The 108,403-nt window shown below is 73.0% G+C and carries 87 protein-coding genes and 3 pseudogenes (1 of these 90 only partly in view); 43 read left to right on the forward strand and 47 right to left on the reverse strand.

The features are described 5' to 3' along the window. Both IF00_RS0103340 and IF00_RS0103345 read left to right on the forward strand, forming a co-directional pair. Window positions 1-2,456, forward strand: the 3' portion of a protein-coding gene (locus tag IF00_RS0103340) for an exo-rhamnogalacturonan lyase family protein (protein ID WP_030314007.1). The gene continues 277 nt to the left of window position 1, outside the view; 2,456 of the gene's 2,733 nt are visible here — the last part of the coding sequence; its start codon lies beyond the left edge, outside the window; it ends in the stop codon at window positions 2,454-2,456. Window positions 2,457-2,473: 17 nt separating this feature from the next. Beyond that, window positions 2,474-3,556, forward strand: a complete 1,083-nt coding sequence (locus IF00_RS0103345) for a rhamnogalacturonan acetylesterase (RefSeq protein WP_030314009.1) — start codon at window positions 2,474-2,476, stop codon at window positions 3,554-3,556. 214 nt (window positions 3,557-3,770) lie between these two features. Here IF00_RS0103345 and IF00_RS46750 read toward each other — a convergent pair whose 3' ends face one another. Both IF00_RS46750 and IF00_RS46755 read right to left on the reverse strand, forming a co-directional pair. Continuing rightward, complete coding sequence (locus tag IF00_RS46750; RefSeq protein WP_245234422.1) at window positions 3,771-4,016, reverse strand: beta-galactosidase small subunit; 246 nt, start codon at window positions 4,014-4,016, stop codon at window positions 3,771-3,773. Continuing rightward, window positions 4,008-4,439: pseudogene (locus tag IF00_RS46755) on the reverse strand (sugar-binding domain-containing protein); the annotation flags it as partial. The pseudogene IF00_RS46755 and the gene IF00_RS46750, both read right to left, overlap by 9 nt. A 304-nt stretch (window positions 4,440-4,743) precedes the next feature. On the opposite strand from IF00_RS46755, the gene IF00_RS0103355 reads away from it, so the two are divergent. The 3 genes from IF00_RS0103355 to IF00_RS0103365 are packed head-to-tail and all read left to right on the forward strand — an operon-like array spanning window position 4,744 to window position 7,050. After that, window positions 4,744-5,859: a LacI family DNA-binding transcriptional regulator gene (locus IF00_RS0103355; protein ID WP_030314011.1), complete on the forward strand. Its 1,116-nt coding sequence runs from the start codon at window positions 4,744-4,746 to the stop codon at window positions 5,857-5,859. Next, window positions 5,840-6,379, forward strand: coding sequence for a SigE family RNA polymerase sigma factor (locus tag IF00_RS0103360; RefSeq protein WP_030314012.1), 540 nt, complete (start codon window positions 5,840-5,842; stop codon window positions 6,377-6,379). Before IF00_RS0103355 ends, IF00_RS0103360 begins: the two co-directional genes overlap by 20 nt. Continuing rightward, window positions 6,379-7,050 (forward strand): hypothetical protein, encoded by a 672-nt coding sequence (locus IF00_RS0103365; RefSeq protein ID WP_030314013.1) that lies wholly within the window; start codon window positions 6,379-6,381, stop codon window positions 7,048-7,050. The genes IF00_RS0103360 and IF00_RS0103365 overlap by 1 nt, the downstream gene beginning before the upstream one ends. Window positions 7,051-7,118: 68 nt before the next feature. Here IF00_RS0103365 and IF00_RS0103370 read toward each other — a convergent pair whose 3' ends face one another. Then, window positions 7,119-7,598, reverse strand: coding sequence for a DUF2269 family protein (locus IF00_RS0103370; protein WP_030314015.1), 480 nt, complete (start codon window positions 7,596-7,598; stop codon window positions 7,119-7,121). Between the two features lie 96 nt (window positions 7,599-7,694). On the opposite strand from IF00_RS0103370, the gene IF00_RS0103375 reads away from it, so the two are divergent. From IF00_RS0103375 to IF00_RS0103385, 3 genes are all read left to right on the forward strand, one after another. Beyond that, window positions 7,695-8,036 (forward strand): PadR family transcriptional regulator, encoded by a 342-nt coding sequence (locus tag IF00_RS0103375; RefSeq protein ID WP_030314017.1) that lies wholly within the window; start codon window positions 7,695-7,697, stop codon window positions 8,034-8,036. Then, window positions 8,033-8,803, forward strand: coding sequence for a permease prefix domain 1-containing protein (locus tag IF00_RS0103380; protein ID WP_030314019.1), 771 nt, complete (start codon window positions 8,033-8,035; stop codon window positions 8,801-8,803). Before IF00_RS0103375 ends, IF00_RS0103380 begins: the two co-directional genes overlap by 4 nt. A gap of 92 nt (window positions 8,804-8,895) precedes the next feature. Next, a complete protein-coding gene (locus tag IF00_RS0103385; protein WP_030314021.1) occupies window positions 8,896-9,318 on the forward strand; it encodes a YjbQ family protein in 423 nt (140 codons plus the stop codon). Between the two features lie 70 nt (window positions 9,319-9,388). On the opposite strand, the gene IF00_RS0103390 is transcribed toward IF00_RS0103385, so the two are convergent. From IF00_RS0103390 to IF00_RS0103445, 12 genes are all read right to left on the reverse strand, one after another. Further along, window positions 9,389-10,531, reverse strand: coding sequence for a pectinesterase family protein (locus tag IF00_RS0103390; RefSeq protein ID WP_030314026.1), 1,143 nt, complete (start codon window positions 10,529-10,531; stop codon window positions 9,389-9,391). A gap of 29 nt (window positions 10,532-10,560) precedes the next feature. Then, the gene (locus tag IF00_RS0103395; protein ID WP_030314028.1) at window positions 10,561-11,856 is read right to left on the reverse strand and encodes a pectate lyase family protein; all 1,296 of its coding nucleotides are present in this window, start codon (window positions 11,854-11,856) and stop codon (window positions 10,561-10,563) included. Further along, window positions 11,853-12,680 carry a rhamnogalacturonan acetylesterase gene (locus tag IF00_RS0103400; RefSeq protein WP_051819763.1) on the reverse strand — a complete coding sequence of 276 codons (828 nt, stop codon included), beginning with the start codon at window positions 12,678-12,680 and terminating at the stop codon, window positions 11,853-11,855. Before IF00_RS0103400 ends, IF00_RS0103395 begins: the two co-directional genes overlap by 4 nt. Further along, the gene (locus tag IF00_RS0103405) at window positions 12,677-14,017 is read right to left on the reverse strand and encodes an ABC transporter substrate-binding protein (RefSeq protein WP_030314031.1); all 1,341 of its coding nucleotides are present in this window, start codon (window positions 14,015-14,017) and stop codon (window positions 12,677-12,679) included. Before IF00_RS0103405 ends, IF00_RS0103400 begins: the two co-directional genes overlap by 4 nt. A gap of 98 nt (window positions 14,018-14,115) precedes the next feature. Next, entirely contained in the window at window positions 14,116-15,780 is a 1,665-nt protein-coding gene (locus IF00_RS0103410; protein ID WP_030314033.1) for a glycoside hydrolase family 43 protein, read from the reverse strand. After that, window positions 15,777-16,643 carry a DUF6807 domain-containing protein gene (locus IF00_RS0103415; protein ID WP_030314035.1) on the reverse strand — a complete coding sequence of 289 codons (867 nt, stop codon included), beginning with the start codon at window positions 16,641-16,643 and terminating at the stop codon, window positions 15,777-15,779. The genes IF00_RS0103410 and IF00_RS0103415 overlap by 4 nt, the downstream gene beginning before the upstream one ends. Continuing rightward, window positions 16,640-17,833, reverse strand: a complete 1,194-nt coding sequence (locus IF00_RS0103420; protein WP_078944517.1) for a Gfo/Idh/MocA family protein — start codon at window positions 17,831-17,833, stop codon at window positions 16,640-16,642. The genes IF00_RS0103415 and IF00_RS0103420 overlap by 4 nt, the downstream gene beginning before the upstream one ends. Beyond that, entirely contained in the window at window positions 17,830-18,744 is a 915-nt protein-coding gene (locus IF00_RS0103425; protein WP_030314038.1) for a carbohydrate ABC transporter permease, read from the reverse strand. Before IF00_RS0103425 ends, IF00_RS0103420 begins: the two co-directional genes overlap by 4 nt. After that, window positions 18,741-19,679 (reverse strand): carbohydrate ABC transporter permease, encoded by a 939-nt coding sequence (locus IF00_RS0103430; protein ID WP_030314040.1) that lies wholly within the window; start codon window positions 19,677-19,679, stop codon window positions 18,741-18,743. Before IF00_RS0103430 ends, IF00_RS0103425 begins: the two co-directional genes overlap by 4 nt. Before the next feature lie 140 nt (window positions 19,680-19,819). Continuing rightward, complete coding sequence (araD, locus tag IF00_RS0103435; RefSeq protein ID WP_051819765.1) at window positions 19,820-21,586, reverse strand: L-arabinonate dehydratase; 1,767 nt, start codon at window positions 21,584-21,586, stop codon at window positions 19,820-19,822. Then, the gene (locus IF00_RS0103440; protein WP_209439727.1) at window positions 21,583-22,485 is read right to left on the reverse strand and encodes a dihydrodipicolinate synthase family protein; all 903 of its coding nucleotides are present in this window, start codon (window positions 22,483-22,485) and stop codon (window positions 21,583-21,585) included. The genes araD and IF00_RS0103440 overlap by 4 nt, the downstream gene beginning before the upstream one ends. Window positions 22,486-22,487: 2 nt before the next feature. After that, window positions 22,488-23,153, reverse strand: coding sequence for a GntR family transcriptional regulator (locus tag IF00_RS0103445; protein ID WP_030314045.1), 666 nt, complete (start codon window positions 23,151-23,153; stop codon window positions 22,488-22,490). Window positions 23,154-23,383: 230 nt separating this feature from the next. Between IF00_RS0103445 and yicI the strand changes: the two genes are divergently transcribed. The 3 genes from yicI (at window position 23,384) to IF00_RS45520 (ending at window position 27,645) form a co-directional block, all read left to right on the forward strand. Continuing rightward, window positions 23,384-25,615, forward strand: a complete 2,232-nt coding sequence (gene yicI / locus IF00_RS0103450) for an alpha-xylosidase (protein ID WP_030314046.1) — start codon at window positions 23,384-23,386, stop codon at window positions 25,613-25,615. 24 nt (window positions 25,616-25,639) lie between these two features. Beyond that, entirely contained in the window at window positions 25,640-26,098 is a 459-nt protein-coding gene (locus IF00_RS0103455) for a pyridoxamine 5'-phosphate oxidase family protein (RefSeq protein WP_030314047.1), read from the forward strand. A 284-nt stretch (window positions 26,099-26,382) separates the two neighbouring features. After that, window positions 26,383-27,645 (forward strand): hypothetical protein, encoded by a 1,263-nt coding sequence (locus tag IF00_RS45520; protein ID WP_030314048.1) that lies wholly within the window; start codon window positions 26,383-26,385, stop codon window positions 27,643-27,645. A gap of 9 nt (window positions 27,646-27,654) precedes the next feature. On the opposite strand, the gene IF00_RS0103465 is transcribed toward IF00_RS45520, so the two are convergent. Next, complete coding sequence (locus tag IF00_RS0103465; protein ID WP_030314049.1) at window positions 27,655-30,579, reverse strand: glycoside hydrolase family 3 protein; 2,925 nt, start codon at window positions 30,577-30,579, stop codon at window positions 27,655-27,657. A gap of 349 nt (window positions 30,580-30,928) precedes the next feature. Between IF00_RS0103465 and IF00_RS0103470 the strand changes: the two genes are divergently transcribed. Genes IF00_RS0103470 through IF00_RS0103490 form a run of 5 tightly spaced genes read left to right on the forward strand, consistent with a single transcriptional unit; the run spans window position 30,929 to window position 38,952 of the window. Further along, complete coding sequence (locus IF00_RS0103470) at window positions 30,929-32,653, forward strand: extracellular solute-binding protein (protein WP_030314051.1); 1,725 nt, start codon at window positions 30,929-30,931, stop codon at window positions 32,651-32,653. A gap of 2 nt (window positions 32,654-32,655) precedes the next feature. Next, window positions 32,656-33,687, forward strand: a complete 1,032-nt coding sequence (locus IF00_RS0103475; protein WP_030314054.1) for an ABC transporter permease — start codon at window positions 32,656-32,658, stop codon at window positions 33,685-33,687. An 8-nt stretch (window positions 33,688-33,695) separates the two neighbouring features. Beyond that, window positions 33,696-34,640, forward strand: a complete 945-nt coding sequence (locus tag IF00_RS0103480; protein WP_030314056.1) for a carbohydrate ABC transporter permease — start codon at window positions 33,696-33,698, stop codon at window positions 34,638-34,640. Between the two features lie 47 nt (window positions 34,641-34,687). Further along, entirely contained in the window at window positions 34,688-36,760 is a 2,073-nt protein-coding gene (locus IF00_RS0103485) for a beta-galactosidase (RefSeq protein WP_078944518.1), read from the forward strand. Next, window positions 36,757-38,952 carry a glycosyl hydrolase family 95 catalytic domain-containing protein gene (locus tag IF00_RS0103490; RefSeq protein ID WP_030314060.1) on the forward strand — a complete coding sequence of 732 codons (2,196 nt, stop codon included), beginning with the start codon at window positions 36,757-36,759 and terminating at the stop codon, window positions 38,950-38,952. The genes IF00_RS0103485 and IF00_RS0103490 overlap by 4 nt, the downstream gene beginning before the upstream one ends. On the opposite strand, the gene IF00_RS0103495 is transcribed toward IF00_RS0103490, so the two are convergent. From IF00_RS0103495 to IF00_RS43380, 3 genes and pseudogenes are all read right to left on the reverse strand, one after another. Continuing rightward, on the reverse strand, window positions 38,942-39,973 hold the full coding sequence (locus tag IF00_RS0103495; RefSeq protein ID WP_030314062.1) for a LacI family DNA-binding transcriptional regulator: 1,032 nt from the start codon (window positions 39,971-39,973) through the stop codon (window positions 38,942-38,944). The two genes, IF00_RS0103490 and IF00_RS0103495, sit on opposite strands and share 11 nt — an antisense overlap. A 128-nt stretch (window positions 39,974-40,101) precedes the next feature. Further along, window positions 40,102-40,899 carry an alcohol dehydrogenase catalytic domain-containing protein gene (locus IF00_RS46760; protein WP_030314064.1) on the reverse strand — a complete coding sequence of 266 codons (798 nt, stop codon included), beginning with the start codon at window positions 40,897-40,899 and terminating at the stop codon, window positions 40,102-40,104. 31 nt (window positions 40,900-40,930) lie between these two features. Further along, window positions 40,931-41,839, reverse strand: a pseudogene (locus IF00_RS43380) (mandelate racemase/muconate lactonizing enzyme family protein); the annotation flags it as partial. A 278-nt stretch (window positions 41,840-42,117) separates the two neighbouring features. Between IF00_RS43380 and IF00_RS0103515 the strand changes: the two are divergent. The 3 genes from IF00_RS0103515 to IF00_RS47585 all read left to right on the forward strand — a co-directional run bounded on the left by IF00_RS0103515 (window position 42,118) and on the right by IF00_RS47585 (window position 44,399). Then, window positions 42,118-42,888 carry an IclR family transcriptional regulator gene (locus IF00_RS0103515; protein ID WP_030314069.1) on the forward strand — a complete coding sequence of 257 codons (771 nt, stop codon included), beginning with the start codon at window positions 42,118-42,120 and terminating at the stop codon, window positions 42,886-42,888. A gap of 236 nt (window positions 42,889-43,124) precedes the next feature. Beyond that, window positions 43,125-44,030: an SMP-30/gluconolactonase/LRE family protein gene (locus IF00_RS0103520; RefSeq protein ID WP_030314070.1), complete on the forward strand. Its 906-nt coding sequence runs from the start codon at window positions 43,125-43,127 to the stop codon at window positions 44,028-44,030. Between the two features lie 240 nt (window positions 44,031-44,270). After that, window positions 44,271-44,399 (forward strand): hypothetical protein, encoded by a 129-nt coding sequence (locus IF00_RS47585; protein ID WP_280922604.1) that lies wholly within the window; start codon window positions 44,271-44,273, stop codon window positions 44,397-44,399. Window positions 44,400-44,456: 57 nt separating this feature from the next. On the opposite strand, the gene IF00_RS0103530 is transcribed toward IF00_RS47585, so the two are convergent. Both IF00_RS0103530 and IF00_RS0103535 read right to left on the reverse strand, forming a co-directional pair. Further along, window positions 44,457-46,043, reverse strand: a complete 1,587-nt coding sequence (locus IF00_RS0103530; RefSeq protein WP_030314073.1) for a glycoside hydrolase family 53 protein — start codon at window positions 46,041-46,043, stop codon at window positions 44,457-44,459. Window positions 46,044-46,189: 146 nt separating this feature from the next. After that, the gene (locus IF00_RS0103535; protein ID WP_030314075.1) at window positions 46,190-48,211 is read right to left on the reverse strand and encodes a beta-galactosidase; all 2,022 of its coding nucleotides are present in this window, start codon (window positions 48,209-48,211) and stop codon (window positions 46,190-46,192) included. A gap of 206 nt (window positions 48,212-48,417) precedes the next feature. On the opposite strand from IF00_RS0103535, the gene IF00_RS0103540 reads away from it, so the two are divergent. Genes IF00_RS0103540 through IF00_RS0103555 form a run of 4 tightly spaced genes read left to right on the forward strand, consistent with a single transcriptional unit; the run spans window position 48,418 to window position 52,740 of the window. Then, window positions 48,418-49,731 (forward strand): ABC transporter substrate-binding protein, encoded by a 1,314-nt coding sequence (locus tag IF00_RS0103540; RefSeq protein WP_030314077.1) that lies wholly within the window; start codon window positions 48,418-48,420, stop codon window positions 49,729-49,731. Then, window positions 49,728-50,762 carry a carbohydrate ABC transporter permease gene (locus IF00_RS0103545; RefSeq protein WP_030314078.1) on the forward strand — a complete coding sequence of 345 codons (1,035 nt, stop codon included), beginning with the start codon at window positions 49,728-49,730 and terminating at the stop codon, window positions 50,760-50,762. Before IF00_RS0103540 ends, IF00_RS0103545 begins: the two co-directional genes overlap by 4 nt. After that, complete coding sequence (locus IF00_RS0103550; RefSeq protein WP_030314080.1) at window positions 50,759-51,685, forward strand: carbohydrate ABC transporter permease; 927 nt, start codon at window positions 50,759-50,761, stop codon at window positions 51,683-51,685. The genes IF00_RS0103545 and IF00_RS0103550 overlap by 4 nt, the downstream gene beginning before the upstream one ends. A gap of 29 nt (window positions 51,686-51,714) precedes the next feature. Beyond that, window positions 51,715-52,740, forward strand: coding sequence for a LacI family DNA-binding transcriptional regulator (locus IF00_RS0103555; RefSeq protein WP_030314082.1), 1,026 nt, complete (start codon window positions 51,715-51,717; stop codon window positions 52,738-52,740). Window positions 52,741-52,794: 54 nt separating this feature from the next. Here the strand turns inward: IF00_RS0103555 and IF00_RS0103560 are convergent, their stop codons facing one another. The 6 genes and pseudogenes from IF00_RS0103560 to rhaI form a co-directional block, all read right to left on the reverse strand. Then, window positions 52,795-53,445 carry a LutC/YkgG family protein gene (locus IF00_RS0103560; RefSeq protein WP_030314084.1) on the reverse strand — a complete coding sequence of 217 codons (651 nt, stop codon included), beginning with the start codon at window positions 53,443-53,445 and terminating at the stop codon, window positions 52,795-52,797. Beyond that, window positions 53,442-54,845, reverse strand: coding sequence for a lactate utilization protein B (locus IF00_RS0103565; RefSeq protein ID WP_030314086.1), 1,404 nt, complete (start codon window positions 54,843-54,845; stop codon window positions 53,442-53,444). Before IF00_RS0103565 ends, IF00_RS0103560 begins: the two co-directional genes overlap by 4 nt. A gap of 29 nt (window positions 54,846-54,874) precedes the next feature. After that, a complete protein-coding gene (locus IF00_RS0103570) occupies window positions 54,875-55,591 on the reverse strand; it encodes a (Fe-S)-binding protein (RefSeq protein ID WP_030314088.1) in 717 nt (238 codons plus the stop codon). 44 nt (window positions 55,592-55,635) lie between these two features. Next, window positions 55,636-57,141 carry a rhamnulokinase gene (locus IF00_RS0103575; protein ID WP_030314090.1) on the reverse strand — a complete coding sequence of 502 codons (1,506 nt, stop codon included), beginning with the start codon at window positions 57,139-57,141 and terminating at the stop codon, window positions 55,636-55,638. Further along, on the reverse strand, window positions 57,138-59,183 hold the full coding sequence (locus IF00_RS0103580) for a bifunctional rhamnulose-1-phosphate aldolase/short-chain dehydrogenase (protein ID WP_030314092.1): 2,046 nt from the start codon (window positions 59,181-59,183) through the stop codon (window positions 57,138-57,140). The genes IF00_RS0103575 and IF00_RS0103580 overlap by 4 nt, the downstream gene beginning before the upstream one ends. A 14-nt stretch (window positions 59,184-59,197) precedes the next feature. Beyond that, window positions 59,198-60,280 (reverse strand): annotated as a pseudogene (gene rhaI, locus IF00_RS0103585) (L-rhamnose isomerase); the annotation flags it as partial. A gap of 157 nt (window positions 60,281-60,437) precedes the next feature. On the opposite strand from rhaI, the gene IF00_RS0103590 reads away from it, so the two are divergent. Continuing rightward, on the forward strand, window positions 60,438-60,758 hold the full coding sequence (locus IF00_RS0103590) for an L-rhamnose mutarotase (RefSeq protein WP_030314095.1): 321 nt from the start codon (window positions 60,438-60,440) through the stop codon (window positions 60,756-60,758). A gap of 155 nt (window positions 60,759-60,913) precedes the next feature. Beyond that, entirely contained in the window at window positions 60,914-61,951 is a 1,038-nt protein-coding gene (locus IF00_RS0103595; RefSeq protein WP_030314096.1) for a LacI family DNA-binding transcriptional regulator, read from the forward strand. Between the two features lie 19 nt (window positions 61,952-61,970). Here the strand turns inward: IF00_RS0103595 and xylA are convergent, their stop codons facing one another. Continuing rightward, entirely contained in the window at window positions 61,971-63,140 is a 1,170-nt protein-coding gene (gene xylA / locus IF00_RS0103600) for a xylose isomerase (RefSeq protein WP_030314097.1), read from the reverse strand. A 137-nt stretch (window positions 63,141-63,277) separates the two neighbouring features. Between xylA and IF00_RS0103605 the strand changes: the two genes are divergently transcribed. Then, entirely contained in the window at window positions 63,278-64,924 is a 1,647-nt protein-coding gene (locus IF00_RS0103605) for an FGGY family carbohydrate kinase (protein ID WP_078944520.1), read from the forward strand. Here IF00_RS0103605 and IF00_RS0103610 read toward each other — a convergent pair. The 3 genes from IF00_RS0103610 to IF00_RS0103625 form a co-directional block, all read right to left on the reverse strand. After that, complete coding sequence (locus IF00_RS0103610; protein ID WP_030314102.1) at window positions 64,838-65,434, reverse strand: DUF1349 domain-containing protein; 597 nt, start codon at window positions 65,432-65,434, stop codon at window positions 64,838-64,840. The genes IF00_RS0103605 and IF00_RS0103610 overlap by 87 nt on opposite strands. A 452-nt stretch (window positions 65,435-65,886) precedes the next feature. Continuing rightward, window positions 65,887-66,825, reverse strand: coding sequence for a ketopantoate reductase family protein (locus IF00_RS0103620; RefSeq protein WP_030314104.1), 939 nt, complete (start codon window positions 66,823-66,825; stop codon window positions 65,887-65,889). Continuing rightward, window positions 66,822-67,403, reverse strand: coding sequence for a winged helix-turn-helix transcriptional regulator (locus IF00_RS0103625; RefSeq protein WP_030314105.1), 582 nt, complete (start codon window positions 67,401-67,403; stop codon window positions 66,822-66,824). The genes IF00_RS0103620 and IF00_RS0103625 overlap by 4 nt, the downstream gene beginning before the upstream one ends. Window positions 67,404-67,522: 119 nt before the next feature. Here IF00_RS0103625 and IF00_RS0103630 point away from each other — a divergent pair, with 119 nt between their 5' ends. Continuing rightward, window positions 67,523-68,734, forward strand: a complete 1,212-nt coding sequence (locus IF00_RS0103630; protein WP_030314106.1) for an ROK family transcriptional regulator — start codon at window positions 67,523-67,525, stop codon at window positions 68,732-68,734. Between the two features lie 7 nt (window positions 68,735-68,741). On the opposite strand, the gene IF00_RS0103635 is transcribed toward IF00_RS0103630, so the two are convergent. Continuing rightward, window positions 68,742-69,569, reverse strand: coding sequence for an MBL fold metallo-hydrolase (locus IF00_RS0103635; protein ID WP_051819767.1), 828 nt, complete (start codon window positions 69,567-69,569; stop codon window positions 68,742-68,744). Window positions 69,570-69,681: 112 nt separating this feature from the next. Here IF00_RS0103635 and IF00_RS0103640 point away from each other — a divergent pair, with 112 nt between their 5' ends. The 4 genes from IF00_RS0103640 (at window position 69,682) to IF00_RS0103655 (ending at window position 74,197) form a co-directional block, all read left to right on the forward strand. Then, entirely contained in the window at window positions 69,682-71,187 is a 1,506-nt protein-coding gene (locus IF00_RS0103640) for an ABC transporter permease (RefSeq protein WP_030314109.1), read from the forward strand. Window positions 71,188-71,226: 39 nt separating this feature from the next. After that, window positions 71,227-71,970: an ABC transporter ATP-binding protein gene (locus IF00_RS0103645; RefSeq protein ID WP_051819768.1), complete on the forward strand. Its 744-nt coding sequence runs from the start codon at window positions 71,227-71,229 to the stop codon at window positions 71,968-71,970. Between the two features lie 314 nt (window positions 71,971-72,284). Continuing rightward, window positions 72,285-73,718, forward strand: a complete 1,434-nt coding sequence (locus IF00_RS0103650) for a WGR domain-containing protein (RefSeq protein ID WP_030314112.1) — start codon at window positions 72,285-72,287, stop codon at window positions 73,716-73,718. Continuing rightward, window positions 73,715-74,197, forward strand: coding sequence for a hypothetical protein (locus tag IF00_RS0103655; RefSeq protein ID WP_030314113.1), 483 nt, complete (start codon window positions 73,715-73,717; stop codon window positions 74,195-74,197). Before IF00_RS0103650 ends, IF00_RS0103655 begins: the two co-directional genes overlap by 4 nt. A 30-nt stretch (window positions 74,198-74,227) precedes the next feature. On the opposite strand, the gene IF00_RS0103660 is transcribed toward IF00_RS0103655, so the two are convergent. Together IF00_RS0103660 and IF00_RS0103665 are read right to left on the reverse strand one after the other, a co-directional pair. Beyond that, window positions 74,228-74,650, reverse strand: a complete 423-nt coding sequence (locus IF00_RS0103660) for a DUF350 domain-containing protein (RefSeq protein WP_030314115.1) — start codon at window positions 74,648-74,650, stop codon at window positions 74,228-74,230. Window positions 74,651-74,928: 278 nt separating this feature from the next. Next, window positions 74,929-76,359 (reverse strand): dipeptidase, encoded by a 1,431-nt coding sequence (locus tag IF00_RS0103665; RefSeq protein WP_051819770.1) that lies wholly within the window; start codon window positions 76,357-76,359, stop codon window positions 74,929-74,931. A gap of 214 nt (window positions 76,360-76,573) precedes the next feature. Here IF00_RS0103665 and IF00_RS0103670 point away from each other — a divergent pair, with 214 nt between their 5' ends. Together IF00_RS0103670 and opcA are read left to right on the forward strand one after the other, a co-directional pair. Next, window positions 76,574-77,122, forward strand: coding sequence for a DoxX family protein (locus IF00_RS0103670; RefSeq protein WP_030314120.1), 549 nt, complete (start codon window positions 76,574-76,576; stop codon window positions 77,120-77,122). An 82-nt stretch (window positions 77,123-77,204) separates the two neighbouring features. Beyond that, complete coding sequence (gene opcA / locus IF00_RS0103675) at window positions 77,205-78,155, forward strand: glucose-6-phosphate dehydrogenase assembly protein OpcA (protein WP_030314122.1); 951 nt, start codon at window positions 77,205-77,207, stop codon at window positions 78,153-78,155. 236 nt (window positions 78,156-78,391) lie between these two features. On the opposite strand, the gene IF00_RS42530 is transcribed toward opcA, so the two are convergent. Both IF00_RS42530 and IF00_RS0103685 read right to left on the reverse strand, forming a co-directional pair. Next, window positions 78,392-79,156 carry a class I SAM-dependent methyltransferase gene (locus tag IF00_RS42530; RefSeq protein ID WP_051819772.1) on the reverse strand — a complete coding sequence of 255 codons (765 nt, stop codon included), beginning with the start codon at window positions 79,154-79,156 and terminating at the stop codon, window positions 78,392-78,394. A 41-nt stretch (window positions 79,157-79,197) separates the two neighbouring features. After that, complete coding sequence (locus IF00_RS0103685; protein ID WP_051819776.1) at window positions 79,198-80,379, reverse strand: cytochrome P450 family protein; 1,182 nt, start codon at window positions 80,377-80,379, stop codon at window positions 79,198-79,200. Between the two features lie 283 nt (window positions 80,380-80,662). Here IF00_RS0103685 and IF00_RS0103690 point away from each other — a divergent pair, with 283 nt between their 5' ends. Continuing rightward, window positions 80,663-81,853: a cytochrome P450 gene (locus IF00_RS0103690; protein WP_158710425.1), complete on the forward strand. Its 1,191-nt coding sequence runs from the start codon at window positions 80,663-80,665 to the stop codon at window positions 81,851-81,853. Window positions 81,854-82,049: 196 nt separating this feature from the next. On the opposite strand, the gene IF00_RS0103695 is transcribed toward IF00_RS0103690, so the two are convergent. Both IF00_RS0103695 and IF00_RS0103700 read right to left on the reverse strand, forming a co-directional pair. Continuing rightward, the gene (locus IF00_RS0103695; RefSeq protein ID WP_030314131.1) at window positions 82,050-82,550 is read right to left on the reverse strand and encodes a hypothetical protein; all 501 of its coding nucleotides are present in this window, start codon (window positions 82,548-82,550) and stop codon (window positions 82,050-82,052) included. Window positions 82,551-82,598: 48 nt separating this feature from the next. Next, on the reverse strand, window positions 82,599-83,570 hold the full coding sequence (locus tag IF00_RS0103700; protein WP_030314133.1) for an acetylxylan esterase: 972 nt from the start codon (window positions 83,568-83,570) through the stop codon (window positions 82,599-82,601). A gap of 248 nt (window positions 83,571-83,818) precedes the next feature. On the opposite strand from IF00_RS0103700, the gene IF00_RS0103705 reads away from it, so the two are divergent. Beyond that, window positions 83,819-84,100, forward strand: a complete 282-nt coding sequence (locus IF00_RS0103705) for a hypothetical protein (RefSeq protein ID WP_030314134.1) — start codon at window positions 83,819-83,821, stop codon at window positions 84,098-84,100. A 447-nt stretch (window positions 84,101-84,547) separates the two neighbouring features. Here IF00_RS0103705 and IF00_RS0103715 read toward each other — a convergent pair whose 3' ends face one another. Beyond that, complete coding sequence (locus tag IF00_RS0103715; protein ID WP_030314137.1) at window positions 84,548-87,109, reverse strand: GmrSD restriction endonuclease domain-containing protein; 2,562 nt, start codon at window positions 87,107-87,109, stop codon at window positions 84,548-84,550. 351 nt (window positions 87,110-87,460) lie between these two features. Here IF00_RS0103715 and IF00_RS0103720 point away from each other — a divergent pair, with 351 nt between their 5' ends. The 4 genes from IF00_RS0103720 to IF00_RS0103735 all read left to right on the forward strand — a co-directional run bounded on the left by IF00_RS0103720 (window position 87,461) and on the right by IF00_RS0103735 (window position 94,977). Next, entirely contained in the window at window positions 87,461-89,293 is a 1,833-nt protein-coding gene (locus IF00_RS0103720; RefSeq protein WP_030314139.1) for a hypothetical protein, read from the forward strand. 207 nt (window positions 89,294-89,500) lie between these two features. After that, complete coding sequence (locus tag IF00_RS0103725; protein WP_245234413.1) at window positions 89,501-92,515, forward strand: AfsR/SARP family transcriptional regulator; 3,015 nt, start codon at window positions 89,501-89,503, stop codon at window positions 92,513-92,515. 135 nt (window positions 92,516-92,650) lie between these two features. After that, on the forward strand, window positions 92,651-92,842 hold the full coding sequence (locus IF00_RS0103730; protein ID WP_030314142.1) for a hypothetical protein: 192 nt from the start codon (window positions 92,651-92,653) through the stop codon (window positions 92,840-92,842). A gap of 71 nt (window positions 92,843-92,913) precedes the next feature. Continuing rightward, window positions 92,914-94,977 carry a BTAD domain-containing putative transcriptional regulator gene (locus tag IF00_RS0103735; protein ID WP_078944522.1) on the forward strand — a complete coding sequence of 688 codons (2,064 nt, stop codon included), beginning with the start codon at window positions 92,914-92,916 and terminating at the stop codon, window positions 94,975-94,977. Between the two features lie 72 nt (window positions 94,978-95,049). Here the strand turns inward: IF00_RS0103735 and IF00_RS0103740 are convergent, their stop codons facing one another. Continuing rightward, window positions 95,050-95,799, reverse strand: a complete 750-nt coding sequence (locus IF00_RS0103740; RefSeq protein ID WP_030314145.1) for an ABC transporter permease — start codon at window positions 95,797-95,799, stop codon at window positions 95,050-95,052. 2 nt (window positions 95,800-95,801) lie between these two features. Continuing rightward, a complete protein-coding gene (locus tag IF00_RS0103745; protein ID WP_051819782.1) occupies window positions 95,802-96,767 on the reverse strand; it encodes an ABC transporter ATP-binding protein in 966 nt (321 codons plus the stop codon). Window positions 96,768-96,851: 84 nt separating this feature from the next. On the opposite strand from IF00_RS0103745, the gene IF00_RS0103750 reads away from it, so the two are divergent. Beyond that, on the forward strand, window positions 96,852-98,075 hold the full coding sequence (locus tag IF00_RS0103750; RefSeq protein ID WP_245234414.1) for a sensor histidine kinase: 1,224 nt from the start codon (window positions 96,852-96,854) through the stop codon (window positions 98,073-98,075). A gap of 2 nt (window positions 98,076-98,077) precedes the next feature. Beyond that, window positions 98,078-98,728, forward strand: coding sequence for a response regulator (locus IF00_RS0103755; protein ID WP_030314150.1), 651 nt, complete (start codon window positions 98,078-98,080; stop codon window positions 98,726-98,728). A 52-nt stretch (window positions 98,729-98,780) separates the two neighbouring features. Here the strand turns inward: IF00_RS0103755 and IF00_RS0103760 are convergent, their stop codons facing one another. Together IF00_RS0103760 and IF00_RS0103765 are read right to left on the reverse strand one after the other, a co-directional pair. Then, window positions 98,781-99,824: an LLM class F420-dependent oxidoreductase gene (locus IF00_RS0103760; protein WP_030314152.1), complete on the reverse strand. Its 1,044-nt coding sequence runs from the start codon at window positions 99,822-99,824 to the stop codon at window positions 98,781-98,783. Window positions 99,825-99,888: 64 nt separating this feature from the next. After that, the gene (locus tag IF00_RS0103765; RefSeq protein ID WP_078944523.1) at window positions 99,889-101,577 is read right to left on the reverse strand and encodes a class I adenylate-forming enzyme family protein; all 1,689 of its coding nucleotides are present in this window, start codon (window positions 101,575-101,577) and stop codon (window positions 99,889-99,891) included. 246 nt (window positions 101,578-101,823) lie between these two features. Here IF00_RS0103765 and IF00_RS0103770 point away from each other — a divergent pair, with 246 nt between their 5' ends. Both IF00_RS0103770 and IF00_RS0103775 read left to right on the forward strand, forming a co-directional pair. Then, complete coding sequence (locus IF00_RS0103770) at window positions 101,824-102,954, forward strand: CaiB/BaiF CoA transferase family protein (RefSeq protein ID WP_030314157.1); 1,131 nt, start codon at window positions 101,824-101,826, stop codon at window positions 102,952-102,954. Continuing rightward, window positions 102,951-104,105 carry an acyl-CoA dehydrogenase family protein gene (locus tag IF00_RS0103775; RefSeq protein ID WP_030314159.1) on the forward strand — a complete coding sequence of 385 codons (1,155 nt, stop codon included), beginning with the start codon at window positions 102,951-102,953 and terminating at the stop codon, window positions 104,103-104,105. Before IF00_RS0103770 ends, IF00_RS0103775 begins: the two co-directional genes overlap by 4 nt. A 158-nt stretch (window positions 104,106-104,263) precedes the next feature. On the opposite strand, the gene IF00_RS0103780 is transcribed toward IF00_RS0103775, so the two are convergent. The 4 genes from IF00_RS0103780 to IF00_RS0103795 form a co-directional block, all read right to left on the reverse strand. After that, on the reverse strand, window positions 104,264-105,295 hold the full coding sequence (locus IF00_RS0103780) for an ornithine cyclodeaminase (RefSeq protein ID WP_030314161.1): 1,032 nt from the start codon (window positions 105,293-105,295) through the stop codon (window positions 104,264-104,266). Continuing rightward, window positions 105,292-106,371 carry a cysteine synthase family protein gene (locus tag IF00_RS0103785; protein WP_063740623.1) on the reverse strand — a complete coding sequence of 360 codons (1,080 nt, stop codon included), beginning with the start codon at window positions 106,369-106,371 and terminating at the stop codon, window positions 105,292-105,294. The genes IF00_RS0103780 and IF00_RS0103785 overlap by 4 nt, the downstream gene beginning before the upstream one ends. 5 nt (window positions 106,372-106,376) lie before the next feature. After that, window positions 106,377-107,279 (reverse strand): oxygenase MpaB family protein, encoded by a 903-nt coding sequence (locus tag IF00_RS0103790; RefSeq protein ID WP_051819784.1) that lies wholly within the window; start codon window positions 107,277-107,279, stop codon window positions 106,377-106,379. A gap of 52 nt (window positions 107,280-107,331) precedes the next feature. Further along, window positions 107,332-108,403: terpene synthase family protein (locus IF00_RS0103795; protein WP_209439729.1), on the reverse strand; the 1,072-nt coding region annotated here is incomplete at its 5' end.

Raw genomic sequence — 108,403 nt, forward strand, 5'->3', positions numbered from 1 at the left:
CCTGGACCACCGCCCGCTGGCCCGACGGCTCCCTCAAGTGGACCGCGCACGCCGTCGGCCCCGAGGCCGCCGGGGCCGAGCGGTTCACCGTCGCGCCCGGCACCCCCGCGACCGCCGCGAAGACCGTGTCCGTCACCGAGACCGGGCGCCGGATCACCATCGACACCGGCACCGTCCGGGCCGTGGTCTCCAAGGAAGGCGGGAAGCTCGTCGAGTCCGTCACCCGTGACGGTGTGAAGATCGCCACCGACGGCCGCCTCGTCCTGCTGCGGCAGGGCGACCTCGACGACGGCGACCGCGGCGACGCCTCGTGGGACCGGTTCGACGGCGAGATCTCCGGCGCCGTCGTCGAACAGCGCGGCCCCGTCCGGGCCGTGGTCCGCATCGACGGCAAGCACCGCAAGGGAAATCGCAGTTGGCTGCCCTTCTCCGTGCGTCTCTACTTCTACGCGGGCTCCGAGTCGTTCCGTATGGTCCACACCGTCACCTATGACGGCGACCAGCGGAAGGACTTCATCCGCGGCCTCGGCGTCCGCTTCACCGTCCCCCTGCGGGACGCCGCCTACGACCGGCACATCCGGATCGCCGGTGAGGGCGCCGGGTTCCTCACCGAGGCCGTCCAGGGCGTCACCGGACTGCGCCGTGACCCCGGGGCCGCCGTCCGCGCCGCCCAGGTCAAGGGCGAGAAGCTGCCCGACCCCGCCACCTGGGACCAGCGTGTCACCACCCGTATGCAGTACGTCCCGACCTGGGGCGACTACACCCTCGCCCAGCTCTCCGCGGACGGCTTCACCCTCCGCAAGCGCACCAAGCCCGGCCACGGCTGGATCCCGGCCGGTGGCGGCCGCCGCGCGAGCGGCTTCGGCTACGTCGGCGGAGTGACCGGCGGACTCTCCTTCGGCCTGCGGGACTTCTGGCAGAAGCACCCCGCCCAGCTCGACATCCGCGGCGCCGCCGGTGACGCCGCCCAGGTCACCCTCTGGCTCTGGTCGCCCGAGGCCCAGCCCATGGACCTGCGCTTCTACCACGACGGCATGGGCCAGGACACCTTCCCCGAGCAGCTCGAAGGTCTCAACATCACCTACGAGGACCACGAGCCCGGCTTCGGCACCCCCTACGGCATCGCCCGCACCAGCGAGCTGATGTTCTGGGCCAACGCCACCACCCCCGCCGCCGCGACGCTCGTCGACCAGGCCGCCGCCGTCCGTACCCCGCCTCAGCTCGCTGTCAGCCCCGAAGACCTGGTCCGCGCCCGGGTGTTCGGCGGACTGTTCTCGCCCGTCGACCGCTCCACCCCCGCCAGGGCGACGATCGAGGACCACCTCGACTACCTCTTCACCTACTACAAGGACCAGGTGGAGCAGCGTCGTTGGTACGGCTTCTGGGACTACGGCGACATCATGCACACCTACGACGAGGACCGGCACCAGTGGCGGTACGACGTCGGAGGCTATGCCTGGGACAACTCCGAGCTCTCGCCCGACCTGTGGCTCTGGTACGCCTATCTCCGCTCCGGCCGCGCCGACATCTTCCGCTTCGCGGAGGCCATGACCCGGCACACCGGCGAGGTCGACGTCTACCACCTCGGTACGTGGGCCGGCCTCGGCACCCGGCACGGCGTCCAGCACTTCGCCGACAGCGCGAAGCAGCAGCGCATCTCCACCGCCGTCTACCGCCGCCCGTACTACTTCCTCACCGCCGACGAACGCGTCGGCGACCTCATGCACGCCCTGGTCGACTCCGACGAGACCTTCCTCGCCCTCGACCCCATCCGCAAGATCCGTACCGAGCCCTACACCCCCGACCGGCACGCCCTCTCCATCGGCTTCGGCACCGACTGGAGCGGTCTCGCCGCCGCCTGGCTCACCGAATGGGAGCGCGGCGGACCCAAGGCCGCCAAGGCCGAGGCCCGGCTCCGCTCCACGATGGAGACCATCGCCGCCCAGCCCAACGGCTTCGTCCAGGGCACCGGCCTGTACGACCTCGACACAGGGCGCTTCGCCATCGCCGACGAGCCCGCCGTGGGCGTCTCCCACCTGTCCGCGATGTTCGGCCTGGTCGAGATGTGCGCCGAGCTCATCGACCTCGTCGACCAGCCGAGGTTCAAGGAGGCCTGGCTCGACTACTGCCGCTACTTCAACGCCTCCAAGACCGAGCAGGCCGCCCGCTACGGCCAGAACTTCGGCACCCTCCTCCTCTTCCAGGGGCACTCGCGCCAGGACGCCTATGCCGCGGCCCAGTTGAACGACACTCGGCTCGCCCAGCGAGCCTGGGCCACCTTCGACAGGAGCGATGGCTACACTGCCGCCATGGTCTGGGACAAAACACCCGTGCAGGGATCAAACGCCCTTGAACCCGGCTACGAGCACCTGTGGATCAGCACCAACACCACGGCCCTGTACGGCCTGGCCGCCATCCAGAACCTCGCCCTCGTCGGCGACCACCTCCCCACGTGACCGCCGGAGGCCACCCGATGAGGAAGACAGCGCTGCTCGTCGCCGCGGCGACCCTGCTGGGCGCCCTCGCCGCCGCACCCACGGCCCACGCCGACCCCTCCCGAGGACCCCACGGCTCCTATGGCCCCTACGGCCAGGGGCTCGACCACTGCACCGCCGCCACCCCGGACACCACCTCCCTCGCCTGCCACTTCGACGTCCCGCCCGGCACGTACGACGTCACCGTGACCCTCGGGGGCGACACCCCCGGATCCACCGCGGTGAGCGGCGAGACCCGGCGCTCCCTGCTCGCCGAGACCGTCACCGGGGCAGGGCAGCGCGTCCGCCGCACCTTCACCGTGGACGTACGGGATCCGGAGGGCGAGCCCACCGGAGCGGCCGGAAGCCCCGGCCTCGACCTGGTGCTCGGCGGCCCCGCGCCGCGGGTCGCCGGGCTCCAGGTCACCCCCGCCGGTGCGACCCGCCGGCTCTTCCTCGTCGGGGACTCCACCGTCTGCGACCAGCCGGGCGACCCGTACGCCGGCTGGGGCCAGTTTCTCCCCGCCCGTCTGAAGCGGGGGATCGCGGTCGCCAACCACGCGGACTCCGGCGAGAGCACCGTCACCTTCCTGCAGAACCCGGCCCTCTTCGAACGGGTCGAGGCCGCGATCCGGCCCCGCGACCCCGTCCTGATCCAGCTCGCCCACAACGACAAGCAGACCGACGCCGCCACCTATCGCGCGAACCTCACCACCCTGGTCGAGCGGGTACGGGCCCGGGGCGGCGAACCCGTCCTCGTCACCCCGATCGTCCGCCGCTGGTTCAACGCCGACGGCACCCTGGGCAACGGCACCGCCCTGCTCGTCAACGGCCTCGGCGTGGACCACCCCGCCGAGATCCGCGCCCTCGCCGCGACCCTCGGCACCCCCCTCGTCGACCTCACCGCCCTCACCCGGGCGAGGGTCGAGGAGCTGGGCCCCGAGGCCTCCAAGGCGCTCTACCTGACCACGGAGAAGCGGGACAACACCCACACCTCGGTGCGCGGGGCCTCGGAGTACGCGGCCCTCGTCGCGGCGGAACTGCGGGCCCGCGGAATCGTCCCGGAGCGTCTGCTCCGTTAGGAGGTGTCCTGCCGATCAGCACGACACCCTCGGGGCCGGGCCGGAGAGGCACCACTTCGACTACCGCAATCCGGTCGACCAGAGCCTCGACATCCTGTGCGCGATCCTGGCCGTCGCGGTCGTCCGCAGGGTGACCGCCGGGCAGCCGGCCGGCCCCCTGCCGCACTTCAACATGACCTGAGCCCCGGCCCCCCGGCGGGGACCGGGGACACGGTCAGTCGAGCGGGGTGAAAGCCAGGAGGAAGGCGACCGGGGCCGCGTAGAGCCGGTACTCCGGCAGCACCCCCGGTCCGCAGGACTGGGACCCGATGCCGTGCTGGGCGCGGTCCAGGTGCAGCCACAGCGTGTCGCCCGGCACCGGCTCACCGCGGTGGGCCGCCGCGTCCAGCGCCCCGGAAGAGCACCCGGCGCCCGTTTGCCCGGCACGCGCCCACTCCGTGTCCTCCGCAGGACGGAGCACCGCGCCGCCGGACGCCGTCCGGTCGGCGGGCAGGTCGAAGCGGCGCAGACGGTCACCGGTGGGATTCTCGGTGGGGACGCGGGGCGCGTCTACGGGGAAGGGGTAGCGGACGTTGGTGTGGACGGGGCCGCCGTACTCGCCGCCGGAGGAGTCGCCGGAGGAGCCTCCGTGCCGGCCCTCCACCGCCCCGCCGTTCGCCTTTCCCTGGAGCACCCAGTGTCCCGGCACGGCCACCGTCCCCCGGTCGCCCGCGTCGAAGTCCGGCGCGGCGAACGACTCGTCCTCCGCGTCGGCGGTGGGCGAGAGCCGGGACGCCCAGTCCCCGTTCAGGGAGAGGACGGGGGCGTCGGAGCGGGCGTACCGGGCACGCGGCGGGAGCGTGCCGCGACCCGGCGAGACGTCGTGCCAGGGCAGGGCGGACATGGTCCTCCTGTCGGGGAGGGCGGGGGAGAGCGCGCGGGAGACTGCGGGGTGAGTGCGGGAGAAGGCACGGGAGAAGAAGAGGGGGAGACGGAGAACGAGGAGATCAGCGGCGCAGAAAGCGCCTTCCGTCCGGAGTCCATCCCATCGCGCGCGACGCCCCCGCACAACCCCGCCCGGCCGCCCGGCGCTTGGACTCTTCACGGCCCGCCTGGACAGCTCGACGAGCGGCCGCTTAGGGTCGGGGTCCGAATCATCGACGGGCGCCGTTCGCCCGGAACACCGGGAACAGCCGAGGAGCGCGCACGTGGTCACCCTCGCCGATGTCGCCCGCCACGCCGGGGTGTCGGCCAGCACCGTCAGCTACGTGCTCAGCGGCAAACGCTCCATATCCGCCCCCACCCGCGAGCGGATCCAGCACAGCATCGACACCCTCGGCTACCGGCCGCACGCCGGCGCCCGCGCGCTCGCCAGCAGCCGTACGGACGTCCTCGCCCTGATGATGCCGCTGCGCACCGGTCTCTACGTGCCGGTCATGATGGAGATCGCGATGTCCGTCACCACCACGGCCCGCTCCCACGGCTACGACGTCCTGCTGCTCACCGGCGAGGAAGGCCCCGAGGCCGTCCGCCGCGTCGAGGGCAGTGCCATCGCCGACGCCATGATCGTCATGGACGTCGGACTCGACGACCCCCGGCTGCCCTGCCTGCAGGAGGCCGAGCGGCCCGCCGTCCTCATCGGCCTCCCCACCGAAACGGCGGAAGCCGCCGACACCGCCGGACTCGACTGCGTCGACCTCGACTTCGAGTCCGCCGGAGCGCGCTGCGTCGAGCACCTCGCCGGACTCGGCCACACGGGCGTCGCCGTCCTCGGCGAACCGCCCGCCGTCTACGAGCGGGGGACGGGCTTCGCCGCCCGCACGCTCACCGGTCTGCGCGCCGCCGCCGCGACCCATGGCGTCGGCCTGCTCCACCGGCCCGTCGACGGCACCTACGCGGCCGTCGCCGCAGCCGTCACCCGGGTCTTCGAGGAACGCCCCGGCACCACGGCCCTCGTCGTCCAGAACGAGGCCGCCGTCGAGCCGCTGCTCGCGCTCCTGCGCCACCAGGGCCGCGCCGTGCCCGAGGACGTCTCCGTGGTCGCCATCTGCCCCGACCAGGTCGCCGTCCACGCCTCCGTACCGCTCACCGCCGTCGCCGTGCCCGCCCGGGAGATGGGCCGCCGCGCCGTCGAACGGCTCGTCGGGCGCCTCGCCGGGGAGGCGCCGCGGGGTACGGAGCTCATCCCGCCGCTGCTGACCGCGCGCGCGAGCACGGGCACCGCTCCGTCCGGCCCCGCCTCCACCGCCGGGTCCGCCCTGCCCGGCCCCCGTGTGTCCGTCTCCGCTCCCACCGAGGACCGTCGTGGTCGCGGCGGACACTGAGCCCGCGGACAGCGCGGCGGAGTTCCGGGCGTTCTTCGAGCGCCACTACGCCGAACTCGCCCGACTCGCGCATCTGTTGACGGGCGAGAACGACGCCGCCGACGACCTCGCCGCCGACGCCATGCTCGCGCTCTGGCACCGCTGGGACCGGGTGCGCGCCGCCGACCATCCCGCCGCCTATGCCCGCGGTGTGGTCGCCAACCTCGTCCGCACCCGGATCCGCGGCACCGTCCGCGAGCGGCGTCGTATCGCCGCCTTCTGGGACCGGCGCCCCGACCACACCGAGGACCCGGACGTGCCCGCCGTCGTCGACGTGCGGACGGCGCTGCGCGCCCTGCCGTTCCGCAAGCGCGCCTGCGTCGTGCTCCGGCACGCCTTCGACCTCTCCGAACGCGACACCGCCCTCGCGCTCGGCGTCACCGTCGGCACGGTCAAGAGCCAGACCGCCAAGGGCATGGCCGAGCTCCAGCGGCTGCTCGGCCCCCAGGCCGCCACCGAACTCGCCGCGGGGAGGCGCTGATGGACGAGACACAGCTCCGCCGCGAGCTGCGGGAGGCGGCGCGCGCGCACCGGCCGGACCACGCCCGCATGCTCGCCCGGGTGGAACGCGGCATGGCCGCACCCGCGCCGGCGGCCCGGTCGCCCCGGCCCGCGACCCGCTGGACCGGGCGCCGCTGGACGGCCGTCGTGGCCGTCGCCGCCGCCGTCGCGGCGGTCGTCGGCCTCGGAGGTCTCGCGGCGACCACGCTGAACGAAGGGCCCGCCGCGCCCGCCACCACGCTCCCCGCGCCCGGCCCCAGCGCACGGGCGACCGCCACGATCGACCCCGGCAGCAACCGCTGGTGGGCGCAGAGCGATCTCGCCCTGACGACGGACACGCCAGTCACCGCCCTCACCGTGGAACTGCGGATCGTCCGCACGCCCGGAGTCGTGACCACGGGCCACTGGCGCACGCGCCCCGCCGAGGACTTCACCGAGACGGTGACCGAGGAGGGCCGGGAGCTGGTCTACCGCTGGACGCTCAAGGCGGACCGGACGGTCCCGCCGGGTCCCCATGTCTTCGCCGGCCAGTACAACCACGCCGAAGGGGTACGGGACGCCTCGGCCGACACGTACACCGTCGTCCTGACGGGCCCGGACGGCGGCCGCTCCACCCTGCGCGGAGACTTCGGGACGACCGGGCCGGAGTGACGGCCGGCCCGAAGCGACGACGCGGCGGAGTGGCGGACGGTCCGGACGGCGGCCCCGGGCGGCCGGGATCAGGCACCCGTCGTGGAGCCGGGGCGGACGATCATCAGGACGACGACGACCGCCCAGAGGACGTTGAACATCCCGGTGACCATGGACAGCCGGGACGCCGTCGGCCGCGCCGCCTCCTTCGTGGCCGCGCCCTCGGCGAGGGCGAGCAGGCGCCGCTGGCCCGGCAGGACGGCCAGTCCGAGCAGGGCCGCGGCGGCGACGGTCATTACGAGCGAGACGATCAGCCATGCGTCGGTCAGCACACCGAGCTGGGCTCCGGTGGCGATGCCGAACACCGGCACGACGACCCCGGCGACGGCGTAACCGGTGCAGACCCGGTGGAGGAGCACGGCCGTTGCCGTTCCCTCGCGCCGTCCTTCCCGCTCGCCGCCGTCACAGGCCCGTAGCGCGCAACGCGGGAACATCGAGGCGGCCACGGTGATCGATCCGACCGTGACGATCGCCACCAGGACGTGGACGGACAGCAGGAATTCGGTCACGGCGCATGCCTCCGGAGAGCTCCATGTATTGGCAGCCAATATATTGGCCACCCATACATACACTGCCTACCCCTCTCTTGTGTAGGCTGCCTACTCATGAAGGCGGATGCGGTGCGAGGGCACCTGGACGGACTGCTGCTCGCGGTGCTCGAACCGGGCCCGCTGCACGGGTACGCGATCATCGCCGCGGTGCAGCAGCGCAGTGGAGGCGTGCTCGAACTGCGCACGGGCACCATCTATCCGGCCCTGAACCGGCTGGAGCGCACCGGTCTGCTGAGCAGCAGCTGGCAGTCCGCAGGGGAACGGCGCCGCCGGTGCTACGAGCTGACCGACGAGGGCCGGCGCACGCTCGCCGGCGAGCGCACCGCATGGAACGAGTTCACCGCGGCGATCGGTTCGGTGCTCAATCCCACCCCGCCGCACGGGCTCGCCACATGACCGCCGCAGCTGTGGGCGCCGACAGCGACTCCGGCCCCGCCGAAACCGACCCCACCGACCCCACCGACCCCGCGGGACCCGGCGACACGGATCCCGCCGGCGACCCCCTCGCCGCGTACGTCGCCGACCTCACCGCCGCCCTGCACGGGCCGGCCCGGGCCAAGGACCGGATGATCGAGGAGATCCGCGGCGGTCTCGAGGACACGGCGGACGCGCACATCGAGCGGGGCGTCCCGCGCTACGAGGCGATCGGTGCGGCGGTCCGGGAGTTCGGGACCGTCGCCGAGCTCGTCCCGAGCTGCCAGGAAGAGCTGACGGTCGCTCAGGCGCGGTACACCGCCCGGGTCGTGGCGCTCACCGCACCCTTCCTGATCGCCTGCCGGTACCTCACCGGCGTGACCGCCCAGGAGCCCGCGGGATCGGTTCTCTCCACCGCACGCCTCCTGGCCGCGCATCTGTCCGGAGTCGCGATCGCCGCCACGCTGCTCGCCGCCGCGGCCCTGGCCGCCACCGGAACCCTGTCCCGCCGACCGTCCCCACCGGCCCGGCTGCCGGTCGTGGTCGCCTGGACCGGCACGACCGCCGGAGCCTCCATGGCGGTGACGACGCTCGCGCTCGCCACCGCCGCCGCGCTCGCGACGAACTGGCCGCTGCTCGCCTGCGCCGGCGCGCTCGCGGCCGCCTCCCACGCCGTCGTGGCGACCTCGGCCCGCGCCTGCCGCCGCTGCGCGCGGCTGCCGGTCCTCGGGGCACCGGAACCCGGCTGAGACGGCCGCCGCGCGAGGCACCCGGGGGTACCTCCCCGGGTCGTACTGCGTGGGGCGTTTGAGAAGGCCGCCCGCTCCGTCACGATGAGGGGATGAGCCACGGATTCGCCACACGCATCCTTGACGTCACCACCGGAGGGTCGGAGACGGTGTACGACCTGACCGGGGAGTGCGTCGCCTTCCTGGCCGAGGTGGCCCAGGGGCGGGGAGGCCTCCTCAACGTCTTCACGCCCCACGCGACGACGGGCGTGGCGCTGATCGAGACGGGCGCGGGCAGCGACCACGACCTGTTGACGGCCCTGCACCACCTGCTCCCCGCCGACGAACGCTGGCAGCACCGCCACGGAAGCCGGGGTCACGGCCGTGACCACGTCCTGCCGGCCATCGTCGCCCCGCACGCGACGCTGCCCGTGATCGACGGCGAACTGGTGCTCGGCACCTGGCAGTCGGTGTGCCTGGTGGACACGAACAAGGACAACCCCGACCGCCAGGTCCGCCTCTCGTTCCTCGGGTAGCGCACCCGGAGGCGTCGTTCCCCTCGGCCTCGCCTCCGCCCTCAGGGATCCCTTCCTCCTTCCCGCGGGTTCAGCGCCACCGGGGTGGGCACGGGACCCAGTCGCCCAGGTAGGTGGCTCGGGTCGCCGATTCGGCCTCGGCCGGGGTGAGTTGGGGACGGTTCTCCGGAACGGCGATCCGGGCGCCCGGGCCGGAGTTGCGGTACTCGGCGAAGCGCTGCTCCTGCCACGGGTAGCCGTCCCGCATGGTCGCGTACGGGGCGACCGCGTCGGTCCCCGGGTCGAGCACGCTCTCCCGGACCACGAGCGACGGCCAGGCGGTGAGGTCCGAGCCGGGAACCCAGGGCCGCGCCAGTTTGTAGTGGCCGTCCGGGGCCTCGCTGGTGATCCGGCAGTGGGCGGCGAGGAATCCGTGCGGGTTCTCCCGTGCCGTGGACGGGGCGAAGACGAAGCCGTGCGGAGCCGCCGACAGATCGGGGCGGAACAGCGTACGGAACCGGCAGTGCTCGAAGACGGCGGTGGCCCGGCCGAAGACGAAGTCGACGTCACCCTCCACGTAGCAGTGCGCGAAGTACTGGCGGGCGAAGGCCGTCAGGGCCGTGGAGTCGGCGTACAGGGTGTCCTGGTGGCCGAGGAAGCGGCAGTGGAAGAAGGCCGACCGGTCGCCCTGCACCTTGAGGGCGACGGCCTGCGTGCCGGGGTTCCCCGGCAGGTCGCTGCGGAGGAAGTCGTTGGCGAAGGTGATGCCGTGGGCGGTGAATCCGGCCGCCTGGACGGTGGTGGTCGCCGACCCGGTGGTGCCGTGGGTGCCGCCCTCGGGGCGGGGCGTTCCGGCGGCGTTGGCGTACACGACGACGACGTCCCCGGGGTCGCCGCTCGCGCCGATCCAGGTCATGTCCGTACGTGCGGAACTCACGGCGACCGTCTCCCGGTACGTGCCGGGGGCGAGCACCAGGGTCCAGCCGGTGCCGCTCGCGGCGGTCACCGCGGCCTGGACGGTGGTGTGGTCGCCGAGGCCGCCCGGGTGGACGTACAGCGTCCGACCGGTGAGCCGGCGGGCGGGCGAGCCGAACCGGCCGAAGGGGCGGGCGCGCGGCGGAGCGGCGGCCGAGGCGGGAGCGGCGGGCAGGGCGAGCGCGGCGAGTGCCGCTCCCGCCGCGCCCAGGAGCAGCGAACGGCGCCCCGGGGCCGCTTCGGTGGGGTGTGAGGGCATGCGGGCTCCTCCTGGAGGCGGGTGAGGGCTCAGCAGGAGCGGCCGGCGCCCGCGCGGTGGCCGACGAGGGCGGGCACGGCCCGCGGGTGGTCGACCCGGGTGCGCAGGACGGGGGTCCAGCCCGCGTCGGCCCGCAACAGCTCGTCGGGGAACTGGGCGTTGTGGACGGCGAGGAGGTCGACCGGCCTGCCGTTCACGTAATTGCCCACGGTGGTGACGGGTGCGTCCTTCCACTTCTTGAGGATCTTGCCCGCCGGTACGTCCCCGGCGAGCGTGAACGCGTTCTTCTCCGCGAAGAGCTGGGACTCCTGCCCGATGCCGAGGCTGTAGGCGTATGCCGAACTCGGCACCACGAAGTGGTTGTTGTACGCGTCGACCTGACCGAACCGGACCCGCGGCGCCCGCTCGATCACGTTCTTGAAGAGGTTGTGGTGCAGGGTGACCCGCAGCTTGCCCCGGTCGGTCGCGCCCGCGCTGTCGCTGTTGCCGATCATCAGGGTCTTGTCGTGGTCCGTGAAGGCGTTCCACGAGATCGTGACGAGGTCCGCGCCCCGCACGACGTCCAGCTCGCCGTCGTGCTGCTGGTAGACCTCGCCGTAGTACGAGGGAAGCGAACTGTCCGGGTGGGCACCGTCGGTGAAGGTGTTGTGCTCGATCCAGACATGGGTGGAGCCGTACACGACGAGGCTGTCGTACTCGGAGTTCCACGCCCCGGTCGCGCCGTCGGTCGGATCCCACTGCGGGAAGCAGTCGAGCGGGCTCTCCATCGTCAGATTGCGGACCACGACGTTGTCGACGCCCTGCACCTGGAGGCTGCCGCCGGTGATTCCGGCGTGCTCGCCGACACCGACGATCGTGGTGTTCGCGGGCACCCTGACCTTGATGGCCTCGCCCTGGGCGGTCGCGGACGCCGCCCGCAGGTCCTCCTGGGGACCGCTGACCACGTTCTCGTACCCCCAGACGGCGGGGTCGTAGTCGGCGAGGTAGCGGGCGAAGTCGTAGCCGGCGGCCTCGAAGGCGGCGCAGCCGGCGGCGGTGGCGTTCAGCGTGCCCACCACCTTGACGATCCGGGGCTCGGTGCCGGGCACGGCCAGCGCGTCCCGGAACTCCTCCCAGGTGGTGACGGTGAAGACCCGGGAGGCGACGGCGGCCGCGCCGCCGGTGGTGCCGGTCCCCTCGGACGCCCAGCCGTCACCGGCCGGCAGCGTGGCGCGGGCGGGGTCGGTGCCGGGGCGCGGGGCGGCGTGGGCACCGGCCGTGGGGGCGGTCACCGTCAGGGTGAGGGCGGTCGCGGCCACCACTCCCAGTCGCGTGCGTCGGTTCACGATCGGGTCTCCTCGAACTCGTAAGCGGTAGGGGCGGGTTCGGGCCAGGTGATCAGCCCGGCGGGTATGACGTCGTCCACGCGGCGCGTCTCGCGCGCGGCGAGGACATGGGTGCGGAGCAGCTCGGCGGTGACCAGCCGGGCCACCTCGATCGCCCCCGGAGGGTTGAAGTGGGTGTTGTCCTGCTCGGTCGCGGTCCAGTTGAAGTACGCCTTGGTGGCCTCGGGCCCGAGCCGCTGCCACAGGTCGAGCGACAGCGCCTCGACGTCGAGGAGGGGGACGTCCGACTCGCGGGCGGTCTCCCGCATCGCCGCCGGGTACGCGCCGAGCGTCCGCAGCGCGGTGCCGTCCACGTCGAACCTGCGCCGCTCGACGGAGGTGGCGAACACCGGGAGGGCGCCCCGGGACCGCGCGCCCTCGACGAAGACCCGCAGGTTGTCCTGGTAGGTGGTCCACGGCTCGGTGTAACGGGTGGGGTCGGCGACCTTCTGGTCGTTGTGGCCGAACTGGATCAGGAGCAGATCGCCGGGGCACAGCGCGGCCAGGATCCCCTCGAACCGTCCCTCGTCGAGGAAGCTCTTGGTGCTGCGCCCGTTGACGGCGTGGTTGTCGACCCGCACGCCCCGGTGCAGGAAGAAGGGGAGGGCCATGCCCCAGCCGGTCTCGGGCGCGGCGTCGGCGTACTTCTGGGCGGCGGTGGAGTCGCCGGCGATGAAGAGGGTGCGCATACGGGGGTGTCCTTGGGAACGGGCCGGGGGAGCCCCGGCCAGGGCGAGCGCGAGGCCCGCCCCGGCCGTGACCACCGCGCGGCGGCCGACGCTCACGGGTTCTGCTGCTTCCACTCGGCCTGTGCCGTGTTCAGCTGCTCGGCCAGGTGGTCGAGGAACTCCTTGGCGGTGGACGTACCGAGCAGGACCTTCTGGAAGCCCGGCTCGTTCTCGGCCTTGGAGATCGTGTTCCAGTCGGGCAGGTAGTACGGCAGCTCCACGATCGTGGCCTTGCCGCTGAAGAGGACCTCGGCGCCGAGCTTCGTCGGCTCCGCCTCCTGGAGCCACGGGTCCTGGGCGGCCTCCGTGTTGGCCGGGATGGCGCCGGCCGACTTGTTCCACTTGCTGTTGGAGGCGTGCGAGGCCGCGAACTCGATGAACTTCCAGGCGGCGGCCTTGTTCTTGCTGGAGGAGAAGAGACCGAGGCCGTCGACCGGGTTGGAGACCTGCACCCGGGTGCCGTCGTCGAGGGTCGGGTTGGGGATGCCGCGGAACTTCTCCGTACCGAGGGCCTTCACATGGTCCTGGTAGGAGCCCAGGTTGTGGTTCAGCATGCCGATCTGGCCGCTGTCCCACTGCGCGACCATCTTGGTGAAGTCGTTGTTGACGTCGGCGGCCGGGGTGGTCTTCTTGAACAGTCCGGCGTACTTCTCGAGCGCGGCCACGTTCTTGGGGTCGTTGACGGTGGTCTTGTCGCCGTTCCAGAAGCTCGTGATGCCGCTCTGGCCGTACATGGCGTCCAGGGCCTGGGCGATCGAGCCCGCGCCGCCGCGGATCGTGTAGCCGAAGCGGTTCTTGTCGGTGGCCGTCAGCTTCTCGGCCGCCGCGTAGAACCTGGACCAGGTGGTGGGCTCCTGCAGGCCGGCCGCCTTGAACAGATCGGTGCGGTAGTAGAGCACGCCGTTGCTCGCCGAGGTGGGGACGGTGAACAGCTTGTCCTGACCGCCCGCCGACTTCACGCTCGCGACCATGCCGGCGTTCAGCCTGCCCTTGAGCGCGCTGCCCTCGATCCGCGCGTCCAGCGGCTCCAGGGCGTTCTGCGCGGCGATCCCTGCGAGCATCGCCGCGCCGACGCCTCCGACGTCCGGCAGGCCGTCGCCCTGGATCGCGGTGTCGTACTTCGACTGGACCTCCTTGGAGGCGATCCCGACGTACTCGACGTCGATGTCGGGGTTCGCCTTCTCGAAGTCCGCGATGATCTCCTTCCAGACGTCGGTGCGGACACCGCCGTTGTTGTCCCAGAAGGTGATCTTTCCCTTGCCCGATCCCTCGGTGCCCTTGTCGCCGCCCCCGCCGCTGCCGTCGTCACCGCAGGCGGTGGCGGTCAGGGCGAGGACGCCGGTCAGGGCGAGGGCGAGGGCGGCTCTGCGCCGTCCGCCGGGGAAGATGGTCATCGTCGGCTCTCTTCTCTCGGGGTGTTGCGGGGACTACGGGGATGGGGTGTGGGGGAGTTCGGGGCGGGCCGCCGGTGGGGCGGCCCGGGTGGTGCCGTTCAGACGGCGGTGACGCGGAAGTCGGAGAACACGGCCGTCCCGGCGTGCCCCGCGCCTTCCGGCGCCCCGGCGAACAGGCCGAGCAGCGCGCCGACCCAGCGCCAGGGCGTGGCGGCGAACTCCGGGCCGAGCCGGACCGGACCGGCGCCGGAGCCGCCGGCGGCCACGGACCGGGACCGGGAACCGGCGTCGGCATGGGACCGGGAACCGGCGTCGGCAGCGGTACCGGAACCGGCGTCGGATGCGGACCCGGGACCGGCGTCGGCAGCGGAGTCGTACGAGAAACGGCAGCGTGCGTCCGCCGTGACCTCGATGCGGAGCAGGACCCGGTCCCCGGTCAGCGGCCGGGAGCGGGTCGCGTCCCGTTCGCGGTCCGCGTTCGCCGGGGCGAAACGGTGGACGAGCCGGGCCGTGCCGTCCGGCGCCCTCTCCAGACCGATCCACGCGTACGCGTCCCCCAGGACGACGAGCCCGGCGCGGGCCCCTGGCGCCGACGCGTCGAGCCGCAGCCCGACCTCGACGACCACGGCCCCGGCGGGCAGTCGCTGGGTGAGGACGTGCGGCACACCGCGGAGATCGTCAAGCAGGCCCGACCGCACACAGCCGAGCCGCAGCCCGTCGCCCGTGTGCTGACTGGCCCAGCCCTCGCCCGGGTTGGCGGTCCACTGCCACTGCCTGCCGAACCGGCCGCCGGGAAACGTGTCGTCCACGGCCGGCCGCGCGGGCGGCTGCTCCGGGAGGTCCGGCTTGCGGTGCACCCGGACGGGGGCGCCCTCGTCGCCGAGCACGGGCCAGCCGTCCGTGTCCCAGCGCATCGGCTGGAGATGGACGAGCCGGCCGTGCGCGCCCGACTGCTGGAAGTGCAGGAACCAGTCCTCGCCCGGCCCGGTGCGCACCCAGCCGCCCTGGTGCGGGCCGTTGACGTCGGTGTCGCCCTGCGCGAGGACGATCCGTTCCTCGTACGGGCCGAAGAACGACCGCGACCGGAACGCGCCCTGCCAGCCGGTGGCCACGCCCCCGGCCGGGGCGAAGATCCAGAACCAGCCGTCGTGCCGGTACAGCTTGGGGCCCTCCAGAGTGAACCAGCCGGGGAGCCGGTCGGCGTCCACGAGGACCCTGCCCTCGTCGAGGAGCCTCGTCCCGTCCGGGCTCATCCGGTGCCCGGTGAGCCGGTTGTTGAAGCCGGCGCGGGACTTGGCCCAGGCGTGCACGAGATACGCCTCGCCCGACTCCTCGTCCCACAGCGGGCAGGCGTCGATCAGGCCCCGGCCCGCCTTCACCAGGTGCGGGGCCGTCCACGGGCCGCGTACGGAAGGGGCGTTGACCTGGAAGATCCCGTGGTCGGGGTCGCCCCAGAAGATCCGGAAGCGGCCGTCGTGGTACCGGAACGAGGGTGCCCAGACCCCGCGGTCGTGCCGGGGCGCGGTGAACGCGGCGGCCGGTTCGAGCCGCTCAAGGGCGTGTCCGACGAGCGTCCAGTTGACCAGGTCCCGGGAGTGCAGGAGCGGCAGCCCGGGGGCGCGGCCGAAGCTGGACGCCGTCAGGTGGTAGTCCTCGCCGACCCGGACCACGTCGGGGTCGGACCAGTCGGCGGCGAGCACGGGATTGCGGTACGTACCGTCACCGAGGTCCCCCGTCGGAAGGGCGGCACGGGTCCGCGTCACGACGTCACCGCCTTGCGCACCAGGGCCGCGGCCCCGTCCCGGTCGAGTCGCCCGTCGGCGACGACGGTCACCACCCGCCGTACGAAGGTCTCTCCGGCGGCCACCGGAAGCCGCTCGTCGTGGGCGAGCGAGGAACCGACGCCCGGGTACTCGGCCGCCCGGACGAACCACGGGTCCTCACGGGTCCGGGCCGTCGCCCCGGCGAACACCAGGGTCCAGCCCTCTCCCGCGAGCGCCACCCAGTCCGCGCGGGCACCGTGCACCGCCTCCTCGCCGTCCGCGCCCGAACCGTCGTCCGGCATCCCGGCACCGAACACCACCGGAGCCGTCGCCTCCTTCGGCGCCCGCCAGAAGAAGCCGCCGTACGCGGCGCCCGGCCGGCCGTTCGTCGCGGGGCTGCCGATCGACAGGTCCCGCCCGGACACATTGGTGAGGGAGAAGGTGAGGTCGAGCGCCCAGGCCGCCCCGGTGAGCGCGGTGGCCGCCACCGTCCGGTGCTCGCGGAGCAGCGGCTCGCCCCCGGCCGTCCAGGTCAGCTCCTCCACGAAGCCGTCCGGGTCGCACAGCTTGAACCCGTCGTGCCGCTGCACACCGTGGTTGTCGAGCGCGACCGGCCCGCGGTCGCGGACGAAGGTGCGGCCGCCCCAGAAGTTGTGGCCGGCGACGTCGGGCACGGCGACGCCCACGCCGAGGTGGTGCGGATGGTCCTCGGGAACGGTCTCGGTCACCGGCCGGCCGGCGAGGGTCGTGACCGGGTGGAGGTACGGCCGCGGGGAGTGGTCGGGGGCCAGTCCGGGCCGGGTCGTGTAGTGGGCGACGGCGCGGCCCGCGCAGCGCAGGACCTTCGGGGGCGCGGGGGTCATCGGGCCTCCGCCCGGGTCGACGGGGCCCAGGAGGCGCCGAGTTCGGAGAACAGTCTGAGTCCGTCGGCGCTGGCGTCCACCAGGGCGTCGACGCCGTCGACGACCCGGCGCGGCGCGCTCTCACCGGGCTCGGTGCGCCAGTGCCCGGCGGGTATCGCCAGCGGGTCGGGAGCCGTCCGCACCGCCTCGACGACCCGCATGAACGCGCCGGTCGTCGCCGGCGGCACCCACAGAGGATCGCCGTCGGTGACGTGCGCGACGAGGTTCTCCAGGAGGTCGGTACGGGCGTACTCGGTCTCCACCGGTCCGTGCCCGGCGCGCTGGACGAGCACCCGGTCCTGCCGGTACCAGAAGGTGATCCGGCCCCGGGTGCCGTGGACGATGACGTACGGCTCCGAGGTCCGCTCGGCACAGAGGGTCGCCGCGACGGTGACCTGAGTGCCGGCCGAGGTGACGATCCGTACCGCCGAGGTGTCGTCGGACTCGATGGCGTGGGCGTGCAGCAGCTCGGTCTCGATGTGCTCGACGTCCTCGGCGCGGGTGGAGCCGGACAGCGCCAGCGCCGTGGCGACGGCGTGCGCGAGGGGGTTGGTGAGTGCCCCGTCGACGACGTCGGCCCCGCCGAGCCGCCGGTGGCCCGCCCAGGGGGCGCGCCGGAAGTAGGCCTCGTCACGGACCCAGGCGCCCGCCGCGCCGACGCCGAGGAGCTCGCCGATCGCGCCCTCCGCGACCATCCGGCGGATCGCGGGCACCGCGTGCGAGCCCAGCGACTGGAACCCGATCTGACAGGCCACGCCGGCCGCCTCGACGCCGTCGGCCATCCGGCGGAACTCCGCGTACGACGGGGCCGGCGGCTTCTCCAGGAGGATGTGCGCCCCGTGCCGGGCGGCGGCGAGCGTCATGTCGGTGTGGGTCTGGATGGGGGTGCTGAGCACGGCGATCCGGGCACCGGTGGAGGCGAGCAGCGCCTCGAAGTCGGCGGACTGCTCCGGGGCCCCGATGCCGTCGAGCTCGGCTGCGTCGAGGGGGCGCAGCTCGCAGACCCCGGCGAGGCGGACGAGTCCGCGCTCCTCGAGACGGCGGATGTTGAGGAGGTGGCTGCGGCCGTGGCCGCGGGCACCGGCCAGGACGACCGGCAGGGGTGTCTGTGCGGTGTTCATGTCTTCCCTGTGCGTGGGGTGGTCGTTCATCCCTTCACCGCCCCGGCGCTGAACCCGGTGACCAGCCATTTCTGGATGAAGCCGAAGACGATGACGACGGGCACGGCGGCGATGACGCCGCCCGCGGCGAGCGCCCCGAGGTCGACGCTGTCGGCGCCCATGAGGGTGTTGAGGCCGACCGGGATCGTCTGCTTGTCCTGGCTGCTCAGGAACATCAGGGCGAAGAGGAAGTGGTTCCAGGCGTGCACGAAGGCGAACGAGCCGACGGCGACCAGGCCGGGCCTGAGCAGCGGGAGGACGACGATCCGGAAGGCGGAGAAGCGGTTGCAGCCGTCCACCCAGGCGGCCTCCTCCAGGGAGTACGGCACGTTCCGGATGAAGCCGCTGATGAGGATCATCGACAGCGGGAGCTGGAAGACGGTCTCGGCGATGATCACGCTCCCCAGGGAGTTGATCATCTTCAGTTCGGCGAAGATCTGGAACAGCGGGACGAGGAGCAGGGCGCCCGGCACGAACTGCGAGCAGAGCAGGGCCAGCATGAAGCCCTTCTTGATCCGGAAGTCGAAGCGGGCCAGCGCGTAACCGCCGGCGAGCGCGACCACGGTGGTGCTGATGAGCACCGCGACCCCGATGAGCAGGCTGTTCTGGAAGAAGACGCCGAAGCTCCGCTCGTTCCAGACCTTCTCGAAGTGCGCGGTCGTCATCGGCCAGGGCAGCAGCGAGGTGGAGCCGGCCGGGCGTACGGCGAAGAGCAGGATCCAGTAGAAGGGGACGAGGGTGAAGAGGAGGTAGATCCCCAGGGGCAGATAGATCTGCCAGCGGGGCACCTCGTCCCACGCCCTGCGCCTGGCGCGGGCGGTGACGGGCGGCGTCCTGTCGGGGGGCGGCACCTGGGCGGTCCCCGGGGAGGGGGCGGCGGTCAGGGTGGACTCGGTTGTCATGTGGCGTCGCCTCCGAACTTGCTCAGGCGCAGATAGACCATCGAGCAGAAGAGAAGGATCACGAACGCCACCGTGGTGAGGGCGGAGGCGTATCCGAAGTTGTGGGCGTCGACGCTGGTGTGGGCGATGTACAGCGGCAGCGTGGTCGTCTCGCCCGCGGGGCCGCCGCCGGTCAGCGTGTACAGCAGGTCGACGTTGTTGAACTCCCAGACCGCGCGCAGCAGTGTGGAGAGGACGATCGCGTCCCGGATGTGCGGCAGGGTGATGTGGACGAACTGCCGGACCCGGCCGGCCCCGTCGACCTCGGCGGCCTCGTACAGGTCCTTCGGCACGGACTGCAGGTCGGCCAGGATGAGGATGGCGAAGAAGGGCACGCCGCGCCAGAGATCGGCGACGATCGCCGCCGGGAACACGGTCGAGGTGTCGGAGAGCCAGGACGTGCCGTACGTACCGAGGCCCATGTCCGCGAGGTAACGGCTGATCCCGGTCTGGGAGTTGTAGAGCAGCACCCAGATCGCGGAGGTGAGGACGCCCGAGACGGCCCACGGGGAGAAGACCAGGGCCCGGCCCAGGGCGCGGCCCACGAAGGTCTGGTTCACGATGAGCGCGAGCGCCAGACCGAAGAGGAGCTGGAGCGTCACCTCGACGACGACCCACTTGAGGCTGAAGGTCAGTGTTCCCCAGAACCGGGGGTCGTCCGTGAAGATCCGGGTGAAGTTGTCGAGACCCGCGAAGCCGTTCCGCCAGGGCTTCGTGGGGTTGTAGTGCTGGAGGCTGTAGTAGAAGACGCTGATCACCGGGTAGGCGATGAAGCCCAGCATCAGCAGACCGGCGGGGGCGATCAGCAGGTACGGCAGTCGGCGGGGGGTCGCTCCCGTGCGACGGCGGCGCCGTGCCGTGACGGCTTGGGGCGGTGGGGTCACAGCTGAGGCCATGACGGCGGCTCCGTTCTCGGTGAAGCGCTTCGCGAACGTCGTTCGAGATTTCGGGCAGGGTGGGGCGGGTGGAGCTGATGACGCTGACGGGTGGTGGAGCGGTGCGGAGGGACGGACCGGCGGTGCCGAGGTGCGGGTTCTCAACCCGCGTACGGATCGGGGGTGATGCCCGGACGCGCCAGGAACGCGAAGTCGCAGCCCGTGTCGGCCTGGGAGATCTGCTCCATGTAGAGCGCGCCGTAGCCGCGCTCGTACCGGGCGGGCGGCGGTGTCCAGGCGGCCCGGCGGACGTCCAGCTCCTCGTCCGTGACATGCAGACGGAGGGAGCGTGCGGCGACGTCGAGAGTGATCGTATCGCCCGTACGGACAAGGGCAAGGGGTCCGCCGACATGGGACTCGGGTGCCACGTGCAGCACACAGGCCCCGTAGCTCGTCCCGCTCATCCGGGCGTCGGAGATCCGCACCATGTCCCGCACGCCCTGTTCCAGCAGGTACCGGGGGATGGGCAGCATGCCGTACTCCGGCATCCCCGGACCGCCCTTCGGGCCCGCGCCGCGCAGCACCAGCACGTGGTCGGGTGTGATGCCGAGCGCCGGATCGTCGATGGTCCGCTGCATCGACCGGTAGTCGTCGAAGACGACCGCGGGACCGGTGTGCTCGAGCAAGCGCGGTTCCGCCGCGATGTGCTTGATGACGGCGCCGTCGGGGCACAGGTTGCCCCGCAGCACGGCGACCCCGCCCTCGGCGGCCAGCGGCCTCGAACGGTCACGGATCACCTCCTCGTCGTGCACGAGCGCGCCGTCGAGCTGCTCCCGCAGCGTGGTGTGCGAGACCGTCGGGCGATCCAGGTGCAGGACATCGGTGAGCCGGGAGAGGAAGCCCGGCATCCCGCCCGCGAAGTGGAAGTCCTCCATCAGGAACCGCCCGCCCGGCCGTAGATTCGCGAGGACCGGCACCGTCCGCGCGATCCTGTCGAAGTCGTCGAGCGTCAGCTTCACCCCCGAGCGCCCCGCCATCGCGATGAGATGGATCACCGCGTTGGTCGAGCCGCCGAGCGCCAGGACGGCGGCGACCGCGTCCTCGTACGCCTCCTGCGTCAGGATCCGCGACAACCGCAGGTCCTGCCGTACGAGTTCCACGATCCGCAGTCCCGAGGCCGCCGCCATCCGGTCGTGCCCCGAGTCGACCGCCGGCACCGAGGAGGCACCCGGCACGGTCACGCCGAGGGTCTCCGCGGCCGCGGTCAGCGTGGACGCCGTCCCCATCGTCATGCAGTGGCCGGGGGAGCGGGCGAGACCGCTCTCCAGCTCCGCCATCTCGCAGTCGCCGATCCGTCCCGCCCGCCTCTCGTCCCAGTACTTCCACATGTCCGTACCGGAGCCGAGCGTCTCGCCCCGCCAGTGCCCCGGCAGCATGGGTCCCGCCGGAACGAACACCGTGGGCAGGTCGACCGAGGCCGCACCCATGAGGAGCGCGGGGGTGGTCTTGTCGCAGCCGCCCATGAGCACCGCCCCGTCCACCGGGTACGAGCGCAGCAGCTCCTCCGTCTCCAGCGCGAGGAGGTTGCGGTAGAGCATCGGGGTCGGCTTCTGGAACGTCTCCGAGAGGGTGGAGACCGGGAACTCCAGCGGGAAGCCGCCGGCCTGCCACACCCCGCGCTTCACGGCCTGCGCGCGGTCGCGGAGGTGGACGTGGCAGGGGTTGATGTCGGACCAGGTGTTGAGGATCGCGATGACCGGCTTTCCGAGGTGCTCCTCGGGCAGATAGCCGAGCTGCCGGGTGCGGGCCCGGTGGCTGAAGGAGCGGAGGCCGTCGGTGCCGTACCACTGGTGACTGCGCAGGTCCTCGGGCCGCAGGCCTCCCTCGCCGGGGCGCCCGCCCGCGCCGGCGGGCCCTTCGGCGCTCATATCGGCCACCCGGCCGCGATCGTGGCGACCTCGGCCCGCTCGCTCTCGGGGAGTTCACGGCTCGGCGGGCGGACCGCCCGGCGGCAGAGGCCGAGGGAGGCGAGGGCCTCCTTGACCACCGTCACGTTGTCCGCGCTGCCGTTGGCCGCGCGCAGCTCCTCGAAGCGGCGGATCCGCTCCCAGACCTTCATCGCGGTCGGGTAGTCGCCGGACCGCAGCGCGTCCAGCATCTCGACGGAGAGCGCGGGGGAGACGTTGACCAGGCCGGAGGTGAATCCGGTGGCGCCGGCGGCGAAGTAGGCGGGGGCGTACGGCTCGGCCAGGCCCGCCACCCAGACGAAGCGGTCGAGGCCCGCGTCCCGGGCGAAGCCGGCGAACCGGGCCGCGTCGGGAACCGCGTACTTCACCCCCACGACGTTGGGGCATTCGGCGCCGAGCTCGGCGAGCCGGGCCCCGCCGATCTGCGGGTTGCGGATGTAGGGGACGACCCCGAGCTCGGGGACGGCCTCGGCGATGGCCCGGTGGTAGTCGACCCAGCCGCTCTCCGAGACGTACGGGTGGACCGGCTGGTGGACCATCACCATGTGGGCGCCCGTGGCCCGGGCGTGCCGGGCGGCCTCGACCGCCGTCGGCACGTCGTGGCCGACGCCGACGAGGATCGCGGCACGGTCGCCGGCCTCGTCGACGGTGATCTCGGTGAGGGAGCGGCGCTCCTCGGGGGTGAGGGCGTAGAACTCGCCGGTGTTGCCGTTGGGGGTGAGGGTGCGGACCCCGCCGTCGAGGAGCCGGCGCAGCAGCGCGCGGTGGGTGACGGTGTCCACGGAGCCGTCCTCGGCGAACGGTGTGACCGGGATGGCCACGACGTCGGCGAGGGCGGCCCTCATCGTCTCGAATTCCATGCTCACTCGCTGTTCAGGGGGGACTGGTTCTCGGGGTACTGGGGGAAGGCGCGCTCGACGAACGACGCGATGTGGTCGTGGACCGCGCGGCCCACCCCGCCGACGTCGCCGGCGGCCGCGAGCCGCAGGATCTCCTCGTGCTCGGCGGCCTCCCGTTCCCAGGAGGGGATGGCCGCCCAGGCGACGGTGGAGACCAGGGCCGCCTGGTCGCGGACCTCGTCGAGCATCCGGCCGAGCAGCGGGTTGCCGCAGGGCAGATAGAGCGCCCGGTGGAACGCCCGGTTGGCCAGGGACCGTTCGGCCGGGTCCTCGGCTCCGGCCGCCCGGCGCAGGGCCTCCCGCGCCTCGTCGAGCGGGGCGCCGGACGCCACGGCGCGGCGGACCGCCTCGGGTTCCAGGAGGAGGCGTACGTCGTAGACGGCGCGGGCCATGTCGGCGTCGACCATCCGGACCGTGACGCCCTTGTACTGGCTCATCACCACGAGCCCGCTGCCCGCGAGGGTCTTGAGCGCCTCACGGACCGGGGTCTTCGACACTCCGAAACGCGCGGCGAGTTCGGCCTCGACGAGGGCCTGGCCGGGTCTGAGCCCGCCGGTGAGGATGTCGTGCTTGATCGCTTCGAGCACGTACTGGGTGCGGGAGGGGATGGGGCTGGGGGCGAAGGCCATGGAGCACTCTCAGATCTCATGTATCGCGTCTCATATATGACGTACGAAGTGCAACGGGCATGAAGTTAAGGGGGCGTTCGTGTTTCGTCAATGCTTCACGCAAACGCTTTCTACGGCCGGCGTCCCGCCGCCCCCGGTCGGCTGGTGAAGGGGCTGGCCCGCCGATTTGTTTTCTGGGATAACTATTGAGGGCTCGGTGCAGCCCTCCCCACCCCACCCCGAGGACCGGCATGAAGTTCACCGACGGCTTCTGGCTGATGCGCGAGGGCGTCCACGCCTCGTACGCCACGGAAGTCCGCGATCTGCGCCTGGAAGCCGACCGCTTCACGGCCCACGCCTCCGTCAAGCGGGTCGAGACCCGCGGCGACACCCTGAACTCGGCTCTCCTGACGGTGGAGTGCCACGCACCCGCCGAGGGCGTGATCGGCGTACGCGTCACCCACCACGCGGGAAAGGTCCACCGAGGGCCCGACTTCGAGCTCGACGGCTCGGGTTCGGGGGCGGGCGCGGTCCGTCAGGACGGACCGGTCGTCGAGCTCGCCTCCGGCCCCCTCCGGCTGCGCCTGGACCGATCGGCTCCCTGGGCCCTGGAGTTCCACGACGACGACGGCCGTACGCTCACCGGGACCGGCCGCAAGGGCACCGCGTTCGTCACCACGCCCGACGGCGCCCACCACATGGCCGTCCAGCTCGCGCTCGGCGTCGGCGAGCAGATCTACGGCCTCGGCGAGCGCTTCACCCCGTTCGTGAAGAACGGGCAGAGCGTCGACATCTGGCAGGCCGACGGCGGCACCAGCAGCGAACAGGCCTACAAGAACATCCCGTTCTACCTCTCCTCACGCGGCTACGGCGTCTTCGTCAACCACCCAGGACGCGTCTCCTTCGAGGTCGGCTCGGAGGCGGTCGGCCGGGTCCAGTTCAGCGTCGAGGACCAGACCCTCGAGTACCTCGTCGTCGCGGGCCCCACCCCCAAGGACGTCCTGGCCCGCTACACGGCACTCACCGGGCGCCCCGCCCTGCCTCCGCCCTGGTCCTTCGGCCTCTGGCTGACCACCTCCTTCACCACCCGCTACGACGAGGCCACCGTCACCTCCTTCGTCGACGGCATGGCCGCCCGGGACATCCCGCTCTCCGTCTTCCACTTCGACTGCTTCTGGATGCGCGAGTACCAGTGGTCCGACTTCCGCTGGGACCCCGAGACCTTCCCCGACCCGGAGGGCATGCTCGCCCGGCTGAAGGCCCGGGGGCTGCGCGTCGGGATGTGGATCAACCCGTACATCGCCCAGAAATCCCCCCTGTTCGAAGAGGGCAGGGAGCGCGGACTTCTCCTCCGGCGGGCGAACGGCGACGTCTGGCAGTGGGACCTGTGGCAGCCCGGCATGGCCCTCGTGGACTTCACGAACCCCGAGGCCAGGACCTGGTTCCAGGACAAGCTGCGGCCGCTGCTCGCCCAGGGCGTGGACTGCTTCAAGACCGACTTCGGCGAGCGCGTCCCCACGGACGTCGTCTGGCACGACGGCTCGGACCCCGAGCGCATGCACAACTACTACGCCCAGCTGTACAACCGGACCGTCTTCGACCTCCTGGAGAAGGAACGCGGCACCGGCGAGGCCGTCCTCTTCGCCCGCTCGGCGACCGCCGGCGGGCAGCAGTTCCCCGTCCACTGGGGCGGCGACTGCTGGGCCTCCTTCGAGGCCATGGCCGAGTCCCTGCGCGGCGGCCTCTCGCTCTCCCTGAGCGGATTCGGCTTCTGGAGCCACGACATCGGCGGTTTCGAGGGCACGCCCGAGCCGGAGGTCTTCACCCGCTGGCTCGCCTTCGGGCTGCTGTCCTCGCACAGCAGGCTGCACGGCAGCGACTCGTACCGGGTGCCGTGGGAGTTCGGCGAGCAGGCGGTGGACGTCGCCCGGCGTTTCACCCGGCTCAAGCACCGGCTGATGCCGTACCTGTACGGGGCCGCCGCCGAGGCCCACGCGACCGGGGTGCCGGTGATGCGGCCGATGCTCCTCGAGTTCCCCGAGGACCCGGCGTGCCGGACCCTCGACCGTCAGTACATGCTCGGTCCCGACCTCCTGGTCGCGCCGGTGCTGACCTTCGGGGGCGAGGTCGAGGTCTACCTCCCGGCGGGCGACTGGACCCACCTCCTGAGTGGCGAGACCGTCACCGGCCCCTGCTGGCGCCGCGAGACCCACGCCCTGGACAGCCTTCCGCTGTACGTGCGCCCCGGCGCGGTCCTGCCCCTCGGCGCCGACGACTCCCGCCCGGACGGCGACTGGCCCGACGGCCTGACGCTGCTGGTGGCCCCGGGGGGCGCGGGCACGGTGCGGGTCACGGTCCCTGACCACGGGGGTGCGACGGCCGCGGTGTACGAGGTGACCCGCACGCCGGAGGGCCCGCGGGCGATCGTGAGCGGCACGGAACTCCCGTACACGGTGCGGGTCCTGGGGCCGGGCGGAGTGTGATCGCCACGGCGTAGGGTCGGGGCCATGACGACGCATCCCACGATACGAGACCCCGAACAGCGCAAGAAGGACGTCCTCGCCCGGCTGGCGGAGGAGGTGGACATCTGGGTGGCCTCGGCGAGCGCCGACGCCCGGCCGTACCTCGTGCCGCTGGCCTTCCACTGGGACGGCGCGGACATCTGGCTGTGCACCCGGCTGACGAACCCCACCGGCCGCAACCTCGCCGCCGGCGGAAGCACCCGGCTGGCGCTCGGGCACACCCGGGACGTCGTCCTGATCGACGGTGACGTGACGACGCTCGTCGTCGGTGACGTGCCGACGGCGGCGATCGAGGCCTTCGCCGCGAAGTGCGGGTGGGACCCGCGGAACTCGGGACCCGCCTACGGCTGGTTCCGGGTCCGCCCCACCGCCGTGGAGGCCTGGCTCGAGGAGCCCGAACTGGCCGGGCGCCACCTGATGCGGGACGGCGTCTGGGCGGTCTGAGACGGACGGCGTCGACCGGGAACGCCGCCGCGGGACCGCGATGCGCGACACCGCGCCGGGACCGGCCCCCGGCCCGGTGTCGGCGCGTCCCGGACCCGGTGTCGGCGCGGGCTCGGCCGCCGCGAAGGAGCGTCGAGTTGCCGAGTTGCGGTATCCGGTGCGGGAGAGAAAAGTGGGTCGTATGACTCCTGTGCACCGTTGAGACGTGGAACTCCGGGCACCTGGGCCGCCCTTAGGGAGCGGCCGTCGGAAGGGTCTGCGCACCGATAGCACCTGGACGCCCCATGACAAGAAATGTCCGGCGACATGTCATCCGGGCCGCGAGCGCGTCCCTCCTGGCTGCCGCTCTGGGGCTCACGGGAGGCGTCGCGGCGGCCGCCGGCGCCTCCGCGCAGCCCCAGGCGGTCCTGGCCGCCGAGCCGACACCGCCTCCCGGTGAGGGCGAGCCGGAGCCTCCGCCTCCCGGTGAGAGTGAGCCGGAGGCTCCGCCTCCCGGTGAGAGTGAGCCGGAGGCACCTCCTCCCGGTGAGAGTGAGCCGGAGGCTCCGCCACCCGGTGAGAGTGAGCCGGAGGCACCTCCTCCCGGTGAGAGTGAGCCGGAGGCTCCGCCTCCCGGTGAGGGCGAGCCGGAGGCACCTCCTCCCGGCGAGGACGGAGGGGCACCTCCCGCCGAGGGCGGAGCGCCCGCGCCGCAGACCCCCGACGAGATCAGGACACGGATCGAGGCCGGACTCGCGAGCTCCGACCTCTCGGCCGAGGAGAAGGCGACGGTCCAGAAGTCGCTGGAGACGGTCCTCGGCATCCTCGGCGACCCGAACGCCTCCCCGTTCGAGAAGGACCTGGCCAGTGCCGTCGGGGCGGGCCTCGACCAGGTCCTGAAACTGAGCATGGACCCCGCCACGTCGGCCGAGGACAAGGCCAGGTACGACAGGCTCGTGGTCGGCGTCAGCGAGGCGATGGCGAAGTTCACCGACCCGGACGTGCCCGCCGACCAGCGGGACGGCACCCACGCGGTCCTCGCGGACCTGAACGTCACCCTCGCGAACCTCGCGGCATCGAACCTGTCACCCGCGGACAAGGCGTACTACTCCCTGTGGGCGGACCAGATCCTCGGCGGTCTGCTGGCCGTCCAGCAGCCGACGACGACGCCGAAGCAACACGCGGACAGGCAGAGGGTCCAGGAGAAGCTGAAGCGGAACGCCGGGGCGCTGAAGACGTATCAGAACCCGGACGCCTCCCAGGCGGACCGGGACGCGGCGAAGAAGACACTCGACGAGCAGGCCGGTGCGACGAACCATCCCGCCCACCAGGAACTCGTGGCCGAGCTCAAGCGTCTGAAGGCTCCCCAGGCCTGCCTCGACGTGGTGCAGAACCGGACGCAGCAGGCCGGCTGGCCGGACGGATCCTTGTGGGGTCTGAGCGACACGACCTGCGCGGACACGGTCGGGGCGGGCGCCCAGGACAGCGGCAGCGACTGGAGCGCGCTCTTCCAGTGCGTCATCGACAACCCCTTCAGCACCTGCGCCTCCCGCGTCCCCGAGGACTGAGCCTTCCTCTCAGGCGTGGAAACCGATGTGCGCCAGGCGCAGGTCCCCGCGCAGCTCCACACGGAGGTCCGCCACCTCCCGCGCGACGAGAGGGGCGCGCACCGTCCGGTAGACGTAGGGACCGCCCGTGGCCGGGACCTCGATGCGGGCGATGCCGGAGACGCCTGCGACGCGGTCCGGGCCCGTGCCGTGGGCGGTGCCGAGGACCACCTTGCCGCCGGTCTCGCCCGCGACGGTGACGGTCACCTCGGTGACCCCGTCGCCGAAGTCGCAGGAGTGGTAGACGAGCATGCCCACCGTGTCCGCCTCGGCCTCCGTGCACGGGTCCGCCGAGGTCACCGCCTCCCCCGCGGCCTTCGTACGGTCCACGATGACCGTCCCGGACTGCTCGTCGTAGTCGACCGCGGCGAGACCGTCCCCCAGGACCGGGCGCGGCCCCGGCGCCTCGCCGGCCACCTCGACGCGGACCGTGCGGCGGATGTCACCGACGGACGCGCCCGCGTGGATCTCGTACGGGCCGGGCTCCACCGTCCACCGGCCGTGGGCCACGTCCCAGTGGCCGAGCGCCGTGAGCGGCACCGCGAAGGAGAGCGAGGCGGCCGCGCCCGGCGCGAGGTGGACCCGTTCGTGGGCGAGCAGTTCGCGGTGCGGGCGCGGCACGGAGGGGGCGACGGCCCGCCCGTACACCTGGACGACCTCGTCGGCGGCGACGGCACCACTGTTGGCGACCGTGCACGAGATCCGTACCGTCTCCCCGTCCACGGCTGCCGTCAGTTCCTGGTACGCGAACGTCGTGTACGACAGACCGTGTCCGAAGGGGAACAGCGGTGTGCCGTCGAAGTACAGATACGTCTGACGGCCGCCGATGACGTCGTAGTCGAAGAGATCCGGCAGGTCCGCGTCCGTCGCGTACCAGGTCTGGGGGAGCCTGCCCGCGGGGGAGACGTCCCCGGCGAGCGTCCGGGCGAGCGCCGTGCCCGCCGCCTGCCCGCCGTGCGCGGTCCACAGCAGGGCCGGGAGAGCGGCGGCGGCCTCCGCGACTGCGTACGGGTAGGAGGAGACCAGGACGAGTGCCGTCCGCGGGTTCGCCGCGAGCGCGGCCCGCCAGAGCCGCTCCTGGTGGGCCGGGAGAGCGAGCGTCGTCCGGTCCTCCGTCTCGCGGCCGTTGATGTGCGGGTCGTTGCCCGCGACGACGATCACCGTGTCCGCCCCGGCGGCGGCCCGCGCGACCGCCTCCTCGCCCCGCTCGATCACCTCCACCGTGAAGGGTTCGGCGGGTTCCCGGTCGGCGGCAACCTTCACGCCGTCGGCGGCGACAGAGACGTAGCCGCCCGTACCGAGGTGCAGAAGGAGGTGCTCGTGCGCATGCTGCTCATGGGTTTCGAGCCGGAAGGTCTCGTGCACGACCCAGCCGCCGGGCTCGTCCGCCGAGGCGCGGACGAACCCGTCCTCGGCGACCGACAGGTGGCGGCCGTCGGGGGCCCGCAGGGTCAGCACCCCGTCGCCCCAGTCGACCAGGGCGAGTTCCGAGCCCGCCGCGTCGGCGGTGAGCGGCGGCAGGTCGGTACGGCCGGCGAGCAGCGCCGGATCGAGTGCGGCCGCCGTACCCCGCCCCGCGCCGGCCGCCGCGCCCTGACTCTCGGGGACCCGCAGCGCGGCGCCGGACGCGGTCCGCAGCCGTATCCGGTCCACGCCCTCGGCGAACGTCACCCGGTCCGCGCCGAACCGCTCCCGCAGTCCGTCCAGCGGGGAGGATCGGTGGATCAGCGAGCCGCTGTACCAGTCCAGTTTGCAGGCATCGCCGAGCAGTCCGACCACGGCGATCCGGCGCCCGTCGTCCGCGAGGGGCAGCAGCGGGCCACCCGCCTCCAGTGGCTCGTTGCGCAGCAGGACGACCGCCGCCTCCGCCGCCTCGCGGGCCAGCTCCCGGTGCTCGGGGGTGTCGAACCGGGCCTCGTCCGCGTACGGATCGAGCTCAGGGTCGAACTCGCCGAGCAGGAACCGCACCGTCAGCTGACGCCGTACCGCCCGGTCCACGTCCTCCTGGTCCACCAGACCGGCCTCCAGGGCCCGTCGCAGCCTCCCGAGGATCACCGAACTGTCCGTGCCGTGGTCGGTGAAGGAGTCGACCCCGGCGCGCAGCGACGCGGCCACCGCTTCCTCGTGCGTCGCGAAGTACCCCTGGGAATCGGCCAGGTTGGAGGGCGCACCCGCATCCGAGCAGACCAGGAGTTCCTGGTCCGTCCAGGTGCGCAGCTCCTCCTCGATGTACGGGGAGAGGTGGTTGGGCCGGCCGTTGACGAGGTTGTACGCGGGCATCACCCCGGCCACCGCGCCCGCCTCGACGGGGCCCCGGAAGGCCCGCAGGTCGTACTCGTGCAGCACTCGTGGGCGTACCGAAGCGGAGGACGTGTCCCTGGCCGTCTCGTTGTTGTGCGCCAGCCAGTGCTTGAGGACGGGTGCCGTGCGCCAGTACACGGGATGGTCGCCACGCAGGCCCCGGGTGTACGCGGTGGCGATCGCGGCGGTCAGCGCCGGGTCCTCCGCGTACCCCTCCTCGCCGCGACCCCACAGGGGGTTGCGCAGCGGATTCACCGTCGGCGCCCACAGGTTGAGCCCGACCCGGTCGTCCTTGGCGCGCATCGCGCGCGCCTCGCGGGAGACCGCCTCGCCGACCCGGCGCACCAACTCCGGGTGCCAGGTGGCTCCGAGGCCCACGGACTGCGGGAACACGGTCGCCGGTCCCATCCAGGCGACGCCGTGCAGGGCCTCCTGGCCGGTGCGGAAGGCGGCGAGGCCGACGCTGTCGGCCCCCGGCGTGAACTGGTGCAGGAGTGCGAGTCGTTCGCCGGCGGTGAGCCGGTCGAGCAGGTCGTCGACCCGGCGGGCGACGGGGAGCGCCGGGTCGTGGAAGGGCGGCCGGTGTGCAGTCACGTGCGAGTCCCTTGCAGAGGGGTGTGGAGGCCGGGAAGGCTGAGCTTTCGAAGCGCTTCGATGCTCCGTGCGGGAGGAGTGGGTGTCAAGGCGTGGTCCACCACCATCTCCCCTACGTTCCAACCCACTTGGGTGTTCTCGTGCCGACGGGCAATCCCGAGAGATTCTCGGCGGCGACTCTTGCCGCGCCTGTGACGTTCACTTAACCTCGCAGCAATATCGAAGCGCTTCGACTCTCGATCGTCGAGAGCGCCCGGGCTATCGCCCCGCCCGCACCACCTCCACCACAGCCGGCCGGCACCCCCGCGGTCGCCGTATGTCCTGGCGCGTGCCATGAAGGGTTGACGCAATGACGCCGAACGCCGTCTCCACGGACTCCCGGAGATCCACCCCGAGCCGGAGCGGCTCCGGGCAGAGCCGCAGGGGCTTCCTCGCCTCCACCGCCGTCGCCGCCGCCGTGGCCGCCGGCGGCGCGCCGCTGCTCACGGCCTGCGGGGGCGGCGGCTCGGGCAGCGGGAAGAAGGACGGCACCACCACCGGCAAGGACGCGGCCAAGCTCCTCCCCGCCTTCGTCGCGAGCACCGTCGTCGCCCCCGACATCGCGCCGAAGAACGGCTCGGCGGCCGGCTTCACCCGCGCCATCCCCGGCGCGGAACTCAAGGCCTCCGTCACCGGGAGGAGGGGCAAGGGCGGCGCCCTCACGATCATGGCGCCGTTCTGGGGACCGCCGCCCGCCCCCGACAACCCGTACTACAAGGCCATGAACGAGGCCATCGGAGTCCGGGCCACCTGGCAGAACCAGGACGGCAACGTCTACGACCAGAAGCTCGGCGCCGTCCTCGCCTCCAGCGAGATCCCCGACGTGGTCGTCGTCCCCGGCTGGAACCTCGGCGGCAGGATACCCAGCGCCGTCGACGCCAAGTTCGAGGACCTCGGCCCGTATCTCTCGGGCGACAAGGTCAAGGCGTACCCCAACCTCGCGGCGATCCCCACCGACGCCTGGCAGCGTTCCATCTTCGGCGGCACACTCCGCGGTCTGCCCATGCCCGCCTCGTACGTCACCAACATCGCGCCCTTCTACCGCAAGGACCTCTTCGACGCGAAGGGCTGGCAACTCCCCAAGAACGCCGACGAGTTCCTCGCCCTCGCCAAGGAGATCACCAGCGCCAAGGCGAAGGTGTGGGCCTGCGGCGACATGACCTGGACCGCGTACAACATGTTCGGCGTGCTGTCCGGCAGCGACAAGGCGCTCGGCTGGAACCTCGTCGACGGCAAACTGGTCAACCGCATCGAGACCCCCGAGTACCTCGAAGCACTGGAATGGACCCGCAAGCTCTTCGACGCCGGAGTCGTCCACCCCGACGAGAAGACCCAGAACCAGGGCGACACCGGCAACCGCTTCACCGCCGGGCAGTGCCTGATCTACAACAACGACCTCTCGCACTGGTACGCCAAGACCTCCGAACAGGCCGCGCGGAACGCGTCGTTCGCGATGGCGGCCATGGACATCCCCGGCCACGCCGGCGGACTCCCGAAGCTGTGGGCCACCAACCCCGCCAACATCTGGGCCTTCATCAGGAAGGGCAGCTCCAAGGCGGTGATCGAGGACGCCCTCGCCGTCGCCGACTTCACCGCCGCCCCCTACGGCACCAAGGAGCGGATGCTCACCGACTACGGCGTCGAGGGAGTCCACCACACCGTCAAGAACGGCCTTCCGGTCAAGACCGACAAGGGGAACCAGGAGGTCAGCAGCTCCTGGATGTTCGTCGCGAGCCCCGCCCCGTACATCGCCCACCCCGACACCCCCGAGGTCACCCGGGCCATGACCGAATGGCAGCAGCGCATGGGCGCGGTCACCTCCAAGTCCTCCTTCTACGGCATGACCGTCACCGAGCCGTCCCGGTGGACCGGCCTCATGAACGACTTCGAGCAGCTGGAGAAGGACATCGTGCGCGGCCGCAAGAAGGTCTCGGACATGCAGCAGGCCGTCTCCGAATGGAAGACCAAGGGCGGCGACGAGCTCCGCGACTGGTATCGCAAGCTCCTCGACACCAACGGCTCCGCGGCGAGCTGACCGTGAGCACGCTCGACACCAAGACGGCGGAGCCGGCCGCGCCGGCCGCCACCGCCCGGACCCCACGGGGCCGCCGCCGGGACCCGCGGCGGCCCCGTACGGCCGGACACGTCCCGTTCGGCCGGCGGCTCCGCCGCGACAGGGCCCTGCTCCTGATGACCGTCCCGGCGCTCGTCCTCGTCGTCGTCTTCAACTACGTCCCGATCCTGGGGAACGTGGTCGCCTTCCAGGACTACGACCCGTACCTCTCGACCAACGGCGTCACCGCCATGCTGGAAAGCCCGTGGGTCGGCCTCGGCCAGTTCGAACGGGTCCTCTCCGACCCGGGGTTCTGGCACGCCGTCGAGAACACCCTCGTCCTCTTCCTCCTCCAACTGGTGCTGTTCTTCCCGGTGCCCATCGCGCTCGCCCTGCTCGTCAACAGCGTCCTGCGACCCCGGGTGAGGGCGGTCGTCCAGGCGATCCTCTACCTGCCGCACTTCTTCTCGTGGGTCCTCGTCATCACGGTCTTCCAGCAGATCCTCGGCGGCGCCGGCATCATCGCGCAGACCCTCCGGCAGCACGGCCACGAGGGCTTCGACCTCATGACCGACCCGGCGGTCTTCCCGTTCCTCGTCACCGCCGAAGGCATCTGGAAGGACGCCGGCTGGGGCGTCATCGTCTTCCTCGCCGCGCTCGCCGCCGTCAACCAGGACCTGTACGAGGCCGCCGCGATGGACGGTGCCGGGCGATGGCGGCGCATGTGGCACGTCACCCTGCCCGCGCTGCGCCCCGTCATCGCGCTGCTGCTCGTCCTCCGCGTCGGCGACGCGCTGACCGTCGGCTTCGAGCAACTGCTGCTCCAGCGCGACGCCGTCGGCCCGGGGGCGGCCGAGGTCCTCGACACCTTCGTGTGGTGGACCGGTCTGCGCAGCCAGGACTTCAGTTACGCGGCCGCCGCCGGACTGGTCAAGGGAGTCGTCGGCCTCGTGCTGGTCCTCTCGGCGAACAAGACCGCCCATCTCATGGGCGAGCAGGGGGTGTACCGCACGTGACCCGGAGCCTGGCAGCGAACCGGCGACCGCAGACGACCGGACGTCCTGCCCGATCCCGATGGGCGGCGCCCGCCCGGCCCGTCTGGGAGGAGCCGCCCGGCCGGACGGGCCTCGCCGCGAAGGGCGCGGTCCTCGTCCTCGCCTGCCTCGCGGTCCTCTTCCCGCTGTGGATCGTGGTGGTCACCAGCCTCTCGACCAAGAAGACGATCACGGAGACCGGCGGCCTCGTGGTCGTCCCCAGGGACATCACCTTCATCGCCTACCAGGAGCTCCTGAGCGGAGGCCAGGTCACCCGCGCCGCCGTCGTCAGCGTCCTGGTGACCCTGACCGGCACGGTCTTCTCGATGACCGTGTCGATCCTCTGCGCGTACGGACTCTCCCGGCCCGGCTCGCTCGGCCACCGCTTCATCCTGCTCACCCTGATGGCCACCATGTTCTTCGGCGCCGGCCTGATCCCCACGTACCTCCTCGTACAGACCCTCGGCCTCACCGACACCTATCTCGCGCTGATCCTCCCCAGCGCCGTCAGCGTCTTCAACATCCTCGTCCTGCGCGGCTTCTTCATGGGCGTCTCACCCGAACTCGTCGACAGCGCACGCATCGACGGAGCCGGAGACCTGCGCATCCTCTGGCAGATCGTGATGCCGCTGTCGAGAGCGGTCATCGCCGTCATCACCCTCTTCTACGCGGTCGGTTACTGGAGTGCCTGGTTCAACGCCTCCATCTACCTCAGCGACCAGAACATGATGCCGCTCCAGAACGTCCTCATCCAGCTCGCGCAGAAGCAGGAGATCCCCGTCGGCCTCGGCCAGGCCGTCAAGGCGGGCAACCTCTCCGGACTCGCCGTCCAGATGGCCGTCATGGTCCTGGCCCTGCTGCCCGTGGCCGTCCTCTCGCCCTTCGTCCAGAAGCACTTCAGGAAGGGCATGCTCACCGGCGCCGTCAAGGGCTGATCCCGCCGCCCGATCCACACCACCCCCCTTTTCCCACGGAGAGTCGGATGCCGAGCCTCGACGATGTGACCCGGCCGCCCGGCCGCCCGCCCCAGATCCTCTACGGCGGCGACTGGAACCCCGAGCAGTGGCCCGAGGAGACCTGGACCGAGGACGTCCGGCTCATGCGCCGCGCCGGGGTCACCTCCGTCACCCTCGGCGTCTTCTCCTGGGCGCGCATCGAACCCAGCCCCGGGAAACGCGAGTTCGACTGGCTGGACCGCCTCATGGACCTGACGCACACCCACGGCATCGGCGTCGTCCTCGCCACCCCCACCTCCTCGCCACCGCCCTGGATGGGACGGCTCCACCCCGAGACGCTGCCCCGCGACGAGGACGGCCGGACCGAATGGTGGGGCTCACGCCAGCACTTCTCCCACTCCAGTGAGGTCTACCGGCAGTACGCGGCCTCGATCACCGAGGACCTCGCGGCCCGCTACGCCGGCCACCCCGCGCTCACGATGTGGCACATCAACAACGAGTACTGCACGTACGACTGGGGCGACGAGGCGGCCCGCACCTTCCGCCGCTGGCTCCAGGACCGGTACGGCACCCTCGACGCGCTCAACACCGCCTGGGGCACCGACTTCTGGAGCCAGCGGTACGGCGACTGGGCCGAGGTCCTGCCACCCCGGCGGGCGCACTACCTGAAGAACCCGGCGCACGTCCTCGACTTCCGCCGCTACACCTCCGACCAGCTGCTCGCTTGCTACCGCGCCGAACGCGACATCGTCCGCCGCCACACCCCGGACCTCCCCGTGACCACCAACTTCATGCCGTTCTGGTCCGGTCAGGACGGCTGGACGTGGGCGGCCGAGGAGGACCTCGTCTCGGTCGACGTCTACCCCGACCCGAGGGACCCGGGCTCCGCCGCCTACAACGCCATGATCGGCGACCTGACCCGCTCCCAGGCGGGCGGCGGACCGTGGATGGTCATGGAGCAGGCCGCAGGCGCCGTCAACTGGCGAGGCGTCAACCACCCCAAGCCGTACGGACTCAACCGCCTGTGGGCCCTCCAGGCCATCGCCCACGGAGCGGACGCCGTCTGCTACTTCCAGTGGCGCCAGTCCCGGCAGGGGGCGGAGAAGTTCCACTCCGGAATGCTCGGCCACGCGGGCGAGCGGGGGCGCGTCTTCCAGGAGACCGTCCGCATCGGGGAGGACCTCGCCCGGCTCGGCCCCCGGGTCGCGGGCAGCCGGGTCACCACCGGCATCGCCGTCCTCCACGACTGGAACTCCTGGTGGGCCGGCGACCAGGAGGGGGCGCTCTCGCGCCGCGTCGACCACGCCGAGATCGTCGGCGCCTGGCACCGGGCCCTGTGGGACGCCCACCTTCCCGCCTCCTTCGCCCACCCCCACCACGACCTCGGCTGCCACCGGCTCGTCCTCGTGCCGCACCTCTACCTCCTCGACGACACCGCGATCGACAACCTCGTCGCGTACGTGCGGGGCGGCGGCACCCTCGTGTGCGGTTTCCTCACCGGTATCGCCGACCAGGACGACCGGGTCCGCCCCGGCGGGATGGACGCCCGCCTCCGCGAGCTCCTCGGCATCGACCTGCTCCAGGAGTGGTGGCCGCTCGACGAGGGCGAACACGTCGACTGCGGCACCTTCCGGGGGACACTCTGGTCGGAGGAACTCATCGCCGCCCCCGGCGCCGAGACGGTCGCCGCCTACCGGGGCGGGGAGCTCGACGGCCTGCCCGCCGTGCTCCGCAACGGCCGCGCCCGCTACCTCACCACCCTCCCCGAACCGGCCGCCCTGAGCCGGCTCCTGTCCGCCGTGGCGGAGGAGGCCGGAGTGCGGCCCGTCGTCGACGGCCTGCCGGCGGACGTCGAGGCCGTCCGGCGCGGCGACCTGCTCTTCCTCCTCCGGCACGGCCACGACCCGGTCACGGTCACGCTGCCCGGCCGCCACCGCGACCTGCTCACCGGGACGGAGATCGCGGGGGCGCTGAAGCTGGAACGGTACGGAGTGGCGGTCCTGGAGGTGTCCGGAGCGCAGGTCCCGGAGCCAGCGGACGCGGGGACACGGGAGGAGCACGGACCGGGGGCCCGTCCCGTGCCGGAGGGGCGTCCGTGATCCACGGCACCTGGGAACCCGCGCCCGCCGCCCGCTGGGAGGACGCCTTTCTCGCCGGGAACGGCAGGCACGGCGCCCTGGTCCTCGGCGATCCCGGGGACGACCGGGTGATCGTCACCCACCACACCCTCGTGCGGCCGAACAACGCCCCCGCCGACACCACGCCGCCCCGCCTCGCCGCAGCGCTGCCCGCCCTCCAGGACGCCCTGCTCGCCGGAGACGCGACGGCCGCCGAACGGTTCACGGACGGGCGCCCGCTGCGCTGGGTCCAGCCGTTCCACCCGGGCTTCCTGACCCGGCTGCGGAGACGAGAGAACACCGCCCCCGCCGCCCCCGTCCGCCGGAACGTGGACTTCACCACCGGGGTGGTCACCGGGGAGTGCGGGGAGCGCCGCAGCGAGGTCTTCGTCTCACGCGCCGACGACGTCATCGTCCAGTACGTCACCGCGCCCGGTCCCGTGGTGGACATCGACCTCGACCACCGGCTGCCCGGCGTCCCCCTCGGACTCGGGACCGGCCGGGGCGTCGTCACCGCACGCCGGGAGACCGTCCTCACCCTGCGGGCCCGGTACCCGGACAGCCCGCTCGGCTACACCGGCATCACGCTCCTGCTCACCGACACCGGACGCACCACGGTCACCGCCGGCGGCGTCCGCGTCGAAGGCGCGGGGCAGCTGCTCCTCCTCACCCGGGTGCGACGCCACACGGAGCACTTCGACCCGGCCCCGGCGACGGAGGACCTGCGGTCACTGACCGGCGGCCACGACCTCCCCACCCTCCACGACCGGCTGCTCGCCCGCCACACCGCTCTGCACAGCGCCGCCTACCGGCGTGTCTCGCTCGACCTCGGCGCGGACCCCACCGAGCGCGCCCTCCCCGGCTCCGCCCTCCTCCGCCGCCCCGACGGCCCCGCCCTCCTGGAACGCCTCTTCGCGGCAGGCCGCTACCACCTGCTCTCCTCCTCGGGCTCGCATCCGCCCCGGCTCCCCGGACTCTGGACCGGGGACTGGAACACGGCCTGGTCCGGGGCCTTCACCACCAACGCCAACCTCAACCTCCAGACCGCCTCCGCCGCCGCGGCCGACCTGCCGGAGGTGACGAGCGCCCAAGCCGACCTCGTCCACGGCCAGCTGTCCGACTGGAGGGACAACGCCCGGGCGATCTTCGGCGCCCGGGGCGTCGTCGCCCCCTCCCACACCGACGGCTTCTCGGGGCACACGTACCACTTCAGCCGTGAGTACCCCCTCCACCTGTGGACGGCGGGCGCCGACTGGCTTCTCAAGCCGCTGCTCGACCACGAGGAGACGAGCGGTCGGCGCGACCCGAGGACCTCGACCCTCCTCGCCGAACTCGCCCTCTTCTACGAGGACTTCCTCACCAGGACCGGACCCGACGGCCGTATCGTCGTCGTCCCCTCGTACTCACCCGAGAACCGGCCGCGCGCCGGGAGCTGGGGCGCGGTCGACGCCACCATGGACATCGCCGCCGCCCGGCACGCCCTGCGTGCCGCGGCCGACCGCGCGCCCCACGCCGACGCCACGCGGCTGCGCGCCCTCGCGGACCGCCTCCCGCCCTACCGGATCAACGAAGAGGGCGCGCTCGCCGAGTGGGCCCGGCCCGGGCTGGGCGACCGCTACGACCACCGGCACCTCAGCCACCTCTACCCCGTCTGGCCGCTGGACGAGATCAACCCGTACGACACCCCCGAGCTCGCCGCGGCGGCCCGGCGCGCCCTCGCACTCCGCGGCAGCGAGAACGACTCGGCCCACGGACACCTGCATCACGGCCTGGTGGCGGCCCGGCTGGGCGACGCGGCCCGTACCGAGGAGGCTCTGGCGCGCGTGCTGACCGGCGACTACTTCCACGACTCCCTGATGAGCGCGCACTACCCGGCCCGCGACGTCTACAACGCCGACGCCGCCCACACCCTGCCCGCGCTCCTCGTCGAGACCCTCGTGCAGTCCACGGCCGAGCGGCTCGTGCTGCTCCCCGCCCCGCCTGGCCGCTGCCCGCGCGGCCGGCTCACCGGCGTACGGACCCGGTTCGGCGCCCGCGTCGACCTGACGTGGTCACCGGGGACGTACCGGGCCGTCCTCCGCCCGGACCGGGACGCCGAGATCGACGTCCGCACCCCGGCCGGTGCGACCCGGCTCGTCCTGCGCGCCGGCGAGGAGCGGATCGTCAGCTCCTGAGCCCGGCCGGGGGAGGAGGACCAGAACTGTCCCGTACGGTCAGCACCGGCGTGAGCAGTTCGATGCCCGCCGTGTCCGCCCCCTCCCCGGGGGAGAGGCCCGCGACGAGCCGCTCCACCGCCCGGTGGCCCAGCTCCTGCGCGGGGATCGCCACCGAGGTGAGCGGCACCGAGGCCTGGGCGGCGATCTGGCCGGCGCACACCGCGACCACCGACACGTCCTCGGGCACGGCCCGGCCGGTCCGCCGCAGGAGCGTGAGCACCGGCTCGACCGCCGTCTCGTTCTGCACGACGAACGCGCTGACCCCGGGCCGCTCGTCGAAAACCCTGGCGAGCACCCCCGCCACCGCGTCATGACCGCCCTCGCACGGCCGGTGCAGCAGCCGGACCCCTCGCTCGGCAGCCCGGTCGCGCAGTCCGCGCAGGGTGCGCTCGGCGAAGCCCGTATGGCGCGCGTAGACGCCGGGCGACTCGCCGACGACCGCGATCTCCCGGTGCCCGAGGTCGGCCAGATGCTCCACGCACAGCGCCCCGGCCGCCGCGAAGTCCAGATCGACGCAGTCGAGCCCCTCCGGGTCGGCGGGCAGCCCGACCAGGACGGCCGGCGGACCCGCCGCGCGCAGCAACGGCAGCCGCTCGTCGTCGAGCTGGACGTCCATCAGGATCACCGCCTCGGCGAGCCCGCTGCCGGTCACGCGGCGGAGCGCCGAAGGGCCTTCCTCACCGGTGAGGAGCAGCACGTCGTAGCCGTGCGCGCGGGCGGCGGTGGCGACGGCGACCGCGATCTCCAGCATGACGGGCACATACATGTCGGTGCGCAGCGGGACCATCAGGGCGATGATCCGCGAACGGCTGCTGGCGAGTGCGCGGGCGCCCGCGTGGGGCTGGTAGCCGAGCTGCTCGATGCTGGCCCGCACCCGCCGCCGGGTGGGGTCCGAGATGGGGCGCTTGCCGCTGAGGACGTAGCTCACCGTGCTGGCCGACACTCCGGCGTGCCGGGCGACCTCGGCAAGCGTGACCATCCGTTCTCCCCGCGGGCCGTGACTGAGGTGAGGCGATGCGAATCGCTTCGACGATGCCACTCGAACGATCGCGTCGACGGCTCAGCGAGACCGTAACGCGGGTGTGTTGACGTGTCCAGAGAAGTGGGTCAAGAAGATCGAAGCGCTTCGACGGGCGAGGTGTCGGCGTCGAAGCGCCGGAGTTCCCCCGGGTGCCGGGAACCGAGCGGGGACATCCCGCCGTCCGCCCCGTGCCGGGCGAGCAGATCCAGGACGAGCCGGCCGCGCCGCACCCGCTCCCGAGCCGTGGCGAGGGCGAGTTCCCGCAGATGGGCCCCGTACGGGTAGATCCCGGCCGCCCGGCTCAGCCCGAACTTCAGATACAGGGGCGCGCCCCGCCGTATCAACTCGGCCGCCTCGTACATCCGGACGTAGCCGCCGCCCGGCTCGGTGAAGCCGGTCTCGGCGTATCCGGCGGTGCAGAGACTGGTCTCCCCGTACCGGCAGCGCTCGCAGTGACCGCAGGCCCGGAAGCCCTCGGCCACGCAGGGCCGGCCCAGGAGTGCGGGATCGACCCCGGCGCCGACGGCGTCCACGGTGCCGGACCACTCGTGGCCGGGGACGATGGGGTAGCGGACGTAGCCCGGGGCGCGGTGGCCCTCGTGCAGCTCGCGGTCGCTCATGCAGATCCCCGCGGCGGCGACCCGCACCCGGACCTCGCCGGGGCCGGGTGCGGGGACCGGCCGTTCGATCAGCCGGTGCACGCCGGGCCGCTCGACGAGAACGGTGCGGCTCACGGCGGCGCGGCTCATGGCGGGGGCCGGCGCCGGGCGGCTGACGGCGGGGTCGGGGTGGCTCGCGGCGGGGTCGGGGCGGCCCGCGGCGTCCGTACCCGCGTCGGCGTCGGCGTCGGCGTCGGCGTCGGTGTCGGCATCGGCGCGGCTCACTTCGGCTGCCTCTTCTCCCAGCCCTCGGCCCAGAGGCCGCGGTGAGGACCGAGCCGCCCACGTTGTGCGGGGCGACGAGCACGTAGTGGGTCTCGGCGGTCGCGGCGAGCTTCCTGGCCTCCAGGATGCCGCCGATGTGACCGATGTCGGGCTGCACGATGTCGGCGGCCTGGGACTCGAAGAGCTCACGGAACTCGATCCGGTCGTGGATCCGTTCCCCCGTCGCGATCGGCAGGTCCACCTTCTCGGCGACCTTCGACAGGGCCCTGAGGTTCTCCGGCGGCACCGGCTCCTCCAGCCATGCGGGCCGGAACGGGGCGAGTTCGCGTGCGAGCCGCACCGCGGTCGAGGGGGAGAAGCGGCCGTGCATCTCCACCATCAGCTCGGTGTCCGGGCCGATGGCGTCCCGTACCGCCTCGATGAGTGCGACGGCCTCCCGCGAACGCTCGGCGTCCAGCTCGTAGTGGCCGTTCCCGAACGGGTCGATCTTCAGCGCCCGGTAGCCGCGCGCCACGACCTCACGCGCCGCCGCGTGGTACGCCTCCGGGGTGCGCTCGGTGGTGTACCAGCCGTTCGCGTACGCCTTCACCCGGTCGGTCACCTTCCCGCCGAGCAGCTGCCAGACGGGCACGCCGAGGGCCTTGCCCTTGATGTCCCAGCAGGCCATCTCGACGACCGCGACACCGGACATGACGATCTCGCCGGCCCGCCCGAAGTCCCCGTACTTCATGCGCCGTACGAGATCCTCGACCGCGAACGGGTCGGAACCTGCGATGTGGTTGTGCTCTGCCTCGCGGAGGTAGCCGACGGGCGCGTCGGTGTGCCCGAGCATCTGGGTCTCGCCGACACCGGTCAGCCCCTCGTCGGTGTGGACGAGCACATAGGTGAGATTGCGCCAGGGCGTGCCGACGACGTGTGTGGTGATTCCCGTGATGCGCACGGTGGTTGCTCCCCGGGGACGTGGACGTGGACGTGGACGTTGGCGTGGTGGGGGTCTGCGGTCTGCCTGCTTGTTCGAGATATCGAATATCGTTCGGTGGATCGGCGTGACGGTAGGCAGCGGCCCGCCGGGGTGTGAACGGGAGCGCGTCCACTCGCTCCGCGCGGGGCGGGATCTCCGGCGAACCGTTGCCCGGCGGGGGGCGCGCCGCTAGTCTCTGTTCGCGATTTCGGTCGTAGTGCGGGATATCGAACGGGCAGAGGTGAGGTGGGGGACCCATGGGACGACTCGTTCCGGCGGTGACCAGGGCATTCGACGTTCTGGAGCTCTTCCTGGAGGGCGACGGCACCCTGTCCGCCCCCGAGATCACCCGCAGGCTCCAGCTGCCGCGCACCACCACGCACGAGCTGGTCACCACCCTGACCGCCCGCCACTACCTCGTGGCGGTGCCGGAACAGCCCGGCCGCTACCGGCTCGGCGTCCGCACGTACCAGCTCGGCAGCCGGTACGCCGAGCAGCTCGACCTCGCCGCCGAGGGCCACCAGGTCGCACGCGAAGTCGCCGACACCTGCGGCGAGACGGTGCATGTGGCCGTCCTGGAGGACATGGACGTCATCTACATCGCGAAGGTCGACTCGACCCACGCGGTACGGATGGTCTCCGCGGCCGGACGCCGACTGCCCGCCCACTGCACGGCCGTCGGCAAGATGCTGCTCGCGACCCTCCCGGAGGCCGAGCTCGAGGAGCGCCTCGACGGATACGACCTGGCGGGCATGACGCCCCGCAGCATCACCGACCCGGACGCGCTGCGCGCCGCGCTCGCCGAGATCCGGATCCTCGGCGTCGCGGGCGAACAGCAGGAGTCCAACCCCGACGTCAGCTGTGTTGCCGCGCCGGTACGGGACCGCACCGGACGGGTCGTCGCGGCGCTGTCCGTCTCGGTACCCGTGCACCGCTGGAGCGAGGACCGTGAGAACGAACTCACGGCGCTGGCCGTGAAGGGTGCGAGCCGGCTGGCGGAGCGGCTCGGGCACCGGACCGTGCGCTGAACCTCGGCCCGCACCGCCGCTGCCAGGACTCCACCGTGCCGGCCCCGGGACTCCGCCGCCCGGAGTCGGGAGTTCGCCTCTCGGTGTCGGGGCTCCACCGTCCGGACTCAGGACGCCCCTCGCCCCCGGGACTCCGCCGCCCGGAGTCGGGACTTCGCACCGGAGGGCCCGGTCCGGTCGACGACCTCCGTAGTTTTCCTGATGTCGCACCACTGACACGACACCGAGGAGGCCAGATGCAGCACCTCAGGGCCCAGCCCTGTTCCCCCCTGCCCGGACGCCTGACGGAAGGGCCCGTCTGGGACGCCCGGCGCCAGGAACTGCTCTGGGTGGACATACCCGACGGCCTCGTCCACCGGGCCGCCCTGACCCACGAGGACGCGAAGCCGGACCTGGTCGCCGTCTCGACGCTCCGCCTCGACCGTCCCGTCGGCGCGGTCCAGCCCTGCGCCTCGGGAGCCCTGCTCGTGGCGGCGGGTACCTCCGTCCTCCGGCTGGAGGAGGACTGCCCGATCGCCGAGGCCGTCGAACTGGCCGCGCCGGTCATGCTCGAGGACGGCCTGCCCCGCCGTATGAACGACGCCGCCGTCGACCCGGCGGGCCGGCTCCTCGCCGGAACGATGGCGTACGACGAGAGCCCCGGCGCGGGCGCCCTCTACCGCCTCGACCGCGACGGCCTCACCACGCTCCTGGAGTCGGTGACCATCTCGAACGGCCTCGGCTGGAGCCCGGACGGCACGCTCCTCTACTACGCGGACAGCCCGACCGGCCGGGTCGACGTCTTCGCGTACGACGTGGCCACGGGCACCCTGAGCGACCGCAGGCCGTTCGCGGTCCTCGACCGCGGAGTGCCGGACGGGCTCACCGTGGACGCCGAGGGACGGGTGTGGGTGGCGGTGTGGGGTGGCGGCGAAGTCCTCGCCTTCACGCCGGAAGGCACCCTCCACGCGCGCGTGGAGGTGCCCGCCTCCCATGTGACGAGCTGTGCCTTCGCCGGACCTGACCTCGACGTCCTGGTCATCACGACGGCCACCGAGGGCCTGCCCGGGCCCCGCCGCCGGGCGGAGCCGGACGCGGGACGGCTGTTCGTCTGCCGTCCGGGTGGGAGGGGACTGCCGAGCGTTCCGTACGCCGACCTCTGACCGGCCGCCGGGGGAGCGGGAAGGGCGCGCGCCCGTAGAAGGCCGCCTCCGGGGCGACGCCGCCTCCGTGGGAACGCCGACTCCGCACCCTGGCGGGCCCGCGGCGCCGCGACCGCGGCCTGCCGCCCCACCTCCGACGAGTCGTCTCCGAGGCAGAGCCCCGGCATCCACTACAACACCGGTTCCGACCTGCTCGACCCTCTGGTCGACCGCTCCGTCTTCCGGTACGAGGACGGGCATGTGGGCCTGCCCACGGGACCCGGTCCCGGAAGGGAGGGCGACGCGAAGGCCGTGGAGCGGGCCGAGGTCGGCCACCGCCGGCGCAACCCGGCCTGGCGGCGCGACGACGGCTCCCTCGCCGAGTGGTAGCCGGAACGTGCGGAAGGGGCGGGCCCGTGACCGAGCCCGCCCCTTCCGCACGGTGGGTCAGCGGTGCGCCAGCCAGTTCGCCGCCGGGAGCAGCTTGCTGTCGTAGTCGAACAGCGCCTGGTTCTCCCAGCCGTTGCCGGACGAGGAGTCGGCCGGGTCCCAGCCGTTGCCCGGGACGGCCGTCCAGGTCGGCTCCCAGTAGAAGACACCGAGACCGCGGCCGTTCGGCACCGCCTCGACGACGTTCATGACGTCCCGCAGCCAGGCCGACTGGCCGGCGGCGCTCGCCGGGTAGCCGGCAACCAGCTCCGAGGACAGGTCGATGATGTTCTCGTGGGCGTCCTCGCTGTCGAGCCGGAACGGGTACGCGGTCTCGGCGACCATCACCTTCTTGCCGTAACGGGCGGAGACGTCGTCGAGGTTGGCCTGGAGCGAGGACAGGGCGCCGTGCCAGTAGCCGTAGAAGGAGAACGCGATCACGTCGTAACGCACGCCCTGCGCGGTCGCGTTGTCGAACCACGTGCGGTACAGGGCGTTGTCCCCGCCGTTCGCGAGGTGCAGCGCGATCTGGGTGGTCGAGGAGACCGCCTTCGCCGCGGAGACACCGGAGTCGAGCAGCCCCGCCAGTTGCGACCAGTTGCTCGTCGAGCCCTCCGGCCACAGCATGCCGGTGTTGATCTCGTTGCCGATCTGCACCATGTCGGCCGTGGTGCCCTGCGCCTTCAGGGCGTTGAGGACGTCGTACGTGTGGTTGTAGACGTCCGTCCTCAGCTGCGCGTACGAGTGGCCCTGCCAGGCGGCGGGCTTGGTCTGGGCGCCCGGGTCGGCCCAGATGTCGGAGTAGTGGAAGTCCACGAGCAGCTTCATGCCCCGGGCCTTGATCCGCTGCGCGGTGGCGAGGACGCGAGCCTTGTCGTTGTAACCGTCGGCCGGGTTCACCCACACCTTCAGGCGCCCGTAGTTGGCACCCGCGTTCTTGAGGAGGGCGACCGCGTCGCCCGTGGTGCCGGAAGCCGACCTGTAGGTCCCGCCGAGATCCTCGCTCTTCCTGAGGGAGGACACGTCGACGCCCCTGACCGTGAGACCGGTCGATCCCGCGGTGAACGTCAGATCGTCGACGTTCAGCCAATTGCCGGCCTTGGCGTCGGAGTTGATGCTGACGGTGCAGGCGCCGCCCGTCACGGTGACCGGAGTGACGATCCGTATCCAGGAGGCGGACGTCACCGGCAGGTCGGTGCGCTGCTCGGCCGAGCCGCAGTTCCGCAGGGCGAGATAGGCGGAGTTCTGGCCGCCGCCCGAGCGGACCCAGGCGCTCAGCGTGTACGTGCCGTCGGCGAGCCCGGAGAGGTACTGGTACGTCTCCACCTTGTACGCCGATGCCGACCAGTGGCTGAGGCGGTAGCCGCCGCCGTGGCCCCCGGCCTCGGTGAACGAGGCGGCATTCTGTCCGGCGGCCGAGTAGGTCGACCAGCCGGCCGGGTTCGCGGTCCCGGTGGCGTCGCTCTCGAACCCGGCGTTCGTGAGGGTGGCGGCGGCCTCTGCCTGGTGTGCGGCGGGCAGCGGAGCGAGGAGCAGGGCGCCCAGCGCGGCTGCGACGGCAGCGGCGCGCAGGCGGATGCGGCTTCCGGCGGTGGTGGGGTGCATCGTCGAGTCCCTTCGACGGCGGCCAATGAGAGGTGTGGTGCGGGTGGTTCCTTACGGGTGGTGCGGTTCACCCGGGGGCGGCGCAGCGGACGCCGCCGCCCCCGGGGAGATCGGGGCCCGGCCGGGCCGGGGGACGGGAGGTGCGGTCAGGCGTCGAGGCGTACGACCCGCACGGCGCCGGCCGGAACGGTGATCTTCCCGTCGGCCGGCGTGCCCCCGAGCAGCTCGGTCCCGGAGCCGTCGAGCGGCACCTCGGCGTCCTCGGCGGAGTGGTTGAGGGCGAACAGGTACTGCCCGCCGTCGCCCGCGCGGCGTACGACCTCCACGTCACGCGGCAGCGCACCGCGCTCCGCGACCCCCGCGTCCTCGCACGCCGCGGCGACGATCGCGTCGAGCGACGCCGCGTCCAGCCGGGTGGAGACGTACCAGGCGGTGCCCCGCCCGAGCCGGTGGCGGGTGACGGCGGGGCCGCCGGCGGCCGGCCCGTCGGCGTACGTCCACACGGTCTCGGCGCCGCGCGGCCGGACGAACTCCGTCCAGACGTCTCCGGTGAGCGCGGCGCCGTCGGGTCCGCTGATCCGTACGCGCTGGTCGTCCAGGAGGGGCGACCACTCGTCCACGGTGAGGCCGAGGACGTCCCGCAGGGCACCCGGGTACGCGCCGGGGTGCACGGCGTCGTGCTCGTCGACGATCCCGGAGAAGTACGAGACGACGAGTGTGCCGCCGTTCTCGACGTACTCCCGGAGGTTCTGCCCGGCGGCCTCGGTCATGAGGTAGAGGGCGGGGACGACGACCAGCGGGTGGGCGGAGAGGTCGGCCTCGGGGTGGGCGAAGTCGACGGTGAGGTGCCGGTCGTAGAGGGTCTCGTAGAAGCTGTCGGCGCGCTCACGGGCGTCGTGGGCGGCGTTCGGCCGCCACTCCAGGTTCTGCGCCCACCAGGACTGCCAGTCCCAGAGCATGGCGACGTCCGGGACGGTCCGGCTGCCGCGCACCTCCTCCAGGGCCTCCAGGCCGGCGCCCAGGGCGACGACCTCGCGCCAGATCCGGGAGTCGGTGCCGCCGTGCGGCACCATCGCGGAGTGGAACTTCTCGGCACCGCGCCGGGACTGGCGCCACTGGAAGAACATGGCCCCCTCGGAGCCGCGGGCCACATGGGCGAGGGAGTTGCGGGCCATCTCGCCGGGGCGCTTGGCCGGGTTGCGGGGCTGCCAGTTCACGCCCGAGGTGGAGTGCTCAAGGAGCAGCCAGGGCGCGCCGCCGGCGACGGAGCGGGTGAGGTCGGCGGCCATGGCCAGGTTGACGTGGGTGCGGCGGCCGTCGGTGATCAGGTAGTGGTCGTTGGTGACGAGGTCGACCTCGCGGCCCCAGGCCCAGTAGTCGATGGAGTCGCACTGGCTGAGCGCGGTCATGAAGTTGGTGGTGACGGGCACTCCGGGCGCGAGCTCGTGCAGGATGTCCCGTTCCGTCCGGAAGTTCTCCCGGATGGTGGCGTCGGCGAAGCGCCGGTAGTCGAGCTGCTGGGCGGGGTTGCCCACGGTGGGGGTGACCCGCGGGGGGTCGATCTCCTCGTACGAGGAGTAGCGCTGCCCCCAGAACGCGGTGCCCCAGGCCTCGTTCACGGCCTCCACCGAGCCGTACGCGGCGTCGAGCCAGCGGCGGAAGTGGGCGGCGCAGCTGTCGCAGTAGCAGGCGCTGACGGGGACGCCGTACTCGTTGTGGACGTGCCAGAGCGCGAGAGCCGGGTGGCCGCCGTAGCGGCGGGCCAACTCGGTGGTGATGCCCGCGGCGGCCGTTCGATAGGCGGCGGAGCTGTGACAGATCGCCCCGCGTGAGCCGTACGCGTAGCGCATGCCCTCGGCGGTGACGGGCAGCGCCTCGGGGTGTGCCCGGTAGAACCAGGCGGGCGGCGCCACGGTCGGTGTGCCCAGGTCGACGCGGACGCCGTTCTCGTGGAGCAGGTCGAGGAGCCGGTCGAGCCAGCCGAAGTCGTACCGGCCCGGCTCCGGTTCGAGGAGTGCCCAGGAGAAGATCCCGACGCTCACCATGGTGACGCCGGCCTCCCGCATGAGCCGGACGTCCTCCTGCCAGACGCTTTCCGGCCACTGTTCGGGGTTGTAGTCCCCGCCGAACGCGAGCCGGAGCAGGCCCTTGGGAGTGGTCTGCGGCATGGGTCTCTCCTGAAGCCTCGAGCGATGAAAGCTTTGGTTCGTTGTGAACGTGCACACAGCCGATCTCGATGTGGCAACGCAACATAACCGCACACGAACAACCATTGACAAGTGTCTGGAACGTTTCTCTACTGTGAACGCTCACAGATGCATGGTCGGCCTCCCCGCCCTAGGGAGAGGCCCTTTCGGTCAGGGAGAAGTACCCCATGCCCCACACGATGCGCCGCAGCCTCGCCGCCGCCACCGCCGTCCTGCTCGGCGCCACCGCGCTCACCGCCTGTGGATCCTCCGGCTCCGGGGACGGGGCTGCGGCCGGCTCCGGCCCCGTCTCGCTCACCTACTGGGCCTGGGCCCCCGGAATGGACAAGGTCGTCGCCCTCTGGAACGCCGAACACCCCGACATCAAGGTCACGGTGCAGAAGCAGGCCTCCGGCGACGACCTCGTGACCAAGATCATCACCGCGGCCAAGGCGCACAAGGCCCCCGACCTCGTCCAGGCCGAGTACCAGGCCCTGCCGACCCTCGTCTCCAACGACGCCCTCGCCGACATCGCCCCCGATGTCGCCGGCGTCAAGGACAAGTTCGCCCCCGGCATCTGGCAGCAGACCACCTTCGGCGGCGAGGCCGTCTACGCCCTGCCGCAGGACTCCGGACCGCTGATGTTCTTCTACCGCCAGGACCTCTTCAAGAAGTACGGACTCTCCGTCCCCACCACCTGGGAGGAGTTCGCCGCCACCGCGCGCGACCTGAAGAAGAAGGCCCCGAAGCAGTCGCTGACCACCTTCTCCGCCAACGACTCCGGCCTCTTCGCCGGACTCGCCCAGCAGGCCGGCGCCGCTTGGTGGACCTTCGAGGGCGACACCTGGAAGGTCGGCATCGACGACGCCGCCACCCGCAAGGTCTCCGACTTCTGGGGCGGCCTGGTCGCCGAGGGCGCCATCGACAACCAGCCGATGTACACCCCCTCCTGGAACAAGGCGATGAACACCGGCGAGCAGCTCGCCTGGGTCTCCGCCGTCTGGGCCCCCGGCACCCTGACCACCGCGGCCCCCGACACCAAGGGCAAGTGGGCCATGGCCCCCCTCCCGCAGTGGACCGAGGGCGGCTCGTCCACCGGCAGCTGGGGCGGCTCCTCCACCGCCGTCACCACCGACTCGAAGCACAAGAAGGCCGCCGCCCAGTTCGCCACCTGGCTGAACACCGACCCGGTCGCCCTCGCCGCCCTCGTCAAGGAGAGCGGCATCTACCCGGCGGCCACCGCCGCCCAGACCAGCGGCGCCCTCGCCAAGGCCCCCGACTACTTCGCCAACCAGCCCGACTTCTACACCCGCGCCGCCGAGATAGCGAAGACCACCGCACCGGCCGCCTGGGGCCCCAACGTGAACGTCGCCTACACCGCCTTCAAGGACGAGTTCGGCAAGGCCGCCAAGGCCAAGTCCGGCTTCGACACCGCCCTGACCGCCGTCCAGTCCGCCACCGTGACGGACCTGCGGAAGCAGGGCTTCGAGGTCGCCAAGTGACGCAGCCCCCCAAGGGCGCGCGCCGGTCGTACGGGGCCGAGGCGGCCCCGTACGCCCACCCGTCGCCCACCACCACCCTCACACGAGCGCGAAGCGCCCAGTACCTCTTCCCGTCGCCCACCACCACCCTCACACGAGCGCGAAGCGCCCCCTACCTCTTTCTCCTCCCCGCCGCCGTCCTCTTCGCCCTCTTCTTCGCCCTCCCCATCGGCTACGCCCTCTGGCTCAGCTTCCACAAGGTCGAGATCAAGGGTCTCGGCCTCGGCAAGGGCGCCAAGTCCGAGGTCTGGGCCGGCCTGGAGAACTACACCTCCGCACTCACCGACTCCGAACTCGCCGCCAGCGCCCTGCGGGTCCTCGGCTACGGCGCCATCGTCGTCCCCGTGATGCTCGGCCTCGCCCTCTTCTTCGCGCTCCTGCTCGACTCCGAGCGCGTCCGGGCCCGCTCCTTCGCCCGGCTCGCGATCTTCCTGCCGTACGCCGTCCCCGGTGTCATCGCCGCCGTCCTCTGGGGCTTCCTCTACCTCCCGGACGTGAGCCCCTTCCACTTCCTCCTCGGCAAGCTCGGCCTGCCCGAGCCCGACCTCATGGACGGCGGACCGCTCTACCTGGCGATGTCGAACATCGCGATCTGGGGCGGCACCGGCTTCAACATGATCGTCATCTACACCGCGCTGCGCTCGCTGCCCGCCGAGGTGTACGAGGCGGCCACGCTCGACGGCTGCTCGGAACTCCAGATCGCCCTGCGCATCAAGATCCCGATGGTGGTGCCCTCGCTGGTGCTCACCTTCTTCTTCTCGATCATCGCGACCCTCCAGGTCTTCAACGAGCCCATGACGCTCAAGCCGCTCACCAACGGCATCCCCTCCACCTGGAGCCCCCTCATGAAGGTCTACAACGACGCCTTCACCGGCGGGAACATCCACGCAGCCTCGGCCACCGCCGTCGTGCTCGCCCTCGCCACCTTCGTCCTCTCCTTCGCCCTCCTCAGGATCTCCAACCGCCGCACCACGCAAGGAGCCGGCCGATGACCGGGCTCGCCTCCCCGCCGCTCCGCACGACGGTCAACGGCGACGGCCGTGCCGCGGGCACCACCCCCGGCGCGTCCCAGGGCCGTCCCCGGCCCCGCCGCACCGCGCTGCTCCCGACAGCCGCCCTCGTCCTCGGGGCGCTCTACTGCCTGCTCCCCGTCGCCTGGGTGGTGGTCGCCGCCACCAAGCCCGACAACGAGCTCTTCTCCACCTTCACCTTCCTGCCCGGCGACGGAATCGCCGACAACGTCACCGACCTCAGCGCGTACCGCGACGGCATCTACTGGCGCTGGATGCTCAACTCCGTGTTCTACGCGGGCCTCGGCGCCGTCCTGTCCACCGTCGTCTCCGCACTCGCCGGCTACGCCCTCGCGATCTACCGCTTCCGCGGCCGTGAGGCCTTCTTCAACGTGATGCTCACCGGCGTCCTCATGCCCCCGGTCATCCTCGCCATCCCCCAGTACCTGCTGATGGCCGAGGCCGACCTGACGGACAGCTACGCCTCGGTGCTGCTGCCGCTGATCCTCTCCCCGTACGGCGTCTACCTCGGCCGCATCTACGCCGAGGCCGCCATCCCCATGGAGCTCGTCGAGGCCGGCCGCATGGACGGCGCGGGCGAGTGGCGGATCTTCCGGCGGATCGCCGTCCCCATGATGGCCCCGGGCCTGGTGACGATCTTCCTCTTCCAGTTCGTCGCCATCTGGAACAACTTCCTGCTGCCGTTCATCATGCTCGGCGACGACGAGAAGTTCCCCATGACCGTCGGTCTGTTCACCCTGCTCAAGCAGGGCGCCTCCCAGCCCTCCCTCTACACCCTGGTGATCACCGGCGCGCTCCTCGCCATCGCCCCGCTCATCGCCCTGTTCCTCGTCATCCAACGCTTCTGGAGCCTGGACCTGCTGTCCGGCGCCGTAAAGTCCTGAGCACAGGGGATCGAGGGGAAACACACAGCATGAGCACAGCAGCGAGCAGACGCCGCCCGGCGACCATCCACGACGTGGCCCGCGAGGCCGGGGTGTCGCGCGGCACCGTCTCCCGTGTCCTCAACGGCGGCCACTACGTCAGCCCGACGGCCAAGGCCGCCGTGGACGCCGCGATCCGCAGAACGGGCTACGTCGTCAACCGGCACGCCCGCTCGCTGATCACCGGCAGGTCCGACTCGGTCGCCTTCCTCCTGACCGAACCCCAGGAGCGGTTCTTCGAGGACCCCAACTTCAACGTACTGCTCCGCGCCTGCACCCAGGCGCTCGCGGCCCAGGACATCCCGCTCCTCCTGATGATCGCGGGCACCGAGGACGAACGCCGCCGCAACCTCCGCTACATCGAGGCCGGTCACGTCGACGGCGTCCTCCTCGTCTCCAGCCACTCCGGCGACCCCGTGGTGGCCCGGCTGCACGAGGCCGGCGTCCCCGTCGTAGCCTGCGGCAAGCCCCTGGGCCAGACCGCCAGGATCGGCTACGTCGCCGCCGACGACCGCGAAGGCGCCCGCGACATGGTCCGCCACCTGTACGCCTCCGGGCGGCGCCGTATCGCCACCGTCACCGGCCCGCTCGACACCCCCGGCGGGGTGGAGCGCCTCGCCGGATACCGCGAGACGCTCGCCGAGTTCGGGCTGCCCGCCGACGAGACGCTGATAGCCACCGGCGACTACAGCCGGGCCAGCGGGGAGGACGCCGCCCACGCCCTCCTGGAGCGGGCCCCGGACATCGACGCGGTGTTCGTCGCCTCCGACCTGATGGCACAGGGCGTCCTCGACGCCCTCTCCCGCGCGGGCCGTAAGGTCCCCGAGGACATCGCCGTCGGCGGCTTCGACGACTCCCCGGCGGCCCTGTCCTCCCGCCCCTCGCTGACCACCATCCGCCAGCCCTGGGACCGGATCAGCACCGAGATGGTACGGACCCTCCTCGCCCGGATAGCGGGCGAGGACCCGGCGACGGTGATCCTGCCGACGCATCTGGTCCGGAGGGAATCGGCCTAGAGTCCACGCCGGGGAAGCGGCCGTACGTCCACGTGCGGCCGCTCCTTCGTCGTGTCAGCCGCCGGCCGGACGCGGAGTCACCAGAATCACTTCCAGCGTCCGGGGGCCGTGGACGCCCTCGACCCGGTCGAGTTCGATGTCGCTCGTCGCGGACGGCCCCGAGATCCAGGTCAGCGGGCGGGCGGGGTCGAGCCGGGGGAGCGCCTGCGGCACGGAGGCCACCACCTGCTCGGGGGCCCCGACCACGCACACGTGCAGATCGGGCACGAGGGTGAGGGCGCGACGGCCCTGCCCGGGGCCGCCGTCGAGGACGATCGTGCCGGTCTCGGCGATGGCGACCGCGCACCCCGTCACCACCGCGTCGATGCCGTCGAGTTCGTACGGGGTGAGCCGGGGCGCGTCGGACCGCCGCTCGGCGCCGGTCGCGGCGAGCCACTCCTCGGGCAGTCCGGGCGGTACGACGACACTGCGGACGCCGCGCTCCGCGAGGAGCACGGCGATGAGCTCCGGCAGGCCGTCCGGCCCGGAGCGGTGGACGTGGGCGCGGTAGTCGGCGAGATTCTCGTGGAGCAGATCGAGGAGCGCGTCGGGGTCCTCGGTGGCATGGCTCGTGCGGTAGCCGCGGGTGACATCGGGGGCCTCGGGGGCGCCGGCCACGGCGGCGCGGATGCGGGCGAGCACGCGCGCGCGTGAGTCGGTGGTCATCGGCGGTTCCTCTTCCACCAGTCGCGGAACGGTTCGGCGGGCAGTTCGGGCAGGTTCCGGTGCTCGGACCACTGGCGGGCGCCCGGCCCCGGCAGTCGTTTCGGGTGCAGCGCGCGCGTGGCGGAGGCGATCCGCTCGCCCGCCGCGAGGGCGGTCGGATGGTCGAGCACCCACGAGGAGGCCTTGATCGCCGCCCGCTCGAGCCGGTGTCCCCTCCCGCCCTCGGCCGCGACCCGCTCGCGCAGATGCACCAGGACCTTGGGGATGTCGATGGCGACCGGGCACACCTCGTAACAGGCCCCGCAGAGCGAGGAGGCGTACGGCAGGGAGGCGTCGACCTCGCTCACCGTGCCCCGGAGCTGAGGGGTGAGGATCGCGCCGATCGGCCCGGGGTAGACGGAGCCGTACGCGTGACCGCCGGCCCGCTCGTACACCGGGCAGACGTTCAGACAGGCCGAGCAGCGGATGCAGCGCAGCGCCTGCCTCCCCACCTCGTCGGCGAGCGCGTCCGTGCGTCCGTTGTCGAGGAGCACCAGATGGAAGTCGGACGGCCCGTCGTCGTCGCTCGTGCCGGTCCACATGCTCGTGTACGGGTTCATGCGCTCGGCGGTCGACGAGCGCGGCAGCGTCTGGAGGAACACTTCGAGGTCCCGCCAGGTCGGCACCACCTTCTCCACGCCGACGACGGAGATCAGGGTCTCGGGAAGCGTGAGGCACATCCGGCCGTTGCCCTCGGACTCGACGACGACGAGGGTGCCGGTCTCGGCGACCATGAAGTTCGCCCCGGAGATCCCGACCTTGGCCCGCAGGAACTTCTCCCGCAGGTGCAGCCGGGCCGCCTCCGCGAGATCGGCCGGGGTGTCACTCAGCCCCTCCGGCGCGGGGCGTCCCCAACTCCCCATCTTCTCGCGGAAGATGTCACGGATCTCGCCCCGGTTGCGGTGGATGGCGGGGACCAGGATGTGCGAGGGCCGGTCCTCGCCGAGCTGCACGATCAGCTCCGCGAGATCCGTCTCGTACGCGGCGATCCCCTCGGCCGCCAGGTGCTCGTTGAGCCCGATCTCCTGGGTGGCCATCGACTTGACCTTGACCACCTCCGTCTCGCCCGTCGCCCTGACGAGGCCGGTCACGATCCGGTTGGCCTCGGCCGCGTCGGCGGCCCAGTGCACGGTGCCGCCCGCGGCCGTCACCGCCTCCTCCAGCCGGAGCAGGTGGTCGGCCAGGTGACGGAGCGTCCGGTCCTTGATCTCCTTCCCGGCCTGTCTGAGCTCCGCCCAGTCGTCGAGCTCCGCTACGGCCCGCGCCCGCTTGTCGCGGATGGTGTGGGTCGCGTGCCGCAGGTTGGCGCGGAGTGTCGCGTCCCCGACCGCCGCCCGTGCCGCCTCCGGGAAGGCCGGCATACCGACGAAGGTCCCGCCGAACGTGTCGCTCACCGCCAGGGCTCCTCTTCCGTGCTCGCCAGGATGTCCGCCAGATGCACCGCGCGCAGCGGTGCCCCCTGCCGGGTCAGCATGCCGCCCACGTGCAGCAGACAGGAGTTGTCCGCTCCGCACAGGACCTCGGCGCCCGTGGACAGCGCGTTCGCGATCTTGTCGGCGCCCATCGCCGCCGACACGTCCGGGTTCTTCACCGCGAACGTGCCGCCGAAGCCGCAGCACTCCTCCGCACCCGGCAGCTCCACCAGCTCAAGCCCCTTCACCGCCTCCAGGAGCCGGCGCGGCCGCTCCCCCAGCCCGAGGAGACGCAGGCCGTGACAGGACGGGTGGTACGTCACCCGGTGGGGGAAGTACGCGCCCACGTCCGTCACCCCGAGCACGTCCACCAGGAACTCCGTCAGCTCGTACACGCGGGGAGCCAGGCCCGCCGCCTCCCCGCCGAACGAGGCGTAGTGGTGGCGCACCATCGCCGCGCACGAGCCCGAGGGGGTGACCACGTACGCGTACCCCTCGAAGGCCCGGACCGTGCGCCGTACCAGCGGCGCCGTCTCGGCGCGGTACCCGGTGTTGAACTGCGGCTGTCCGCAACAGGTCTGCGCGGCTGGGAAGTCGACCTCCACGCCGAGGCGTTCGAGGACGCGGACGGTGGCCACGCCCGTCGCGGGGAAGACGGCGTCGTTGACGCAGGTGACGAAGAGGGCGACTCGCATCACGGGGTCCTCGGGCTCCTCTGTCCTCACGGGCTGTCCTGCCTTCACGGGTTCCTCGGGGACGTTTCGAGTCGGTCGGCGGCCGTGTCCCAGGCGGCCCGGCCGGCGCGGTCCTCGCGCGGTTCGTAGTGTCGCAGGGGCTGTGTGCGCGCGACGAGCCGACGCATCGCGTCGCGGTCGCCGACGAGCCCGGCGGCCCGTGCCTGGACGAGGACGTTCCCGAGGGCCGTGGCCTCCACGGGGCCCGCGACGACGGGCAGCCCGGTGGCGTCGGCCGTCCACTGGCAGAGCAGCGCGTTACGGGCTCCGCCGCCCACCAGATGGACCCGCGCGATCTCCCGGCCCGCCAGCTCGGCGGCCTGCCGCAGCGTACGGCGGTGGGCGAGCGCCAGACTTTCCAGGACGCACCGGACCACCGCCCCCGGGCCGCCGGGCGCGGGCTGCCCGGTGCGGCGGCAGTACGCCCGTATCCGCTCCGGCACGTCTCCGGGAGCGAGGAACTCCGGCGCGTCCGGATCGACGAGCGCCGCGAACGGCTCCGCGCCCGCCGCCTGCGCGAGCAGCTCGTCCAGACCGACGGGCAGTCCCCGCGCCGCCCAGGTCCGCCGGCACTCCTCCAGGAGCCACAGCCCCATGACGTTCCGCAGGAAACGGACGGTGCCGTCGATGCCGCGTTCGTTGGTGAAGTTCGCCGCCCGGGACTCCTCGGTCAGGACCGGGGCGTCGAGCTCCAGGCCGGCGAGGGACCAGGTCCCGCACGAGATGTAGGCGAAGTCCGGGGCCGTGGCGGGAACGGCGACGACGGCCGACGCGGTGTCGTGCGAGGCGACCGTCGTCACCGGTGTGCCGACGGGGAGACCGGTGAACCCGGTGACGTGAGGGAGGAGTTCGCCCGCCGGATCGCCGGGTGCGCGGAGCGGCGGCAGCAGTCCGGAGGTGATGCCGATGCCGTCGAGCAGCTCCGTGGACCAGACGCCCGAGCGGGCGTCGAAGAGCCCCGTGGTGGAGGCGTTCGTCTCCTCGGCGCCGATCGACCCGGTCAGCCAGTGGACCAGCAGATCGGGCATCGGCAACAGCGTCCGGGCTGCCGCGAGCTGGGCGCTTCCGGCGGCGGAGGCCAGCTGGAAGACGGTGTTGAACGGCAGATGCTGGAGACCGGTGATCCGGTACAGCTCCGCCGCCCCCACCCGCGCCAGAACGCCCGCCGCCGCCCCCTCCGTACGCCGGTCGCGGTAGTGGTGGGGCGCCCCGAGCAGCGCGCCGTCCGCGTCGAGGAGCCCGTAGTCCACCGCCCAGGTGTCGACGCCGACGGAGGCCACGGGACCGGACCGGGCGGCCGCCCGCAGCCCCTCCAGGACACCCTGGAAGAGTCCGAGGACGTTCCAGCGCAGTCCGTCGGGCAGCATGACCGGGGTGTTGGGGAAGCGGTGGGCCTCGGTGAGTGCGAGCCGGCCCGCGCCGACCTCGCCGAGCATCACCCGGCCACTGGTCGCCCCGAGGTCGGCGGCGGCGAAGACACCGCCGGCCGAGGCGGAGTGCGGGGCGCTCACCGGAGGAAGGCCGCCGCCACGCCCGCGTCCACCGGCACGTGCAGTCCGGTGGTGTGGGCGAGGTCGCCGCCGGTCAGGGCGAAGACCGCGTCGGCCACGTGCTCGGGCAGCACCTCGCGCTTGAGCAGGGTGCGGCCCGCGTAGAACGCGCCGAGCTCCTCCTCCGCGATGCCGTACGTGGCCGCCCGCTGCGCGCCCCAGCCGCCCGCGAAGATGCCCGAACCGCGCACCACCCCGTCGGGGTTGACGCCGTTGACGCGGATCCCGTGCTCGCCCAGTTCGGCGGCCAGCAGGCGTACCTGATGGGCCTGGTCGGCCTTCGTGGCGGAGTAGGCGATGTTGTTCGGGCCCGCGAACACCGCGTTCTTGGAGACGATGTACACGATGTCGCCGCCCAGACCTTGCGCGATCATGACCCGAGCGGCCTCCCGCGCGACCAGGAACGAACCCCGGGCCATGATCGTGTGCTGGACGTCCCAGTCCCGCGCCGTGGTGTCCAGAAGAGGCTTGGAGACGGAGATTCCGGCGTTGTTGACGACCAGGTCCACCCCGCCGAACGCGAACAGCGCCGCCCGGAGCCCGGCCCCGATCGCCTCCTCCGACGTGACGTCCATGGCGACGGCCACGGCCCGGTCGGGACCGCCGAGTTCCGCCGCGACCGTCTCGGCGCTCGCCGCGTCGAGATCGGCGACCACCACACAGGCCCCCTCGGCGACGAGCCGGTGCGCGATCGCGCGGCCGATGCCGCTGCCCGCGCCCGTCACGAGCGCCACACGGGTCGCGAGCGGCTTCGGCCGGGGCATCCGCCGCAGCTTGGCCTCCTCCAGCTCCCAGTACTCGATCCGGAACTTCTCCGACTCCTCGATCGGCGCGTACGAGGAGACGGCCTCGGCGCCGCGCATCACATGGATCGCGTTGACATAGAACTCGCCCGCCACGCGCGCGGTCTGCTTGTCCCGGCCGAAGGAGAACATGCCGACCCCGGGCACGAGCACGATCGCGGGATCGGCGCCCCGCATCGCCGGGGAGTCCTCGGTGGCGTGCCGCGCGTAGTAGGCGGCGTACTCCTCGCGGTAGGCGGTGTGCAGCTCCCGCAGTCGCGCGACCGCCCGGTCGAGCGGCGCGTCGGCCGGCAGGTCCAGGACGAGCGGCCGGACCTTCGTCCGCAGGAAGTGGTCGGGGCAGGAGGTGCCCAGGGCAGCGAGCCGGGGGTGTTCGGCGCGGGCCAGGAAGTCGAGCACCGGCTCCGCGTCGGTGAAGTGCCCGACCTGAGGGGCGTCCTGGGAGGCGAGCCCCCGGACGTACGGGGCGAGGGCGGCGGCGCGCTCCCGCCGCTCGGCCTCGGGGAGCGGGCCGAAGCCCTCGACCACCGGCCCGAACGGCTCCGGTCCGCCCCGCTCGGCGAGGAAGGCCTCGGCGGTACGGACGATGTGCAGGGAACGGCGCTCGCACTCCTCCGAGGTGTCGCCCCACGCGGTGATGCCGTGACCGCCGAGGACACAGCCGATCGCCCGTGGATGGGCCTCCTTGACCGCCGCGATGTCCAGGCCGAGCCGGAAGCCGGGACGGCGCCACGGCACCCAGACCACCGAGTCGCCGAAGCACTCGGCCGTCAGCTTCTCGCCGTCGGCGGCGCAGGCGAGCGCGATGCCCGCGTCGGGGTGGAGGTGGTCGACGTGGGCCGCGTCCACCAGTCCGTGCATGGCGGTGTCGATGGACGGGGCCGCGCCGCCCTTCCCGTACAGACAGTGGTCGAAGGCGGCGACCATCTCGTCCTCCCGCTCGACCCCGGGGTACACCCCGGCGAGGGCGCGCAGCCGGTCGAGGCGGAGCACCGCGAGCCCGTCCTCGGTGAGCGTGCCCAGGTCGCCGCCGGAGCCCTTGACCCACATGAGGGTGACCGGGGCCCCGGTCACGGGGTCGGTGACGGCGCCCTTGGCGGAGGCGTTGCCGCCCGCGTAGTTGGTGGTGCGGGGATCGGAGCCGAGCCGGTGGGCCCGGGCGAGGAGGTCGGCGACTTCGGGAGGGCTGCTGGAGACCATGACGGAACGTCCTTCGGGGCGGGGCGGGGCGGGGCGGGGCGGGGCGGCGCGCGCAGCAGGGGCCGTACGTCGGTGGCGTAGGCGTCCATCAGGATGGAGTTGGCGGCCAGGACGTCTCCGTCCCGCTGGGCGGCGGCGAGGGCGTCCGCGTCGACGAGCAGCGCCTTGGCGGTGGCCTCCTGCACGTTCATGACCGAGCGGATGACGGCGGGGACCTTCGCCTCGATGTTGTGGCACTGGTCGAGCATGAAGGCGATGTCCGCCGCCGGCGCCAGGCCGCCGTTGCGGACGACCTCGTGCATGATCCGGAAGAGCTGGAAGGGGTCGGCGGCGCCGGCCATCAGGTCGTCGTCGGCGTAGAAACGCGAGTTGAAATCGAAGCCGCCGAGGCGCCCCTCCCGCAGCAGCAGGGCGACGATGAACTCGATGTTGGTGCCCGGAGCGTGGTGGCCGGTGTCCACGACGACCCGCGCCCGCGGGCCGAGCGTGAGGCAGTGGGCGTACGCGGTTCCCCAGTCCGGCACGTCGGTGGCGTAGAAGGCGGGCTCGAAGAGCTTGTACTCCAGGAGCAGCCGCTGGCCCTCGCCGAGCCGCCCGTACACCTCGGCGAGGCACTCCGCGAGCCGCTCCTGGCGGGCGGAGATGTCGTCCTGCCCGGGGTAGTTGGTGCCGTCCGCGAACCAGAGCTTCAGATCCGCCGAACCGGTCGCGTCCATGATGTCGACGCATGCGAGGAGGTGGTCCACGGCCCTGCGGCGCACGGCGGGGTCCGGATGGCAGACACTCCCCAGCCGGTAGGCGTCGTCCTGGAAGGTGTTGGAGTTGATCGCGCCGAGCTCGACCCCGCGCTCCTTCGCGTACCCGGCGAGACCGGACCAGTCGTCGACCCGGTCCCAGGGGATGTGCAGGGACACCTTGGGGGCGATGCCGGTGTACGCGTGGACCTGCGCCGCGTCGTCGAGCTTCTCGTACGGGGTGCGGGGAACGCCCGGCTGCGTGAACACCTTGAAGCGGGTCCCGGAGTTGCCGTAGCCCCAGGAGGGCGTTTCGATCCGCTGGGCGGCGAGTGCGGCCTTCACGGCAGCGATGTCGGGCATGTCCACCTCGATCTAATGAATCGATTCAGTTCATCGGGGAAGCTAGTCACCCGGCAGGAAGCGGTCAAGACTCTTGACGCTGCTCCGATCGGCGCCCTAGCGTCCGGACGCGGCGATGTGAAACATTTCAGTCAATCGGAAGGGGTCGATGGCGGCGATGCGGCGGGTCTGTTTCCTGCTCAAGGTCAGGGCCGAGCGGGTGGAGGAGTACCGGGCGCGCCACGCCGACGTCTGGGCCGACATGCTCACGGCGCTCTCCGCGGCCGGCTGGCACAACTACTCCCTCTTCCTCCGCGAGGACGGGCTGCTCGTCGGCTACCTGGAGACACCGGACTTCGACCGGGCGCGCGCCGCGATGGAGGCGACCGAGGTCAACGCCCGCTGGCAGGCGGAGATGGCGGAGTTCTTCGAGGAGCTCGAAGGGAGGGCACCCGACGCCGTCATGCGCCCGCTGACGGAGGTGTTCCACCTCGCGTGAGGGCAGGGGCGTTCCCCCTCGTGTCAGGGCGTGGGGGCGGGAGTCAGGGTGATCCCGTGGCGACGGCCCGGCCCGGAGCGGCCGCATAGGATGAAAACCGGGGCGGGACCTCGCCCGGACGGGGCGGTAGGGGCAGGACGGACCAGGTGGGACGGATGACGGACACCGCGCGGACGGTCGGGAACGTCGGCATCAAGGACGTGGCACGCGAGGCGGGAGTCTCCGTCGGCACCGTCTCGAACGTGATCAACCAGCCGGACCGGGTCTCGCCCGCGACGCTCGAACACGTACGGCGGGTCATCGCCCGCCTCGGTTACGTGCGCAGCGAGTCCGCCCGCCAGCTGCGGGCCGGCCGCAGCCGGATCATGGCCCTGCTCGTCCTCGACATGGGCAACCCCTTCTTCGTCGACATCGCCCGGGGCGCCGAGCGCACCGCGCGGGCCGCCGGTCTGGGCGTCATGGTCTGCAACAGCGACCAGAACGCCCGGGACGAGGCCGACTACCTCTCCCTCTTCGCCGAGCAGCGCGTCCGGGGCGTCCTGGTCACCCCCGCCGACCCCAGTGGCGCGAACCTGCAGGAGTTCCGCCGCCACGGCATCGCGTCCGTGCTCGTCGACCGGGTGGCCGGCGACGACACCGGCTGCTCCGTCTCCGTCGACGACGTCGCCGGCGGCTCGCTGGCGATCCGGCACCTCGCCGCGACGGGGCACCGCTCCTTCGCGTACGTCAGCGGCCCGTCCCACCTCCAGCAGATCCGCGACCGGCGGGACGGCGCCCTCCTCGCGCTCGCCGAGGCCGGACTGCCCGCGTCGGCCCTCCGGGAACTCCCCGCCGAGCGTCTCGACGTGGCCTCGGGCCGTGACGCGGGTGCCCGACTGCTCGGACTCGCCGACCGCCCGACAGCCGTCTTCTGCGCCAACGACCTGCTGGCGCTCGGTGTGCTCCAGTCGCTGTACGCGGCGGGGGTCCGGGTCCCGGAGGACATGGCCATCGTCGGTTACGACGACATCGAGTTCGCCGCGGCCGCGACCGTACCCCTGACGTCGGTGCGCCAGCCGGCGCTGACGCTCGGCGCCAAGGCCGCCGAGCTGCTCCTGGACGAGACCGGCGAGCGGGCGGCCGACCACCGGCACGAACACGTGGTGCTCCAGCCGGAACTGGTCGTCCGCCGCTCGACGCTCGCCGGGCACTGACCTCCCCGGGGCGCGGCCGTCAGCGGACGCCGAGCAGGTGCTCCAGGGCCAGCTGGTCGAGGTGCTCGAAGGCCATGGAGCGGGCGGCCGCCGCGTCCGGGTCGAAGGTCTCGTACGCCGCGGGGTCGGCGAGCAGCCCCGCGAGGCCGTCGGCGGCCGTGGGGACGGCCAGTTCGGGCAGGCGGGAGGCGGCCAGGGCCTGCTGGACGTCCGGGTCGGCGCGGAAGGCCGCCGCGCGCTCCTTGAGGATCAGGTAGTTGCGCATGCAGTTCTTCGCGGACTCCCACACCCCGTCGGCGCCGTCCGTCCGCACCGGCTTGAAGTCGAAGTGGCGCGGGCCCTCGTACCCGGCCGTCTCGAGCAGGTCCACCAGCCAGAACGCCTGGCGCAGATCGCCCGCCCCGAAGCGGAAGTCCTGGTCGTACTTGATGCCGGACTGGCCGTTCAGGTCGATGTGGAAGAGCTTGCCCGCCCAGAGCGCCTGGGCGATGCCGTGCGGGAAGTTGAGTCCGGCCATCTGCTCGTGGCCCGTCTCCGGGTTCACGCCGACGAGTTCGGGGCGCTCCAGACGCTCGATGAAGGCCAGGGCGTGCCCGATGGTGGGCAGCAGGATGTCGCCGCGCGGCTCGTTCGGCTTGGGCTCGATGGCGAAGCGCAGGTCGTAGCCCTGCTCGGTGACGTACTGGCCGAGCAGGTCGAAGGCCTCCTTCATGCGGTCGAGCGCGACCCGGACGTCCTTCGCCGCGCCGGACTCGGCGCCCTCCCGGCCGCCCCAGGCCACGTACACCGTGGCGCCGAGCTCGACGGCCAGATCGATGTTGCGGAGGGTCTTGCGGAGCGCGAAGCGGCGCACGTCCCGGTCGTTGGCCGTGAACCCGCCGTCCTTGAAGACGGGGTGGGTGAAGAGGTTCGTGGTGGCCATCGGCACCGCGAGCCCCGTGCGGTCGAGTGCGGCCCGGAAGCGCTTGACGATCGCGTCGCGCTCGGTGTCCGGAGCGCCGAAGGGGATCAGGTCGTCGTCGTGGAAGGTGACGCCGTACGCGCCGAGCGCGGCGAGCCGCTCGACCGTCTCGACGGGGTCGAGGGCCGGTCGGGTGGCCTCGCCGAACGGGTCGCGGCCCTGCCAGCCGACGGTCCACAGGCCGAAGGTGAAGCGGTCCTCGGGGGTGGGGGCGAAGAGCTCCGGCATGGTGTGTCCTTCTCTTGCTCTGGGGATTTGTTTTCTGAGATAACTAATACGGGACGGACACACCGGGGCGCCAGCCCCAGCCATGAATCGGCTTCCGTGACGGCCTGCGGTGACGCACTACAGGAAGAGGTGAGGACGTGCCCACGAGGCGCTCCGTCGTGATCGGCGTGGACAGCTCCACGCAGTCCACCAAGGCCGTGGCCGTCGACGCCGACACCGGCGAGCTCCTCGCCGTCGGCCGCGCCCCGCACACCGTCACCGGCTCCGCCGGCGCACGCGAGAGCGACCCCGAGGAGTGGTGGAGCGCCCTCGTGACGGCCGTCCGCGCGGCGGTACGGGACGCCGGCGTCCCGGCCGGAGCCGTCACCGGCATCGCCGTCGCCGGACAGCAGCACGGGCTCGTCACCCTCGGCGCGGACCGCCGCCCCCTGCGTCCCGCGCTGCTCTGGAACGACACCCGCTCCGCCCCCCAGGCCGCCGCCCTCGCCGCCCGTCTCGGCGGCCCCGCAGCCTGGCTGGAACGCACGGGCTCGGTGCCCGTCGCCTCCATGACCGCCGCGAAGTGGCAGTGGTTGCGCGAGCACGAACCCCGCCGTGCGGAGGCCGTCGCGGGGGTCCGCCTCCCGCACGACCACCTCACGGAGCGCCTCACCGGGATCGCGGTGACCGACCCCGGGGACGCCTCGGGAACGTGCTGGTACGGGAGGGGCGCCCGCGGCGGCGAGGGCGCGGCAGGGACCGAGGGGCTCCGCGACTCGACGGGCGGGCTCGACGGCAAGGAGTCCGCCGGTGCCTACGACCCCGAGATCCTGGACCTCGTCGGACTCGACCCGGCCCTGCTGCCCGCCGTCGCACCCGGCGGCGCCACCCGCGTGGGCACCCTGACCCCGGCCGCCGCCGAGGCCCTCGGGCTGCCCCGTACCGTCGTCGTCGCCGCCGGGACCGGCGACAACATGGCCGCCGCGGTCGGCCTCGGCCTCGGCGGTGCGGGCCTCCTCGACCACCCGGTCGTCAGCCTCGGCACCTCGGGCACGGTCTTCGCCGCGACCCGCGCGCGCCCGGCGGACCCCGGCCTCGCGGGCTTCGCCGCCACCGACGGGACGCACCTTCCGCTCGGCTGCACCCTCAACTGCACGCTCGCCGTCGACCGGTTCGCCACGCTCCTGGGCCTGGACCGCGAGGACGCGTCACCGGGCGGAGGCGACGGCGGTGGAGTCGTCGTACTGCCCTACCTCGACGGCGAACGCACCCCCGACCTGCCGCACGCGGCCGGCCTGGTCACCGGCCTGCGGCACGGCACGGACCCGCGGTCGGTCCTCGGTGCCGCCTACGAGGGCGCGGCCTTCACGGTGCTGCGCGCCCTCGACCACCTCCTCGCCGCCTGCGGCCTGGACCCGGCCGCCCCCGACGTACGGGACCGGCCGCTGCGCCTCATCGGCGGCGGGGCGCGGGGCCGGACCTGGACCGAGACCGTCCGCAGACTCTCCGGCCGCCCCCTGGTCGTCCCGGCCGCCGAGGAGCTCGTGGCCCTCGGCGCCGCGGCCCTCGCGGCGGGCGCGGTGACGGGGGCGGACCCGGTGGCCCTGACGACGGCCTGGGGCACGGGCACGGGCGAGATCCTGCCCGCGGTCGGCCGCGACGAGGAGACCTGGAACCGCATCGCGGGGGTCCTGTCGGCCGCGACGCCGGCCTTGCTGTCAACGACCGTCGAAGAGGTGGGCCAGGGTGGTCGGGGTGAGGCGGATGTCGTCGAAGTCGACGCGGCATCCCTCGCCGACGGGTGACTGGACCTCGATGCCGGCCCGTACGGGACCGGGGCCGTCCAGGGCGAACTGCCGCACCAGGCGCCAGGACTCGCCGTCGTCCGAGACGTGGAAGGCGAAGCCCGCACCGATCCGGCTGATGCGCAGCCACAGGGCTTCGCCCGCGACCGGGCCCGCGAGCGCGTCGTCGGACCGGCCGCGGGTCACGACGGAGAAGACGCTGGGAGTTCCGTCGGGTGCCTGCTCGAAGTTGAGCTTGGCCCAGTGGTCGTCGTCGGAGCGGATGAACAGGGCCCCCGCGTCCCACGCCGACCGGAAGCCGACGCGAAGGCGGGCCGAGAGCTGCCAGTCGCCGTCCGGGGGAGTGGTCAGGGCCACGGCGGCGTCACGCCGGGCCGCCCCGCCGACCGGGTCCGTGAAGGCGTCCGTGTGCGGGGCGGCCGTGACGGTGAGGACGCCGTCGGCGAGGGACCACGCGGCGGGGGCGGTGACCCAGTCGAGGCCGAGGGGGAGAGAGGTGTCGACATTCATGACGTCATGATCGTGAGCCGGCCGTCAGCGTGCCAGGGACTCCGCGGAGGATCCAAGAAGTGGCACGAGAGTCCAACTCGGTGCCCCTCCGGGGAGCGAGCCGCGCGAACTGCCGTCCGTGTCCCCCTGATGCGGTGGATCCACGGCCGGCCGGCCGTCGGCGACGACGCCCGACGCCGGGCCCCGCCCGGGGGGTCGGCGACCGCGTCCGACGTCCGAGGCCTGCCGATCGGTGACCACCCCGGATGCCTGCCGATCGGTGACCACCCCGGATGCCTGGCCGAGCGGTGACCCGTGCCGACGCGTGTCGCCCGACGTCCGAGGGCCTGACCCAGGGCCCCGGCCGCCCGGCCTGCCGGCGCCCGAGGTCCGATGCCCGGCCCCGGCGCCGCCCGCCGGGGCCGGGGCGGTCCTCTCCTCAGGTCGCGCCGCCCGCCGCCCCGGTCCTCCCCTCAGGTCGCGCCGCCCGCCCCCGTCGTGACGCGCCGCTGGTGCACCCGCAGGTGCAGGGTCGCCAGGTCCAGGAGCGGGGTCGCCACGCCCAGCGCACGCGCGCGCGTGGTGAGGTCGCCGAAGAGGTGCTCGACCTCGGTCGGTCGGCCCGCCGCCAGGTCCCGGTAGAGGGACGGAACCATCGGCGACCCCGGCGCGGCCACCACGGCGAGCGTCGTCGCCCGCTCCGCCTCCGGTAGGGGGTGTCCGGCCGCGTCGGCGACCGCGGACGCCTCGGCGAGCAGCGCCGGGGCCAGGGAGGGACCGCCCGGGGTGTCGTGGACGTCGCCGACCGTACCCCGCATCAGGCTGGTCACGGCGCCGAGGGTCGTGATGAACACCCACTTGTGCCACATCGCCGTGACCACGTGCTCCGGCTCCGGCGAGGCGATGCCCGCCTCCTCCAGCACCGCCCGGAACTTCGCCACGCGCGCGGAGCGCGTGCCGTCCTGCTCGCCGAGCGTCAGATGGGCCAGGGGGGCGAGCCGTCGGATGTCACCGGTCTCGTCGAGCGTGGTGACCACCTTGGCCACGCCACCGAGGACGACCGAGGTCCCGAAGCGGGCGTTGAGGGCGTCGATGTGGGCGAGACCGTTGAGGAGCGGGACGACGGCCGTGTCCGGTCCGACGGCCGGCACGATGTCCTCGATCGCCTGATCGAGGCCGGTGGACTTCACCGACAGCAGCACGAGGTCGTACGCGGTGTCGAGCGCGTCGGCCGTCACGAGGCGGGGCGCGAGGACCCATTCCTCGTCCCGGCCCACCACCCGGAGCCCGCGCTCGCGCAGCGCCGCCGCACGGGCCGGGCGGACCAGGAAGGTGACGTCCTGTCCGGCGCGGGCGAGCAGGGCGCCGAAGTAGCCACCGGTGGCACCGGCGCCGACGACCAGGATCTTCATCGTTGTGAACCTCTCGTGGGGCGCCCCGGGGGCGCGGTGGTGAGCGGGGGGCCGAGCAGGGGCCGGAGCAGCCGGTGGGGCCGGGCGAGCGCGGCGGTCACCGGGTCGTCGTCCGGGGTGGCGGGTGCGAGTCCCGGGCCCGGGGCGACCACGACGTCCGCGACGGGGACAGCCGTGCCGCAGCTCGTACAGCGTCCGTCCGCGTCGAGCGGTGCCTCGTCCCCGGCGTGCCGGAAGACGCGGCGCGGCCCGCCGTCGGCCGCGTGGAACTCCTCGCCCCAGGAGGTGAGCGCGCGGACCGCCGGCCAGAGGGCGATCCCCTTGGGCGTGAGCCCGTACACCTCGCGGCGGCCCGTGCCGGTACCGGGACGGCGCTCCAGGACGCCCGCCGCGGTGAGGGCGGTGAGCCGGTCGGTGAGCACGGCCCGGGGCACGCCCAGGTGCGCGGCGAACTCCCCGAACCTGCGGACCCCGTAGAAGGCGTCGCGCAGGATCAGCAGCGTCCAGCGTTCGCCGACGATCTCCATGGAGCGGGCGAGGGCGCAGGTCTGACCGCGGTAGTCACGCGGAAGCGTCATGGTCATGACCCTAGTGCACAAGAGTTCGGTGACTGAACCGTTTGGGTCGGGTGGTGCCGCACTCCGGCGGCGGAGCTGTTTTCGGGTGAGCGAAAGGGGCGGCTAGGCTCGCGCTCACCATGAACCAGCCCACGGAACCCAAGGCCGACAAGTCGGGCGTGCGCCGGCACAACCTGAGTCTCGTCCTGCGGACCGTCCACGACGCGGGCGAGACGACCCGGGCGGCCGTCGCCGCCCGCGTCGGACTCACCCGGCCCGCCGTCTCCTCCCTCGTCGAGCAGCTCCTCGAACTGGGCTTCCTCGTCGAATCGGGCAAGACGTTCAGCGGGCAGGCGGGACGGCCGGGCACCGTCCTGAAACCCGCGGACACCGGCCCCGCCGGCCTCGGCGTCGAGATCAACGTCGACTACGTGACGGTCTGCGTCGTCGACCTCACCGGCACCGACCGCGTCCGCCGCACCGAGCGCCTCGACAACCGCGCCGCCGGTGCCCCCGACGTGCTGGCCCGCGCCGCCCGGATCGCCGCCGACGTCCTCGACACGGCCGCCGCAAGACGCCTCGCCCCGGCGGCTGCCGGACTCGCCCTGCCGGGCCTCGTCTCCGGCGGAGCCGTCCGGCAGGCACCCAACCTCGGCTGGTACGAGGTCGACGCCGAGCGCCTCTTCGGCGAGGCCCTCACCGCGCTGCGCCCCGGCACCGCGGGCCTCCCCCTCACCTCCGACAACGAGGCCAACATGGCCGCCCTCGCCGAGCTGTGGTTCGGCACGCTCGGCGACCTCCGGACCTTTCTGCACCTGACGGGCGAGATCGGCGTGGGCGGCGCGATCGTCGTCCACGGCGAACTCCTGCGCGGCGCGCACGGCTTCGCCGGAGAGATCGGCCATCTGGTCGTCGACGCCGGGGGCCCGCGCTGCCGCTGCGGCTCACGAGGGTGCCTGGAGCAGTACGCGGGCCAGGCCGCGCTCCTCGGAGCGGCGCGGGCCGCCGACGTCACCGACCTGGCGGACCTCGCCGGGGCGGGGGAGCCGCGTGCCCTCGCGGCGCTCGCCGAGGCGGGCAGGATGCTCGGGCGCGCCCTGTCGGGCGCCGTGAACCTCCTCGACCCCGAGGCGGTCGTCCTCGGCGGCATCTACCCGCACCTCATGCCGTGGCTCGTCCCCGCCCTGGCCGAGGAGCTCTCCGACCGCGTCGTCTCCGGCCTCTGGACCCCGGACGCGGGCCGCCTCCGTCCGGCCTCGGCCACCACGGACGCCTCCCGGGGCGCGGCGGCCCTCGTCCTCCACGACGTCCTGGCCGACCCCCTCGCGTACGCCACGGGGACGGGGGCCTGACGCGGGGTCACAACCCCGCGCGACTCGCCGGCACGTCGACGAACGGCCGGGTCAGGTGGGCCGTCGCGAGGACCGCCCCGCCGGCGGCGGCACGCGCGAGCAGGTCCTCCCGCGAGGCCCGGGCGGTCGCGGGGTCGCGCTCGTGGGCGTAGGCCACGGCGGGCGCGGCGAGCTGCACGGCGTGTACGAGGAGATCGCCGGTGACCAGGACGTCCCGGCCGTCCGGCCGTTCGACCAGGACGGACTGGTGGCCGGGGGTGTGCCCGGGGGTGGGCAGCAGCGTGACACCCGGGCGCAGCCGGTGCCTGCCGTCGACCTCGTGCAGTTGCCCTGCGGCGCGGAGCGGTTCCACCACCCAGTCCCACACCGGGTCGAGGCGGTCGAGGGCGGCCGTCTCCGCCCGCTGGACGACGTACCGGGCGTCGGGGAAGAACGGCCGGCCGGCGGCGTCGGCGGCCCAGCCGGTGTGGTCCTCGTGCAGATGCGTCAGAACGACGGTGTGGACGTCCGCCCGGTCGATCCCGGCCCGCGCGAGTACGTCCGGCAGCCGGCCGGGCACAGGGCACCAGGGCGCGCCGGGTCCCTCGGCGGGTCCGACGCCCGCGTCGATCAGCGTCCAGCCCGAACCGTCGGGGTCGGCGACGGCGAAGCAGCGGAAGTCCAGCCGCCACGCGCCGTCGGGCCCGAACGCGCCGGGGTCGAGGGCCGCGGCGGCCGCCCAGTCCGCCGCGACCGCCCCGGGGAACGCGTCGCGCGCCGCCTTGAAGAACAGCCCGGTGGCGTCCAAGAGTGCCGTCACCGGGCCCGACCGCGTCCATTCGCTGCTGCTCGACATGACACCGACCCTGCCATCGCCGGGACCCGCGCGTACAGGAGATCGATCACTCTCATCCCGCTCTCACGCCGGCCTTATCCCGTCATCACGCGCCGCCCCTAGCTTCACGCCCATGTTCTTCACCTACCTCCGGCGCGAACTGCGCCGCCGCAGAAAGGCGGCGCTCGTCGTCGCCTCCGGGCTCGCGCTCGGGATCGCGCTGGTCATCGTCGTCAACTCCGTGTCCTCCGGCATGAACCAGGCCCAGGGCAAGGTCCTGGAGTCCCTCTACGGTCTCGGTACGGACCTGACGGTGACCAAGGCGCAGGAACGGCCCGCGGACGGTGCGCAGCCGCAGCGCCCCCGGTTCGAGTTCCAGGGCAAGGACGAGGGCGAGGAGCAGAGCAGCGACCGGCTGATGGTCCAGGGCTTCCAGACCCTCGCGGACTCCACCGTCGCCACGGTCGCCGGACAGCCGGGTGTCGACCGCGCGGTGGGCGGGCTCAGCCTCGTCAACCTCAAGATCAACGGAGAGTTCGCGCGGGGACGGATCCAGCGCGGTCAGACCCAGCAGGGTCCGCCGGGCGCCGAGACCGGCGGCAACGGGTCCGGCATCGGCGGCGGTTCCGGTGGCGGCTCCGGACCCGGTGACACGGTCACCGGCGGCGGCGCGGCCTTCGACGTCGACTCCTTCACGCTCTACGGCACCGACGTCACCGCCCCCGACCTCGGCCCCCTCACCACCTCCACCGTCTCCCAGGGCCGTACCTTCGAGACCACCGAGACGGACGCCGCGGTCGCCGTCGTCGACAGTGCCTACGCCCAGGAGAAGGACCTCGCCGTAGGCGACGAACTGACCGTGAAGAACGTCGCGTTCGAGATCGTCGGCATCGCGACCGCCGACCGGGGACAGGCCGCCGCCCAGGTCTATCTGCCGCTGAAGCGGGCGCAGACGCTCTCGGCCTCCGCGGCCGAGATCACCACGATCTATGTGAAGGCGACCGACTCGACGCGGATCGACGCGGTCAAGACCGCCATCCAGAAGAACGTCACCGGCACCACCGTCACCACCTCGGCCGACCTGGCCCAGACGGTGTCCGGCTCGCTCGACACCGCCGCCGACCTCGCCTCGAACGTGGGCAAGTGGCTCTCGTACGCCGTGCTGCTCGCCGCCGTCCTCGTCGCCGGCCTCCTCACCTCCTCCGCCGTCACCCGCCGGGTCCGTGAGTTCGGCACGCTCAAGGCACTCGGCTGGAAGAGCGGCCGCGTCACCCGTCAGGTGGTCGGCGAGGCCCTCGTCAACGGCTTCATCGGCGGTGCCCTCGGCATCGCGATCGGCCTGGCCGGCGCCTACGCGGTGACCGCCGTCAGCCCCACGCTCACCGCCGAACTCGGCTCGACCGGCGGCATGTTCGGTGGAGGCGGCGGTGGCGGCCGGGGTGGCATGGTCTTCGGCGGCGGTCCCGCAGGTACGGCGGCCGGAAAGACCGTCGACATCGCCCTCACCGCCCCGGTCAGCGTCACCACGGTGGGTCTCGCCGTCCTCCTCGCCCTCGGCGGCGGCCTCGTCGCGGGAGCCTTCGGGGCCTGGCGCGCCTCGCGGCTGCGCCCCGCCGACGCGCTGCGCCGCGTCGAGTAGCAGCGCCCGAACCCACCTACGTACAAAAGGAGTCGGATCATGTACGAACTCATCGGCGTCACCAAGCAGTACCGGCGGGGGCAGGAGAGAGTCGACGCGCTCGCCGGGGTCGACCTCACGCTCGCGCAGGGCGACCGGCTGGTCATCCAGGGTCCCACGGGCGGCGGCAAGTCGACGCTCCTCCAGATGCTCGGCGGCCTCGACCGCCCGACCTCGGGCCGGGTCCTGCTCGACGGCACCGACCTCGCCGCGCTTCCCGAGCGCAAGCTGACCGCGGTCCGCGGCCAGAACATCGGCTTCGTCTTCCAGAGCTTCAACCTCATCCCCACGCTCACCGCCCAGGAGAACGTGGAGACCGCGCTCGTCCCGCTCGGCGTCAAGCCCGCCGAGCGGCGGAGCCGGGCCGCCGAGGCCCTGGAGTCGGTCGGGCTCGGCGAACGCAGCGGGCATCTCCCGTCCGAGCTCTCCGGCGGCCAGCAGCAGCGGGTGGCGATCGCCCGCGCGCTCGTGAAGCGCCCGAAGGTGCTGCTCGCCGACGAACCCACCGGAAACCTCGACGAGTCGATGCGCGACGAGATCGTCGAGCTGCTCGAAGGGCTGTGGAAGGAACACGGGCTGACCTTCGTCATGGTCACCCACGACAGCGCGATCGCCCGCCGGGCGCCCCGCCTCGCCACGATCCGCAAGGGCCGGATCACGATCAAGGAGAACCCCCGGGCGGCGACGCCGGACCGGGCGTCGGCCCCGGTGCCGGGCACGGCGTCGGACCCGGTCGAGGCCTGACCGGCCGACCCGACCGCCCCGACTCGCGGGCGGCTGCACCGGCACGCCGTGGCCGCGCAGACAGGCCGGCGGACCGATGGCCGAACCGAAGTACGGCGTGGTCCGCGCCTCGACGCGCAGATGCGGACCCGTCACCCGCCTGGTCGCCCCCCGACCGTGCGGGTGACGGTATGTCGGATGATCTTCACGGGCCGTCGTCACAGGGGTGCAGGTCCGGTACGCCGCGGCGAACGTCCCGAATGCCGGGGCCTCAGGTTCTTCGGCCAAGGCTTCACCGGCGGCCGTTGTCAGTGGGTGCCCCTACCGTTTTCACCATGACGACGACCTATCTGGAGCTGTCGCAGGACGACGGCGGCGCCCACAAGTTCTACGAAGTGACCGTCGAGGACCTCGCGGTGTCGGTCCGTTACGGCCGGATCGGGACGGCGGGCCAGACACAGAGCTCCACGTTCCCCACGGTGGCGAAGGCGCAGGCGGCCGCGGCGAAGAAGATAGGGGAGAAGGTCCGCAAGGGATACGCCCCGGCGGTCCGGGGACAGCGGGCCGCCCGCGCCGTGACGCGCCGCGCGGTGACCTCCGCGCCCTCCACCGCCCGCGCCGTCGCCCCCGTCCTGTGGCGCTTCCGGACCGGGTCGGCCGCCTTCGGCATCCACGTCGACGAGGAGCGCTGCTGGGTCGGCAACCAGGCGGGGGACGTCTTCACGCTCGACCGCTCCGGCGAGGTGCAGGCCCGGTTCAGCCTGCCCGACGGAGTCAAGTGCCTGGTCGCCGACGACTTCTGGATCTACGCCGGGTGTGACGACGGCAAGGTGTACGACCTGTCGTCGAAGCTGCCCTTCGCCGCGTACGACATCGCCACCGACGTCGACATCTTCTGGCTCGACATCCACGAGGGCGTCCTGCACGTCGCCGACCGCTCGGGGCGGCTCACCGTCATCGACCACGAGGACGAGCACCAGTGGGCGCGCGGCGGCCAGGGCGAGCACGCCTGGATGGTCCGCGCCGACGGGGACGCCGTCTACTACGGGGACACGCGGGGCGTCGCCGCCCACGCGCCGGACGGCGGCGGCGAGCTGTGGCACACGGCCACCGAGGGCGGGGTGCTCTTCGGCTGGCAGGAGGACACCGCGGTCTACGCGGGCACGGCCCGCAAGAAGGTCCAGCGGCTCGCCAAGAAGGACGGGCGCGTCGAGGCGGTCTACAGCTGCGACAGCCCCGTGTACTCCTGTGCCACCTCGCCCGGCGGCCGGTTCGTCTTCGCGGCCGACTCGGCCTCCTCCGTCTACTGCTTCGCGGAGGACGGCACCCGGCTGTGGAAGCTCGGCACGGGAGGGGGCTCCGCGCTCTCCATGCAGTACCGCGACGAGCGCCTCTACCTGGTGACCACGGACGGTTCGCTGGTCTGCGTGGACGCGAGCGAGGCGGCCATCCAGGCCGCCCAGGGCGGTACGGTGCCGGTCGCGCGGGACATCAAGCTCGCCGCGGCCATGCCGGTGTACGAGCCGGCGACGACCGTCACCGCCGTCACCACCGTCAGCGTCGCCCCGGCCGGTTCGGTGGTCGTGGAGTGTGTGAACGAGTCGGGCAGGACACGGGTCCGGGTCCTCTCCGAGGGCTACGACTCCGCGTGGAACGTGCAGTTCCCGCGCGCCATCAGGGAGCCCGGCGCGCGGTACGTGGTCGATGCCCTGCACGCGGCCGCGGGAGGCTTCTACCGGGTTCGCGGTGACATCCGGCGGCTGCAGTGACGGCGGGCCACGGGGGCGGCGGCACGTTCGCGGCGGCCACGGGGGACGGCCCGCCGGTGCCCCCGGCGGACGTCGAACAGCGGTCGAGGGAGGTCCGGGCCGCCCTCGACGGGCTGCTCCAGATCAGACGGCTGACACACCGCCGGGACGGGGGTGACCCGAAGGCCGTCCCGGCCGACTGGGAGCGCCGGCAGCCGGTCCGCGCGGTGGCCCTCGCCCTGGAGTCGGGCGGCCTCACGCCCTCGGGCGTGGACGCCTCCGGGGCGCGGATCGTCACGGGCTACCGCGTCCGGCCGGGGGACCGGCCGGGAACGGCCGTGGTCGAGTGGCTGGGCCCGGCGGGCTCGGGAGCGGCCCAGGAGGAGGCGGCGACCCTCGGCGCCTGCGTGCCCGCGCTGGCGCGACTCGGCTGGGAGGCCCTGCTGTACAAGGGGCCGCGCGGGCGCCGCTTCCTGGAGGTGGAGCCGATGGCGGGCTGAACCCGGAAGGGCACGGCCCTCCCCGGTGGCTCAGGCGATGGAGGCGGAGACGATCGCCGAGACCGCGATGTTGCAGGAGGCGGTCACCCAGACGGCGGGGTGCGGCTCGGGGTCGACCAGGGTGGCGCCCAGCTTGCCCGGCGTGACCAGGTCCACGACCAGGAACGCCACGGCCATCATCACCAGGCCGAGCAGGCCGAACGCGGCCGTCGACACGAGGCCCTTGCCGAAGTTGTCGTACGTGGTCCAGATCGAGGTGAAGACGATGCCGCCGATGCCCAGGAGCGCGGAGCTCAGCAGGATCGCGGCGTTGCGGTTGCGGTCCTCCCAGATCTGCCGGCGGAGCTTGCCGGGGGTCAGCAGATCCACGAGGACTATGCCGAGGATCAGCAGGACCACGCCGAGTGCGCCGTAGGCGCCGGCCCGGCCGAGGCCGTTGACGATGTCGCTCATGGTGTGCCGGTCTCCGGGAATTCGCGATCACGGGGGATCAGTGGTCAAGGACCGGCAAAATGTAGCGCACGCGTCAACAGCAGTCGCCGCCCGCCCGGGAATCGGGCGGACGGCGAGCGGTCGGGCGGGGAGGCGCGGACGCCGTCATGCCCCCGGCGGGGGTTCTCTGCGCGGGGACGCGACTCCGGCGAAGAGAGGCGCCTGCCAGGCGGCGCCCGCGAGCACGCGGAGCGGGCCTGGAGGTATGTCCTGGTGCCTCGGGCCGCCTTGCGTCTGTGTCATGGACGGCTCCCGTCCTTCCGGGGGGAGGGGGTGGGCGGAGCTGGGGCGGGTCGGAGCGGGGTGGCGTAGGTACTGAGGAAGAGCGCCTCGGCCAGCGCCATGTGCTCGATCTCGGAAGGGTCCACGCTCTCGTTGGGCGCGTGGATGAGACAGCCGGGCTCCTCGACGCCGATCAGGGCGATCTCGGCGGTGGGGAAGTGGGCGGCGAGCACGTTGCAGAGCGGGATCGAACCGCCCTGCCCCGACTGGACCATGTCCTTCCCGTACGCCTCGCGGAGCGCCGTCGCCAGCGCCCGGTAGGCGGGGCCGTCGGTCCTCGCCCGGAACGGCCGGCCGCCGCTCTCCGGCTCCACCTCCACGCGGGCGCCCCACGGGGCGGCCGAGGTCAGATGGGCGGCGAGGGCGCGCTGGGCGTCGTCGGCGTCGACCCCCGGCGGGATCCGCAGGCTGACCCGGGCGCTCACCTTGGCCTGGACGGCGGCCGAAGACCCCACCACCGGCGGGCAGTCGATGCCGAGCACGGTGACGGCGGGCCGGGCCCAGAGCTCGTCGGCGACCGAACCCGTACCGACCAGGGACACCCCGTCGAGGACGCCGGCATCGGCGCGGAACTGTTCGGCCGGGTAGTCCACACCGTCCCAGGCGCCGTCGCCGGGCAGCCCCTTGATCACGGTGTTGCCGTGTTCGTCGCGGAGGCTGTCGAGGATCCGGATCAGCGCGGCCAGGGCGTCGGGCGCGGGGCCGCCGAACATGCCGGAGTGCATCGCCCCCTTCAGGGTGGAGACGGTGACGACGACGTTGGCGAGCCCGCGCAGTGAGGTGGTCGTGGTGGGCAGACCGCGCTCGAAGTTGCCGGTGTCGCAGATCAGCAGGGTGTCGGCGGCGAACAGTTCCGGCTGCAGGGGGACGAGCCGCTCCAGGCCGCCGGTGCCCTGTTCCTCCGAACCCTCCGCCACGAACTTGATGTTCACGGGAAATCCCCGGCCGTCCGGACCGCCGAGCGCGCGGAGGGCGGTGAGGTGCATGGCGATGTTGCCCTTGCAGTCGGCCGAGCCACGGCCGTACCAGCGCCCGTCACGCTCGGTGAGTTCGAAGGGCGGGGTCTCCCACGCCGCGTCGTCCAGTGGCGGCTGTACGTCGTAGTGGCAGTACAGGAGGACGGTGGGCGCCCCCTCGGGGCCCGGCGCGTGCCCCACGACCGCGTCCGTGCCGTCGGGGGTCGTCACCCGCCGCATGTCCTGGAGCCCCGCCTCGGTGAAGGCCCGTACGAGGAAGTCGGCTGCCTTCGCGCACTCCTCCGGGGGGAACTGGCGGGCGTCGGCGACCGATCGCATCGCCACGAGCTCGGTCAGGTCCTCCTTCGCCCGGGGCATCAGGGCTCGGACCTTCTCCCGCAGGGCTTCGGTCCCGGTGGACTCGGCGGTCATGCGTACCCACTTCCCTCGGGCCGTGGCGGGGCGCGGCTCAGCGGAGCCCGGGACGGCGGCGGCCCTCTCACCCAACCATCGGTGGACAAGTGCCGCAAAAGGTGACCCGTACGGAGTAGGCGCCCGGGGTCCCGAGCGGCGGAGCCCGGACAGGGAGACGACAGTGGACCGCGTACGAGTCCGCCCTTTCCTCCTCCCGCACCTGGAGCATCACATGGGCCACCCCAACCGACGCGACCTCGGGCTCCTCGTGCTGCGGGTCGGCACCGGAGCCGTACTCGCCGCCCACGGAACCCAGAAGCTCTTCGGCTGGTTCGGCGGCGGAGGCATCGAGGGCACCACCAAGGCCATGGAGGCCATGGGCTTCCACCCGGGCCGGGAGAGCGCCATCGCCGCCGGTCTCGGCGAGGCGGGCGGCGGCGCCCTGCTCGCCCTCGGACTCGCCACCCCGGCCGCCGGAGCCGCGGCCGCCGGAGCCATGACCGGCGCCGTCGCCGTCCACGCCCCGGCCGGCTTCTTCGCCCAGAGCGGCGGCTACGAGTACCCGGCCTTCCTGGGCTTCGTCGCCGCCGCGATCGGGGTCACCGGCGCGGGCCGGTACTCCCTCGACCACGCCACGGACCATGTCCTCGACCGTCCCTGGGTGGTGGCCGCCGCCTTCCTCGGCACCGCGATCGCCGCCGCGGCCGTGGTCAACCGGCGGGCCGACGACCAGGCCGCCGCCGAGGCCACGGCGGAGGACGCGGCGCCGGAATCCGTGTGAAGCGGGCCGAGGACGGGGGCCCGCACGCGTCCGCCGCGCGGGAGGGTTAGGCTCGCCGCAGAGGAAGGGACGGTCGCCGCGCATGAAGATCGATCTGACGGACACCAACTCCAGCAAGATCAACAAGGCGATCCTGGACGGCCGCAGGGCCGTCGGCACACCCGCCGCCGGTGTCGTGCTCACCCTGGTCGTCGTCACCGACGAGGAGAACGCCTACGACGCGGTGAAGGCCGCCAACGACGCCTCCCGGGAACACCCCTCCCGCATCCTGGTGGTCATCAAGCGCCACGCCCGCTCGCCCCGCGGGCGCCACGAGACCCGGCTCGACGCCGAGGTCCGGCTCGGCACCGACGCCGGTTCGGGCGAGACGGTGCTGCTCCGGCTCCACGGCGAACTCGGCGACCGTGCCGACTCCGTGGTCCTGCCGCTGCTCCTGCCCGACGCCCCCGTCGTCGTCTGGTGGCCCGTCGACGCTCCCGAGGTGCCCTCCCGCGATCCACTGGGCTCACTCGCCCAGCGCCGCATCACCGACATGTACGCCGTCGAGGACCCCCTCGCCGCCCTGGAGAAGCGGGCCGCCTCGTACGCCCCCGGGGACACCGACCTCGCCTGGACCCGGCTCACCCCGTGGCGCTCCATGCTCGCCGCCGCGCTGGACCAGGCCCCGCTGACCGTGACCTCGGCCGCCGTCGAGAGCGAGGCCGAGAACCCGAGCGCCGAACTCCTCGCCCGCTGGTTCGAGGTCCGGCTGGGCGTCCCCGTCGACCGGATCGTCACCGACGGGCCCGTCGTCACGGCCGTCCGCATGGGCACCGCGGACGGCGAGATCCGCATCGACCGGCCCGAGGGGCCGGTGGCGCGGCTCTCCATCCCCGGGCAGCCCAGCCGGGTCCTCGCCCTCAAGGTCCGGACGACGGCCGAGCTGATCGCCGAGGAACTACGCCGCCTCGACCCGGACGACGCGTACGCGGCGTCCCTGCGCGGCCACGGCCCGGCGGCGAGGCAGACGGGCGACCTGCGGTCCCACGCATGATCTGCGGGGCCTGTGAGCCCAGCGGGGCTCGTGAGACCAGCCCGGGATCCGCTGCCCTGTGAGCCCAGCGGAGCCCGTGAGACCAGCCCGGGACGGGATCCGCTCCGGACCTCGCGGGACCCGCGGGTCCCGCGCCTGACGTCGTGGAGGCCGTGGAACCCGTGGGGCCCGCGACCCGACCCGGGCCGACGCCCCCGCCGGCACCACGGCCTCGGCGTCGGCCCCGGCTCCGGGCCTCAGGGCTTCTCGAACACCATGACGAAGTCGGCCATCTCCCGCACGCGCGGAACGTCCGGGTCCGGGAGCGCGAGAAGCCGCTCCTGTGCCTCGGCCACCAGGCGGGTGGCGTCGCCCGTGACCGACCAGGCGCCGGTGAAGAGGCCGCCCGACAGGGAGCGGGCCATCGCGCGGGGCGACACCCGGAAGGCCGTGGGGCGTTCGGAGGCCGTGCCCCGGTAGACGAGCCCGCGGGCCTCGGCGATCGGTGCGAGGGTCCACGGACCGTCCTGACGGGTCCGGAGCGGGTCGAGCCGGTCCTCCAGCTCGCCCACCACGGCCCCGATGTCGTCCGTGGGGCGGGTGCCCCCGGCCGGGATCACCAGATAGCGGCCTCCCGGGCGCAGGACCCGGGCGACCTCGTCGAAGACCCTCCCGTGGTCGGGCCCCGTGTGCAGCAGCCAGGTGGACACCGCCTGGCTCACCGAGGAGGTCCGTACCGGAAGCCGGCAGGCGTCCGCCACCGTCACCCGCGGGCCGAGCCGCTCCAGGGCCCGGGCGAGCATCCCGGTCGACAGGTCGAGCCCGTACACCACGTGTCCGCGTGCGGTCAGTTCGGCCGCCACGATGCCCGTGCCCACGCCGATGTCGAGCACCGGGCGGTCGGGGTCGAGCAGGGGCGCGAGCTGCTCGGCGAAGCCGGCGGCCCGGGCCGTGCCGCCGCGCGAGGCGTCGTACCCGGGGGCGATCGCGTCGAACTCCGCCGTACCGGAGGGCGAAGTCATCCGTCTGTCTCCATTCGTCTGTCCGCCGTCGGGGCGACGGGTCAGGCCTCGGGCGTGAAGGCCACGGGCAGGGTCGCCATACCGCGCAGGATGCCCTCGCGCCGGCTCAGGTCCGCGTCCGGGTCGGCGAGCCGCAGGTCGGGGAAGCGGCGCAGCAGCGTACCGATGGCGATCCGCGCCTCCGCACGGGCCAGCGGCGCACCCAGGCAGAAATGCACGCCATGGCCGAAAGCGAGCTGTTGCGGAACCTCGCGGCGTGCCACGTCGAGGATGTCGGGACGGTCGTAGCGGCCAGGGTCGCGGTTGGCGGCGGCGAGCCCGATGATGATCATCTCGCCCGGCGGGACGGTGACCCCGCCGATCTCGTACGCGTCGGTGGTGAAGCGGGCGACTCCGCGGCTCACCGGGCCCTCGTAGCGCAGGAGTTCATCGATCGCCCCCGGCAGCAGCGCGGGGTCGTCGCGGAGCGCGGCGAACTGGTCCGGGTGGCGCAGCAGGGCGTGGACGCCGTTGGCGATGAGGCTCGCCGTCGTCTCGTGGCCGGCGAGCGTGAGCAGGATCGTCATCGCCGTCAGCTCACGGTCGCTGATCCGCTCCTCCGCCTGCGCGGCGCACAGCGCGCTCAGTAGATCGTCCTTCGGGTCCGCCTTCCGCTGCGCGATCAACGGTTCGAAGAACTCCGTGAGTTCGGCTCGCGCGCGAGCACCCTTGGCGAGCCTCTCCGGGGTGTTGGGCGGCATGATCAGACCGACCGCGAGGCGGGCGAAGTCGGGTTGACCCTTGGCCGGGATGCCGATGAGCTCGCTGAGGACGGCCATGGGGAGCGGCAGCGCGAACTCGGAGACGAGATCGGCGGTTCCACGTGTCGCGAAGGCGTCGAGGAAGGCGTCGGTGTGCGCCTGGACGCGGGGCGCGAGCTGCTCCACCCGGCGGGCCGTGAAGGCCTTCGAGACGAGGTTGCGCAGCCGCGTGTGGTCCTCGCCGTTGGCGACGAGCATGCTGGCCATCAGGACGTTGGTGCGCTCCTGGTGGGCCATCTCCTCCTCAAGTCCTTTCACCCCGACGGGACTACTGCTGAGCCGCGGGTCGGTGAGTGCGGCGACGGCCTCGTCGTAACCCGTGACCATCCAGACTTCAAGAGTGGGATTCAGCCGCACGCGCTGGACGACACCGTGCTCGCGGATGCGCTCGAAGAGCGGGTAGGGGTTGGGCTGTTGGGCCACGTTTACCGGGACATCGTGAATGATTGTCTGCTCTTGACCGGTCATCTTCCGTAACTCCCCGATGATTTGTGAAAGATCTCTGGCAGGTAGTCATACCAGCCACCCCAGTTGCGTGGTAGCGTCACCGGCGCTCGGCTCGGATTGATGTTCGGAGAAGGACCGGCGAACTGCCGGTGACAAGATCGGCGAGGCGCTCCACCCACCGGTGACCGGCGCCTCGTGCAGCTCGACTCGGTAGCAGCCAAGGCCTCAACCAGGCCCGATGCGCAGGGGGAGACGTTTCGTGGAGCAAGCGGCAGCCGTGGACCCGATTCTGGATCTGGCCCGTCCGTCGATCCTGCGGAACCCGTACCCGTCGTACGCCCGGATGCGTGAGACCTCCCCCGTCCTGTGGCACGAACTGCTCGGTTCCTGGGTCCTGACCCGGCACGCCGACTGCCTCGCCGTGCTCACCGACAGCAACCGCTTCGCCTCCGACTGGCGGCGCGCCGGGGAGGAGATCCCCGCCCCGCTGCTCAGTGTGCAGACCCTCGACCCTCCGGAGCACACCGCCATCAGGCACCTGCTGCTCGACGGTTTCCGGGCACAGGACCGCCAGGCGCTCAACGACGGCCTGGAGGGGCAGATCGCCGATCTGCTCGCGGAGTTGGCCCGGCGCCCCTCCTTCGATCTCGTCGGGGAGCTCGCCGAGCCGGTGGCGCTCCGCTTCGTGACCGCCTTTCTGGGCGTCGAGGCTCCCGGGCTCGACTGGTTCGTGCCCATGTCCCGTACCGTCGTGGACGGCATGGACGCCGGCCTCTGGCCCGAGAAGCACGAACCGGCCGTCGCGGCCCGCGCCCGGCTCGCGGAGTACGCGGGCGGGTGGCTCGCGGACCCGCCCAAGGAAGGTCTCATCGCGTACGTCGCCGAACACGCGGCGGACAGCGGCGTGGCAGAAACGGTTCTGCGCAACAGTCTGCGCGCCGTCCTCCACGCCGGCTACGAATCCGCCTCCCGGCTCCTCGGCAACGCGGCGGCCGGCCTCCTCACCACCCCCGGCGCGCTCGAAGCGTTCCGGGCGACCCCGGCCACGGCCGTGGACGAACTCATCCGGTACGACGCACCGGTCCAGGCGGACGCCCGGGTCTGCGTCACCGACACCGAACTGGGTGGCGTCACGATGAAGGCGGGTGATCCGGTCACGCTCTTCCTGGGCGCGGCCAATCACGACCCGCTCCGTTTCGCCCACCCCGCAGAGCTGCGACTCGACCGCGCCCCGAACCCGCACCTCGGGTTCGGCCGCGGGGCCCATGCCTGTCTGGGCGCGTCCATGGCGATCCGGCTCACCGGATCGGTCCTGGGTGCCCTGGCCAGGGACTATCCGCAGGCAAGGGCAGTCGCGGAACCGGAACACCGGCGCAATCTGACCCTCCGCGGTCTCGACCGCTTTGAGGTCACCCTGCGTCCAGACACGGGGGAGGAGGTACGACCATGAAGTACTGGCACTGAAACCAGTGAGCGTGCGGCCCGTCCGGGAGGCGGGCACCACGCCCGTGCACGACAACCGTGCACCTCGCCGGAGCCCGAGCCCGCTGCACGGCTCGGGCTCCGGCCCTTGCGCGCGCCGCGCGCTCCACGAGGAGCCGGGGAGCGGACGAGCCGAGGGCCGAGGAGTCAGGCCGAGCGGTGGGTCACCGGCCGTCGGCCGGCGCCATGCGCACGTCGTCGACGAGCAGGCTCAGCGCGCCGTCGACCGGACATCGCAGGCCGACCGACAGACGGCGCATGTGACCGTCCGGGCCGAGCGTGAACGCGGCGGCCACCTGGAACAGGTCGTGGTCGGCGGGGCACGTGACCATGTTCAGGCCCGCCGCGGGGTCCGGAGCCGTGGGCGGCCGGAGCTCCCAGGTCATCGGGTCCGCACCGTCGTACCCCTCGTCGTCCTGTACCTCGATCGGCAGGCAACAGCCCTCGCAGAAGCACTCGTCCGACGTCACCTCGAACCGGTCCCAGTCGCAGTACCGGCAGACGATGACACCGGTCACGATCCGCCGCTCGGCCCCGCCGGCCTCGGTCCGGGACTCCGCCTCTCCGGCATCGGCCCCGGCTCCGCCGAGCAGCCGCACCAGGCCGTCGTTCGCGGCCGCCTCGTCACCGACCGGTCCGTCACTCCATATGCGCGCGCTCTTCACGGCAGTGATCCTTTCACGCCGGAGCGGAACGGCCCGGCCGGCCGAGCGTCAGCCCCGCAGCCTCCCCGGCAGCCAGCGGAGTTGGGCCGCCTGCTGGAAGGCGCCGCCGCCCTCGTGGTCGTTGAAGTCGTACACCTCGATCGCCTTCTCGTCCCCGGCGTACGCGTTGAAGGCCGCGAACACCGTCGACGGCGGGCACGTCAGGTCCTCCAGTGCCGTCGAGAACAGGGCCGGTGCCGAGGCGCGGGCGGCGAAGTGGACCCCGTCGAAGTAGGAGAGGGTCTCCCGGACCAGGGCCACCCGGCCGCGATGCGTCTTGAGGTAACTGCCTATCTCGCGGTACGGCGCGCGGTCCGTGACCGTCGTCGCGCGCGGGAAGTCGCACAGGAACGGCACGTCCGCCGCCACCGCCACCAGGTTCCGTACGAGCCCCGCCACGGCGAGCGTGATCCCGCCGCCCTGGCTGACGCCGGTCACCGCGGTACGGCTCGCGTCCACCAGCGGGTGCGAGCGGGCGGCCTCCACGGCGCGGACCGCGTCGGTGAAGAGGCGCCGGTAGTAGTAGGTGTACGGATCCTCGACGCCGCGCGTCATGAAGCCGGGGAACGAGGGCGCGCTGCCCACCGGGTCGGGGGTGTCACCGGTGGCCCAGCCGCTGCCCTGGCCGCGGGTGTCCATCACGAAGTGCGCGAACCCGGCGGAGGCCCAGAGCAGATGCGTGTGCGGCAGGCCGCGCCCACCGCCGTACCCGAGGAACTCCACGACGACGGGCAGTGGTTGGGACGTGCCGGCGGGCAGCACGAACCAGCCCTTGACCGGCTGGCCGTCGAATCCGGCGAAGGTGACGTCGAAGGTCTCGACCGTGGAGAGCCCCGTCGGAACCGCCTCGAAGCGCGCGTCGAGCGCGTGCGTGCGGGCCTCGCCGAGCGTCTTCGCCCAGAACGCGTCGAAGTCCTCGGGCTCCACGGATGCGCTTCGGTAGGTGCGGAGTTGGTCGAGGGGCAGGTCGAACTGGGTCATGAACACCGCCTGGTGAGTCGCTCGGTGAGGGAAGGGCACGTTCGAGATCGCGACCGGTTGACCCGGCCTGCCCCACCCTAATCGCGGGACCCCGCGGATTCATATACGTGAATTCGGACGGGTCCGGCCGGACACTCCGCGCCGCCGGCGTCACGAGAAGGGCTCTGGGCCGGTCGCCATGACATCCTCGGACGAACCGCCCACAGCGTGTCCAGTTGTGGGCCTTCGTCGTCCTGCGCGGAGGGACCATGCTCATCAGCCACGTCGTACGTCACCATGTGCTGCACGTGACGCTCCACCGCGACCTGGACGTCACCAACCGGGCCGCCGTCGCCCTCCAGATCCAGGCCCTGGTCCAGATGCTCCGGCCGACCCGGGTGACCGTCGCCCTCCCGGCCGTCGACCCCACCCCGGCCACCCTCAGCGCCCTCGCCCGGGCCCACCGCATGTGCGCGAGCCTGGACATCCCGCTGACCCTGAGAGGCGCGAGCGCCCGCACCCGCGGACTCCTGGACGTCACGGCCGAGTAGCCGGCCCAGTGGCCGCTGCCGAGGCCGATGCCCAGGTCCGCACCGGCGAGCGCGACGGCGTCGTTCCCGCCGTCGGACCCGGGACGCACCACGTCCTCGATCTCGACGAGAGCCGCCGCCCCGCCGTCGGCGTGCACGAGGACCGGCGTACGGGAGGTGACCTCGGCCGCCGTCAGCGCGTCGGCGAGGACGGCCGGCAGTTCGCCGTCGGCCCCCCGGCCTCGAACGGCCTGCCGCCGACGACGCCGCGGGCTCCTCATCCCGGCAGGGCACGGAAGCCGACGACCGCCCGGCCCGGCGGACGCACCGCACGACATCCCCCTCGCCGAGGCCACGGGCACCGGGGACGGGGGTGCGGCGGGCGATGAGCCCCGCCAGGACGGGAGGGGGATCACCTCGGCGTGGGACGAACCCGTATGACCCCGGGAGGCTCGTGCCGCCCGGGCGTCAGAGCGTGTCGCGGCTCTCCCAGCGCTCCCGGAACCACGCCAGCGTCTCGGCGAGCAGCTTGCGGTTGTGGTCCTCCTCCAGCAGCGACAGGCGGATGTGGGGGCGCAGTTCCAGCTTTCCCTCCGGGATGGCCACCCCCTCCAGTTCGTTGAGTCTCCGGAGCAGCTCGGCACGCAGCGTGCGGTCGGTGAAGGGCTCGCGTGCGGCGAGGTGCTGGAACACCACCTCCGCCGTGCCGCCGCGTCCGCCACCCGGATAGAGCGTCAGGGGCCAGATGCCGCGGCCCGGCGCGCCCGCCTCCCCGAGCATGAGATACGCGCTGGTGGTGGTGTGGCCTGACCCGTGGCCGATCCAGCCGCCGAGCTCTTCCCAACCCTTGAAGGTCGCCCGGACCGCCTCCACCGTCTCGGGGGAGTCGTCCGCGGCGAGCTGACGGAAGAACCGGTCGGCGCGCGTCTGGCCGCCTTGGCCATCCGCGGTGTCCTCGCCGTCCGTCTGTTCGTCGCCGCCACTGGCGACCAGCAGGGCGAGATCGTCGGCGGTGAGGCGCTGTGCCGGGTCGGCGGCCCCGTTGACCGTGAAGTGGACGCCGTCGGCGCTCAACCGGGCCCGGACGTCGCCTCCCTCGTCCGGGGACGTCCAGTGGAAGCCGTCGGAGACCTTGCCCTCGGATGTGAGTACCCGGTACGCGTTCGTCAGTCCCGCTGTGTTGGCCATGTGGCTGCCGACGGCCTGGGCGCCGGAGCCGAGAAACGCGGCCAGGTCGCCGTAGGAGGTCCAGGTGCCGTGGGGGAGCACCGCAAGCACCTGGTGGGCCAGCTGCCAGTCCCGGCTGCGTTCCGCGCGGCCGACTCCGCGCAGCGGGGCCGGCCAGAGCGTGGTCGCGCGGTCGGCGATTTCGTCGGCGCGGGCGAGGATCTCCCGCATGCCCCAGCGTTCGGTGGCGGCGATCCGGCGGTTCATCTCCAGGTGGCTTCCCTGGAGCAGGCCCTGCTTGCGCTCGAAGGGGTGATTGGAGAGCTCCGAGTTGACCGCGGTGAGTGTCAGGTTCCCGAGGGTGTGCCGCAGCCGGGCGTGCAGGTCCTCGGCGCTGTCCGGGGCGTTCGCGTCCTCGGCCAGCATGCGCATCCACTCGTCGCCGGCCGACTGGGGCAGAACATGCTCGATGGTGAGCTGCGCGGCGGCGAAGTCCAGCGGCTCGGGATGCTCGTAACTCTCCTCCAGCCGCTGGAGCACCATCTTGCGCTGGTGCCAGCGTCCGTACTGGTAGAACGGCGCCGTCCGGATCTTGTCGCGCAGTTCCTTGTCGTCGGGCCAGAACCGGTTGTCGGCGGAGAGGAGCCGGTGCAGGCCGTCGGCCACGGGCACGTCGGTCGGGAGCTGTCCGGGCACGGACTGGAAGACCCTGTTGAGATTGTTCGTCGGCACCCGGCAGATCATCCGGCGGACGAGGAAGCTCTCGATGTACGACATCGCGCGGGCCGCCTCCGAGGATGCGAGTTCGCCCCGCTCCCGTCGGTCGAGGAGCAGCATCAGAGCGGGGTAGGTGACCTGTGCCTGCCAGGCGTCCAGGCGCCGCAGACGGGCGCGGACCGCCGTGTCCGGCTCCTCCTGGGGATGGAGCAACCGGCGGAAGAGAGTGCTGTGCCGGTACAACTCCCTGATGTACGCCTCGATCTCGGCCTCGGTCACCTCGCGGCGCTCGAAGCGGTGCTGCTGTGCCGCGTACAGGTCCTGGCGGCGCACCCGGTCGTCCCCGTCGAGCACCAGCTGAAGCCACATGAGCTGTTCGAGCTCGTCGTTGCTCAGGCTCTCCTGCAGCGGCAGCCAGTAGGTCTCGTAGACGTGCTCCCCACGCGTGGGCAGCCGCATGAACAGGTAGTTGCGCAGCAGGTCGGCCTGACTGAGCTTGAGGCCGGTGTTGTTGAGCGACTCGAAGATGCGGTGCACGTTGTCGCCGCGCTCGGCGGTCACCGCCACCAGCGTGAGCCGGGAGGTGATGGCCTGCTCGATACGGAAGACGTCCTGCGGGGCGGCCGGATCGTCCGCCTCGACGAGCTTGCGGCGGAAGAAGCCGTAGGCCGCGGCGACGTTCCCGCCGGCGGTCTGCGTCGCGAGCGGCCCGCGCACGTGTGCGGCGAACTGGGGGCGGTCGGCCTGGGTCGGCAGAAGCCGGAAGTGGTCGCTGCCGCCCTTGCGCTTGTTGATCAGGTATTCCTCGTCGATGCGCTCGGCCTCGTCCGGCTTGGCATCCGCGATGTGATCGCGGATCGCGGCCAGTGCGAGGGAGAGTGTGGTCAGCCGCTGCTGACCGTCCACCACGAGCCAGCGCGGAAAGGTCGCCTCGTTCTGAGGGGACGGTGCCAGGACGACGGAACCCAGGAAGTGCGTGCTCGCCCTGTCCCCCGACTCCAGCAGCTCGGCCTGCTCCAGAACATCACTCCACAGCTGCCCGAGCTGTTTCTCCGTCCAGGAGTACGTCCGCTGGTAGAGCGGCACTTGGAACTGCTGCGCCCTGCCCTGGACGAGATCGGCGAACAGCGTCTCCTTCGCCTGCATCGTGTTCCCCCTTGGCCACCGCTCCGTTGGTGGGATCGACCCTAAGGCCTCGCACCGACACTCACAGCGGCGTTTCAGCCCTCGTCCGGACGGACGGCACCCGGGCCAGCAGGTCGGCGGTGAGGGCGGGGGCGGGATCGAGGGGCTCGGTGTCTGGCCGGACCCCACCGGCCTGGCGGAGCGGGTACGGCTCGCCTCCGCCGGCCGCACGCGGGCGGGCGTCGGCAGAGGGATTCGGCCACGCTATATCCCGCATTGATCGTTTGCCTATCCCCGTCCCTTTTCATCAAGTCCGGGGGGCGCGGAGCCCCTCGACCGACTGCCGGTGATCCGGGGGACAGGAGCTGACGCATGCGTCCGCGATGGAGTGACGACGACCGGCCTCGTGACGAGGTCGCGCCCCAGGGCAGCGTGGACGGCGATGCCTACGTCGACCCGCCGGCCCGGGGGTCGGGGTCCGGACCGGCGCCGGACGGGCGGCTGCTGCTGGCCGGCGAGGGGCAGGTGCTCCGGGCGCTCGCGGCGGCGGCGGAGCGGGCCGGGTGCCGCGAGGTCCGGGTCCGCCGGACGGGCGGGGGCGACGCGGAGGCGCTCGGCGGCCTCGCGGAGTGGGAGGAGAGGGAGACGCTCACGGCCGCCGACGCCGTGCTTCACGTCGCGCGTTCGGCAGCCGAGCTGGCGGCCACGGCCGACCGGTGTGCCGACGCCGGTGCATGGCTGGGGCAGGTCCTGGTCCACGGAGACGAACTGTGGACCGGTCCGCTCGGTCCCGCGGACCGCACCGCGGCGGCCTCGGCCTGGCGGCGACTGCGCGGTGCTGCGCCGCGGGGCCGGCCGGACGGGCCGGTGGGCGCCGGGCCGGTGGGCGGTGCGGCGGACGGCACCGCCGACGCCGTGCTCGCCGCCGGGCGGGCGGAATGGATCGCCGACCGGCTCCTGGGTGCCTGGCTGGGCCGCGGCGGCGCGGGGGCGGCGGGTGCCGTGGAAGGGACCGGAGGCGCGGAAGCGGGGAGAGCGGGAAACGACGCGGCTGCGGGGGCGGGAGAAGCCGGAGGCGCGGGAGCGGCAGGGGCCGGAGGCGTCGCAGGCGGCTGCGGGCACGCCGGAGAGCCGTACCTCGTGCGTACCGACGTGCGGACGTCGTCCAGCGGTCGTCACCCCGTGGTGCCCCTGCCCCGGCCCGGCCGATCGGCCACCCGGGCGGCTACCGAGACGGGGGCGCGGGTCGCGTTCCTCGGGCGGATCGGGGGTGCGGCCGTCGAGCCCGCGCGGCTGCTGGAGCGGATCGACGCCGTGGCGGACGCCCGGACCGGGCTCCTCGGGCCGGTCCCGGAGGCCACGCCGGGGCCGACGGGCCTGTGGGGGTGCGCGGTCGCGGTGCCCGACCCGTTCGGGCCGCTGCCCGCCGACGCGCCGGGTGTCACCGTGCGGGGGCACGGGCGGGACGCCCCGAGCGCCCGCCTCGCGGCCCTGCTCGACGCGCTCGCCGCGTACGGGACCCTCGCCGCCGCCGCGGACGCCCGGGGCGGTCGCGAGGTCTGGGGCCTGGACCTCGTCACCGACCGGCTGCGCCGGGTCCCCGCGGCCGAGGCGTACCCGGCCCCGGTGCCGGGCACGTCGTACCGGCTGCCGACCGGCGCGGCGGCCGGGCTCACCTGGGCGGCCGCGGTGGAGGCCGCTCTGACCGGGCACTGCGAGGCGCTGGTGATCCACCGGCTCGACCAGCCGGGCGTACGCGTCCCCCGGCTCGCGCTTCCGGACCACGGGGGACCTGACGCACTCCGCGTGCTGCGCGCGGCGGGTGAGCCCGTCGCCCACGACCTGTCGGCGCTGCTCTCCGTGCCTGCCTGCGCGATCCGGCTCGGGGACGACACCGTCGTCGGCGTCGCCGCCACGCGGAGCGAGGCCCTCGCGGCCGCCGCGGAACGCGCCCTGCTCGCCCGGGAGAAGGGCGTCGCGCGCACCGGCGCCGCCCCCTTCGTCCCGACCGTCCCCTCCGTCACGCCGGACCGGGAGGCGGCCGGAAGGCCGCTGCCGGTGGAGGACGGGGCGCCCGGGCGGGCGGGGCTCGTCGAGGTGCTCCGGGCGCGGGGGCGCACCCCCGTCGCGGTGCTGCTCGATCATGATCCGCAGGCCGTCCGCCTGCTGCCGTATCTCGTCCATGTGGCGCTGCTGGACGGCTGACGCTCCCTCGTGCCCGGTTCGTGCCCGATGCCGCACGGGTCCGGAGGAGACATTCCCGGGGGCAGGTGCCGCTTCCGTGCGGCCCGTGTAATGATCTCGTGATCTGACGCCTGGCGTCAGGTCACTGTGCGACGGGGGGTCGCGTAGCCGCGAGTGCAGAAGGCAGGATCCATGGGGGGGTCGATTCGGTTCAGCGTGCTCGGAGCCGTGTCCGTGCACAGGGGCGAGACACCGATCACCATCGGTTCTCCGCAGCAGCAGGCCCTGCTCGTGGCGCTGCTGCTGCGTTCCGGACGGGTCGCCTCCACGCACGAACTGATCGCTTCGGTCTGGGGCGAGGAGCCCCCGGGCTCCGCGCTGGCGAGCCTGCGCACCTACGTGTGGCGGCTGCGGCAGCTCCTGGAGGAGGACTCCACCGCACCTCGGCTGCTGCTCTCACAGCCCGACGGCTACCGCATGGTGGCGCCGCGGCTCTCGGTGGACCTGCACCGTGCCGAGCAGCTCGCCGCCGACGCCGGCCGGGCCCGGGCCGGGGGCGACGACGAGGCCTGCGGGCGGCTGCTGACCGAGGCGCTCGGCCTCTGGCAGGGCGCGCCCCTGGCCGGAGTGCCCGGCCCGTACGCCGAGCAGCAGCGGGCTCGCTTCACCGAGCTGCGGATCGGGCTGGAGGAGGAACGTTTCGCGCATGCGCTGCAGGCGGGCCGGCACGGCGCGGTCATTCCCGACCTCACCGTGTTCACGCAGGAACATCCGCTCCAGGAGCGGCCGTACGGCTTTCTCATGCGCGCCCTGTACGCCTCCGGGAGGCAGGCGGACGCACTGGCGGTCTACGCGCGGGCCCGGCGCGTCCTCGCCGAGGAACTCGGCGTCGACCCGGGCCCCGAACTGGCCGCGCTGCACGAACGGGTCCTCGCCGGCGACCCGCTCCTCGACGTCTCGGTCCGCGGCACCGAGCCGGCCGCGACCGCCCCCGAGGCCCCCCGCGCCCCCCGGAGCCCCGAGCATCCGCAGCCCTCTCCGGCGCTTCGAACCGCCGAACCCGACGCCGGCCCCGCACCCGACCCCGACTCCGCCGCACCCGCCCTTGGCAGGCCCGCCCAACTCCCCGCCGACGCCTTCGACTTCACGGGCCGCGCCGAACAGGTCGAGGAGCTGAGCCGGGTCCTCACCGCCCCGGACCGGACCTCGCTTCCGGTCGCGTCCATCAGCGGCATGGGCGGCCTCGGCAAGACCACCCTCGCCCTGCGGGTCGCCCACCGGATCAAGCACGAGTTCCCCGACGGGCAGCTCTACGTCGATCTGCGCGGCAGCGGCCTCGAACCCGCCGACCCGTCCGCCGTCCTCGGCAGCATGCTCGCCGCGATGGGCGTGCCGCCGCACGCGCTCCCGGCCATGACCGACGACCGCGCCCGGCTCCTGCGCACCCTGCTCGACGGCCGGCGCATGCTGCTGCTCCTCGACAACGCCCGGGACCCCGCCCAGGTGGGCCCGCTGCTGCCCGGCTCGGCCGACTGCGCCGTGATCGTCACCAGCCGGACCCGGCTCGTCGGCATCCCCAGCGCGGTCACCGCCGTGGCTCTGGAAGCCTTCGCGACCGACGAGGCGATCGAGCTGCTCACCGCGATCGTCGGCGCCGATCGCGTGGCGGCGGAGCCCGCCGCCGCGACCGATCTGGTGACCGCGTGCGGACACCTCCCGCTCGCCGTCCGGATCGTGGCCGCCCGCCTCGCCGCCCGGCCGCGCTGGCAGATCGAGACCATGACCCGTCGACTCGCCGACGAGCGCCGCCGCATCGGCGAGCTGCGCGCCGGAGACCTGGCCGTCGCGGCCACCTTCGAACTCGGCTACCGCCAGCTCCCGCAGGAGCAGGCGTGCGTCTTCCGGCTCCTCGCCCCGGTGGCCCGGCCCAGCATCGGACTGGACGTGGCCGCCGCGGCCCTCGGCCTCGACGCCTACGACACCGAGGAGATCCTCGAGTCCCTGGTCGACGCGGCCATGCTGGAGGCCCCGCAGCCCGGGAGGTACCGCTACCACGACCTCGTCTGGGCCTTCGCCCTCCAGCTCGGCGTGCCGCCCGGCGACGGCGGGGGCGAGGCCGGCATCCCCGTGCTGCCGCCGCTCCTCGACCACCTGCTGGCCGCCGGGCGCGCCGCGTTCCAGTGCATGGTGCCCGGCAACCCGGACGGGATCTTCCTCACCCCCGGATCCACGCCCGCGCCGCACTTCGCCGGGCTGGCGGAGGCCCGCGGCTGGGTGGCCGCCGAGTTCGAATGCCTCACCAACGCGTTAATGCTGGCCGCCCGCAGCCCCGCCGGGGCGGCCCCGCGGATCCTGCGCGTCGCCGCCGACCTGCTCATCGCCCTCACCCCCTTCGGGAAGGACATCCCGTACGGGCAGCTCGCCGCCGCCGCGCAGGCGCTGGCCGAGACGGCCGCGCAGCGCGGCGACGACCACGTCGCCGGGCGGGCCCGCTTCGTCTGCGGGAACGCCGCTCTGCAGAGCGCCCGGCTCGCCGAGGCCGAGCTGTTCACCCGGCTCGCGGCGGAGGCCTGCGAGCGGGTCGGCGACCGGGTGATCCTCCGTCAGACGCTCAATGACCGTGGCCTGATAGCGCAGTTCCAGCACCACTACGAGGACGCGGTGCACTACTACGACCAGGCGATCGAGCTGGCGAAACAGCTCGGGCACCGCTCGGGAGAACTGGTGACGCGGCTCAACGCGGCGCAGGCCCGGCTGTGCGGTGGCCGCGCCGAGGAGGCGCTCGTCGCCTGCGCCGAGGCGCTGGTCGCGCTGCGGGAGGTCGAGGATCACCACGGCGCCGCCTACGCGCTCTACGTGCAGGCGATGGCCCTGCACGAACTCGGTCGGTACGACGAGGCGGTCGAGAGCCATGCCCGGTGCCTCGACCTGTGCGCGACCTGGCAGATCCGCGGACAGGAGTCGCAGGCGCGCCACCGGCTGGCCGAGACCCTGCGGATCACGGGCCGCCGGGAGGAGGCCCTCAAGGAGGCGAGCCGCGCGCTGGTGCTGTGCGAGCAGCGCGGCGCGGCACGCGACCAGGGGCTCGCCCTCCTGGTGCTCGGACGTACCCTCGCCGACCTCGGCGACACCGGGGCCGCGGAGGCCAGGGCCCGGCAGGCCCACACGCTGTTCACCCGGCTCGGGCTGCCCGACGCCGACCACGCGGCCGCCCTCCTCGCAGCCCTCGGCGAAGCGCTGTGAAGCCGCCTCCCGCCTCCGTCAGGAGTGATATATCCGCAGGTCAGAGCAGATATCCAGGATCTATCCAGCGTAGATCGACAGGGGGCAGAGTCTGACCCGGCAACCCGAACGACGAGCGAACGGAAGACCGAGCACATGCGAGCGATCACCTCCACCCCCCACACCTCCCACGCCCTGCGCACCGTCTGTGTCGCGGTCGCCGCGATGATCGGCCTCTCGCTCCTGGCCGTCGTCGAGCAGCAGCACACGGCGTCCGTGCCGAGCACCGTCGTGGCCGACGGCCCGATCGTCGCCGAGCCCCACGAGGAGTGGGACAGCCGCGGCTGACCACGCCTGGCGCGGTCCGTCGCAGACGACGGGACGGACGGCGAAACGAACGACCATGCCATGGGGGAGTCATGACGGGTGGTAGTCCGGCGACGGCGTTGGCTGAACGAGACGTCGCCACCTTGGTCCGCGCCGCGCGGACCCGCAACGGGGTCAGTCAGCGGGACCTCGCCGAGAAGTCCGGGATAGGTCTGCGGACGCTCCGCGAGATCGAACGGGGCCGGGTCCGCGCCCCGAGATCCGGATCGCTGCGCAGAATCGCCGAAGCCCTGCACGAACCCGCGCTGCTCGCGCAGGTCGGTGCCACGGCCGGCGCCGAAGGAGACATCCCGGAGGACGCCCCGCTGGTCCTGAGGATCCTCGGCAGGCTCTCCGCCACGCGCGGCGCCGCCGAACTGCTCACCGGAACGCCCAAGCAGCGGACGCTGCTCGGACTGCTCGCGCTCCAGGCCCATCAGGTGGTCGAACGCGACGAGATCATCGAGGTCCTGTGGGACGGCGAACTTCCGGACACGTTCGGCCAGTTGATCCACACCTACATCTCCCGCATCCGACTGATGCTGGAGGCGCACACCCTCCCCGGCACCGGCCGGACCGCGGTCCTGCGGCGCGGCGGCGGTTACGAGCTCCGTATCGAGGGGGACAGCCGGCTCGACATCCTGGAGTTCGGCCGGCTGACGCACGAGGCCGCGCGGGCCCGCGCAGGCGACGACCCGGTACACGAACAGGCTCTGCTCGCCGAGGCGTTGCGCCTCTGGCGCGGACAGCTCCTGGAAGGCGCCCCGCCACGGCTGGCAGGTCATACCGCCGCCGTCGAGCACGCCCGCCTGCGCGTCGCCTCCGCGCTGCGCCTCGCCGATCTCGCCCTCGCCCGCGGACAGTACGAGGAGGTGCTCGCCCAGCTCGGGCCGATCGCCCGGCACGAGGTGCTGCACGAGGGCCTGCACGCCCGGCTGCTCTCCGCGCTCGCCGGTTCCGGCCGCCGGGCGGAGGCGCTGGAGCTGTTCGCCGCGGTCGACCGCAGGCTCCGCGTCGAGAGCGGCATCGAGCCCGGCACCGAACTCCGCGAGGCCCAGATGGCCGTCCTGGGGGACGACGCCCGGACCGCGACGGCGATGGCGGCGCCCCCCGCCGGCCGGGCCGACGCGCTGCGCTCCGTCCAGCTTCCGCAGAGCGTCGGGGACTTCGTGGGCCGCGTCGAGCACTTCCAGGTCCGGCAGTACCTGACCGGGCAGGGGCCGCTGGCCGCGTTCGGTGCGGCCCCGGTCGCCGCGCTCCACGGGCCCGTCGGTGTCGGCAAGTCCGCCCTGACCGTCCAGATCGCCGCGGCCGTCGCCCGCCACTTCCCCGACGGCGTCCTGCACGCCCGGCTGCGCACCGGCGCGCCCGACGAGGTCCGCACCGCGCTGCGCGGCTTCGCCCGGGCGCTGGGCGTGCCGACGGCCGGGCTTCCCGCCGGGCTGCCCGAACTCGCGGCGCTATACCAGGAGTCCGTCGCCGGCCGCCGGGTCCTCGTGGTCGTCGACGACGCGCCAGGGGAGCGTGCCGTCCGCCCGTTGCTGCCGTCCGGCCCCGGCGGCGCCGCGCTCCTGGCCGGCCGGAACCCGCTGTCCGGCCTGGAGGGCGCCCAGCACTTCCGCGTCGAGCGCTTCACCGCCGACCAGTCCGTCTCCCTGCTCGCCCGGATCGCCGGCGAGCGGCGGGTGCTCGCCGAACGGACGGCGGCCGAGACCGTCGCCGAGCTGTGCGACGGGATCCCGCTGGCCGTGCGGATCGCGGGGATGCGGCTCGCCGCCCGCCCGCACTGGACCCTCGCCCGGCTGGCGGACCGGCTGGCCGACGAGGAGCGGCGGCTCTCGGAGCTGGTCGCCGGCGACCTCTCCGTACGGGAACGGCTGACCTCCGCGTACGAGGGCCTGGATCCCGTGCTCCGCGACGCCGTGCGCGCCCTCGCCCGGTCCGCGGACCGGGCGTTCACCCCCGCCGACGCGGCCGCCGTGCTGCGCTGCGGCGGACGCCAGGCGGAGGACCTCCTGGAGCGGCTGGTCGACCACCAGCTGCTCGAACCCCCGGCGGGGGCCTGCGAGGGGTACGCGTTTCCGCCCCTCGTACGCCTCCACGCCCGGGAACAGTGAACGGCGTGAGGGGACGGTCGTCGATGCCCACCGTCCCCGTCCCCTCACGCGACCCTCATGGCGGCGTGGCGCTCACGCGTCGCGGGTGCGGAGCGTCAGCCAGCCGCCGACCGCCGCCGCGGCCGCCCACACCGCCATGACCAGCACCCCGGCCATGGGGCTGTAGGGCGCGGCGACGGCGGGGTCGAGCCGCAGCCCGTACTGGCCGGCCCGGTCCGGCAGGTACCAGGCCAGCTCCTTCAGACCGGGGATCTCGGCCAGCACGGGGGAGACCAGGAACAGCACCGGAACCAGGACGCCCATGGAGAGCATCAGACTGCGCAGCATCGCCGTGAACCCCATGCACATGACCGCGAGCAGCGGGAAGTACAGGGCGCCCACCGCGATCGCCCGCACCGTCCCCGCGTCGCCGAACGCCATGCCGTGCTCGCCGAGCAGACGCTGCGAGAGGAAGAACGTGCCCAGAGAGGCGACCACGCCGGCCACCAGGGCCAGCACCGCTCCGACGGCGAGCTTGGCCGTGTACATCAGACCGCGCCGGGGCACCGCCGCCAGCGAGACCCGGATCGCGCCGTGCTGGTACTCGTTGCCGACCACCAGGACGGCGAAGACGATCACGACGACATGGGCGAAGAGGATGCCGTAGTAGCCGAGCTGCACCGGGTCGAAACCGGGGCCGTCCGCCTCCTCGGGGCCGACCGTCCCCGTGACACCGGCACCGATGCCGACCAGCAGGGCCGCGGCCAGCGGCAGCGACCACAGGACCGGACGCACCGAGCGGATCTTCGTCCACTCCGAGCGGAGCACCGCGTTGACAGACATCGTCAGACCACCTCTCCGAGGGGTCGCCCCCCGTACTCCACCGAATCGGCGGTCATGCGCATGAATGCCTCTTCCAACGAGTCCTCGACCTGGACCAGTTCGAGGACGGCGGCCCTCTCGTGAGCCGCGATCCGGCCGACGTCGGCGGCCTCCGCCGCGTACACCTCCAGTGCGCCGCCGTCGCCCGGCACCACCCGCAGCCCCTTGCGCACCAGGGCCTCGCGCAGCCGCTCCGGCTCGTCGGCCCGCACCCGCACCCGGGAGCGGCCGTGCTCCGCGGCGAACTCGGCCATGGACACGTCCGCCAGCAGCCGGCCCCGGCCGATCACGACCAGCCGGTCCGCCAGCAGCGCCGTCTCCGTCATCAGGTGGCTGGAGATGAGCACCGCCCGGCCCCGGGCCGCCAGACCCTTGAGGAAGTGCCGCAGCCAGCGGATGCCCTCCGGGTCCAGGCCGTTGACCGGCTCGTCGAGGATCAGCACCTCGGGGTCGCCGAGCAGAGCCGCGGCGATGCCCAGGCGCTGACGCATGCCCAGCGAGAACCCGCCGACCCGCCGACGGGCCGCGGACTCCAGGCCGACCTGCTCCAGCACCTCGTCGACCCGCGCCCGCGGCATGCGCCCGGCGTGGGCGATGCAGAGCAGATGGTCGCGCGCGGTCCGTCCCGGATGCGCCGCGCCGGCGTCCAGCAGCGCACCGACGTGGTGCAGCGGCTCGACCAGCCGGCCGTACGGCCGCCCCGCGACCAGTACCTCACCCGCCGTGGGCCGGTCCAGGCCCAGGATCATCCGCAGGGTGGTCGACTTCCCCGCCCCGTTCGGGCCGAGGAAGCCGGTGACCGCACCGGCCCGCACCTGGAAGGTGAGGCCGTGCACCACCGTCCGGTCGCCGTAGGCCTTCACCAGACCCCGTACTTCGACGGCGGGTGCGTCGCCCGCACCGTGCGCCGTTCCGTTGTCCCTGTTCATGTCCTCAAGCCAACCGTCCGGCGGCCCCGGACGGATCCCCCGGCGGCGGGAGTCACCTCCCCCCGGGGAGGGAGCTGATCCACCATGAGACGTCTGCCGTCGATGCTCCACGACGCCCTGCGCCAGGGCCGTACGTACGCCCGCGGGCTCCATCTGCTGCTCGGCGGGACCGTGGGGCCGGCCTGCGTGCTGGTGTGGCCCGGCATCAGCGAGAACCTGGGCCGTACCCTCGTGGCCTGCGCCCTCGTGCCGGTGGTCCCCCTGCTGCTGCTCGGCCTGGTGCCGGGGACGCGGCGCGCGGAGGGCATCCAGGCGCGGCTGCTGCTCGTGCCGGACGACGAGAACGACATCGGCCGCGCCCCGGCCCGGAGTCTCTCCGACCGCCGGCGCACCAGCGTCTGGCTGGTGCTGCGCTGTTGGTGGGGACTGCTCGTCGCCACCGTCGTCGCCCAACTCCTCTCCGTCACAGGAACGCTGGCGTCCGCACCCGCCGTCGAGGGCACCCGGACGGTCCTCGGCGTCACCGTCCCCGGCGGCCACCGGCACATCTGGTACCTGGGCCTGGTGCCGCCGCTGCTGCTCGCGGCGTTCGCGCTGGTCGTGGGGGCCGGACACGTGCAACTCGCCCTCGCGCGAAGGCTGCTGGGCCCCTCGACGGCCGAGCGGCTCGCGGAGGCGGAGCGTCTGGCGGACGAACTGCTGGCCCGCAACCGGCTCGCGGGCGAACTCCACGACTCCATCGGCCACGCCCTCACGGTCACCGTGCTCCAGGCGAGCGCGGCCCGCGAACTCATCCACACCGACAGGGACTTCGCGATCCGGGCGCTGACCGCCATCGAGGACACCGGCCGCCGCGCCATGGACGACCTGGAGCGCACCCTCGGCTATCTGAAGGAGGACGAGCTGGCCGCCCGCACCGTCCGGCCCACCCTCGCGGACGTCGGGCAGCTCCTGGAGGCCAGCCGCGCGGCGGGCGTCACGGTGCGCTCGCGCACGGCCGCCGACGTCGACGCCGTGCCCGGTGTGGTCTCCCGCGAGGCGTACCGCATCCTCCAGGAGGCGCTCACCAACGCCATGAAGCACGCGCCCGGTTCACCGGTGGACGTCGACCTGGACGTCACCGGCGAACAGGTCCGGCTCACCGTCGCGAACCGGCTGGTGGAGGAGGCCCCGCGGGCTCCCGGCACCGGGAAGGGGCTGCGCAGTCTGCGGGAGCGCGCCGCGCTCCTGGGCGGCCGGGCCACCGCCGGAGCCGCATCGGGGCGCTGGACCGTCAGCGCCCGTCTCCCCCTACGCTTGGGATCGTGATCATGGACATCTCCGTACTCCTCGTCGACGACGAGGAGCTCGTCCGGGCCGGCATGTCGGCCATCCTCGGCAACGCCCCCGGCATCACCGTGGCCGGCGAGGCCTCCGACGGCTGCGAGGTGGTGCCGCTCGTCCGGAGGCTGCGCCCGGACGTCGTCGTCATGGACGTACGGATGCCCACCGTCGACGGCATCACCGCGACCCGCGATCTCATGGCCGCCGTCGCCGACCCGCCGAGAGTCCTGGTGATCACCACGTTCGAGCGGGACGACTACGTCTACGAGGCGCTCAGGGAAGGGGCGTCGGGGTTCCTGCTCAAGCGATCCCGGCCCGCCGAGATCGTCCAGGCCGTCCGTACGGTGGCGACCGGGGACTCGGTGCTCTTCCCCGCCGCGATCCGCTCGCTGGTGCAGGGGCGTCAGGCCCGCGAGCGGGGCGACGCACTGGCCCGGGCCCAGCTCACGGAGCGGGAGGCCGACGTGCTGCGGCTGATGGCGCAGGGAATGTCCAACGCGGAGATCGCCGAGCGGTTGTTCCTGGGGGTGCAGACGGTCAAGACCCATGTCAGCGGCACCCTGGCGAAGCTGGGGGCGCGCGACCGGACGCAGGCGGTGGTCCTGGCGTACGAGTCGGGGTTCGTCGGCGTGGGATGAGAGGGCCCCGGTCCGCCGGAGGCCGACGGCGTCCGTCGGTCCACGAGGTCCGTCAGCCGACGAGGTCCTTCAGGCGGGAGACCACCGTCGCCTCGGACTCGCCCTCCTGCGGCACCGGCACGACCTGGAGATGGGTGACCCCGGCCTCTCGGTAGGCGTCCAGACGATCCCTCACATAGCTCTCCGTGCCGCAGATCGTGGTGGCCTCCAGCAGCGCCGCGGGCACGGCGGCCGCGGCCCCGGCCTTGTCGCCCGCCCGGAACAGCCGCTGGATCGTCTCCGCCTCACGGGCATAGCCGTACCGGCTGACCAGGTCGTAGTAGTAGTTGTGGCCGGGCGCGCCCATGCCCCCGACGAACAGGGCGAGCTGGCCGCGCGCCAGCTCCCGGGCCCGCTCGGCGTCCGGGCCGATCGCGAGCAGACCGCCCGCCGAGATCTGGAGCGGGCCCAGCTCGGGCCCGCGGGCCGCGGCGCCCTCCTTGAGCGCCGTCCCCCACACCCGGTCGCACCACTCGGGGACGAAGAACAGCGGCAGCCAGCCGTCGGCGGTCTCCGCGACCATCCGGACGTTCCTCGGGCCCAGCGCGGCCACCCAGACCGGGACGGACGGGCGGACCGGCGGCGTCAGCAGCCGCATCGGCCTGCCGAGGCCGGTGCCCTGCCCTTCGGGGAGCGGCAGCGTGATCGTGGACCCCTGATGGCGCACCGGCTCGTCCCGCCGCCAGAAGGCGCGCATGACCTCGATGGTCTCCCGGGTCCGGGCCACCGGCGCGGCGTACGGCACCCCGTGCAGACCTTCGACGACCTGCGGGCCCGAGGAACCGAGGCCGAGGTGGCAGCGTCCGCCGGACAGGGCGTCGACGCCGGCGGCGGTCATCGCCAGCAGGGCCGGCGTCCGGCTGAACACCGAGAGGATGCCGGAACCGATCTCGATCCGCTCGGTGCGGGCGGCGAGGAAGCCCATGAAGCTGGGCGCGTCGTAGCCGTACGCCTCCGGCACCCAGACCAGGTCCAGGCCCGCCCGCTCCAGTTCGGCGACCTGGCCGGCCGCGGCGACGATGTCGGTGTCGTACTTCAGCTGCATGGAGATCTTCATGGCGGGGCTCCGGGGTGCGTCGACGGGGTGACGGGAGGTCAGGGTCGGGATCGGGCGGCGCGCGTCAGGCACGCGGTGCGTCGAGGCGGGGGAGGGCGCCCTCGGCGATCAGCTCCCGGACCCGGAACTTCTGGATCTTCCCTGAGGCGGTCAGCGGCAGCCCGTCCGCGAGGTACCAGCGGGCCGGGATCTTGTGGGGGGACAGCTGCTCGCGGCAGCGGGCGACGCACTCGTCGACGTCCGGGCCCTCCGGGCGGTCGGCGGCGGGCAGCAGCACCGCGGCGACGATCTCGCCCCACCGGTCGTCCGGCACCCCCACCACCAGGGCGTCGCGGACGCCCGGCAGCGTGCTGAGGAAGGACTCGACGGGGCCGGGCGCGATGTTCTCGCCGCCCCGGATGATCAGGTCGCTCAGCCGGCCCTCGATCCGGACCGCGCCGGTCGCGTCCATCGAACCGAGGTCCCCGGTGTGCAGCCAGCCGTCCGCGTCCACCTTCCGTGCGGTGGCCTCCGCGTCGCCGTAGTACGCGAGGAGCTGCTGGTAGCCGCGGGCGCAGATCTCGCCGGGGACGCCGAGCGGCTGCACCCGGCCCGTGTCCGGGTCCACGATCTTGCACGCGACGTGCGGCAGCGGGCGGCCGACGGTGCTGGTCTTGTCCTCGGCGGTGTCGTCCGGCCGGGTCAGGGTGACCACGGAGGCCAGCTCGGTCTGCCCGTACAGGTTGAACACCGTGGTCGAGAACAGTTCCTCGGTCTCGGTGATGAGCTGCGGGCGGACCGGCGCCGCGCCGGTGAGGACGGAGGAGAGCCGGGCCGGCGCGCCGTCGGCGGAGCGGGCCACGTCGTTCAGGGCGGTCAGCACCGTCGGCACGCTGGTGAGCACCGCGTCGGGGGATCGGCGCAGCACCTCGAAGAGGACCTTGGGGTCGAAGCGCTCCAGGAGGGTGAAGACGCCGCCGCTCCACAGCGGCCCCAGGCAGGAGATGACACAGCCGGCGGTGTGGAACATCGGCAGCGGGGAGACCACGGTCGCGCCCTCGTGGACGCCGAGCCCCTCGAAGGTCAGCCGGGCCACGTTGACCACGGACCGGTGCGAGAGCAGCACCGCCTTCGGGTCGCCGGTGGTGCCGGAGGTGAACTGTATCTGCGCCGGGACGGCGGCGATCTCCTCCTGCGAGGGCAGCGGCGCGGCACCCCGCAGCGACTCCCACGCGGCCAGCGGTACGACGTGCCGCAGACCCGGCAGGTCCGGCGTCACCGCCCGTACCGTCCCGGCCATGTCGTAACCCCGGACGGCGTCGGCGTGGATCAGCATCTCGGCCTCGGAGGTGCGCAGGGCATGGGTCAGCTCGCCGGCCCGCAGCGCCGGGTTGAGCGTCACCAGCGTCACCCCGGCCAGCGCCGCCGCGTACGCGACGATCGGCCACTCCGGGACGTTCGGCGCCCACAGGGCGACCCGCGCGCCGAGCGCGACGCGCTCCCGCAGTCCACCGGCCACGCTCTCGGCCTCGGCGAGCAGTTCGGCGTACGTCCAGCGGCGCGGGGCGCCGCCGTCGTCCGGGACCGACTCCAGGGCCGGGGCGTCCGGCCGGCCCGCGGCGACCTCGCGCAACAGGGAGCCGACGGTGTGGTCCGAGAGCGGCGCCCCGGTGTCCGCGGGGCGGAGCGACTCGGTGAGAAGGGTGTCGATGTGCGGAACGTCGGCGTGCGGGGTGTCGGTGCGCGGTGCGGCCGGTGCGGTGCTGACCTGCATGGAGACTCTCCTCGGCGGTGGGCTGCCGGTCCGTCCGGCGCTGGTCCCATCCCACCGCGCGGGCCCCCGGCGCCGGATCCCCCGGCGGCTGGAAGCCGTTCCCTCGCGGGAGGGAACCGGACGAGGGAGGCAGGAGCCGTGCAGATCCCGTCCAGGGCCGGACGTCCGGCCGCCGGTAACGTGCGCCCGCTTGTGCCCGCCCTCGACCGGAGGCCGCGGGAGCGAAAGGAGTCGCAGGTGGAAGCGATGGCGGGCTGGCCGGCCCTGGACGGCATACGGGTCCTCGATCTCTCGCGGCTGCTGCCCGGTGGATTCGCCACGGTGCTGATGGCCGACCTCGGCGCCGACGTGGTCAAGGTGGAGAGCCCGGACGGCGGCGACTACGGCAGGCTGGTCGAACCGGAGACGTTCGCGGCGCTCAACCGCAACAAGCGCTCGCTCGTCCTGGACCTGCGCGACCCGGCCGGGCGGGACACCCTGCTGCGTCTGGTGGAGCGCAGCGACGCCGTGGTGGAGAGCCACCGGCCCGGCGTCCTCGACGCGATGGGCCTCGGGTACGCGCGGCTGCGCGAGGCCAACCCACGGGTGGTGCTGTGCTCGATCACCGGCTTCGGACAGCACGGCCCCTACGCCTCCCGGCCCGGTCACGACCTCAACTTCCTCGCCCTGTCGGGCTTCTTCGCCGTGCCGCACCGCCCCGGCGAGCGCGTCGACCGGGTGGGCCTGAGGATCGCCGACCTCGCCGGAGCGATGTACGCCGCGCTGTCCACCGCGGTCGCGGTCGCCTCCGCCCGCGTCACCGGCCACGGCCAGCACCTCGACGTGTCGCTGCACGAGGCGGCCGCCGCCTGGGCCGGACCGCTCGCGCTGCCTCTGCGCACGCTGCCCGACCCCGCCGACAGCCCCCTGGTCACCGGCGACAACGACGTCTTCACCGCCGCCGACGGCGGCCGGATCGCGCTCGCGACCTTCGAGGACAAGTTCTGGCTGACCTTCCGCACCGCCTTCGCCGGGGAGTTCCCCGAGCTGGACGACGACACCTACGACCGCCGCGCGGCGCGCACCCGGGCCCGTGGGCGGGTCCGGGAGCTGCTCACCGGCGTCTTCGCCCGCCGCGACCTGGCCTGGTGGTGCGCCGCGCTCGGCGGACTGGATCTGCCCTGGGCGCCGGTGTACGAGACCGCCGACGCGTTCCTGTCCGACGCGCACGTCGAGGCCCGCGACCTGGTGGGGACCCTGCCGGGGTCGCCGACCGAGGAGCCGCGCCGGCAGGTCCGCTTTCCCGTCCTGTTCGGTGCCGGACTCGACTCGCTGCGCGGCGCCGCCCCCGGGCACGGCGAGCACACCGCCGAGATCCTCGCGGAGCTGGACCGATGAGCGGGCGCGGCGCGTTCGCGGAGAGCGCCGAGCACCGGGCGCTGCGGGAGGCCGTCGCCGCGTTCGCGCGCGGCCGGGGCGACACCGGTCCCGACCCGCGCTCCCCGAAGGAGCTCTGGGCGGAGGCGGGACGGCTCGGCTACCTCGGGGTCAACCTGCCGGAGGAGTACGGCGGCGGGGGCTGCGGCATCACCGAACTGTCGCTCGTCATGGAGGAACTCGGCGCGGCCGGTAACCCGTTGCTCATGCTGGTGGTGTCGCCCGCCATCTGCGGCACGGTCATCAGCCGCTTCGGCACCCCGGAACAGAAGCGCCGGCTGCTTCCCGGGCTGGCCGACGGCTCCTCCCGGATGGCCTTCGGCATCACGGAGCCGGACGCCGGATCCAACTCCCACCGGCTGACCACCACCGCCCGCCGGGACGGCGCGGACTGGCTGCTCACCGGCCGGAAGGTCTTCGTCTCCGGGGTCGACGAGGCCGACGCCACCCTGGTCGTGGGCCGGACGGCGGACGCACGCACCGGCCGCCTCAAGCCCTGCCTCTTCGTCGTCCCGCGCGACACCCCCGGCTTCGCCCACCGCGAGATCCCGATGGAACTCAGCGCGCCCGAGCGGCAGTTCGAACTCGTCCTGGACGACGTACGGCTGCCGGCGGACGCGCTGGTCGGCGAGGAGGACGCGGGGCTCCAGCAGCTGTTCGCCGGGCTCAACCCCGAGCGCATCATGATCGCCGCGTTCGCCGCAGGCCTGGGCCGGTACGCCCTGGACAAGGCCGTGGACTACGCCCGCACCCGGCAGGTGTGGTCGTCCCCGATCGGTGCCCACCAGGCCGTCGCCCACCCGCTCGCCCGGATCCACGTCGAGCTGGAACTCGCCCGGCTGATGACCCGCAAGGCCGCCGAACTCTACGACGCGGGCGACGACATGGCCGCGGGCGAGGCCGCCAACATGGCCAAGTACGCCGCCGCCGAGGCCTGCGCCCACGCCGTCGACCAGGCGATCCACACCCTGGGCGGCAACGGCCTGACGACCGAGTACGGGCTCGCCTCGCTTCTGACGCTCTCCCGGGTGGCGCGGATCGCCCCGGTGAGCCGGGAGATGATCCTCAACTTCGTCTCGCACTACACCCTGGGGCTGCCGAAGTCCTACTGACCCCGTCCCCGGGGACGACCGTGGCCCCGCCGGGAAACCGGCGGGGCCACGGTCATGAGGGGCCGGACGCGGCGGGGGAACCGCGAGCGGCGGGGCCGTACGGCGGGGACTGTAATCGGCGGGGGCCGTACGACGGGAGACGCCGTACAGCCCCCGGATCAGTGGGCCAGGGAGAGGCCGACGCCCTGCTCGACGGCCCGCGCGTACACGGCGGCGGCCAGCGCGATGTCCTGGACGCCCATGCCGAACGGGTTGATCACCACCCGGTCGTCCTCGGCGACCGTCCGCGCGTAGTCGCCGGCGAACAGCTCCGGCAGGGAGGCGTCCACCGACCGGCCGCCCGCGGGGGCGTCGGTCCCCGGGCCGGCGACGCGGCCTGCCCGGGCCAGCCTGCCCAGCAGCCGGTGGTCGTCGTCGACGACCAGCTCCCAGTCGTCGACGAACAGGTGGTCGCAGCCGAGCAGCAGGCTCTCGGCCGCGTCGTCGAGGGACACGTTGACGAAGGTCCCGCCCGTCGGCACCCAGTCCAGCTCTACGTAGGGCTGGGTGGTCGTCGTCACCGCGACCGTCACCTGGGCCCGCTCGACGGCGGCGCGGGCGTCCGCGGTCACCGTGACGGCCACCGCCGGGTCCGCCGCGCGCCAGCGGGCGGCCAGCTCCTCGGCCCGGTCCGCGTCCTGGTCGTGCACGAACAGTTCCTCGACGCCGGGGCAGGCGCTCGCCAGCAGCTCCCGGTGGACCTCGGCCTGCCGGCCGCAGCCGAGGAAGGCCACCCGCCGGACGGCCGCAAGGTCGCGTACGGCGCGCAGAGCGGCGATCGAGACGCCGGCCGTGCGCAGGGCGCTGATCCGGCCGCCCTCCATGATGCAGACCGGCCGCGCGGTCTCCGGGTCGTCGAGCACGACCAGCCCGGCGGCGCGCGGCCGGCCGAGGAGCCGGTTCCCCAGCGAGGCGTTGATGATCTTGCAGCCGTAGGCGCCGTCCGCCCAGCCGGGCAGGATGAGGCTGCGCGCCGACGCCCCGGACGGGGTGGTCCAGCGCAGCGCGGCCTCGGGGGTGAGCCCCGCCTCCTTGCGCCGGTAGGCGAGCAGCGTGTCGTGCGCCAGGTCGGCGACGGGCAGCCCGTCACAGAGCCGGGCCACGTCGGCGCTGTCCAGATAGGTGAGCGTCGTGTCGTCGTGGGAGGTCATCGGTGCGTTCCCTTCCGGGGGTTCGGCAGCTTCCGCCGGTTCGGCGGGGTGGGCGCGGGCGGTTCCCCCGCACGCACCCCGTCCAGCAGGTCCAGGGCCGCGCGGATCTCCCGGGTGCAGCCGGGACCGCCGTCGGCGGGGGCGTCGCGGAGCTGCGGGTACTTCTCCCCGCTGTCCGGGCAGACGCAGGCGATCTCCCGCAGCGACGGGTCGAGGACGGCCCGGGAGACGGCGGCGAGCACCGCGGCCCCGCCGCTGCCGCCGAGCGAGATCCCGGTCCGCCGGGCGACCAGCGCACAGGCCGCGGCGGCGGCCTGGTCCGTCAGCCGCACCACATGGTCCACGTGGTGCGGCTCGACGAAGCCCGACACCTGTCCCGAGCCGAAGCCCATCAGCTTGAACGGCCGGTCGGCGGGGGCCCCGCCGAGCGCCGAGGACCCCACGGCGTCGACCGCGACGACCCGGGTGTCCGGGGCGTGGTCGCGGAAGAACTGCGCGATCCCCGCCAGTGTGCCCCCCGTCGACACGGCCACGGCGACCGCGTCGAACCGGCCGTCCGGTGCGGCCTTCATCAGTTCCGCGGCGGTCTGCCACTCGTGCACCCCGGGGTTGGCGGGGCTCTCGTACTGGTTGGTCCACACGGCGTCGGAGCCGGTCGCCACGATCTCCCGCACGGTCTGGAGCCGGGCCCCGAGGGTCCGGCCGCCCGGCACCTCGCGTACGGTCACCACGTCGGCGCCGTACTCGCGCATCCGCGCGACGCTGGCGGGCGGCGTGCTCGGCTCGACCACCAGCGTGCAGCGGTAGCCGCGCTGCGCGCAGAGCCCGGCGAGCGCCACGCCCAGGTTGCCGGAGGTCGACTCGACCACCCGCATCCCCGGACGCAGCGCCCCGCTCGACTCCAGGGCGTTCAGCAGGGCTTCCGCCGTACGGGCCTTGATCGACCCGAAGGGGTTCTCGGCCTCCAGTTTCAGCCAGATCCGCACGGTCCGGTCGCCGACCGGGACGACGACCGGCCGCAGGGGCGTGTCGCCGATGGCCGCCAAGGGCGCGGCGAGAGCTGTGGTTTCGGTCATGGTGCTCAGTCCTTGAGGCTGTCGACACGGGCCGTCGGCTGCTGCCGCACGGGCGGGACGGTCCCCTGGGGACCGATGTCGGCGAGGTCGTAACCGTGCGGGTAGCCGGGGTACGTCCGCGCGGTCGGCCGGGTCATCAGCCGCGCCATCAGCCGCGGCGCGACGCGCTCGGCCCCCGCGTGGCCGCGCAGCCCGGCGCGGTGGACGGCCCGCACCCACCGGGGCGGGGCGGGCAGGTCGAGGGCGTCCAGCGCCGGCGCGTCCAGCCGGCAGGGCAGCGTGGCCGCGACCACGTCGCTGACCGGGCGCCGGTACCAGGACGCGTACAGGTTCAGGATGTTGGTGCCGACGCGGTGGTTGCTCGCGGCCCGCTGGAAGCGGGCCTGCTCGTACTCGCGGTTGAACTGCTCGAACGCGTCGTAGTCGGTGGGGAGTTCACGGATGTTCATCCGTTTGCCGACCCCGGTGAAGAAGTAGAAGGCGGCCAGCCGCTCCGTCTCGGAGGTCCGCCGCCAGGCCCAGCGGTCGATCCAGCGAACCGGCTCGAAGACGAAGGTCGACAGGACGTACAGCATGTCCTCGTTGGCGATGTCGAACCTGCGGTGCGCCTGGTTGATCTGCCGGATGGCCTGGCGCCCGCGCGTGGAGTCGTAGCCCCCGCGCACCAGTTCGCCGAGCAGGATCCGAGTGTCGTCGTAACGTTTCTGCGCGCGCAGCGCGAACTCGCCGCTGCCGTCGAGGACGTCGGAGATGGCGGGCACGCAACAGGTGCGCCAGATCGCCACCTCGAGCCCCCGGCCGTAGTCCCAGGGGAACTCGCGGTCGGAGGAAATGCGATGGATCTCCTGGTGGTCCGCCTTCGGGTCGAGGGTCTCCAGATGTCTGAGTGTCGCGTATCGGTCTCGCATACGTACCCCGTTCACGGTGGGTCACGGTGGGGGAAGCCGGTCGAGGGCGCGCCTACAGCGGGGTGGAGCCCGCGGCGCTGGTGACCTCGGGCCGGGTGGGGTCGAACCGCAGCGTCTCGAAGCGCCACTGGAGCTGGCCGGTGAGCCAGCTCCGCAGCCCCGCGACGTGGCGCTCCAGGCGGTCCGCCGGGAGGAGCGCGCGCTGCGCGGGCGTCAGGCGCTCCGCGAAGGTGGAACTGAGCTCGGTGAAACGGTCGAAGCGGCCCTGGACCATCTCCCCGACGGCGTCCGCGGCGGTCTGCAGGTCCGTGCCGTGCGCGTGCCGGTGGACCAGGACCAGGTTGTGCGGGTCGCCGAGCAGTGCCTCCTTCTCGCAGCTGAACAGGTCGTTGGTCCACAGGTCCGCGTCCGACAGCGCCGCGTTCATCTCGGCGAACGCCGGCAGCGTGTAGATCTCCTCCGGCACCTCGAAGTGCGTGGTGACCTCGATGAGGTCGAGGTACGGCATGAGCGCGCGGCCGCGGTGGGCGATGTACTCGTCCAGGCCGGGGACGCGGCCCGTGAGCCGGTTCTCCGACTCCCACACGCAGGTGTCGAAGAAGGCCCCGATGTGCGCCGCGAGCCGCCGGCGCCAGGCCGGCGAGGTCAGGGGGGCGGTGCGGCGCCACAGGTCCGCGTAGGCGGGGCGGAACACCTGGGTGAGGGAGTGCGCCGCCGGGGCGGGGTCGTCGTCGACGGAGCCGTCCTCGGTGAACCAGCCGAGCACCTCGTCGCAGACCTCGCGCAGGCGCTCCGGCTCCGTTCCGAGGGAGGTCTCGTCGAACTGGTCGTCCAGGACCAGCATGCAGCTGATCCAGTCGGTCACGAGCTGCAGCTCCCCGGCACCGGAGTGCGGGTACGCCCTGCCCATCAGGGTGCCGAGAAGGGAGCGCTCGTGGTGGCGGCGGGCGGCCTCGTCGGGGGCGAGGCCGAAGCGGGACACGAAGGCCCGGGCTCCGGCCTCCGCCCGGTCGGCGTACGGACTGAGTTCCGGAGGGAACTCCACATGGATGTGCGGCATGCGCAGGGACACGGTGTCACCCGTCGTTTCGAGTCGCGGTGCAGGGATCAGGGCGCGGGGGGTG

This window comes from Streptomyces flavochromogenes (genome assembly GCF_000717595.1).
Lineage (GTDB): Bacteria > Actinomycetota > Actinomycetes > Streptomycetales > Streptomycetaceae > Streptomyces > Streptomyces flavochromogenes.

Coding starts and splice junctions, on each gene's coding strand:
- IF00_RS0103385 (WP_030314021.1), top strand. CDS start 8,896: ATGAGCCACGGATTCGCCACACGCATCCTTGACGTCACCACCGGAGGG.
- IF00_RS0103735 (WP_078944522.1), top strand. CDS start 92,914: ATGACGGGTGGTAGTCCGGCGACGGCGTTGGCTGAACGAGACGTCGCC.
- IF00_RS0103740 (WP_030314145.1), bottom strand. CDS start 95,799: ATGTCTGTCAACGCGGTGCTCCGCTCGGAGTGGACGAAGATCCGCTCG.
- IF00_RS0103440 (WP_209439727.1), bottom strand. CDS start 22,485: ATGGAATTCGAGACGATGAGGGCCGCCCTCGCCGACGTCGTGGCCATC.
- IF00_RS0103790 (WP_051819784.1), bottom strand. CDS start 107,279: ATGCGAGACCGATACGCGACACTCAGACATCTGGAGACCCTCGACCCG.
- IF00_RS0103645 (WP_051819768.1), top strand. CDS start 71,227: ATGTACGAACTCATCGGCGTCACCAAGCAGTACCGGCGGGGGCAGGAG.
- IF00_RS0103640 (WP_030314109.1), top strand. CDS start 69,682: ATGTTCTTCACCTACCTCCGGCGCGAACTGCGCCGCCGCAGAAAGGCG.
- IF00_RS0103665 (WP_051819770.1), bottom strand. CDS start 76,359: ATGACCGCCGAGTCCACCGGGACCGAAGCCCTGCGGGAGAAGGTCCGA.
- xylA (WP_030314097.1), bottom strand. CDS start 63,140: ATGCCGGAGCTCTTCGCCCCCACCCCCGAGGACCGCTTCACCTTCGGC.
- IF00_RS0103390 (WP_030314026.1), bottom strand. CDS start 10,531: ATGCCCTCACACCCCACCGAAGCGGCCCCGGGGCGCCGTTCGCTGCTC.
- IF00_RS42530 (WP_051819772.1), bottom strand. CDS start 79,156: ATGACTTCGCCCTCCGGTACGGCGGAGTTCGACGCGATCGCCCCCGGG.
- IF00_RS0103755 (WP_030314150.1), top strand. CDS start 98,078: ATGGACATCTCCGTACTCCTCGTCGACGACGAGGAGCTCGTCCGGGCC.
- IF00_RS0103555 (WP_030314082.1), top strand. CDS start 51,715: ATGAGCACAGCAGCGAGCAGACGCCGCCCGGCGACCATCCACGACGTG.
- IF00_RS0103550 (WP_030314080.1), top strand. CDS start 50,759: ATGACCGGGCTCGCCTCCCCGCCGCTCCGCACGACGGTCAACGGCGAC.
- IF00_RS0103785 (WP_063740623.1), bottom strand. CDS start 106,371: ATGACCGAAACCACAGCTCTCGCCGCGCCCTTGGCGGCCATCGGCGAC.
- araD (WP_051819765.1), bottom strand. CDS start 21,586: ATGAGCGCCGAAGGGCCCGCCGGCGCGGGCGGGCGCCCCGGCGAGGGA.
- IF00_RS0103650 (WP_030314112.1), top strand. CDS start 72,285: ATGACGACGACCTATCTGGAGCTGTCGCAGGACGACGGCGGCGCCCAC.
- IF00_RS0103540 (WP_030314077.1), top strand. CDS start 48,418: ATGCCCCACACGATGCGCCGCAGCCTCGCCGCCGCCACCGCCGTCCTG.
- IF00_RS0103445 (WP_030314045.1), bottom strand. CDS start 23,153: ATGGCCTTCGCCCCCAGCCCCATCCCCTCCCGCACCCAGTACGTGCTC.
- IF00_RS45520 (WP_030314048.1), top strand. CDS start 26,383: ATGACAAGAAATGTCCGGCGACATGTCATCCGGGCCGCGAGCGCGTCC.
- IF00_RS0103470 (WP_030314051.1), top strand. CDS start 30,929: ATGACGCCGAACGCCGTCTCCACGGACTCCCGGAGATCCACCCCGAGC.
- IF00_RS0103760 (WP_030314152.1), bottom strand. CDS start 99,824: ATGAAGATCTCCATGCAGCTGAAGTACGACACCGACATCGTCGCCGCG.
- opcA (WP_030314122.1), top strand. CDS start 77,205: ATGAAGATCGATCTGACGGACACCAACTCCAGCAAGATCAACAAGGCG.
- IF00_RS0103705 (WP_030314134.1), top strand. CDS start 83,819: ATGCTCATCAGCCACGTCGTACGTCACCATGTGCTGCACGTGACGCTC.
- IF00_RS0103375 (WP_030314017.1), top strand. CDS start 7,695: ATGAAGGCGGATGCGGTGCGAGGGCACCTGGACGGACTGCTGCTCGCG.
- IF00_RS0103765 (WP_078944523.1), bottom strand. CDS start 101,577: ATGCAGGTCAGCACCGCACCGGCCGCACCGCGCACCGACACCCCGCAC.
- IF00_RS0103730 (WP_030314142.1), top strand. CDS start 92,651: ATGCGAGCGATCACCTCCACCCCCCACACCTCCCACGCCCTGCGCACC.
- IF00_RS0103430 (WP_030314040.1), bottom strand. CDS start 19,679: ATGGCCTCAGCTGTGACCCCACCGCCCCAAGCCGTCACGGCACGGCGC.
- IF00_RS0103635 (WP_051819767.1), bottom strand. CDS start 69,569: ATGTCGAGCAGCAGCGAATGGACGCGGTCGGGCCCGGTGACGGCACTC.
- IF00_RS0103660 (WP_030314115.1), bottom strand. CDS start 74,650: ATGAGCGACATCGTCAACGGCCTCGGCCGGGCCGGCGCCTACGGCGCA.
- IF00_RS0103595 (WP_030314096.1), top strand. CDS start 60,914: ATGACGGACACCGCGCGGACGGTCGGGAACGTCGGCATCAAGGACGTG.
- IF00_RS0103625 (WP_030314105.1), bottom strand. CDS start 67,403: ATGACGCTTCCGCGTGACTACCGCGGTCAGACCTGCGCCCTCGCCCGC.
- yicI (WP_030314046.1), top strand. CDS start 23,384: ATGAAGTTCACCGACGGCTTCTGGCTGATGCGCGAGGGCGTCCACGCC.
- IF00_RS0103590 (WP_030314095.1), top strand. CDS start 60,438: ATGCGGCGGGTCTGTTTCCTGCTCAAGGTCAGGGCCGAGCGGGTGGAG.
- IF00_RS0103405 (WP_030314031.1), bottom strand. CDS start 14,017: ATGACCATCTTCCCCGGCGGACGGCGCAGAGCCGCCCTCGCCCTCGCC.
- IF00_RS0103485 (WP_078944518.1), top strand. CDS start 34,688: ATGCCGAGCCTCGACGATGTGACCCGGCCGCCCGGCCGCCCGCCCCAG.
- IF00_RS0103520 (WP_030314070.1), top strand. CDS start 43,125: ATGCAGCACCTCAGGGCCCAGCCCTGTTCCCCCCTGCCCGGACGCCTG.
- IF00_RS0103620 (WP_030314104.1), bottom strand. CDS start 66,825: ATGAAGATCCTGGTCGTCGGCGCCGGTGCCACCGGTGGCTACTTCGGC.
- IF00_RS0103580 (WP_030314092.1), bottom strand. CDS start 59,183: ATGGTCTCCAGCAGCCCTCCCGAAGTCGCCGACCTCCTCGCCCGGGCC.
- IF00_RS0103775 (WP_030314159.1), top strand. CDS start 102,951: ATGAGCGGGCGCGGCGCGTTCGCGGAGAGCGCCGAGCACCGGGCGCTG.
- IF00_RS0103570 (WP_030314088.1), bottom strand. CDS start 55,591: ATGCGAGTCGCCCTCTTCGTCACCTGCGTCAACGACGCCGTCTTCCCC.
- IF00_RS0103455 (WP_030314047.1), top strand. CDS start 25,640: ATGACGACGCATCCCACGATACGAGACCCCGAACAGCGCAAGAAGGAC.
- IF00_RS0103610 (WP_030314102.1), bottom strand. CDS start 65,434: ATGAATGTCGACACCTCTCTCCCCCTCGGCCTCGACTGGGTCACCGCC.
- IF00_RS0103715 (WP_030314137.1), bottom strand. CDS start 87,109: ATGCAGGCGAAGGAGACGCTGTTCGCCGATCTCGTCCAGGGCAGGGCG.
- IF00_RS0103415 (WP_030314035.1), bottom strand. CDS start 16,643: ATGACCCCCGCGCCCCCGAAGGTCCTGCGCTGCGCGGGCCGCGCCGTC.
- IF00_RS0103425 (WP_030314038.1), bottom strand. CDS start 18,744: ATGACAACCGAGTCCACCCTGACCGCCGCCCCCTCCCCGGGGACCGCC.
- IF00_RS0103345 (WP_030314009.1), top strand. CDS start 2,474: ATGAGGAAGACAGCGCTGCTCGTCGCCGCGGCGACCCTGCTGGGCGCC.
- IF00_RS0103365 (WP_030314013.1), top strand. CDS start 6,379: ATGGACGAGACACAGCTCCGCCGCGAGCTGCGGGAGGCGGCGCGCGCG.
- IF00_RS0103770 (WP_030314157.1), top strand. CDS start 101,824: ATGGCGGGCTGGCCGGCCCTGGACGGCATACGGGTCCTCGATCTCTCG.
- IF00_RS0103515 (WP_030314069.1), top strand. CDS start 42,118: ATGGGACGACTCGTTCCGGCGGTGACCAGGGCATTCGACGTTCTGGAG.
- IF00_RS0103670 (WP_030314120.1), top strand. CDS start 76,574: ATGGGCCACCCCAACCGACGCGACCTCGGGCTCCTCGTGCTGCGGGTC.
- IF00_RS0103420 (WP_078944517.1), bottom strand. CDS start 17,833: ATGAACGACCACCCCACGCACAGGGAAGACATGAACACCGCACAGACA.
- IF00_RS0103780 (WP_030314161.1), bottom strand. CDS start 105,295: ATGACCTCCCACGACGACACGACGCTCACCTATCTGGACAGCGCCGAC.
- IF00_RS0103560 (WP_030314084.1), bottom strand. CDS start 53,445: ATGACCACCGACTCACGCGCGCGCGTGCTCGCCCGCATCCGCGCCGCC.
- IF00_RS0103535 (WP_030314075.1), bottom strand. CDS start 48,211: ATGCCGCAGACCACTCCCAAGGGCCTGCTCCGGCTCGCGTTCGGCGGG.
- IF00_RS0103495 (WP_030314062.1), bottom strand. CDS start 39,973: ATGGTCACGCTTGCCGAGGTCGCCCGGCACGCCGGAGTGTCGGCCAGC.
- IF00_RS0103700 (WP_030314133.1), bottom strand. CDS start 83,570: ATGACCCAGTTCGACCTGCCCCTCGACCAACTCCGCACCTACCGAAGC.
- IF00_RS0103745 (WP_051819782.1), bottom strand. CDS start 96,767: ATGAACAGGGACAACGGAACGGCGCACGGTGCGGGCGACGCACCCGCC.
- IF00_RS0103720 (WP_030314139.1), top strand. CDS start 87,461: ATGCGTCCGCGATGGAGTGACGACGACCGGCCTCGTGACGAGGTCGCG.
- IF00_RS0103565 (WP_030314086.1), bottom strand. CDS start 54,845: ATGCCGGCCTTCCCGGAGGCGGCACGGGCGGCGGTCGGGGACGCGACA.
- IF00_RS0103530 (WP_030314073.1), bottom strand. CDS start 46,043: ATGCACCCCACCACCGCCGGAAGCCGCATCCGCCTGCGCGCCGCTGCC.
- IF00_RS0103380 (WP_030314019.1), top strand. CDS start 8,033: ATGACCGCCGCAGCTGTGGGCGCCGACAGCGACTCCGGCCCCGCCGAA.
- IF00_RS0103750 (WP_245234414.1), top strand. CDS start 96,852: ATGAGACGTCTGCCGTCGATGCTCCACGACGCCCTGCGCCAGGGCCGT.
- IF00_RS0103630 (WP_030314106.1), top strand. CDS start 67,523: ATGAACCAGCCCACGGAACCCAAGGCCGACAAGTCGGGCGTGCGCCGG.